92 protein-coding genes and 6 pseudogenes (2 of these 98 running past the window's edge) are annotated in these 115,343 nt (G+C 65.4%); 60 read left to right on the top strand and 38 right to left on the bottom strand.

The window, feature by feature from the left end:
- Positions 1–1,888: the 5' portion of an AMP-binding protein gene (locus ACVILL_RS40445; protein ID WP_456734116.1), read on the bottom strand. 41 nt of this gene lie to the left of the window's left edge; the window shows 1,888 of its 1,929 coding nt (coding positions 1–1,888); the start codon lies at positions 1,886–1,888; its stop codon lies beyond the left edge, outside the window.
- The gene (locus ACVILL_RS40440; RefSeq protein WP_456734115.1) at positions 1,885–2,706 is read right to left on the bottom strand and encodes an ABC transporter ATP-binding protein; all 822 of its coding nucleotides are present in this window, start codon (positions 2,704–2,706) and stop codon (positions 1,885–1,887) included. Before ACVILL_RS40440 ends, ACVILL_RS40445 begins: the two co-directional genes overlap by 4 nt.
- Positions 2,707–3,097: 391 nt before the next feature.
- On the opposite strand from ACVILL_RS40440, the gene ACVILL_RS40435 reads away from it, so the two are divergent.
- The 3 genes from ACVILL_RS40435 (at position 3,098) to fcl (ending at position 6,041) form a co-directional block, all read left to right on the top strand.
- Positions 3,098–3,772, top strand: coding sequence for a Crp/Fnr family transcriptional regulator (locus tag ACVILL_RS40435; RefSeq protein ID WP_456734114.1), 675 nt, complete (start codon positions 3,098–3,100; stop codon positions 3,770–3,772).
- Between the two features lie 231 nt (positions 3,773–4,003).
- On the top strand, positions 4,004–5,104 hold the full coding sequence (gene gmd, locus ACVILL_RS40430) for a GDP-mannose 4,6-dehydratase (RefSeq protein ID WP_456734113.1): 1,101 nt from the start codon (positions 4,004–4,006) through the stop codon (positions 5,102–5,104).
- On the top strand, positions 5,085–6,041 hold the full coding sequence (fcl, locus tag ACVILL_RS40425; RefSeq protein WP_456734112.1) for a GDP-L-fucose synthase: 957 nt from the start codon (positions 5,085–5,087) through the stop codon (positions 6,039–6,041). The genes gmd and fcl overlap by 20 nt, the downstream gene beginning before the upstream one ends.
- Before the next feature lie 145 nt (positions 6,042–6,186).
- On the opposite strand, the gene ACVILL_RS40420 is transcribed toward fcl, so the two are convergent.
- Positions 6,187–7,029: a uroporphyrinogen-III synthase gene (locus tag ACVILL_RS40420; RefSeq protein WP_456734111.1), complete on the bottom strand. Its 843-nt coding sequence runs from the start codon at positions 7,027–7,029 to the stop codon at positions 6,187–6,189.
- Between the two features lie 135 nt (positions 7,030–7,164).
- Between ACVILL_RS40420 and purU the strand changes: the two genes are divergently transcribed.
- Positions 7,165–8,028 (top strand): formyltetrahydrofolate deformylase, encoded by an 864-nt coding sequence (gene purU / locus ACVILL_RS40415; RefSeq protein WP_456734110.1) that lies wholly within the window; start codon positions 7,165–7,167, stop codon positions 8,026–8,028.
- A 58-nt stretch (positions 8,029–8,086) separates the two neighbouring features.
- Here the strand turns inward: purU and ACVILL_RS40410 are convergent, their stop codons facing one another.
- Entirely contained in the window at positions 8,087–8,368 is a 282-nt protein-coding gene (locus ACVILL_RS40410; RefSeq protein ID WP_456734474.1) for a hypothetical protein, read from the bottom strand.
- A gap of 379 nt (positions 8,369–8,747) precedes the next feature.
- On the opposite strand from ACVILL_RS40410, the gene ACVILL_RS40405 reads away from it, so the two are divergent.
- From ACVILL_RS40405 to ACVILL_RS40380, 6 genes are all read left to right on the top strand, one after another.
- Positions 8,748–9,929: an ABC transporter substrate-binding protein gene (locus ACVILL_RS40405; RefSeq protein ID WP_456734109.1), complete on the top strand. Its 1,182-nt coding sequence runs from the start codon at positions 8,748–8,750 to the stop codon at positions 9,927–9,929.
- 155 nt (positions 9,930–10,084) lie between these two features.
- Positions 10,085–10,954 carry a branched-chain amino acid ABC transporter permease gene (locus ACVILL_RS40400; RefSeq protein ID WP_298375349.1) on the top strand — a complete coding sequence of 290 codons (870 nt, stop codon included), beginning with the start codon at positions 10,085–10,087 and terminating at the stop codon, positions 10,952–10,954.
- A gap of 7 nt (positions 10,955–10,961) precedes the next feature.
- Positions 10,962–11,993, top strand: coding sequence for a branched-chain amino acid ABC transporter permease (locus ACVILL_RS40395; protein ID WP_456734108.1), 1,032 nt, complete (start codon positions 10,962–10,964; stop codon positions 11,991–11,993).
- On the top strand, positions 11,990–12,742 hold the full coding sequence (locus ACVILL_RS40390; protein ID WP_456734107.1) for an ABC transporter ATP-binding protein: 753 nt from the start codon (positions 11,990–11,992) through the stop codon (positions 12,740–12,742). Before ACVILL_RS40395 ends, ACVILL_RS40390 begins: the two co-directional genes overlap by 4 nt.
- Entirely contained in the window at positions 12,735–13,451 is a 717-nt protein-coding gene (locus ACVILL_RS40385) for an ABC transporter ATP-binding protein (protein WP_456734106.1), read from the top strand. The genes ACVILL_RS40390 and ACVILL_RS40385 overlap by 8 nt, the downstream gene beginning before the upstream one ends.
- Before the next feature lie 19 nt (positions 13,452–13,470).
- Positions 13,471–14,589 carry a cobalamin-independent methionine synthase II family protein gene (locus ACVILL_RS40380; RefSeq protein WP_456734105.1) on the top strand — a complete coding sequence of 373 codons (1,119 nt, stop codon included), beginning with the start codon at positions 13,471–13,473 and terminating at the stop codon, positions 14,587–14,589.
- A 117-nt stretch (positions 14,590–14,706) separates the two neighbouring features.
- Here the strand turns inward: ACVILL_RS40380 and ACVILL_RS40375 are convergent, their stop codons facing one another.
- The gene (locus ACVILL_RS40375; RefSeq protein WP_456734104.1) at positions 14,707–16,437 is read right to left on the bottom strand and encodes a caspase family protein; all 1,731 of its coding nucleotides are present in this window, start codon (positions 16,435–16,437) and stop codon (positions 14,707–14,709) included.
- Positions 16,438–16,604: 167 nt separating this feature from the next.
- Here ACVILL_RS40375 and ACVILL_RS40370 point away from each other — a divergent pair, with 167 nt between their 5' ends.
- The 3 genes from ACVILL_RS40370 (at position 16,605) to ahcY (ending at position 20,771) form a co-directional block, all read left to right on the top strand.
- Positions 16,605–17,960 (top strand): hypothetical protein, encoded by a 1,356-nt coding sequence (locus ACVILL_RS40370; protein WP_456734103.1) that lies wholly within the window; start codon positions 16,605–16,607, stop codon positions 17,958–17,960.
- A 60-nt stretch (positions 17,961–18,020) separates the two neighbouring features.
- Positions 18,021–19,217: a methionine adenosyltransferase gene (gene metK, locus ACVILL_RS40365; RefSeq protein WP_456734102.1), complete on the top strand. Its 1,197-nt coding sequence runs from the start codon at positions 18,021–18,023 to the stop codon at positions 19,215–19,217.
- A 126-nt stretch (positions 19,218–19,343) separates the two neighbouring features.
- Positions 19,344–20,771, top strand: coding sequence for an adenosylhomocysteinase (gene ahcY / locus ACVILL_RS40360; protein ID WP_456734101.1), 1,428 nt, complete (start codon positions 19,344–19,346; stop codon positions 20,769–20,771).
- An 80-nt stretch (positions 20,772–20,851) separates the two neighbouring features.
- Here the strand turns inward: ahcY and ACVILL_RS40355 are convergent, their stop codons facing one another.
- The 6 genes and pseudogenes from ACVILL_RS40355 to ACVILL_RS40330 form a co-directional block, all read right to left on the bottom strand.
- Entirely contained in the window at positions 20,852–22,336 is a 1,485-nt protein-coding gene (locus ACVILL_RS40355) for an HlyD family type I secretion periplasmic adaptor subunit (protein WP_456734100.1), read from the bottom strand.
- 5 nt (positions 22,337–22,341) lie between these two features.
- Positions 22,342–24,480, bottom strand: coding sequence for a type I secretion system permease/ATPase (locus ACVILL_RS40350; RefSeq protein ID WP_456734099.1), 2,139 nt, complete (start codon positions 24,478–24,480; stop codon positions 22,342–22,344).
- Positions 24,481–24,826: 346 nt separating this feature from the next.
- Entirely contained in the window at positions 24,827–25,678 is an 852-nt protein-coding gene (locus ACVILL_RS40345) for a hypothetical protein (protein WP_456734098.1), read from the bottom strand.
- A 445-nt stretch (positions 25,679–26,123) separates the two neighbouring features.
- A complete protein-coding gene (locus ACVILL_RS40340) occupies positions 26,124–26,918 on the bottom strand; it encodes an IclR family transcriptional regulator (protein WP_456734097.1) in 795 nt (264 codons plus the stop codon).
- Positions 26,919–27,134: 216 nt separating this feature from the next.
- Positions 27,135–28,854, bottom strand: a pseudogene (locus ACVILL_RS40335) (FAD-dependent oxidoreductase).
- A 10-nt stretch (positions 28,855–28,864) separates the two neighbouring features.
- Positions 28,865–30,068 (bottom strand): annotated as a pseudogene (locus ACVILL_RS40330) (ABC transporter substrate-binding protein).
- Between the two features lie 345 nt (positions 30,069–30,413).
- Between ACVILL_RS40330 and ACVILL_RS40325 the strand changes: the two are divergent.
- Positions 30,414–31,343 (top strand): aspartyl/asparaginyl beta-hydroxylase domain-containing protein, encoded by a 930-nt coding sequence (locus ACVILL_RS40325; RefSeq protein ID WP_456734096.1) that lies wholly within the window; start codon positions 30,414–30,416, stop codon positions 31,341–31,343.
- Positions 31,344–31,505: 162 nt separating this feature from the next.
- Here ACVILL_RS40325 and ACVILL_RS40320 read toward each other — a convergent pair whose 3' ends face one another.
- Together ACVILL_RS40320 and ACVILL_RS40315 are read right to left on the bottom strand one after the other, a co-directional pair.
- The gene (locus tag ACVILL_RS40320; protein ID WP_170991618.1) at positions 31,506–31,661 is read right to left on the bottom strand and encodes a hypothetical protein; all 156 of its coding nucleotides are present in this window, start codon (positions 31,659–31,661) and stop codon (positions 31,506–31,508) included.
- Between the two features lie 335 nt (positions 31,662–31,996).
- Complete coding sequence (locus tag ACVILL_RS40315) at positions 31,997–33,079, bottom strand: MFS transporter (protein WP_456734095.1); 1,083 nt, start codon at positions 33,077–33,079, stop codon at positions 31,997–31,999.
- Positions 33,080–33,764: 685 nt separating this feature from the next.
- On the opposite strand from ACVILL_RS40315, the gene ACVILL_RS40310 reads away from it, so the two are divergent.
- Positions 33,765–35,459, top strand: a complete 1,695-nt coding sequence (locus tag ACVILL_RS40310; RefSeq protein WP_456734094.1) for an NAD-dependent malic enzyme — start codon at positions 33,765–33,767, stop codon at positions 35,457–35,459.
- Positions 35,460–35,740: 281 nt separating this feature from the next.
- Positions 35,741–35,944: a hypothetical protein gene (locus ACVILL_RS40305; RefSeq protein ID WP_456734093.1), complete on the top strand. Its 204-nt coding sequence runs from the start codon at positions 35,741–35,743 to the stop codon at positions 35,942–35,944.
- An 81-nt stretch (positions 35,945–36,025) separates the two neighbouring features.
- Here the strand turns inward: ACVILL_RS40305 and ACVILL_RS40300 are convergent, their stop codons facing one another.
- Complete coding sequence (locus ACVILL_RS40300) at positions 36,026–36,232, bottom strand: cupin domain-containing protein (RefSeq protein WP_456734092.1); 207 nt, start codon at positions 36,230–36,232, stop codon at positions 36,026–36,028.
- A gap of 248 nt (positions 36,233–36,480) precedes the next feature.
- Between ACVILL_RS40300 and ACVILL_RS40295 the strand changes: the two genes are divergently transcribed.
- Complete coding sequence (locus tag ACVILL_RS40295) at positions 36,481–37,857, top strand: MFS transporter (protein ID WP_456734091.1); 1,377 nt, start codon at positions 36,481–36,483, stop codon at positions 37,855–37,857.
- A 22-nt stretch (positions 37,858–37,879) separates the two neighbouring features.
- Positions 37,880–38,254 (top strand): SPW repeat protein, encoded by a 375-nt coding sequence (locus ACVILL_RS40290; RefSeq protein WP_456734090.1) that lies wholly within the window; start codon positions 37,880–37,882, stop codon positions 38,252–38,254.
- Positions 38,255–38,276: 22 nt separating this feature from the next.
- On the opposite strand, the gene ACVILL_RS40285 is transcribed toward ACVILL_RS40290, so the two are convergent.
- Entirely contained in the window at positions 38,277–38,729 is a 453-nt protein-coding gene (locus tag ACVILL_RS40285; RefSeq protein ID WP_456734089.1) for a hypothetical protein, read from the bottom strand.
- A 51-nt stretch (positions 38,730–38,780) separates the two neighbouring features.
- On the opposite strand from ACVILL_RS40285, the gene ACVILL_RS40280 reads away from it, so the two are divergent.
- Positions 38,781–39,008 carry a hypothetical protein gene (locus ACVILL_RS40280; protein ID WP_456734088.1) on the top strand — a complete coding sequence of 76 codons (228 nt, stop codon included), beginning with the start codon at positions 38,781–38,783 and terminating at the stop codon, positions 39,006–39,008.
- A 65-nt stretch (positions 39,009–39,073) separates the two neighbouring features.
- On the opposite strand, the gene ACVILL_RS40275 is transcribed toward ACVILL_RS40280, so the two are convergent.
- From ACVILL_RS40275 to galE, 3 genes are all read right to left on the bottom strand, one after another.
- Positions 39,074–39,775: a fumarylacetoacetate hydrolase family protein gene (locus ACVILL_RS40275; protein WP_456734087.1), complete on the bottom strand. Its 702-nt coding sequence runs from the start codon at positions 39,773–39,775 to the stop codon at positions 39,074–39,076.
- Between the two features lie 36 nt (positions 39,776–39,811).
- Entirely contained in the window at positions 39,812–41,623 is a 1,812-nt protein-coding gene (locus tag ACVILL_RS40270; protein ID WP_456734086.1) for an ABC transporter ATP-binding protein, read from the bottom strand.
- A 108-nt stretch (positions 41,624–41,731) separates the two neighbouring features.
- On the bottom strand, positions 41,732–42,745 hold the full coding sequence (gene galE, locus ACVILL_RS40265; RefSeq protein ID WP_456734085.1) for a UDP-glucose 4-epimerase GalE: 1,014 nt from the start codon (positions 42,743–42,745) through the stop codon (positions 41,732–41,734).
- A 131-nt stretch (positions 42,746–42,876) separates the two neighbouring features.
- On the opposite strand from galE, the gene ACVILL_RS40260 reads away from it, so the two are divergent.
- Positions 42,877–43,923: a glycosyltransferase family 4 protein gene (locus tag ACVILL_RS40260; protein ID WP_456734084.1), complete on the top strand. Its 1,047-nt coding sequence runs from the start codon at positions 42,877–42,879 to the stop codon at positions 43,921–43,923.
- Here the strand turns inward: ACVILL_RS40260 and waaF are convergent.
- Positions 43,905–44,969, bottom strand: coding sequence for a lipopolysaccharide heptosyltransferase II (gene waaF / locus ACVILL_RS40255; RefSeq protein WP_456734083.1), 1,065 nt, complete (start codon positions 44,967–44,969; stop codon positions 43,905–43,907). The two genes, ACVILL_RS40260 and waaF, sit on opposite strands and share 19 nt — an antisense overlap.
- A 136-nt stretch (positions 44,970–45,105) precedes the next feature.
- Between waaF and rfaD the strand changes: the two genes are divergently transcribed.
- The 6 genes and pseudogenes from rfaD (at position 45,106) to ACVILL_RS40225 (ending at position 53,073) form a co-directional block, all read left to right on the top strand.
- Complete coding sequence (gene rfaD, locus ACVILL_RS40250) at positions 45,106–46,086, top strand: ADP-glyceromanno-heptose 6-epimerase (RefSeq protein ID WP_456734082.1); 981 nt, start codon at positions 45,106–45,108, stop codon at positions 46,084–46,086.
- A gap of 18 nt (positions 46,087–46,104) precedes the next feature.
- Positions 46,105–47,577: a D-glycero-beta-D-manno-heptose-7-phosphate kinase gene (gene rfaE1 / locus ACVILL_RS40245; protein WP_456734081.1), complete on the top strand. Its 1,473-nt coding sequence runs from the start codon at positions 46,105–46,107 to the stop codon at positions 47,575–47,577.
- The gene (locus tag ACVILL_RS40240) at positions 47,574–48,866 is read left to right on the top strand and encodes an O-antigen ligase family protein (RefSeq protein WP_456734080.1); all 1,293 of its coding nucleotides are present in this window, start codon (positions 47,574–47,576) and stop codon (positions 48,864–48,866) included. Before rfaE1 ends, ACVILL_RS40240 begins: the two co-directional genes overlap by 4 nt.
- An 85-nt stretch (positions 48,867–48,951) precedes the next feature.
- A pseudogene (locus tag ACVILL_RS40235) lies at positions 48,952–50,866 on the top strand (SDR family NAD(P)-dependent oxidoreductase).
- A gap of 54 nt (positions 50,867–50,920) precedes the next feature.
- Positions 50,921–52,135 carry a glycosyltransferase family 4 protein gene (locus ACVILL_RS40230; RefSeq protein WP_456734079.1) on the top strand — a complete coding sequence of 405 codons (1,215 nt, stop codon included), beginning with the start codon at positions 50,921–50,923 and terminating at the stop codon, positions 52,133–52,135.
- On the top strand, positions 52,132–53,073 hold the full coding sequence (locus ACVILL_RS40225; protein ID WP_456734078.1) for an NAD-dependent epimerase/dehydratase family protein: 942 nt from the start codon (positions 52,132–52,134) through the stop codon (positions 53,071–53,073). The genes ACVILL_RS40230 and ACVILL_RS40225 overlap by 4 nt, the downstream gene beginning before the upstream one ends.
- A 10-nt stretch (positions 53,074–53,083) precedes the next feature.
- Here the strand turns inward: ACVILL_RS40225 and ACVILL_RS40220 are convergent, their stop codons facing one another.
- Entirely contained in the window at positions 53,084–54,094 is a 1,011-nt protein-coding gene (locus tag ACVILL_RS40220; protein WP_456734077.1) for a glycosyl transferase, read from the bottom strand.
- Between the two features lie 28 nt (positions 54,095–54,122).
- The gene (locus ACVILL_RS40215) at positions 54,123–55,091 is read right to left on the bottom strand and encodes a lysylphosphatidylglycerol synthase transmembrane domain-containing protein (RefSeq protein ID WP_456734076.1); all 969 of its coding nucleotides are present in this window, start codon (positions 55,089–55,091) and stop codon (positions 54,123–54,125) included.
- 353 nt (positions 55,092–55,444) lie between these two features.
- Here ACVILL_RS40215 and ACVILL_RS40210 point away from each other — a divergent pair, with 353 nt between their 5' ends.
- The 7 genes from ACVILL_RS40210 to ACVILL_RS40180 all read left to right on the top strand — a co-directional run bounded on the left by ACVILL_RS40210 (position 55,445) and on the right by ACVILL_RS40180 (position 64,975).
- The gene (locus ACVILL_RS40210) at positions 55,445–56,857 is read left to right on the top strand and encodes a mannose-1-phosphate guanylyltransferase/mannose-6-phosphate isomerase (RefSeq protein WP_456734075.1); all 1,413 of its coding nucleotides are present in this window, start codon (positions 55,445–55,447) and stop codon (positions 56,855–56,857) included.
- A gap of 280 nt (positions 56,858–57,137) precedes the next feature.
- A complete protein-coding gene (locus ACVILL_RS40205) occupies positions 57,138–58,154 on the top strand; it encodes a Gfo/Idh/MocA family oxidoreductase (RefSeq protein WP_456734074.1) in 1,017 nt (338 codons plus the stop codon).
- Between the two features lie 50 nt (positions 58,155–58,204).
- The gene (locus ACVILL_RS40200; RefSeq protein ID WP_456734073.1) at positions 58,205–59,356 is read left to right on the top strand and encodes a DegT/DnrJ/EryC1/StrS family aminotransferase; all 1,152 of its coding nucleotides are present in this window, start codon (positions 58,205–58,207) and stop codon (positions 59,354–59,356) included.
- Between the two features lie 102 nt (positions 59,357–59,458).
- Positions 59,459–60,988, top strand: a complete 1,530-nt coding sequence (gene murJ / locus ACVILL_RS40195) for a murein biosynthesis integral membrane protein MurJ (protein WP_456734072.1) — start codon at positions 59,459–59,461, stop codon at positions 60,986–60,988.
- 83 nt (positions 60,989–61,071) lie between these two features.
- On the top strand, positions 61,072–62,007 hold the full coding sequence (locus tag ACVILL_RS40190) for a DUF1152 domain-containing protein (RefSeq protein WP_456734071.1): 936 nt from the start codon (positions 61,072–61,074) through the stop codon (positions 62,005–62,007).
- 108 nt (positions 62,008–62,115) lie between these two features.
- A complete protein-coding gene (locus tag ACVILL_RS40185; RefSeq protein WP_456734070.1) occupies positions 62,116–64,425 on the top strand; it encodes a xanthine dehydrogenase family protein molybdopterin-binding subunit in 2,310 nt (769 codons plus the stop codon).
- 103 nt (positions 64,426–64,528) lie between these two features.
- Complete coding sequence (locus ACVILL_RS40180) at positions 64,529–64,975, top strand: c-type cytochrome (protein ID WP_456734069.1); 447 nt, start codon at positions 64,529–64,531, stop codon at positions 64,973–64,975.
- Positions 64,976–65,054: 79 nt separating this feature from the next.
- Here ACVILL_RS40180 and ACVILL_RS40175 read toward each other — a convergent pair whose 3' ends face one another.
- Complete coding sequence (locus ACVILL_RS40175) at positions 65,055–65,477, bottom strand: CHRD domain-containing protein (protein ID WP_456734068.1); 423 nt, start codon at positions 65,475–65,477, stop codon at positions 65,055–65,057.
- A gap of 165 nt (positions 65,478–65,642) precedes the next feature.
- Between ACVILL_RS40175 and ACVILL_RS40170 the strand changes: the two genes are divergently transcribed.
- Positions 65,643–66,572 (top strand): c-type cytochrome, encoded by a 930-nt coding sequence (locus ACVILL_RS40170; RefSeq protein WP_456734067.1) that lies wholly within the window; start codon positions 65,643–65,645, stop codon positions 66,570–66,572.
- A gap of 148 nt (positions 66,573–66,720) precedes the next feature.
- Here ACVILL_RS40170 and ACVILL_RS40165 read toward each other — a convergent pair whose 3' ends face one another.
- Positions 66,721–66,966: an Lrp/AsnC ligand binding domain-containing protein gene (locus tag ACVILL_RS40165; RefSeq protein WP_016845986.1), complete on the bottom strand. Its 246-nt coding sequence runs from the start codon at positions 66,964–66,966 to the stop codon at positions 66,721–66,723.
- 193 nt (positions 66,967–67,159) lie between these two features.
- On the opposite strand from ACVILL_RS40165, the gene thiD reads away from it, so the two are divergent.
- The 4 genes from thiD to ACVILL_RS40145 all read left to right on the top strand — a co-directional run bounded on the left by thiD (position 67,160) and on the right by ACVILL_RS40145 (position 71,112).
- On the top strand, positions 67,160–67,957 hold the full coding sequence (thiD, locus tag ACVILL_RS40160) for a bifunctional hydroxymethylpyrimidine kinase/phosphomethylpyrimidine kinase (protein ID WP_456734066.1): 798 nt from the start codon (positions 67,160–67,162) through the stop codon (positions 67,955–67,957).
- A 207-nt stretch (positions 67,958–68,164) separates the two neighbouring features.
- Positions 68,165–68,977, top strand: a complete 813-nt coding sequence (locus ACVILL_RS40155) for a UDP-2,3-diacylglucosamine diphosphatase (RefSeq protein ID WP_456734065.1) — start codon at positions 68,165–68,167, stop codon at positions 68,975–68,977.
- A complete protein-coding gene (locus ACVILL_RS40150) occupies positions 68,974–70,065 on the top strand; it encodes a glycosyltransferase family 4 protein (protein ID WP_456734064.1) in 1,092 nt (363 codons plus the stop codon). The genes ACVILL_RS40155 and ACVILL_RS40150 overlap by 4 nt, the downstream gene beginning before the upstream one ends.
- A gap of 57 nt (positions 70,066–70,122) precedes the next feature.
- Positions 70,123–71,112, top strand: coding sequence for a threonine/serine dehydratase (locus ACVILL_RS40145; RefSeq protein ID WP_456734063.1), 990 nt, complete (start codon positions 70,123–70,125; stop codon positions 71,110–71,112).
- A gap of 197 nt (positions 71,113–71,309) precedes the next feature.
- Here the strand turns inward: ACVILL_RS40145 and ACVILL_RS40140 are convergent, their stop codons facing one another.
- Positions 71,310–72,611, bottom strand: coding sequence for a hypothetical protein (locus ACVILL_RS40140; RefSeq protein ID WP_456734062.1), 1,302 nt, complete (start codon positions 72,609–72,611; stop codon positions 71,310–71,312).
- A gap of 75 nt (positions 72,612–72,686) precedes the next feature.
- Between ACVILL_RS40140 and ACVILL_RS40135 the strand changes: the two genes are divergently transcribed.
- The gene (locus tag ACVILL_RS40135; protein ID WP_456734061.1) at positions 72,687–73,889 is read left to right on the top strand and encodes an MFS transporter; all 1,203 of its coding nucleotides are present in this window, start codon (positions 72,687–72,689) and stop codon (positions 73,887–73,889) included.
- A 26-nt stretch (positions 73,890–73,915) separates the two neighbouring features.
- Here ACVILL_RS40135 and dgcA read toward each other — a convergent pair whose 3' ends face one another.
- Positions 73,916–74,911 (bottom strand): N-acetyl-D-Glu racemase DgcA, encoded by a 996-nt coding sequence (gene dgcA, locus ACVILL_RS40130; protein ID WP_456734060.1) that lies wholly within the window; start codon positions 74,909–74,911, stop codon positions 73,916–73,918.
- Between the two features lie 135 nt (positions 74,912–75,046).
- Here dgcA and ACVILL_RS40125 point away from each other — a divergent pair, with 135 nt between their 5' ends.
- From ACVILL_RS40125 to ACVILL_RS40115, 3 genes are all read left to right on the top strand, one after another.
- Positions 75,047–76,180 carry an MlaE family lipid ABC transporter permease subunit gene (locus tag ACVILL_RS40125; protein WP_456734059.1) on the top strand — a complete coding sequence of 378 codons (1,134 nt, stop codon included), beginning with the start codon at positions 75,047–75,049 and terminating at the stop codon, positions 76,178–76,180.
- Between the two features lie 2 nt (positions 76,181–76,182).
- The gene (locus ACVILL_RS40120; RefSeq protein ID WP_456734058.1) at positions 76,183–76,953 is read left to right on the top strand and encodes an ABC transporter ATP-binding protein; all 771 of its coding nucleotides are present in this window, start codon (positions 76,183–76,185) and stop codon (positions 76,951–76,953) included.
- Positions 76,954–77,072: 119 nt separating this feature from the next.
- Entirely contained in the window at positions 77,073–77,936 is an 864-nt protein-coding gene (locus tag ACVILL_RS40115) for an MlaD family protein (protein ID WP_456734057.1), read from the top strand.
- Between the two features lie 258 nt (positions 77,937–78,194).
- Here the strand turns inward: ACVILL_RS40115 and ACVILL_RS40110 are convergent, their stop codons facing one another.
- Entirely contained in the window at positions 78,195–84,092 is a 5,898-nt protein-coding gene (locus tag ACVILL_RS40110) for an apolipoprotein A-IV repeat region-like domain-containing protein (RefSeq protein WP_456734056.1), read from the bottom strand.
- Between the two features lie 381 nt (positions 84,093–84,473).
- On the opposite strand from ACVILL_RS40110, the gene ACVILL_RS40105 reads away from it, so the two are divergent.
- Positions 84,474–84,851 carry an Hpt domain-containing protein gene (locus ACVILL_RS40105; protein WP_456734055.1) on the top strand — a complete coding sequence of 126 codons (378 nt, stop codon included), beginning with the start codon at positions 84,474–84,476 and terminating at the stop codon, positions 84,849–84,851.
- A 158-nt stretch (positions 84,852–85,009) separates the two neighbouring features.
- The gene (locus tag ACVILL_RS40100) at positions 85,010–85,330 is read left to right on the top strand and encodes a 2Fe-2S iron-sulfur cluster-binding protein (protein ID WP_456734054.1); all 321 of its coding nucleotides are present in this window, start codon (positions 85,010–85,012) and stop codon (positions 85,328–85,330) included.
- Between the two features lie 3 nt (positions 85,331–85,333).
- Here ACVILL_RS40100 and ACVILL_RS40095 read toward each other — a convergent pair whose 3' ends face one another.
- A complete protein-coding gene (locus tag ACVILL_RS40095; RefSeq protein ID WP_456734053.1) occupies positions 85,334–85,795 on the bottom strand; it encodes an acyl-CoA thioesterase in 462 nt (153 codons plus the stop codon).
- A gap of 165 nt (positions 85,796–85,960) precedes the next feature.
- Here ACVILL_RS40095 and ACVILL_RS40090 point away from each other — a divergent pair, with 165 nt between their 5' ends.
- Complete coding sequence (locus ACVILL_RS40090) at positions 85,961–86,989, top strand: NAD(P)/FAD-dependent oxidoreductase (RefSeq protein WP_456734052.1); 1,029 nt, start codon at positions 85,961–85,963, stop codon at positions 86,987–86,989.
- A gap of 196 nt (positions 86,990–87,185) precedes the next feature.
- Positions 87,186–87,689 (top strand): DUF2147 domain-containing protein, encoded by a 504-nt coding sequence (locus tag ACVILL_RS40085; protein ID WP_456734051.1) that lies wholly within the window; start codon positions 87,186–87,188, stop codon positions 87,687–87,689.
- Between the two features lie 54 nt (positions 87,690–87,743).
- Here the strand turns inward: ACVILL_RS40085 and ACVILL_RS40080 are convergent, their stop codons facing one another.
- A complete protein-coding gene (locus ACVILL_RS40080; protein ID WP_456734050.1) occupies positions 87,744–89,705 on the bottom strand; it encodes a hypothetical protein in 1,962 nt (653 codons plus the stop codon).
- 103 nt (positions 89,706–89,808) lie between these two features.
- The gene (locus ACVILL_RS40075; RefSeq protein WP_456734049.1) at positions 89,809–90,885 is read right to left on the bottom strand and encodes a lysylphosphatidylglycerol synthase transmembrane domain-containing protein; all 1,077 of its coding nucleotides are present in this window, start codon (positions 90,883–90,885) and stop codon (positions 89,809–89,811) included.
- 599 nt (positions 90,886–91,484) lie between these two features.
- Here ACVILL_RS40075 and ACVILL_RS40070 point away from each other — a divergent pair.
- The 3 genes from ACVILL_RS40070 (at position 91,485) to ACVILL_RS40060 (ending at position 97,146) form a co-directional block, all read left to right on the top strand.
- Positions 91,485–92,903, top strand: a complete 1,419-nt coding sequence (locus tag ACVILL_RS40070) for an MFS transporter (RefSeq protein WP_456734048.1) — start codon at positions 91,485–91,487, stop codon at positions 92,901–92,903.
- A 185-nt stretch (positions 92,904–93,088) separates the two neighbouring features.
- A complete protein-coding gene (locus ACVILL_RS40065) occupies positions 93,089–95,491 on the top strand; it encodes an EAL domain-containing protein (protein ID WP_456734047.1) in 2,403 nt (800 codons plus the stop codon).
- Between the two features lie 164 nt (positions 95,492–95,655).
- Positions 95,656–97,146: a serine hydrolase domain-containing protein gene (locus tag ACVILL_RS40060; RefSeq protein WP_456734046.1), complete on the top strand. Its 1,491-nt coding sequence runs from the start codon at positions 95,656–95,658 to the stop codon at positions 97,144–97,146.
- A 115-nt stretch (positions 97,147–97,261) separates the two neighbouring features.
- On the opposite strand, the gene ACVILL_RS40055 is transcribed toward ACVILL_RS40060, so the two are convergent.
- The gene (locus ACVILL_RS40055) at positions 97,262–97,696 is read right to left on the bottom strand and encodes a hypothetical protein (RefSeq protein WP_456734045.1); all 435 of its coding nucleotides are present in this window, start codon (positions 97,694–97,696) and stop codon (positions 97,262–97,264) included.
- 44 nt (positions 97,697–97,740) lie between these two features.
- On the opposite strand from ACVILL_RS40055, the pseudogene ACVILL_RS40050 reads away from it, so the two are divergent.
- A pseudogene (locus ACVILL_RS40050) lies at positions 97,741–98,393 on the top strand (hypothetical protein).
- An 86-nt stretch (positions 98,394–98,479) separates the two neighbouring features.
- The gene (locus ACVILL_RS40045; RefSeq protein ID WP_456734044.1) at positions 98,480–98,839 is read left to right on the top strand and encodes a hypothetical protein; all 360 of its coding nucleotides are present in this window, start codon (positions 98,480–98,482) and stop codon (positions 98,837–98,839) included.
- Positions 98,840–98,880: 41 nt separating this feature from the next.
- Here ACVILL_RS40045 and ACVILL_RS40040 read toward each other — a convergent pair whose 3' ends face one another.
- Complete coding sequence (locus ACVILL_RS40040) at positions 98,881–100,224, bottom strand: aminotransferase-like domain-containing protein (protein ID WP_456734043.1); 1,344 nt, start codon at positions 100,222–100,224, stop codon at positions 98,881–98,883.
- Between the two features lie 180 nt (positions 100,225–100,404).
- On the opposite strand from ACVILL_RS40040, the gene ACVILL_RS40035 reads away from it, so the two are divergent.
- On the top strand, positions 100,405–100,641 hold the full coding sequence (locus ACVILL_RS40035) for a DUF1127 domain-containing protein (protein ID WP_456734042.1): 237 nt from the start codon (positions 100,405–100,407) through the stop codon (positions 100,639–100,641).
- Positions 100,642–100,783: 142 nt separating this feature from the next.
- Here the strand turns inward: ACVILL_RS40035 and ACVILL_RS40030 are convergent, their stop codons facing one another.
- Both ACVILL_RS40030 and ACVILL_RS40025 read right to left on the bottom strand, forming a co-directional pair.
- On the bottom strand, positions 100,784–101,209 hold the full coding sequence (locus ACVILL_RS40030; protein ID WP_456734041.1) for a universal stress protein: 426 nt from the start codon (positions 101,207–101,209) through the stop codon (positions 100,784–100,786).
- 156 nt (positions 101,210–101,365) lie between these two features.
- Positions 101,366–101,908 carry a SixA phosphatase family protein gene (locus tag ACVILL_RS40025; RefSeq protein ID WP_456734040.1) on the bottom strand — a complete coding sequence of 181 codons (543 nt, stop codon included), beginning with the start codon at positions 101,906–101,908 and terminating at the stop codon, positions 101,366–101,368.
- 95 nt (positions 101,909–102,003) lie between these two features.
- Here ACVILL_RS40025 and ACVILL_RS40020 point away from each other — a divergent pair, with 95 nt between their 5' ends.
- From ACVILL_RS40020 to ACVILL_RS40000, 5 genes and pseudogenes are all read left to right on the top strand, one after another.
- On the top strand, positions 102,004–103,500 hold the full coding sequence (locus ACVILL_RS40020) for an NAD(P)/FAD-dependent oxidoreductase (RefSeq protein ID WP_456734039.1): 1,497 nt from the start codon (positions 102,004–102,006) through the stop codon (positions 103,498–103,500).
- 73 nt (positions 103,501–103,573) lie between these two features.
- Positions 103,574–104,075, top strand: a pseudogene (gene msrB / locus ACVILL_RS40015) (peptide-methionine (R)-S-oxide reductase MsrB).
- Between the two features lie 285 nt (positions 104,076–104,360).
- Positions 104,361–106,264: pseudogene (locus ACVILL_RS40010) on the top strand (flagellar hook-basal body complex protein).
- 46 nt (positions 106,265–106,310) lie between these two features.
- Entirely contained in the window at positions 106,311–108,188 is a 1,878-nt protein-coding gene (gene flgK / locus ACVILL_RS40005; RefSeq protein ID WP_456734038.1) for a flagellar hook-associated protein FlgK, read from the top strand.
- 7 nt (positions 108,189–108,195) lie between these two features.
- Complete coding sequence (locus ACVILL_RS40000; protein WP_456734037.1) at positions 108,196–110,076, top strand: flagellar protein; 1,881 nt, start codon at positions 108,196–108,198, stop codon at positions 110,074–110,076.
- Between the two features lie 135 nt (positions 110,077–110,211).
- On the opposite strand, the gene flbT is transcribed toward ACVILL_RS40000, so the two are convergent.
- Positions 110,212–110,643 carry a flagellar biosynthesis repressor FlbT gene (gene flbT / locus ACVILL_RS39995; RefSeq protein ID WP_456734036.1) on the bottom strand — a complete coding sequence of 144 codons (432 nt, stop codon included), beginning with the start codon at positions 110,641–110,643 and terminating at the stop codon, positions 110,212–110,214.
- Between the two features lie 363 nt (positions 110,644–111,006).
- Here flbT and ACVILL_RS39990 point away from each other — a divergent pair, with 363 nt between their 5' ends.
- The 3 genes from ACVILL_RS39990 (at position 111,007) to ACVILL_RS39980 (ending at position 113,143) form a co-directional block, all read left to right on the top strand.
- Positions 111,007–112,176 carry a flagellin N-terminal helical domain-containing protein gene (locus tag ACVILL_RS39990; RefSeq protein ID WP_456734035.1) on the top strand — a complete coding sequence of 390 codons (1,170 nt, stop codon included), beginning with the start codon at positions 111,007–111,009 and terminating at the stop codon, positions 112,174–112,176.
- A 206-nt stretch (positions 112,177–112,382) separates the two neighbouring features.
- A complete protein-coding gene (flaF, locus tag ACVILL_RS39985) occupies positions 112,383–112,748 on the top strand; it encodes a flagellar biosynthesis regulator FlaF (RefSeq protein ID WP_456734034.1) in 366 nt (121 codons plus the stop codon).
- Positions 112,749–112,777: 29 nt separating this feature from the next.
- The gene (locus ACVILL_RS39980) at positions 112,778–113,143 is read left to right on the top strand and encodes a hypothetical protein (RefSeq protein WP_456734033.1); all 366 of its coding nucleotides are present in this window, start codon (positions 112,778–112,780) and stop codon (positions 113,141–113,143) included.
- Positions 113,144–113,161: 18 nt separating this feature from the next.
- On the opposite strand, the gene ACVILL_RS39975 is transcribed toward ACVILL_RS39980, so the two are convergent.
- From ACVILL_RS39975 to ACVILL_RS39960, 4 genes are all read right to left on the bottom strand, one after another.
- Positions 113,162–113,548, bottom strand: a complete 387-nt coding sequence (locus ACVILL_RS39975; RefSeq protein WP_074131709.1) for a hypothetical protein — start codon at positions 113,546–113,548, stop codon at positions 113,162–113,164.
- 162 nt (positions 113,549–113,710) lie between these two features.
- Entirely contained in the window at positions 113,711–114,211 is a 501-nt protein-coding gene (locus ACVILL_RS39970) for a hypothetical protein (protein WP_456734032.1), read from the bottom strand.
- Positions 114,212–114,232: 21 nt separating this feature from the next.
- Positions 114,233–114,589, bottom strand: coding sequence for a flagellar assembly peptidoglycan hydrolase FlgJ (flgJ, locus tag ACVILL_RS39965; protein WP_456734031.1), 357 nt, complete (start codon positions 114,587–114,589; stop codon positions 114,233–114,235).
- Positions 114,589–115,343, bottom strand: partial view of a flagellar basal body P-ring protein FlgI gene (locus ACVILL_RS39960; RefSeq protein ID WP_456734030.1) — the 3' portion only. It continues 370 nt past the right edge of the window; only the last 755 of its 1,125 coding nucleotides appear in the window; the start codon falls outside the window, past its right edge; it ends in the stop codon at positions 114,589–114,591. Before ACVILL_RS39960 ends, flgJ begins: the two co-directional genes overlap by 1 nt.

The raw sequence follows: 115,343 nt of genomic DNA, 5'->3' as shown, positions 1-115,343 counted from the left end.
CGACCTCGAGCGTGGTGCGGACGCGCTGCGTGGTGCCGTCCTGGAAGCGGATCACGGTGTCGACGGGGATCTTGGCCTTGCCGCGATAGATCGCGTCGATGATGTCGGCGTATTTCTCGTTGATGACGCCGCGGCGCACCTTCCGGGTCCGGGTCAATTCGCCGTCGTCGGCATCGAGCTCCTTGTAGAGCAGCAGGAAGCGCGAGATGCGTTGCGCCGGCGGCAGCGTGGCGTTGACCGTCTCGACCTCTTTCTTCAACAGCGCGTAGACCTCGGGCCGCGAGGACAGGTCGGTATAGGTCGTGAACGAAAGCCGGTTCTTCTCCGCCCATTTCGAGATGATCGAGTAGCGGATGCAGATCATCGCGGCGAGCGCGTCGCGGCCGGCGCCGAGCACGACGGCTTCGGCTACATAGGGCGAGAACTTCAGCTTGTTCTCGATATATTGCGGCGAGAAGCGTTCGCCGCGCGAGGTCTCGGCGAGATCCTTGATGCGGTCGATCACGACAAGCTGCCGGTTGTCGTTGTAATAGCCGGCATCGCCCGAATGCATCCAGCCGTCCTTGATGTCGGCGACCGACGCTTCCGGGTTCTTGTAATAGCCGTGGAACATGTTCGGGTGCCGCACCACGATCTCGCCGACGCCGTTGACGTCGGCATTGTCGATGCGGATCTCGATATTGTCGGCCATCGGCACGCCGGTGGTGTCGGGATCGACCTTGCCTTCGGGGTGCAGCGTGTAGGCGCCGAGCAGCTCGGTCTGGCCGTACAGCGTGCGCAGCGGCACGCCCATCGCCTGGAAGAACTTGAACGTATCCGGCCCGAGCGCTGCGCCGCCGGTCGCCGCCGAGCGCAGCCGGGTGAAGCCGAGCCGGTCGCGCAGCGCGCGGAACAGCAGTTGGTCGGCGAACACCGAGCGCTTGCCCTCGGCGAGCGCCGCAAGGCCGGTCTTCATGCCGAGATCGTAGAGCCGCTGCTTGAACGGCGAGGCGTCCATCACGCTGGCGCGGACGTCGGCCGCGATCGATTCCCAGACCCGCGGCGCGAACAGCACGAAGGTCGGCGCGATTTCGCGGAAGTCGTGCATCATGGTGTCGGGCTCTTCGACGAAGTTGACCTTCATTCGGGAGAGCAGCCCTTTGCCGAGCGCGTAGATCTGTTCCATGATCCAGGGCAGCGGCAGCACCGAGACATATTCGTCGTCCGGCCCCTTCGGATCGAAGGCGAGATAGGTCGCGCAGTGCCGCAGCACGCGCCCGGCCGAGAGCATCGCGAGCTTCGGATTGGCCGTCGTGCCCGAGGTCGTGCAGAGGATCGCGACATCCTCGCCACGCGTGGCGTCGACCAGCCGCTCATATAGCCGGGGCTCGCGCGCGGCGCGATCGCGGCCAAGCGCAACAAGCTTGCTCGCCTCCATCAATCGCGGATCGTCGTATTTCCGCATGCCGCGCGGATCGGAATAGACGATGTGCTTGAGATTGGGTACCCGATCGGCAAGGCCGAGCAGCTTGTCGACCTGTTCCTCGTCCTCGGCGAAGACCAGCTTGGCCTCGCCATAGGTCAGGAGATAAGCGGCTTCCTCGTCCAGCACGTCGCGGTAAAGGCCAAGGCTCATCGCGCCGATCGCGTGGCTCGCAACCTCTGCGGCGACCCAGTCCGGCCGGTTGTCGCCGATGATGCCGATCACGTCGCCGCGGCCTAGCCCGAGCTCTACCATGCCGAGCGCGAAATCATGGGTGCGGGTCTGGTAGTCGTTCCAGGTGAATTCGCGCCACAGCCCGAAGTCCTTCTCGCGCAGCGCGATCTCGCTGCCGTGCTCCTTCGCGTTCAGGCGCAGCATCTTGGGGAAGGTGTCGGCCTGCGCGGCGCGACCGGCATAGTCCATCATGCCGCGCTCTCCCGCACCGCAGGCTTGTCGTCGGGATCGACCAGCGCCTCGTCCTCTTCGCCGAGATAGGCGCGCCTGACGTGGGGATCGGCGAGCACGGTGGCCGGATCGCCCTCGGCGATCTTGCGGCCGAAGTCGAGCACCATGACGCGGTGGGAGATGTCCATCACGACGCCCATGTCGTGCTCGATCATCATCACCGTCATGCCGAACTCTTCGTTGAGATCGACGATGTAGCGCGCCATGTCCTCCTTCTCTTCGAAGTTCATGCCGGCCATCGGCTCGTCGAGCAGGATCAGCTGCGGCTCGAGCGCCATCGCACGGGCGAGCTCGACGCGCTTGCGCAGCCCATAGGGCAGCGTGCCGGCGGTCGCCTTGCGCACAGACTGCAGATCGAGGAAGTCGATGATCTCCTCGACCTTGCGGCGGTGCTCGAGCTCCTCGCGACGCGCGCCGGTCAGCCAGTACAGCGATCCCGTGATGAAGTTGTTCTTCAGCAGGTGATGGCGGCCGACCATGATGTTGTCGAGCACGCTCATATGGTGGAACAGCGCGAGATTCTGGAAGGTCCGGCCGATGCCGAGGCGGGGCCGCGCGTTCGGGGTGAGGCCGGTGATATCCTGGCCGCGATAGAACAGCTGGCCTTCGGTCGGCCGGTAGCGGCCGGAAATGCAGTTGACGATCGAGGTCTTGCCGGCGCCGTTCGGGCCGATGATGGAGAACAGCTCGCCTTCGTTGACGCCGAAGCTCACATCGGTCAGCGCACGGACGCCGCCAAAGCGCAATGAGACTCCGCGCACCTCGAGACTGTTGGCCACCCTGTTCCCTCCAGATACCGGCGCTTTGCGCGCTCTTTATCTTCGCTTCGATCTTACACGTCGATCTTACATGGGCAGCCGGAGGGAGACCATCCGACTAATGAGACCGGCGTCCGGGAGCATCGTTCGCCCCGATCGCCTGCGTCATGCGCGGTAACGCCGCACCCCGTCTGCAAGCCCGGCCCCCCGTTGCCCGCCCGCAGCGATCCATCGAGGAGCTTGCGCGCGGCGTTACGCGAGGTGGCTCTGAATACGAGAAAGCGATAGGTTGAATTGTCATGTGCCCGACAATTGGTCAGGAATTTTCGCTGGCATTCCGGCAAGCGGGTTTCTGACTGGTGCACGGAGTTGCTGCGGTGCAATATCTTTGGGGTGGGATGCCGTCGCTAGAATGATTGCTGCCGATTACCTGAAGCGCATCGCGGCCTGGTCGCGCGAACTGAGCGAGCAAGAAATCGAAATCGCGCGCGCCGGCATTTCCGAGAAGTCGTACCGCGCCAATGAATTCATCTTCATGCGCGGCGACAATTTCCAGTACTGGACCGGCATCGTCACCGGGCTGGCGCGGATGGGTATCGTCTCGCGAGGCGGCAAGGCGGCGAGTTTCGCCGGCCTCACCGCCGGCGCGTGGTTCGGCGAGGGGACCGTGCTCAAGAACGAGGCGCGGCGCTATGACGTAGTCGCGCTGCGCGACACGCGGCTGGCGATGATGGATCGCCGGACCTTCGTCTGGCTGTTCGAGAACAGCGTCGGCTTCAACCGTTTCCTGGTGGGGTCGCTCAATGAGCGGCTCGGCCAGTTCATTGCGCTGCTCGAATATGGCCGCACGCTGGACGCCACCGCGCGGCTGGCGCGCTCGATCGCCTCGCTGTTCAACCCGATTCTCTACCCCGACCTCACCTTGCACCTGGAGATCACCCAGGAGGAGATCGGGGCGCTGTCCGGGATTTCCCGGCAGAATGCCAACCAGTGCCTGAAGCGGCTGGAGCGCGAGGGGCTGTTGCGGCTCGAATATGGCGGGGTGACCATCCTCAACCTCGACCGGCTGCGCCACTACGGGGAGTGACCGGACCCGGAACAAGGGGCGTCCCCTTTTTGAGGCTCTAAAGCGCGATGAGATTCGTCGCGCTTCAGCTTCTTGTTTGGGCATGATCTTTCGGAAAACCGCGTCACACTTTTCCGGATCATGCCTTAAAGTCCTGATTTCAAACGATTAAGCCATTAGACTTGGAGGAGGCCGGATGCTACAGACCGGCCTCGTCGGGACCGCGCGGGTTTCGCGCTCTCTGGAGATGACATGGCGGTTAAGGATTCGGCGGCTCAGGATTCAAAGCGGCGCGTTGCGCTGATCACCGGCGTGACCGGGCAGGACGGCGCGTATCTCGCCGAATATCTGCTCGGCCTCGGTTATACCGTGCACGGGATCAAGCGCCGCTCGTCCTCGTTCAACACCGCACGCGTCGACCATCTCTATCAGGATCCGCATGCCGGCAACGTGCCGTTCCTGATGCACTACGGCGACATGACGGATTCGACCAATCTGATTCGCCTGGTGCAGCAGATCCGGCCGACCGAGATCTACAACCTCGCCGCCCAGAGCCACGTCCAGGTCAGCTTCGAGAGCCCGGAATACACCGCCAACGCCGACGCGATCGGCGTGCTGCGCCTTCTGGAGGCTATCCGTATCCTCGGCATGGAAAAGGAGACGCGGTTCTATCAGGCCTCGACCTCGGAGCTTTACGGGCTTGTGCAGGAGGTGCCACAGAAGGAGACTACGCCGTTCTATCCGCGCTCGCCCTACGGCGTCGCCAAACTGTACGGCTACTGGATCACGGTGAACTACCGTGAGGCCTACGGCATGTTCGCCAGCAACGGCATTCTGTTCAACCATGAGAGCCCGATCCGCGGCGAGACCTTCGTGACGCGGAAGATCACGCGTGCCGTCGCCCGCATCGAGGTCGGCCTCGAGAACAAGCTGTATCTCGGCAATCTCGATGCCAAGCGCGACTGGGGCCATGCCCGCGACTATGTCGAGGGCATGCACAGGATCCTGCAGGTGGACGAGCCTGATGACTTCGTGCTGGCGACCGGCGAGACGCGGTCGGTCCGCGAATTCGTTGAGCTGGCGTTTGCGGAGGTCGGCCGCGGCATCGAATGGCGCGGCAAGGGCGTCGAGGAGGTCGGCGTCGACAAGGCGTCCGGCAAGACCCTGGTGCAGATCGACCCGACGTATTTCCGCCCGACCGAGGTCGATCTTCTGATCGGCGACGCCAGCAAGGCGCGCGCCAAGCTCGGCTGGGCGCCGAAGACTCCGTTTGCGCAACTGGTGAAGGAAATGGTCGCCAGCGATCTCGTCGAGGCCAGGCAGGATGCGGCCAATGGCAAGCACGGCGTTTGAATTGAAGGGCAAGACCGTCTTCGTTGCCGGCCATCGCGGCATGGTCGGCTCGGCGCTGATGCGCCGGCTGGCGCGCGAACAGGCGGATCTCCTGACGGTGTTGCGCAACGAGGTCGACCTGCGCGACCAGGCCGCGGTCAATGCCTGGTTCGCCGCGAAGCGGCCGCAGGCCGTGTTCCTTGCCGCGGCCAAGGTTGGCGGCATCGTCGCCAACAACACGCTGCGCGCCGAATTCCTCTACGACAATCTGGCGATCTCGACCAATTTGATCCAGGCGGCGCACGCCAATGGATGCGAGAAGCTGATGTTCTTCGGCTCGTCCTGCATCTATCCGCGCTTGGCGCCGCAGCCGCTGCGCGAGGATTCGATGCTGACCGGCCCGCTGGAGCCGACCAACGAGCCTTATGCCATCGCCAAGATCGCCGGCATCAAGATGGCCGAGGCCTATCGCAGCCAGTACGGCGCCGATTTCATCAGCGTGATGCCGACCAACCTCTACGGTCCCGGCGACAATTATCATCCCGAATACAGCCACGTCGTCGCCGCGCTGATCCGCCGCTTCCACGAGGCCAAGGTCTCGGGCGCAGGCAACGTCGCGGTGTGGGGCACCGGCACGCCGCGCCGCGAATTCCTCTACGTCGACGACCTCGCCGACGCCTGCATCCATCTGATGAAGACCTATTCCTCGCCGGAACTGGTCAATATCGGCACCGGCGAGGATATCACCATCGCCGAATTCGCCCGCGTGGTCGCGGCCGCTGTCGGCTATCGTGGTGAGATCGGCTTCGACACCTCGCGCCCGGACGGCACGCCGCGCAAGCTGCTCGACGTCGGGCGGCTCGCCAAGCTCGGCTGGCGCGCCACCACCTCGCTCGAGGATGGCATCGCGCTTGCGTACCAGGCCTATCTGAACGAGACCAAGCAGGCGGCGGAGTAGGGGCACAGTTCTCTCCTCGCCGTCATTGCGAGGAGCTCGCGACAAAATTGCAAGCAATTTTGCGCTGAAGCGACGAAGCAATCCATTCTCTCGTTGCGCGGCGATATGGATTGCTTCGCTGCGCTCGCAATGACGGTGGTGGATATTAGCGCGCCGTCGCGCGCGGCGGCGCCTTCGACAGCGCGCTCGCCATCGCCGAGATCAGCGGCTTCATGAAGAACGCATCGTTCGCCGGATAGATGTCGGTGCGCAGGCCATACGTCTGCAACTCGTCCGACACCACGGGCCCGACGGAGGCGATCGGGGTCTGCTGCAGTCCTTCGCGCAACTGCGCCTCGCATCGGTGCGCCTGTGCGACCTCCATCAGGCGGCGAACCTGGCCCGAACTCGTCAACGCGATCGCGTCGATGCGGCCCCGCGCCATCTCCGCGATCGCGGTGACGATGTTGGCGTCGGCGGCCTGCGCGTCGTAGATATAGGGCAGCACCGTATCGACCTCGGCGCCCTGTGCCGTGATCGCACCGATCAGGGTTGCGTGATCCTTGTCCGGGTAGAGCTGCAGCCCGAGCCGGTGGCCAGTCAGGTCGAGCTTCGACAGCATCGCCGCGACGCCTTCCGACGTCGGCTTCTCGGTCGTCATTTGCGGCTCGAGCCCGATCTCGCGCAGCGCCCGGCCGGGCTTGGGACCGCGGGCGAATTTGCGCGTCTTGCCGAGGCTGCCGACAAACTCCGCCTCGACCCCGATCCGCCGCACCACCTTCATCAGCCGGCGCAGGCCTTCGCCGGTCATCAGCACGAGGTCGTCGAGCGGCCGTTCGATGGCGCGGCGGATCCAGGCCTCGATCGGCGTCGGGTCCGGCGCGTCGTGGATCGTGAACATCGGACATTGCAGCACGTCGGCGCCCTGCTCGGCGAGCAGGCGGGAAAACTGTGCCTCCTCGCGCGTCTCGAGGATCAGGATGCGGTAGCCGTTCAGCCGGTCAGCCATGATGGTCCCTAGCAAACATTGTCGTCATTTGTTCGATTTGACCCCCGCGCCGGGATTGGCGCAAGGCCGCCTGCGGTGTAGACGAGGGCCGAAAACGACCGTTCCACGAACCTGCTCAAGCTTTGGTCAATTGGCATGCCCGACCATCAATTCGTTCTGACCCTGTCCTGTCCGGACCGCCCCGGGATCGTCTCCGCGGTCTCGACCTTCCTCGCGCATAACGGCCAGAACATCCTGGACGCCCAGCAATTCAACGATGTCGAGACCGGCAAGTTCTTCATGCGCGTGGTGTTCACCGCGGCCGACCTCGCGGTCGGGCTGCCGGCGCTACAGACCGGCTTTGCCGCGATCGCCGAGCGTTTCGGCATGGAATGGCAGATGCGCGACCGCGCCAGCCGCCGCCGGGTGATGCTGCTGGTGTCCAAATCCGATCACTGCCTGGTCGACATCCTCTATCGCTGGCGCACCGGCGAGCTCGAGATGATCCCGACCGCGATCGTCTCCAACCATCCGCGCGAGACCTATGGCTCGCTCGATTTCGGCGATATCCCGTTCCATCATCTGCCGGTCACCAAGGAGACCAAGCGGCAGCAGGAAGACGCGGTGTGGCAGCTCGCCCAGGACACCAACACCGATCTCGTGGTGCTGGCCCGCTACATGCAGATACTGTCGGACGAAATGTCGGCGCGGCTGTCCGGCCGCTGCATCAACATCCATCATTCCTTCCTGCCGGGCTTCAAGGGCGCCAAGCCCTACCACCAGGCCCACGAGCGCGGCGTCAAGCTGATCGGCGCTACCGCGCACTACGTCACCAGCGATCTCGACGAGGGACCGATCATCGACCAGGACGTCGAGCGCATCAGCCATCGCGACACGCCCGAGGATCTCGTGCGCAAGGGCCGCGACATCGAGCGCCGCGTGCTGGCGCGCGCGATCCGCTACCATCTCGCCGATCGCGTCATCCTCAACGGGCGCAAGACCGTGGTGTTCGTGGACTGATCCGAAGGTTTTCGCGTCCGGCACAACACGACGCGAACTCTGCGCGCGGGTCCGATGCTCAGTGGGCGGCGTTTGGCGCCGGCGCTGCCGGCTTGGAGGTATCATCCCCGCGCTCGGCCGCAGGCATCAGCCGCTTGCGTTCCCGCTCTTGCATGTACTTGTCGTATTCGGGGGTGCCCGGCCGCGGCGGCGCGTCTGCGGGCAGGCCGCCGGCCCAGGCCGGAATGTAGTCGGCCATGCCGGCCGAGAGCTTCTGGTTCATGGAGCTGCAACCCCCGAGCACGCAGGCTGCGAGCGCGAGGGCAGTCAGGACAGGGATGTGGCGCGTGACAATCGGCATGTGCAGCAGGATACAACCCTGGTCTTTATGGATGATGATCTCGAGCGCGACCGTTCGGCTGCAATTGTGCTTGTTTGTTGACATCGCGACGTTGTTTGTACGATCGTACAAATGAATCGAGCCCGCGAAGGCATCGAGTGGGCGTGATCGGTTCTCGCGGGGCATTGAGTTTCATGGCTCGTTATTGGTATCTTGATACCTGTTTCTGCGGGTGGGCCCGATCGCGTCGCGTGCGAGACACGTCCATCGTCCGATTGACAGAAGATATGGAGAGACGCCTTGTCGCGTTGCGGCTTGGCCGCGACATGCTTGGGTTAAGATAACACAAGAGCCAGGGACCAAGGCTCGATACAGAAATTTGGAAGGGGGAGGGATGTCGATGTTCAATCGTCGCAAAATGTTGCTGTGGGGCGCCGCTTCGGCCGTGCTTTGCGGGTTGTGCGCCAGCGTGCCGGCGCGGGCGGACGACGCGGTCAAGATCGGCCTGATCCTGCCGATGACCGGCGGCCAGGCCTCGACCGGCAAGCAGATCGATAATGCCATCAAGCTCTACATGCAGCAGAAGGGCGACACCGTCGCCGGCAAGAAGATCGAGATCATCCTGAAGGACGACGCCGCGGTGCCCGACAACACCAAGCGGCTTGCGCAGGAGCTGATCGTCAACGACAAGGTCAACTTCATCGCCGGTTTCGGCGTGACGCCCGCGGCGCTTGCCGCGGCGCCGCTGGCAACCCAGGCCAAGATTCCGGAAGTCGTGATGGCGGCCGGCACCTCGATCATCACCGAGCGTTCGCCCTATATCGTGCGCACCAGCTTCACGCTGGCGCAGTCCTCGACCATCATCGGCGACTGGGCGGTCAAGAACGGCATCAAGAAGGTCGCGACACTGACCTCCGACTATGCGCCCGGCAATGACGCGCTGACCTTCTTCAAGCAGCACTTCACCGCCGGCGGCGGCGAGATCGTGGAAGAGGTCAAGGTTCCGCTCGCCAATCCCGACTTCGCGCCGTTCCTGCAACGCATGAAGGATTCCAAGCCCGACGCGATGTTCGTGTTCGTGCCGGCGGGGCAGGGCGGCAACTTCATGAAGCAATATGCCGAGCGCGGGCTCGACAAGAGCGGCATCAAGGTGATCGGACCCGGCGACGTCATGGACGACGACCTGCTCAACAACATGGGCGACGCCGCGCTCGGCGCGGTGACGGCGCACCTCTATTCGGCGGCGCATCCGTCCCAGATGAACAAGGACTTCGTCGCCGCCTACAAGAAGGCGTTCGGCAATCGTCCGGGCTTCATGGCGGTGAGCGGCTACGACGGCGTTCATCTGATCTACGAAGCGCTGAAGAAGACCAATGGTGCGACCGATGGCGACAAGCTGATCGAGGCGATGAAGGGCATGAAGTGGGAAAGCCCGCGCGGCCCGATCTCGATCGATCCGGAAACCCGCGACATCGTGCAGAACATCTATATCCGCAAGGTCGAGAAGGTCGACAGCGAGCTCTACAACGTCGAGTTCGCGACCTTCGAGGCCGTCAAGGATTCCGGCAAGACCAAGAAGTGACGCGCGAAGCGCGTCATCCCCGATGTGCAATTGCACATCGTGGGGCGCGCATTAGCGCGAACCCGGGATCTCGAAGTTATTGAAAAAGATTCCGGGTTCAGCGCATGCGCGTTGCCCCGGAATGACGCGCTAATATCGGGATTGGTCGTCTTTCCATGGCCTCTATCCTCACCAATTTGTTCGACGGCGTCGCCTACGGCATGCTGCTGTTCGTGCTCGCCTGCGGGCTTGCGGTGACGCTCGGGCTGATGAACTTCGTCAATCTCGCGCATGGCGCCTTCGCCATGGCCGGCGGCTATATCTGCGCCGTGCTGGTCAACAATTCCGGCTGGCCGTTCTTCGCCGCGCTGCCGCTCGCCTTTGTCGGCAGTGCGGCGATCGGCATCGCACTGGAGCGCACGCTGTACCGCCATCTGTACAGCCGCAGCCATCTCGATCAGGTGCTGTTCTCGATCGGTCTGGTATTCATGTCGGTCGCCGCGGTCGACTACATCATGGGATCGTCGCGGGTCTTCATCAAATTGCCGGCGGCGCTGGAGGGCCAGATCGACCTGTTCGGCGTCGGCATCGGCCGCTACCGGCTGATGATCGTCGTGATCTGCGGCCTGCTGACGCTGGCGCTGCAATTGATCCTCGCGAAGACGCGGTTCGGCAGCCGCCTGCGCGCCGCGGTCGACGATCCGCGCGCCGCGATCGGGCTCGGCATCAACGTGCCGCAGGTGTTTGCCTTCACCTTCGCCTTCGGCTGCGGGCTCGCCGGTCTCGGCGGCGCGCTGAGCGCGGAGATCCTCGGGCTCGATCCGTATTTCCCGCTGAAGTTCATGATCTACTTCCTGATCGTCGTCACGGTCGGCGGCTCGTCCTCGATCACCGGGCCGTTCCTCGCCTCGCTGCTGCTCGGCATCGCCGACGTCGCCGGCAAATATTATGTCCCGAAGGTCGGGCCCTTCGTGATCTACACGGTCATGATCGTGATCCTGCTCTGGCGCCCGAACGGCCTGTTCGGCCGCACCGCGGCGCGGTGAGACGGTTATGAGCGCGCTGTCCGACGTCTCCACTCACGCGATGGCCGGCGCGCGCTGGCGGATCACCGAGGTCGCCTTCTGGATCCTGGCGCTCGGCTGCGCGTTCCTGTTCCCGTCGCGTTATCTGATCATGACCGACATTGTGCGGCTCGGCCTGTTCGCGCTGTCGCTCGATCTGATCCTCGGCTACGCCGGCATCGTCTCGCTCGGCCATGCGGCGTTCTTCGGCGTCGGCGCCTATTCGGCCGGCTTGCTCGCGCTGCATGGCATCATCAACGAGCCGGTCATCGCGCTGGTCGCCGCCGGTCTGGTTGCTGCGGTGCTCGGCTTCCTGACCAGCTTCCTGGTCATCCGCGGCGTCGACCTGACGCGGCTGATGGTGACGCTCGGCGTCGCGCTGCTGCTGGAAGCGCTCGCCGAACGCTTCTCTGACATCACCGGCGGCACCGACGGGCTGCAGGGCATCGAGATGCAGCCGATCCTCGGGCTGTTCACCTTCGACATGTTCGGCAAGACCGGGTTCTTCTATTCGCTGATCGTGCTGCTCATCCTGTTCCTGCTCGCGCGACGCGTGGTGCATTCGCCGTTCGGCCTGTCGCTGCGCGCGATCAAGAACAATCCGCTGCGCGCGGCCGCGATCGGCGTGCCGGTCAACCGCCGCCTGATCGCGGTCTATACGCTGGCCGCCTTCTATGCCGGGATATCAGGCGCGCTGTTTACCCAGACCACGGCGCTTGCTTCGCTCGACGTGTTTTCGTTCGAGCGCTCCGCCGACCTGATGCTGGTGCTCGTGATCGGCGGCACCGGCTATCTCTACGGCGGCCTGATCGGCGCCGTCGTGTTCAAGATGCTGCAGGAGCTGTTCCAGAGCATCACCCCGCAATACTGGCTGTTCTGGATCGGCCTCGTGCTGGTCGTGATCGTGCTGGTCGGCCGTGCGCGCATCCATCGCTGGGTGCTGTTTGGGCCGAACCTGATCATCAGCCAGTTCGCCGGCCGCAAGGCGGCCGTCGCCGTTCCGGAGAGCGATGCGTCATGACGATCGCGCTCGAAACAATCGGCCTCGAAAAGTCCTTCGGCGGCCTTCGCGTCACCCGCGATCTTTCGCTGAAGGTGATGCAGGGCGGCCGCCACGCGCTGATCGGGCCGAACGGCGCGGGCAAGACCACCGTCATCAACCAGCTCACCGGCGTGCTGACGCCCAACAGCGGTCGCATCCTGCTCGAAGGCAGCGACATCACCGGCCTCTCGGTGCACAGACGGGTGCTGCGCGGACTGTCGCGCACCTTCCAGATCAACCAGCTCTATCCCGATCTGACCCCGCTCGAAACCATCGGCCTTGCGGTCTCCGAACGGATGGGCCGCGGCGGCGACTGGTGGCGGCGGACGGGAACGCGCAGCGACGTCAATGCCGAGATCGCCGAAATACTGTCGCGCTTCCATCTGCTCGACGTGATGACCGAGCTCACTTCGACCTTGCCCTACGGCAAGCAGCGCCTGCTCGAGATCGCGGTCGCGATCGCCGCCAAGCCGCGCGTGCTGCTGCTCGACGAGCCCGCCGCCGGCGTGCCCGAGAGCGAGCGCCACGACATCCTGGCGGCGGTCGCGGCGCTGCCGCGCGACGTCACCGTGCTTCTGATCGAGCACGACATGGACCTGGTCTTCTCCTTCGCCGACCGCATCTCGGTGCTGGTCAATGGCGGCCTGCTCACCGAGGGCGCGCCGGATGAGGTCGCGCGCGATCCGCAGGTGAGGGCGGTCTATCTCGGCGAGGCCGCCGATGCCTGATCTGCTCTCCATCCAGGGTCTGCGCGCCGGCTACGGCGAGGCGGTGGTGCTGCCCGACATGTCGCTGGCGCTCGCCGAGGGCCAGGTGCTCGCGCTGCTCGGCCGCAACGGCACCGGCAAGACCACGCTGATCAATTCGATCGTCGGCATCGTCAGTCACTTCGGCGGCAGCCTCGCGCTCGCAGGCCACGACATCACGGCGCTGCGGCCGGATCAGCGCGCCCGCGCCGGAATCGGCTGGGTGCCGCAGGAGCGTAACATCTTCCGCTCGCTGACGGTGGAGGAGAACATGACCGCGGTGGCGCAACCGGGGCCGTGGACGGTCGAGCGGGTGTACGAGATGTTTCCGCGGCTGAGGGAGCGGCGCGGCAATTTCGGCAACCAGCTGTCCGGCGGCGAGCAGCAGATGCTGGCAATCGGCCGCGCGCTGACCTTGAACCCGAAAGTGCTGCTGCTCGACGAGCCGAGCGAAGGCCTCGCGCCGATCATCGTTGAGGAATTGTTAAAGGCGATCGGAACCATCACCCGGGCCGGCGGCATCTGCTCGATCATCGTCGAACAGAATGCGCAAAAGATTCTGGGGCTCGCCGACCGCGTTGTGATATTGGAACGCGGCACCATCGTGCACGATGCCGCAAGCAGCACGCTGAAAGCCGATCCCTCCGTCCTTGAGCGCCACCTCGGCGTCTCCGGGGCCAAAGCACACTAGAAACGTCCGGGAGTTGACCATGCAGCGAACCAAGCCTCCGTTCCGCGCCGACGAGGTCGGCAGCCTGTTGCGCCCGCCGAAGATTAAGGAGGCGCGCGCCAGGCTCGAGAAGGGCGAGATCTCCGCCGACGAGCTGCGCAAGGTCGAGGACATGGAGATCGAGAAGGTCGTGCACAAGCAGGCGTCGGTCGGCCTGAAGCTCGCGACCGACGGCGAGTTCCGCCGCTCCTGGTGGCATTTCGATTTCCTCAGCCACCTGACCGGCTGCGAGCTGTTTCATCCCGACATGGGCATCCAGTTCGCGGGCGTGCAGACCCGGCACGACGCCATCAGGGTGATCGGCAAGCTCGACTTCTCCGACCAGCACCCGATGCTCGATCACTTCAGGTTCCTGAAGAAGTACGCCGACCAGGCCCACGTCACGCCGAAGATGACGATCCCCTCGCCGGCGGTGCTGCACTTCCGCGGCGGCCGAAAGCTGATCTCGAAGGAGGTCTATCCGGACCTCGAGGAATTCTATCAGGACCTCGGCAAGACCTACCGCAAGGCGGTGAAGGCGTTCTACGACGCCGGTTGCCGCTACTTGCAATTCGACGACACGGTCTGGGCCTATCTCTGCTCGCAGGAGGAATTGCAGAAGTCGCGCGAGCGCGGCGACAAGCCCGATGGGCTGCAGGAGATCTACGCGCGCGTCATCAACTACGCGATCGCCGATCGCCCGGCCGACATGGTGATCACGACCCATGTCTGTCGCGGCAATTTTCGCTCGACCTGGATTTCCTCCGGCGGCTACGAGCCGGTCGCCGAGACCATGCTCGCCGGCACCAATTACGACGGCTACTTCCTCGAATATGATTCCGATCGCGCCGGCGGCTTCGAGCCGCTGCGCTTCCTGCCCAAGGGCAACAAGGTCGTGGTGGTCGGCGTCATCACCTCGAAGTTCGGTGAGCTCGAGAAGAAGGACGACATCAAGCGGCGGCTGGAGGAGGCATCCAAATTTGCTCCGATCGAGCAGCTCGCGGTGTCCCCGCAATGCGGCTTCGCCTCGACCGAGGAGGGCAACATCCTGTCCGAGGAAGAGCAGTGGGCCAAGCTCAGGCTCGCCGTCGAGGTCGCGAACGAGGTGTGGGGGAAGTAAGACCGTCTCCGTCGTCATTGCGAGGAGCAAAGCGACGAAGCAATCCATCGTTCCACCCATGTGGCGCGATGGATTGCTTCGCTTCGCTCGCAATGACGGAGAGAGTTGTCCTGTCGTTCACTGCTCCGCCAGGTAGACCTCGCCGAGCAGCGAGGAGTTCGACCACGGCACCTGCTTGCCCTTGGTCGCGGCGACGACCTCGGCGCGGACACGCGTCAGCATCTGCTGCACCTCGAGGCCGGGCGTACCGACATGGCGGGACAACGCCGCCGAGAACGGGCTGTTGGCGCCTTCGCCGTCGAGCGCGACCTGGCCCGGTGCAGTCGCAAACGCGATCAGCGTACCGGCACCGAGAGTCGAGCCTGACCCGAGCGTGGCTGGTGCGGCAAGGCCGGAGCCGGCCTCGATGCCGCGGCTTGGTCCTGCGGATGCCACCTGCGGTGCCATCGGATTGTTGCGGCAGGCATCGAGGATCAGGATGTTGGTGCGGATCTGGTCGTCGAGACCGGCCATGATCACATCCATATCGACCATCGCGTCGGTCATGCGGCTGCCGGCCTTGAACTCGATATCGACCGGCACGAGGTAGTTGCGGCCGTCGACCTGCACGCCATGGCCGGCATAATAGACCACGGCGATCTGCGACCGCGTCGCTTCGCGCAGGAAATCGTGGATCGTCCGCTGCATCGCGTCGCGATCGAGATCGAGACCCTCCGAGACAGTGAAGCCGATGTCGCGCAGGCTCTTGGCGATGGCCCGTGCGTCGTTCGGCGGATTGGGCAGCACCTTCACATGCGCATAGCCACCGTTGCCGATCACCAGCGCGACGCGCCGGCCGGTTGCGGCGGCCTGCGCCGGTGCGGCGGGCGCGGTCGGCGCCGTAACAGAAGCCGCCGGCGGCGCAGGAGCGGGGCTGCTCTCCGCGGCGGGCGCCGCCGCGGTCTTGCGCGGCGCTGCGTCGGCCTCCCTCAGCAGCGCGAGCCGCACCTTGGCGGTGGCCTGGTTGGCCCTGCTGCCGGCGTCGGAGGCCACGCCCTCGAGCACCGAGGCGTAATCGTCCTTGGCGCGCGCGGCGTCGCCCTTGGCCTCATAGGCGAGGCCGCGCTGTGTATAGGCCGAGATCAGCACGCTGCCGGGCGGCGTCATGATGTTGACCGGCGCTTTCGCCTTGGCGAGCCGGATCGCCTCAGACGTGTCCGCAATCGCGCGCGCGAAGTCGCCCTTGGCGCGCCAGATCACGGCGCGGCTGATCAAGGGCTGCGGCAGCGACGGACCGATCCTGACGGCCTCGTTGATGTCGGCAAGCGCGCCGTCGAGATCGCCGAGCGCCTGCTTCGAGCCGCCGCGGTTCTGATAGGAGAACGCCGACTTCGGGTCGGCCTTGATCGCGGCATCGTAGTCGGCGATCGCCCTGGCGTAGTCGCCCTTGCCGCGATAGGCATTGCCGCGGTTGTGAAAGATGATGCCGCTCGGCGGCCCCATGCGCAGCGCGTCGTTGAAGTCGGCGATCGCGATGTCGTACTCGCCTTTGTCGTAATAGGCCGAGCCGCGCAGATTGTAGACGGCGGTGCTGGGCTTCAGGCGAAGCGCCTCGGTGGCATCAGTGATCACCTGCGCGTAGTTGCCCTTCTTGTTCCAGCCGACGGCGCGCCAGAAATAGACGGTCGCGAGCTTCTCGCCGGAAAACACCTTCAGCGCGATGATCTTGGTGCAGGCGCCGATCATCTGGTCGGCCGGCGTCGTCTCAGTCGTGCAAAGCGGTCCAAGCTGCGCGCGCGTCTGGGCGAAGCACGGCACCGACCACAGCATGGCGGCAAGCAGGCAGGGGTTCAGGAGCAGGCGGCGCATCGGTCATCCCGGAGGTGAAGCCGTCATGACGATCAGCGACGGCCATGACTGTTTGGTGATCGGGCCGCGGAGGGGGGTTCAACTGGTGGGAAAATGGTGATAAGACTTTGCCACACACTATCTCTGCCCACTTTTGTCCCACTCCCAGAAGCTGCCCACTCCGCCTCATGAAGAACGACGAAATCCTCAGCCAGATCACGGATTTCTGCCGCCGTTCCGACATGGCGGAGACGACGTTCGGCCGCCGTGCCGTCAACGACGGCAAGCTGGTGCACCGGCTGCGGGAGGGCAAGCGCATCACCATCGACACCCTCGATCGTATCAACGGGTTCATCGCGACCTCGACGCCGGGTGGCGTGGCGCCGCCGCGCGGCCTCGTGGTTCCGCCGGAAAAGCGCGATCCGAGGGGCAATTTCCGCTTCTTCGAGAACCGGCAGCGCTATTTGCTGTTCGTGCACACCTGCAGCGAGAAGCGGGTGATCGCCGACCGGGTGGCGCTGGAACTGGCCGCAATCCATCCGCGGCCGCCGGCGCTGCGGGTGTTCGACGCCGGGATGGGCGACGGCACGGTGCTGGCGCGGGTCCTGCGTGCCATGCATGGCCGCTTCCCACATATGCCGTTCTATGTCGCCGGCAAGGAGTTGAGCCTGGAGGACGTCCGGCTCACCCTGGACAAGGTGCCGGACCGTCTGTTCGAGCACCCGGCCAGCGTCTTCGTGTTCACCAACATGTATTACGCCGAGGCGCCCTGGCTGACGCCGAAGAATTCCGCGGCGGCCGCCAGCATGATCTGGCATGAGGTCGCCCTGCGCGGAGCGTCTTCGGGTGAATTCGAGGCCCAGATCGCCGAGCTCGGCCCGTTCCTGGAGCAGAACTGGCGGGCCAATCTCAGCCCCGGGACCGCGATGCCGATCTATGAGCGGCCGGTGGCGTTGGTGCTGTATCGCGACGATCACCGCTTCCTGCTCGATTCCATCATTCCGAGGGCCGGGCGCACCGAGGCCAATTTCGATCTTGTGATCGCCTCGCAACCTTACCGCGCCAAGTCGTCGGTGAACTTCCGCGCCAAGCGGATCATCGCGCCGCTGGCGCGCGCGCTGCGCGGCGGCGGGCGGCTGATAGGAATCCACTCCCACGGAAGCGATCCGGGACTTGAAATGATTCAAGCCGTCTGGCCCGGAGAAAATCCTTTCGCCGTCAGCCGTCATGAGATACTGCGCGCGGTGAAATACGAATTGGGATCGACCGGCCGCGAGCTGAACTTCAACGCCTACGCCGATAATCGCTCGATCTTCCGATATGATATGGAAGCGCTGCCTAACGAGGTCACCGGTTCGATTGGAACATCGACGGCCTTTGCAGCGTGGAATGCCGCGGTGTATGTCGCGCAGATCGAAGATGAGCGGTTGGTCGAAACGACCGAAAACGGACGAGCTCTCGAGGCCACACGCGAAGTTCTCCGCAAACACAACGGGCTGTGGTTCTACGACGAATCCTACGTCATCTCACGGCGAAGAGACTGACATGCCGGAGACATATTCACCAACCAACGTCGAACTTCGACGAAACAAGGGGTTTGCTTGATGCGCGCGTCTTATCTCTTCACCAGCGAGTCGGTTTCCGAAGGCCATCCGGACAAGGTCTGTGATCGCATTTCGGATGAGATCGTGGACCTGTTCTACCGCGAGGGACCGAAAGCGGGCATCGACCCGTGGCAGATCCGCGCGGCGTGCGAGACGCTCGCGACCACCAACAAGGTGGTGATCGCCGGCGAAACGCGCGGCCCGAGCTCCGTCACCAACGACCACATCGAGAGCGTCGTCCGCGGCGCGATCAAGGACATCGGTTACGAGCAGGACGGCTTCCACTGGAAGACCTGTGATATCGAGATCCTGCTGCATCCGCAGTCGGCCGACATTGCGCAGGGCGTCGACGCGCTGCAGCCGGGCGAGAAGAAGGAAGAGGGTGCCGGCGACCAGGGCATCATGTTCGGTTACGCCACCAACGAGACGCCGGATCTGATGCCGGCGCCGATTTTCTACGCCCACAAGATCCTGCGGCTGATCTCCGAAGCGCGCCACTCCGGCAAGGAGAAGGTGCTCGGACCGGACTCCAAGAGCCAGGTCACCGTGCAGTACGAGAACGGCAAGCCGGTCGGCGTGCGCGAGATCGTGGTGTCGCACCAGCATCTGATCGAGGATCTCTCGTCCAACCAGATCCGCGACATCGTCGAGCCCTACGTCCGCGAGGCGCTGCCGAAGGAGTGGATCAACGGCAAGACGATCTGGCACATCAACCCGACCGGCAAGTTCTTCATCGGCGGTCCCGACGGCGATTCCGGCCTGACCGGCCGCAAGATCATCGTCGACACCTATGGTGGTGCGGCTCCGCATGGCGGCGGCGCGTTCTCCGGCAAGGATCCGACCAAGGTCGACCGCTCGGCTGCCTATGCCGCGCGCTACGTGGCCAAAAACATCGTCGCGGCCGGTCTTGCCGACCGCTGCACGCTGCAGCTCGCCTATGCGATCGGCGTGGCGCGTCCGCTGTCGATCTACATCGACACCCACGGCACCGGTAAGGTGTCGGAGGACGAGCTCGAGAAGGCGGCAGCCAAGGCGATGGACCTGACACCGCGCGGCATCCGCGCCCATCTCGACCTCAACCGTCCGATCTACGCGCGCACCTCGGCCTACGGTCATTTCGGCCGCACGCCGGACAATGAGGGCGGCTTCTCCTGGGAGAAGACCGATCTCGTCGAGCCGCTCAAGCGCTCGCTCTAACTCACGCGTCATTCCGGGGCGCTCGCGCGAGCGAGCGAACCCGGGATTTCTATTGCTCACATCAAGTTTCCGGGTTCGCCGCTGTGCGGCGCCCCGGGATGACCAGTTCAACAACAGGACGCTCTCATGAACGCCCCCACGAAGCCCGGATTCACCGACTACATCGTCAAGGACATTGCGCTCGCCGATTTCGGCCGCAAGGAAATCTCGCTGGCCGAGACCGAAATGCCCGGCCTGATGGCCACCCGCGAGGAGTTCGGCCCCAAGCAGCCGCTGAAGGGCGCGCGCATCGCGGGCTCGCTGCACATGACGATCCAGACCGCGGTCCTGATCGAGACGCTTGCCGCGCTCGGCGCCGACATCCGCTGGGTCTCCTGCAACATCTACTCGACCCAGGATCACGCCGCGGCCGCGATCGCCGCGGCCGGCATTCCGGTGTTCGCCGTCAAGGGCGAGACGCTGACCGAGTACTGGGACTACACCGCCAAGCTGTTCGACTGGCACGGCGGCGGCACGCCCAACATGATCCTCGATGACGGCGGCGATGCCACCATGCTGGTGCACGCTGGCTACCGCGCCGAGCAGGGCGACACCGCCTTCCTCGACAAGCCGACCTCCGAGGAAGAAGAGATCTTCTACGCGCTGGTGAAGCGCCTTTTGAAGGAGAAGCCGAAGGGCTACTTCGCCGAGATCGCCAAGAACATCAAGGGCGTCTCGGAGGAGACCACCACGGGCGTGCATCGCCTCTACGAGATGGCCAACAAGGGCACGCTGCTGTTCCCGGCGATCAACGTCAACGACAGCGTCACCAAGTCGAAGTTCGACAACCTCTATGGCTGCCGCGAGTCGCTGGTCGACGGCATCCGCCGCGGCACCGACGTGATGCTGTCGGGCAAGGTCGCGATGGTCGCGGGCTTCGGCGACGTCGGCAAGGGCTCGGCGGCTTCGCTGCGCCAGGCCGGCTGCCGCGTCATGGTCTCCGAAGTCGATCCGATCTGCGCGCTGCAGGCGGCGATGGAAGGCTATGAGGTCGTGACGATGGAAGACGCAGCGCCCCGCGCCGACATCTTCGTCACCGCCACCGGCAACAAGGACATCATCACCATCGAGCACATGCGCGCGATGAAGGATCGCGCCATCGTCTGCAACATCGGTCACTTCGACAACGAAATCCAGATCGCGAGCCTGCGCAATCTGAAGTGGACCAACATCAAGCCGCAGGTCGACGAGATCGAGTTCCCCGACAAGCACCGCATCATCATGCTGTCGGAGGGCCGCCTGGTCAATCTCGGCAATGCGATGGGCCACCCGTCCTTCGTGATGTCGGCGTCCTTCACCAACCAGACGCTGGCGCAGATCGAGCTGTTCGCCAACAACAAGGATGCCAAGTACGCCAAGAAGGTCTACGTGCTGCCGAAGACGCTCGACGAGAAGGTCGCCCGCCTGCATCTCGCCAAGATCGGCGTCAAGCTGACCGAGCTGCGCAAGGACCAGGCCGACTATATCGGCGTCAAGCAGGAAGGTCCGTACAAGTCGGATCACTACCGCTACTGATCCGCGGACATCGCGCGAACGACCAAACGAAAAGCCCCGGCATCGTCCGGGGCTTTTTGCTGAAACATCGAGCGGCAGCTTCACCGCTCCCTGCCGGCTTCCTTCACGGCCTGCAGGACCGGCGACAGTAGGTATTCGATGACGCGGCGGTCGCCGGTCTTGATCTCGGCGGAGACGCGCATGCCGGGGCGGATCGGTTCGTGGCGGCCGTCGACCAGGATCCAGTCCCGCAGCAGCGTCACGCGGGCGGGATAGGCAAGCTCGGCCGGCTGGGCGCCGGCAATCCCGGCCATCGGATTCTGCGCCGCCGCAGCGGGGCCGGGGCCGGCATTAGCGGTCGTGGCGTCGCGGCCGAGCTTGCGCATCCGGCCGGGCACCAGGCCGTAGCGCGAGAAGGGGAAGGCCTCGAGCTTGATCTCGACATCCTGTCCTTCGCTGACAAAGCCGATATCCTTGTTTGGCACCATGCAGTCGACTTCAATGCCGGCACCGTCGGGGACGATGGTCATCAGCGTGTCCGCGGTGGTGACCACCGCTCCCGACGTGTGGATCTTCAGCCCCTGGACCGTGCCGTCGACCGGCGACACCAGACGGCGATAGCTCTCCTTCTGCCGCGCCTTGGTGATGTCCTGGTCGAACTGCGAAACCTTGGTCAAGGCCTTGGTCAGGCGGTCGGTGCTGTCGGCCATGTAGCCGGCTTCGCTCTCGGCGAGCTTGGCCTGGATCGAGCTGCGATCGGCCTGAATCTGGCTGATGTTGCGTTCGGCAATCTTGAGGTCGGCCTGCTTCTCGACGATCTGCTGCTCGCTATCGAGCACCGGCGGCCGGGTGCCGTTGCCCTTTTCGTAGAGCGCTTTCGCCGTCTTGTTCTTCTCCTCCAGCAAGGGAAGGATCAGCTTGGCACGCTCGATCTGCGCGTCGTTGGATTCGAGCGCCGCGTCCTTCTTTGCGATCTCGGCTGCGAAGCCTGCGACCGTCGCGAGATGTTTCTCGATCTCGCGCCGCGCCTGGTTGTGGCTTTGCTCAACCAGCGCAGGGGGCGCGCCGGCGGGGCCGTGGAACGACCGTTCGGGATCGCGGCCAAGCAGCGCGCGCGCCACCTCGGCATCAAGCTCCGCCTGCGTGCGGTTATAGATCAGCGCCTCCAGATCGGCATGCGCCTCGGTCGGGTCGAGATCGACCAGCAACTGGCCGGCCGTGACATGATCGCCCTCGTCGACGTGAATGGCGCGGATCATGGCGGTTTCGAGCGGCTGCACCACCTTGACCTGGCCGAGCGGCACGACCTTGCCGTCGGCCACCGCGACCATGTCGATGCGCGCCAGCGCGGCCCAGATCACGGCGACGGCGAGCAGGCCGCACAGCGCCGACGCCGTGAAACGCAGCGTCGGCGACAACGGCGTCTCGATCAGCTCGATCGTGGCGGGAAGGAACTCGCGCTCCCGGGCCGTGAGCCGCGGGCCGGCCGGGATCAGGCGCAGTCGCGTCGGACGAGACGGCACCAGCTTCGGTGCGGCACTGTTATCGTTGTTGTCGGCGGGACGCAGCGGCATCGGCTGTACCATGGCGATCACCCTGCTGCCTGGCGGACGAGATTGGCGTAGAGGCCGTTGTGATGCACCAGCACGTCATGGGTGCCCGCTTCGGCGAGCTGCCCGCGCTCCATCACCAGGATGCGGTCCGCGGCACGCACGGTGGAAAGCCGATGCGCCACGACCAGCACGGTGCGGCCGCGGCAGATCGCACGCATGTTGTTCTGGATGATCCGCTCGCTCTCGTAATCGAGCGCCGAGGTGGCCTCGTCGAAGATCAGGATCCGCGGATTGGTGACCAGCGCGCGGGCAATCGCAATGCGCTGGCGCTGGCCGCCGGAGAGATTGGCGCCGCGCTCCTCGACAATGGTGTCGTAGCCATGCGGCAGTTCGCAGATGAATTCGTGCGCGCCGGCCAGCAGCGCAGCCTGCATCACCCGCTCGAGCGGCATCGAGGGATCGACCAGGGCGATATTGTCGCGGATCGAACGATTGAACAGCACGTTCTCCTGAAGCACCACGCCGATCTGGCGTCGCAACCAGGCCGGATCGAGCAGCGCGATGTCGAATCCGTCGACGATGACGCGGCCGCGCTCGGGCGTGTAGAGCCGCTGCAGCAGTTTGGTCAGGGTCGACTTGCCGGAGCCGGAGCGGCCGACGATGCCGACCACTTCACCGGCGCCGATCTCGAACGAGAGATCGCGAAGCACCTCCGGATTGTCAGGCTGGTAGCGGAACCCGATGTTCTCGAACCGCAGATGCCCCTTGATCGACGGCAGGTTCTGCCTGGAGCTGACATTGGGTTCGGTCGGCGTATCGATGATGTCGGCGAGCCGCTCAATCGAGAGGCGAAACTGCTGGAAATCCTGCCACAGCTGCGCGAGCCGCAGCACCGGCGCGCTGATCTGGCCCGCCAGCATGTTGAAGGCGACGAACTCGCCGATGGTGAGATGATTGGCGATCACCGCCTGGGCGCCGAACCACAGCAGCGCGGCGCTCGTCACCTTGTTGACCAGGCCGACCAGTTGCGAGCCGGCGGCGCCCATCGTCACCACCCGCAGCGAGGATCCGATGTAGGCGGCGAGCTGCTCATCCCAGCGCCGTCGCATTTGCGGTTCCACCGCGCAGGCCTTCAGCGTCTGGATGCCGGCGAGGCTCTCGACCAGCAGTGACTGATTGGCGGCACCGCGCTGGAATTTCTCCTGAACTCGCGCTTTCAGGATCGGCGTGATGACCAGCGAGATCACGATGTAGAACGGGATCGACAGCACCACCACGAGTGTCAGTGACGCGCTGTACCAGAACATCACCGCCAGGAAGAGCAGGCTGAACGCGACGTCAACCACCAAGGTGAGTGCGGAGGAGGTGACGAAGGTCCTGACGTTCTCCAGCTCCCGCACCCGCGCCACGGTCTGGCCGGTCGCTCTGCTTTCGAAATAGCTGATCGGCAGCGCCACCAGGTGCCGGAACAGTTGCGAGCCCAGAATGGCATCCATCCGGCTCGTGGTATGGGCAAAGGCGTAGGTGCGCAGCCAGTTCAGCAACCCGTCGGCGACGTTGATGACTAGGAGGCCGATGATCAGTACGTTCAGCGTGGTGAGCCCGCGATGCACCAGCACCTTGTCGATCACCACCTGGAAGAACAACGGCGAGGCCAGCGCGACGAGCTGGATGAACACCGAGATGACCAGCACTTCGGTAAGGACCCTCGAGAAGCGCTTGATCACGGGAATGAACCAGCTCAGTCCGAAGCGCTTGACCTCGCCGGGAAGCTGGTCGCGCTTGGCGAACAGCACGACCTCGCCGGTCCATTTCTGCGCCAGCTCCTCCATGGTCCAGCGGACCGGCGGCCCGCCGCCGAGACCGACCATGACGTCGGCTTCGGCCCACCGCCCGATCACAAAGAAGGTGCCGTCCTGGCAACGTGCGATCACCGGCAGCGGCAGCACCCTGAGGCGATCGATCGACGTCGGGACGACTTGCGCCTTCAGCCCGGCGCCGCGTGCGATGCGCACGAGATCATCGCACTCCGCTGTGCGGCCGTCCTGGATGTGTTCGCGTCGCGCCCGCTCGATGTCGAATGCTTCGCCCAGCATGGCGAGCACCAGCGCAAGGCTGCCGAGACCTGTATCAGCCGGCGTCGCGGGCACGGCTGCAATTTGCTGGCTACCGATCATGTGGGCTGCCCTCTGCAATAATCTTCGCGGTTCAATAATTCGACCGCTAAACTTCCCCAGATCATCCGTTGCGTTCGTTGTCGCACCGGGCTTCATTTTCAAAAAGTATCAATTAGTGCAAAAATATCACGCGATGGTTCAACCGAACGTCCAGGCAACGAGAAAGTATTCCAAATGTACTTGCCGGAATCACGATTGATGCGACGGCATTCCCGTAATCGATGACTGCGATCCCGGCCGCGCTGCCTCGGAAAGAATGCAGTCGGACGATAGTCCGGCTGCATTCCAGTTCTCGGGCACACGAGCATTGCTGGTCGTGCGCCTTCCCGTGTCCGGCTCAGTCAGTTTACGTCACGGGGAATACGCGGAAGCTCTCGACCGAGCCGCCCTGGACGACGCTCCAGCCGGCAAAATTGCCGGAGAGCATGTTGCTGGCGTAGAGATAGCCGGTGTCGGCCGTGTCAGGCGTACCAACGGCCCAGTAGAGCAGGTCGATCTGCCCGGACGCCGTCATCGTGGTCGCCTCCAGACCTTGCGGGGTGCCGGCGCCATTCTGGTAGTTGAAGCCCGTATTCGCGGAATCAGAATTCAGATCGCCGATCCGCGGGGTACCGACGCTGTTCGCGACCAGATAGCTGGCCTGGACGTTGAGAGCAGCGAAGTTGCCGCCCAGCCCGATAATATCGAGCTGGCCGGACGCCGTTTGGGTGTTGATCACATCGCCAGCCAGGCCGGGGCTGGCCACTCCGGCCCATGCCGGGGCGGTCGAAGCATAGGTCGAAATGCCGACAGCGGTTGGAAGGCCGGCACTTCCGGCGACCAGGCTGCTGCCAGTGAAGGCACCGGTCGTTGTATTGAACTGCAACATGTCGATCGAGCCGTCGGCGAGCTGCGAGCCGAATTCCCCGGTATCGACCGAATAACCGAAGATGCGCGGCAGCGCCACGGAGGTCATCGCGGAGGACGTCAGGGCTCCGTTGGCGCCGATCCCGAGAAAGTCGACGAAGCCTGTCTTGGCGTTCTGCGCCACCAGGGTAGTCGGGGTGTTGGCCACGATTTTCCAATCCGCACCGAGGCCGTAGTCCTGCGTCATCGAGGCGACCAGCGTCGAACCCTCGTATTTCAGGTAATCGACGACGCCGGTGGTGTTGTTCTGGATGACAACATTGTTCTGCAAAGGTGTTGGCAAGAATGGCATCACATATCTCCTTGTTAGTCCGAAAAGGACCACCTCAAAAACAAACATTGACAATCATTGAGGCTCGGCCCGCTCGCTTCGAGCGGACTCTGCCAAGAAATTGGTCACGGGGGTCTTGGTAAGGTTCATTGCTGAAACGTGATTTCGAGCTGGCTCCACTGGAACCGGTCGTGCGCCTGCGGTTGCGGCTTCGACAATCGCGGTAATGCCTAGAAATCCTGCCGCGGTTGCGCAGGCGAGAAATTCGTAGCGGGATGCCTCGACACTACCGTGTCGCCGCGCCAACCGATGTGATCTGGAACACATGTTCGATGCTGGCCGCGCTGCTTCGGAAGGCTGCAGCCGGATCGTGTCCACCTGCCAAGTGGTGAAATGGATTCCGGGTTGGTGCTCCTCACGCCCTCAGATGCGCAATTGCGCGTTGGGGAATGACGATGGGAACACATCACCCCGACTTCGGCACCGTGCCGTGCCCAAGCTGCCTTGAGATATCGCCCGCACAGCTCCGCAGCGCGGCTGCGATGGCGCTGTCCCAGCTGACGTCGAAGGTGCCCTCCGGACCCATCGCCGTAATGACCAGGGCGACATGGCCGGCGTGATCGAACACCGGCGCGGCGAAGGCGTTGACGCCGGGCAGGGGATCGCCGATCGCGCGCGCGAGCCCGCGGCTGCGGACCTCGGCGAGCATCTCCGCGGCCTTCGGGTTGACGGACTCGCGCTTCGGATTGTAGCCGACGCCGAGGCGGTCGAGGCCGCTCTCGAGCGCCGTTTTGATTGCGTTCGGCGGCATGAAGGCGGCGAAGGCGCGGCCGGTCGCGGTCTCCAGCAGCGCCACCACCGATCCGACGCGCATCGCGATATGCACGGGATGGCTCGGCTCTTCGAGCCGCACCACGGTCGCGCCGTGAGTGCCCCAGACCGAGAGCGACACTGCATGATTGACGCTGTCGGCGAGCGCGGCGATCCGCGGCGTCGCGATCCGCACCGCGGAGAGCCGGCGCAGGCTGATCAGGCCGAGCTCGAGCGCGAGCGCGCCGATCTCGTAGCGGCCGGTGGTCTCGTCCTGCTCGATCAGGCCGATGCGGGAAAAGCTGACGAGATAGGGATGCGCCTTGGCCGGCGGCATGCCGGCTTCGCGCGCCAGATCGCGCAGCATCATCGGCTCGCCGCTGCGGGCGAGCGCGCGGAGCAATTCTCCGCCGACCTCGATCGACTGTATGCCGCGGCTTTCTCTCGTCATGTGGCCCTGTTCGTGTTCGTCGTTTCGCACTTAGCAGGAAACCAGGCTGGCCGCGAGACGCACGCTATTTCCCCCGTCATCCCCGCGCAAAGGCTTCGCCTTGGTCGCCGGAGGTGCGAGCTCTTGCGAGCCTCGAAGGATGCACGGCCCGGCTGGTGGCCGTCGACCCTTCGAGACGCGCGCAAGAGCGCGCTCCTCAGGGTGACGGGACTGGGCTCATGCCGCGCTTCTCTCTGCCGCAGCCCCGGCGATGTGCTTGCCCGCGATGTAGCCGAAGGTCAGCGCGGGACCGAGCGTGATGCCGGCGCCGGGATAGTTGCCGCCCATGATGCTCGCCATGTCGTTGCCGGCGGCATAGAGGCCGTGGATCGGCTGGCCGTCGGCGTCGAGCGCGCGGGCATTGGCGTCGGTCCGGATGCCGGCATAGGTGCCGAGGTCGCCGATCACCATCTTGATGGCATAGAACGGCCCATGCTGGATCGGCGCGATGCAGGGATTTGGGCCCATGCAGCGCGTCGCCCTGGTAGCGGTTATAGGCGCGGGAGCCCTTGCCGAAGGCGGGGTCGCGGCCCTCCGCCGCGGTCGTGTTGAACTCCGCGACGGTCGCCTCGAACGCCTTGGCGTCGATGCCGGCTTGCGCGGCGAGCTCGGCGAGCGTTGCGCCGCGCTTGAGATAGCCGGTGTTCAAATGGTGGCCCAGCGGCATCGGGCGCGGCGGCACGCAGCCGAGGCCGTATTTGCGCAGCGTGTCGTGATCGCAGACGAGGTACGCCGCGATCTCCTCGCCGGGCTTCGCCGCCCTGATCATCGCCTGCACGAAGTCGTGGTAGGAATTGCCTTCATTGGCAAAGCGCCTGCCGTCGGCCATCACCGCGATCACGCCGGGCTTGGCGCGATCGATGAAATGCGGCATCACGCCCTTCGAGCCGTCCTTGCGCGTGGTGACCGAGACCGGCACCCAAGCTGCCGCATTCGGCAGCGAGTCCTCGACGCGGCCGCCGGCGGATTCCGCAAGACGCAAGCCGTCGCCGGTGTTGCCGGTCGGCCCAGGCGAGTAATGCTCCTTGCCGGTGGGCGCATGTGGAAACATCTTCTGCCGCCGCGCGACGTCATGCGGAAAGCCGCCGCAGGCGAGCACGACGCCGCGCTTGGCGTTGACGCGGATGGTGCGGCCGTCGCGCACGACGACCGCGCCGCGCACCACGCCATTCTCGACCATCAGTTCGCGTACCGGCGAGTTGAGCCAGAGCGGGATCTTGAGGTCGAAGGCGGATTTTGCCAGCCGTCCGGCGAGCGCATTGCCGTTGGTCAGCGTCATGCCGCGGCCGTTACGCATCACGTCGATGGCATGCTTCGACAACCGCCTGGCGACATAGGCCGCCGAGGACAGCGACCGCGTCGCGCGCATGAAATGCACGATTTCCTTGCCGGAGCCAAGCATCATGCCGAACACGGTGAGCTCGGGCAGGGGGCTGCCGAGATCCTTGAGGGCATCGCCGAGCTCATGGGCGTCGAACGGCCGCGTCACCATCGAGCGGCCGCCCTGTGCGCCGCCGGGCGCTTCGGCATGATAGTCCGGGAAGGTCAGCGGCATGTCGAAACGAACCGCGGTCTTCGTCGTGAAGAAGTCGACCGCCTTCGGCCCTTCGGTCAGGAATGCATCGACGCGCGCGGCGTCAAAACTGTTGCCGGCCTCATGGCGCAGATAGGTTTTGGCCTGATCGGGGCTCTCCTCGATGCCCCAGGCCTTCGCCAGCGAGGTGCCGGGAATCCACAGCCAGCCGCCGGAGCGCGCCGTGGTTCCGCCGAAGCGCGGCTCCTTCTCGACGACCAGGACCTTCAGGCCGTGGTGGCCGGCGGTGACCGCCGCCGACAGCCCGGCGCAGCCGGAGCCGACGACGAGCGCGTCGCAGTCATACGTTTCTTCATTGGCCACGCGATCGATCCTATTTCTTGAGCAGCGGGCACTTCGACTCGGAGACCGGACGGAAGGCGTCCTCGCCCTTCACCGTCTTGATGATGTCGAGATAATCCCACGGCTCCTTGGACTCCGAGGGCTTCTTCACCTTCGCCAGATACATGTCGCGGATGACACGGCCGTCCTCGCGCAATTTGCCGCCGTGCACGAAGGTGTCCTCGATCGGCAGCTCGCGCATCTTGGCCATCACCGCTTTCGGGTCGTCGGTGCCGGCGGCCTGGATCGCCTTGAGATAATGCAGCACCGAGCCGTAGACGCCGGTCTGGATCATGGTCGGCATCACGTTGGCGCGGGCGAAGAACTTCTTCGACCAGGCGCGGGTCTTCTCGTCCATGTTCCAGTAGGACGCCGTCGTCATGTAGGTGCCCTGCGCGGCGTTGAGGCCGATCGCATGCACGTCGGTGTCGAACATCAGAAGGCCGACCAGCTTCTGGCCGCCCTGCACGAGGCCGAACTCGCCGGACTGCTTGATCGAATTGTCGGTGTCCTGGCCGGCATTGGCGAACGCCACCACGTCCGCCTTCGAGCTCTGCGCCTGCAATGCGAAGGAGGAGAAGTCGGCGGTGTTGGTCGGGTGCCGCACGCCGCCGAGCACCTTGCCGCCCATCTCGTTGATGAAGCGGGTCGCGTCCTTCTCGAGCTGCTGGCCGAAGGCGTAGTCCGCGGTGATGAAGTACCAGGACTTGCCGCCTTCCGCGATCACGGCCGACGCCGTGACCTTGGACAGCGCGTAGGTGTCGTAGGTGAAGTGCACGGTGTTGGGGCTGCACAGCTCGTCGGTCAGCGAGCTCGCGCCGGGGCCGGACAACAGCGCGATCTTGTTGCGCTCGCGCACCATGTTGTGCACGGCGATCGCGATGCCGGAATTGGGAATGTCGACGACGGCATCGACCTTGCCGTTGTCGAACCAGCCGCGCACGATCTGGACTCCGACATCGGTCTTCATCTGGTGGTCGGCGGAGACGATTTCGATCGGCTTGCCGAGCACGGTGGGGCCGAACTCCTCGACCGCCATCTTGGCGCGCCTCGACCGAACCCGGGCCGGAATTGTCGCGCCCCCAGCTCGACAGGTCGGTCAGCACCCCGATGCGCACGACGTCATCGGAAACCTGGGCATGAGCGGTCGTCGTCATCGCCGCGAGAATGGCTGCCGCCAAAACCTGTCTCATCATTCCTCCCTGTGGATGTCCGCGCTCTTCGGCGGGTCATCTCAGGATTAGGTATTATCTAATCAGTTTGTCAATGGCGAATTTTGTCTGTGTGAATGTTGCCACATTGTTGCCTCTTCAAATGAGGCAGCGCTTCACATTTGGTGAGCAGACGCTTACATGGCTGATCCGGGACAGCACCGCGGCACGGCCGATGCCAGGCCTCGCCGCAGTGCCAGGTTGCTATGAAACAGGGGAATTTTTGCGGACGGCGGCACACTTCGCCGCCCGGACTGAGCCGCCCGTCACGGGGGACTCTTGCGGGGCGGTGCATGAAGAGCGTCGGCGGACTGCGATCTTAGACGCATCATGTTGAGACAGCTCTTCGCACCACAGCTCGTCATTCTCTACCTGCTGGTAGTCTCCACGCTCTACGTGCACTTCCGCGGCAAGCAGCGGTTGCGCTTCGCTCGCCAGCTCGGCGACCACTCGACCTATCTCGCGCCCTACAATGTGCTGATGTATGCGGGCTCCGCGGTGCCCAACACGCCGGTGATCCCGATCGAGCAGTTTCCCGAACTGAAGAAGCTCTCCGACAATTGGGAGACGATCCGCGACGAGGCGACACGCCTGTTCGACGAGGGCTTCATCCGCGCCGCGGCCAAGAACAACGACTGGGGCTTCTATTCGTTCTTCAAGAGCGGCTGGAAACGCTTCTATCTGAAATGGTACGACGACTTCCTGCCGTCGGCGCGCGCGCTGTGCCCGCAGACCGTCGAGCTGCTCAACTCGATCCCGAACGTGCACGGCGCGATGTTCGCGATGCTGCCGCCCGGCGGCAAGTTAGGGGCGCACCGCGATCCCTTCGCAGGCTCGTTGCGCTATCACCTCGGCCTGGTGACGCCGAACTCGAACCAGTGCCGCATTCTCGTCGACGGCGTCGAATGCGTCTGGCGCGACGGCGAGGCCTTCATGTTCGACGAGACCTTCATCCACAGCGCCGAGAACAAGACCGACGTCAACCGCATCATCCTGTTCTGCGACGTCGAGCGCCCGATGAAGTACGGCTTCATGACCAGGATGAACCGCTGGGTCAGCCACAACATCGTCAAGGCGTCGGCGACCCAGAACGTCGACGGCGAGCATGTCGGCGCACTGAACAAGGTGTTCGGCAAGCTCTACGAGATCCATCTCGCCAGCCGCAAGGTCAAGGAGTGGAATCGGAACGTGTACTACACGCTGAAATATTCCGCGACCGCGCTGATCCTCGGCCTGATCGTGATGTCGGCGCTGCGGTGAAACGGCAGGGCGGATCAGCGCCATCTCATCCGCCGTCGCGCCGCGGATGAGATGGCGCATTATGCTGCGCCAGTCCGCCCCATGATTCCCGAACATGCAAAAGCCCCGGATCATGCTCCGGGGCTTTTTGTCTGGGGCAATGAACCGTGGCGCGCGTCAGCGTCAGTCGCGTTCGAAAACCTTGGCGCCGGGGTAAACCCGGCGTGCGTAGGCGACGACCCACTCCCGGTCCTGGGTCTCCAGGAACGGAGTTCGGATCTTGCACGAGCCGACGATGAGGTGCCACAGGCCGTTCAGCTTCTGAATGTTGACGATCATTTGAGTGTTCCTCGAGAACGCGCGATCTTCCCATGATGGTCTTGCACATCACTCCTCGGAGCAGTGATCCCGATCACAGATTTCGCCGCTCGTGCCGGGCGAGAATTGCTACCGTGTCGACAGAGAGACACCGGGAACCGTTCATCCGATGGAGCAGTCGCGAGTATAAGAATCACTCGCCGTCGCTCTACTGTACGAGCGTAAGCGCAGGGCACCACAAGGAATCGGCGAAGCTATACCAAGGTATGTTGTGAGTGTGTTGCTTGCCGGGAGGCAAGGCGGACTGCACCTCGCGGGCAATCCGCCTCAGATTTTTTCCGCGGCCTCGTTCCGACCTACGGCTCCCGGTTGGCGCCGACGCCGAGCGGATCGACCTTGGCGTCGGAAGCGGCATCCATATCGGCTGCCGTGATCGGCTGATCGACGATGAACAGGTAGCATCCCGCCGAGACGACGCCGATCAAGGCACCGACGACCAGGGCAGGGACGAACGAACCCGTCTTCTGCACGATCAGGCCGGTCACGGTCGGCGCCAGCGCGCCGCCGAGATAGCCGCCGAAATTCTGGACCGAGCCGATCGAGGCGGTGCAATTGGTCGGGACCGCGACCGAGCTCAGAGCCCACGCGCAGGTGCTGGTCACATAGACCAGAAACAGCGAGATCGAGATGAAGGCGATCGCCAGCGTGTTGCTCTCGACATAGGCCGCAGCCACCGTGCAGGCCGCCGTTCCAAGCAGCGAGATCGCGGCCGGATAGCGCCGGCTCTTCAGCGGCTCGACGCCGCGGCGCACCAGGATGTCGGCGATGTATCCGCCGACCACGCCGCCGACCACACCGCAGGCGAACGGCACCGCGGCGGCCCATCCCGTGTATTTCACGCTCATATGGCGCTCGATTTCGAGATAACCCGGCAGCCAGGCGGTATAGATCCAGGTCAAATAGATGCAGCCGAAATAGCCGAAGATCATGCCCCAGGTGGTGCGGAAGCGGAACAGCAGCGACCAGTCGCGGAATGTGACCTTGGTGCGCCGGCCGGGCGGATCGCCTTGCGTCCGGTAGGCGTTCTCGTGCGCCGTGAGCGCAACCTGCTCGGGATTGCGATAGAGCGCATACCAGCAGGCGGCGACGATCAGGCCGGCGACGCCCATGATCACGAACATCGCGCGCCAGCCGAAGGTCAGCATCAGATAGGTCAGCAGCGGCACGGCGATCGCGGTGCCGAGCGATGACGCGCAATTGAAGACACCGGTCGCAAGCCCGCGGTCGCGCTGGTTGAACCAGTCGCGGACCACGCGCGCGCCGGTCGGAAATTGCGGGGCTTCGCCAATGCCGAGCAGCACGCGGGCCCCGAAGAACTGGCCGAAATTCTGCACCAGGCCGCCGATCAGCTGCGCGAGCGACCATAGGCTGAGGCCCATGGTGAGAAGCAGGCGCGGACCCAGCCGCGCCGGTGGGGAGCTGTGCGAACGCGTAGGCCCAGAGAAAAGCGGAGAGCAGGTAGCCCATGTCCGCGATCGACAGTCCGAGTTCCTCGCGGATCAGCGGATTGGCAACTGCGAGGGTCGCGCGATCGATGTAATTGACGACCCCTGCAACGACCAGCAGAGCCAGCGCGACGCGCTGAATCGATTTCAGACGTGGCGTCGCAAGCTCGATTCCTGACATGATTCGTTTTTTCCTCACCTGTGATTTTGCCGGACACTATCGGCGTGAGTGGCGTCGAACCAGAACGGATGTCGCCCGGCCTGCGTTGCGATTTCGTCATGGACGATTCTGATATGGGCGAAGTGTTGCGTGCGGTTCCTGATCGCATCTCGGCCACGAAGATGAACAGGGTGCGTGAAGCGCGCGCAGCGAGCCCATCGATCACGCTCTCGCGATGCGGACCGGTCGCGGTGCAACGATCTACGAACGCGGCGAGCGCCGACGCACGCAATCCGGGGCCCGGCGCGAGCTTCATCGCGCCGTCATCAATGGCTGCGAGGCAATCGGTCCGGCCCCACGGCCGAACAAGAACTTGGCGAGACCGGCAGGTTCGGGTTCCGGTCGCTCGCGTCGAGGTGCTACAGTCCTGCTCCGGATCCCGTTTCGAAAGGCTTTCTCATGTCCGAGTCCACGGCAGATTTCGCCACCACTGCGCTCAGCGGCTACGAGCTGCTGGCCGATCCGCAGCTGAACAAGGGCACGGCGTTCTCCGAGGCCGAGCGCGAGGCGTTCGACCTGCACGGCCTGCTGCCGCCCAACATCCTGACGCTGGACGAGCAGGTCTCGCGCCGCCTCGAAGCGTTGCGCGGCTACGAGACCGACATCGAGCGCTATGCCTTTCTGCGCGAACTGCAGGACACCAACGAGACACTGTTCTACGCGCTCCTGGTCGGCAACCTGGAAGAGCTTCTGCCGATCGTCTACACGCCGACCGTCGGCGAGGGCTGCCAGAAATTCAGCCGGCTGTTTCGCAAGCCGCGCGGGCTGTTCCTCAGCATCCCGCACCAGCACCGGATCGATCGCATTTTCGCCCATCCGCGCTTCGATCACGTCGAGGCGATCGTGGTGACCGACGGCGAGCGCATCCTCGGCCTCGGCGATCAGGGCGCCGGCGGCATGGGCATCCCGATCGGCAAGCTCGCGCTCTACACCGGCTGCGGCGGCCTGCATCCCGCGACCACGCTGCCGATCATGCTCGACGTCGGCACCGACAATCCCGACTGCCTGGCCGATCCGCTCTATGTCGGCTGGCGCAACGAACGCGTCCGCGGCCAGGCCTATGACGACTTCATCGAGGCGTTCGTCTCCGCGGTGGTCAAGCGCTGGCCGCGCGTCCTGTTGCAGTGGGAGGATTTCGCCAAGAACAACGCGACGCGGATGCTCGACCGCTACCGCGACCGGCTCTTGACCTTCAACGACGACATCCAGGGCACCGCGGCGGTGGCGACCGGCGCCTTGCTCTCCGCGATCAACGTCACCGGCGTGCCGCTCACCGAGCAGCGCGTCGCCGTGCTCGGGGCGGGCTCGGCCGGCTGCGGCATCGCCAGCCTGATCCGCGCCGCGATGGTCGATGCCGGCCTGCCGGAGAGCGAGGCGGCCAAGCGCTTCTTCATGGTCGATCGCGATGGGCTCTTGCTCGAGGGCATGAGCGGGCTCGCGCCGTTCCAGCTTCCGTTCCTGCAGAGCAAGCAGGCGATCGCGGGCTGGCAGCTCAGCCATCCCGACAAGATCGCGCTGCTCGACGTCGTACGCAACGCGAGGCCCACCGTGCTGATCGGCGTCTCCGGCCAGGCCGGCGCGTTCTCCGAGCCGATCGTCCGCGCGATGGCCGAGTGCAACAAGCGCCCGGTGATCTTCCCGCTGTCCAACCCGACCTCGCGCGAGGAGGCGACGCCGGTCGACATCGAGGCGTGGACCGAGGGGCGGGCGCTGATCGGCGTCGGCAGCCCGTTCCCGCCGATCACCCGCAACGGCGCGCGCTTCAAGGTCGACCAGACCAACAACTCCTACATCTTCCCGGGCGTCGGTGTCGGCGCGCTCGCGGTCGGCGCCAGCCGGGTCAGCGACGGGATGTTCATGGCCGCGGCCAAGGCGCTGGCCAGCGTCTCGCCGGCGCGCAACAATCCGAAGCACAATCTGCTGCCGCCGGTCAGCGCGCTGCGTGAGGTCGCGCTGACGGTCGCGCTCGCGGTGGCGCTGCAGGCGCACAAGGAAGGGCTCGCGAAGAAGGATATTCCGATCGACCAGGTCGAGGCGCGCATCCACGCCAAGGTCTGGACGCCGCGCTACGTTCCGTATCGGCGCGCGAGGTGAGCAACGGGCAGGTCGTCACGCCATCACGGCTCAGTTCGGCGTGATGCGCAGGCTCGGCAGCCGCAGCGGACATCCCGGATCTGGCCGCCGACGATCGGCGCGCCGCCGAAGGATGACCGTCTTCGCGGTTCCGATATTGCCGGCTCACGTCCGCTTGCTTGCAAGTTGAATGCGGTCTCGCGCGTCGGTGATCTCGCGTGACGAAATAGTCTGGCACGATTGCCGTACTTGATCGACGGAGCCGGACTTGCTCGGCTTCGACCATCGAATGGAGAAAACCCATGACCAGACTGTCCCTTGTGGCCGCTGCGCTGATAGCAGCCGCGACGTTCAGCACCGATGCCTTTGCCGCCCGCAGCGTCTCGCATCGGCACACCGAGGCCGCGGCCAAGAGTACGACCGACTGCGTGCGCGCGCCGGATGTCGGCGCGTACGCCACCGCGCCCTACAGCGAGCCGCCGTGCTTGCCCGGCACGGCCGGCTGATCGCGCGCACCGACGCACAGAGGCCCGGGAGCTTGCTCCGGGGCCTCTGCCGTCTATTCGCAAGTCTGGTTTCGTCGACCGCTACAGGGGCTTCATAAGATCGGCGGAGGTTGCGTCGCGCGGCGCGAGATAGATGGCGAGCAGGGTCGCCGGCTCGGTCGAGCTCGGGTTGCGCGAAACGCGATGGACGGCGCCGACCGGCTCCCACCAGGCTTCGCCGGCGCTGTAGGTGCGCTCGGCATCTTGGCCGACCTGCGAGGCCACCATGCCCGACACGACATAGGCCATCAAAGTCCATTGGGTGTATTGCTTTCGCTGCCGCGCCGGATGGCGCTGCTGCAATGGGCGATGCGATCGCGAGGCGGCGGCTCACGCGCCCAATCGAGCCGGCGCCCGGGCGGCGAGTCCGGGCCGACTAAAGTTGTAGCTTCCTGTTCGAGTGCCGCGGGAACCCGCTGAGCGATATTTCGTTTGTCTTCAAACGACCCGGTCGGTCAGAGATCCACCACGGGGGCTTGTCCGAGGGAGACAGTCCCATGGCAATATTTGGCCCAACACTAGGCTCAACCTTCCGCCCGACATCTGGCCTTGACGCCACCCAACTTACGCCGGCCGAGCATCAGCTCCAGCTGCGCCGCGCGGTGATCGCCTCCACGATCGGGACCGCGATCGAATGGTATGACTTCTTCCTCTACAGCACCGTCACCGGCCTCGTTTTCGCAAAGCTGTTCTTTCCGCATTCCGATCCCTGGGTCGGCACGCTGGAAGCGTTCGCCATCTATGCGGTCGGCTTCATCGCGCGGCCGATCGGCGCCGCGATCTTCGGGCACTATGGTGACCGCATCGGCCGCAAGTCGACGCTGATCGCGACGCTGCTGTTGATGGGAGTGGCGACCGCAGCGGTCGCGTTGGTGCCGACCTATGCCAGCATCGGCATCTGGGGTGCGGTGATCCTCACCGTGCTGCGCTTCATCCAGGGCGTAGGCGTCGGGGGCGAATGGGGCGGCTCGGTGCTGATGTCGATGGAATGGGCGCGCAACGATCGTTCGCGCGGCCTGATCGCATCATGGCCGCAATTCGGCGTGCCCTGCGGGCTGTTCCTTGCCAATCTTGCCGTGCTGGCGTTCAGCCAGATGTCGGGCGACCAGTTCATGGCGTGGGGCTGGCGCATTCCGTTCGCGCTCAGCATCATCCTGGTCGGCGTCGGCCTCTACATCCGGCTCGGCATCCTGGAAACGCCCGTGTTCAGCAAGCTGCTGGCCGAGCGTCAGCTCGACCGCACGCCGATGCTGACCGTGATCCGCGACTACCCGAAGGAGATCCTGCTGTCCGCCTTCGCGCGCATGTCCGAGCAGGCGCCGTTCTACATCTTCACCGCCTTCGTGTTCTCCTACGGTGTCAGCACGCTGCACGTCTCGCGCGACTTCCTGCTGACCGCGGTGCTATCGGCCTCGGTGCTGTCGTTCGTCTCGATCCCGGTATTCGGGCATCTGTCCGACAAGATCGGCCGCAAGAACATGTACATGATCGGCGCGGTCGTGACCGGCATCTTCGGCTTCATATACTTCGCGATGCTCAATACCGGGTCGGAGGCGATCATCTTCCTCGCGATCGTGCTGTCGTTGATCCCTCACGACATGCAGTACGGGCCGCAGGCCGCGCTGATCGCCGAGAGCTTCACCGGACGGCTGCGCTACAGCGGCGCCTCGCTCGGCTACCAGCTCGCATCGGTCATCGCCGGCGGTCCGGCGCCGCTGATCGCGGCGTGGCTGTTCGGCACCTATCATTCGGCGACCGCGATCGCGATCTACATCGCGTTCTGCGCCGTCATCACGCTGGTCGCGACCGCGTTGATGACGGACTACACCGGCAAGGACATCAATGCGGCGGACGCGCATCAGCAGCGGGTTTGAGGCAGCAAGGGAGCTATCAATGATGAGGTGGCGAAAAGAATCGGCGCTCGATCTCTATAATCTGGTGGCCGCGATGTTCCTGCTCGCGGCGCCGTGGCTGTTCGTGCACGCCAACCCGACGGCGGCGATCGATCTGAGGATCAGCGGTGCCGCGATCGCGATCATGTCGCTGGCGGCGATCGTCGCGTTTTCGATCTGGGAGGAATGGATCAACCTGTTCGTCGGATGCTGGCTGATCGCCTCGCCGTGGCTGCTCGGCTTCACGCACAGCCGCGCGATGCATTTTGCCATCGCCGCGGGTGCGGTGGTCGCGTTCATGGCGCTGCTCGAGCTGTGGCTGGAGTACGAGAAGACGCATCTAGGTCCGGCTGCGCCGCAGGCCGCCGACAGGCACTAGGATTCCCGGACGCTCGCGGACTCTAGCAGCCGCGGCAAATGCCCTTGATCTTGCGGTCGCGGATCACGTCCTCCTGATCGATGATCTGATGCGACGCGGATGTGGTTGCGGGAATGTCTGCGGCGCGCGGCTGGCGATGGCCGACCGGCGCCGACCAGGGCCTGGTCGCGGTTTCGTTCGATGCGTAGGCGTTTGGCTCCTGGACCGCCGTCCGGGCGAACGAGGCGGTCATCATTGCCGCGGACAGGATTGCAGCCAAGCCAAGTTGTTTGCCAAGTTGCTCACCAAGTCGTTCGAGACGTCGTCGAGGATCGATCATGAGAATCTCCATGCCGTCATCGCCGCGTTCGCGCGCGGCCTTGATGAAATGGAGTGCCTCTGCCGCTCCGGTATTCCCGCTCCGTCTGGTGTGATGAGGCCGCTCGCGGTTCGGTGATCGCGCGTGAGGAAATATTCTTGCGGCGATCACGGTCATTGGTCACAGGAGCCGAACTGGTCGGCTTCACCCATCGTGCGGAGAAATCCTATGACCAAATTGACCATCGCCGCGCTTGCTCTGGTTGCGGCGGCTGCGTATTCGGCGCAAGCGTCCGCAGCCAGCAACAATGCTGCGGCTGCGGCGCGGCGCGCCCATGCATCGCAAACGGTGCCGGTCAGCAGCAGGACCACCGATTGCGTGCGCGCGCCGAATGTCGGATCGTTCGCGACCGCTCCCTACACCGAGCCGCCCTGCCTGCCCGGCACGATGCGCTGACGGCGCACAGCAAAAAGCCCCGGACCGCCGGTCCGGGGCTTTGGGCTCTCAGCTCCTGAGGTCGGTTATTCCGGCTTGCCGATCGTCACCGCCAGCTTGCCGATGCCGTCGACGCCGCATTCGAGCTTGTCGCCCACCTGCAGCTGCGAGACGCCGGCGGGCGTGCCGGTCATGATGATGTCGCCGGCGGCGAGCTTCACCTGCTGCGAGAGCTGCCAGATGATCTCCGGCACGTTCCAGATCAATTCGGTGAGATCGCCCTTCTGCGCTTCCTTGCCGTTGACGGTGAGCCAGATCTTGCCTGCGGTCGGATGGCCGATCTTCGAGGCCGGCTGGATCGCGGAGCAGGGCGCGGAATAGTCGAACGACTTGCCGATCTCCCAGGGCCGCTCCTTCTTGCGCGAGGCGATCTGCAGGTCGCGGCGGGTCAAGTCGATGCCGACCGCATAGCCGTAGACGTGCTCGAGCGCCTTGTCGGCGGGAATGTTCAGCCCGCCGCTCTTCATAGCCACCACCAGCTCGACCTCGTGATGCAGGTCCTTGGTCAGCGGCGGGTAGGGGATGGTCGCGCCATTGGGCACCAGCATGTCGGCATGCTTGCCGAAGAAGAACGGCGGCGCACGCTCGTCATTGCCCATCTCCCGGATGTGCTCGAGATAGTTGCGGCCGACGCACCAGATGCGGCGAACCGGAAAGACGCCGGATTCACCGACGACGGGAAGCGAGGGCTGCGGGGGAAGCGGAATGACGGTGGGGGCGGCGTTCATGGGGGTCTCGCTGCTCTTGAGGTGAGGGTGACTGCTCTAGCCGGTGGCGCTGATCGGCGCCAGTGCCAGGGGAGAGGGGTCGTGGTGATGCTGCAGGCGGAAGAACGAGGCGTAGCGGCCGCCGCGGCGCAGCAGCTCCTCGTGCCGCCCGCGCTCGACGATCGCGCCGCCCTCGACCACCAGGATTGCATCGGCATGCATGATGGTGTGCAGGCGGTGGGCGATCACGATCGTGGTGCGGCCCTGGCAGAGATGCTCGATCGCCTCCTGCACCTGCTTTTCGGACTCCGAGTCGAGCGCGGCGGTGGCCTCGTCGAGCAGGATGATCGGCGCGTTCTTGATCAGCGCGCGGGCGACCGCGATGCGCTGGCGTTGCCCGCCGGAGAGCTGCGTGCCGTGCTCGCCGACCGGCGTGTCATAGCCGAGCGGGAAGCCCATGATGAAGTCGTGCGCGCAGGCGGCCTTGGCGGCGTCGATGATCTCGGCCTCGGTGGCGCCTTCCTTGCCGAAGGCGATGTTGGCCCGGATGGTGTCACGGAACAGGTAGACGTCCTGGCCGACATAGGCGGTCTGCCGGCGCAGCGACTTGCGCGAGACCGACGAGATCGACTGACCGTCGATCAGGATCTCGCCCTGTTGCGTCTCGTAGAAGCGCAGCAGCAAGGCGAGCACGGTCGACTTGCCGCCGCCGGAGGGGCCGACCAGCGCGGTGACCTTGCCGGGCTCGGCCACGAAGCTCATACGGTTCAACACCGGCTCGCCGGGCCGATAGGCGAAGCTGACGTCGCGCAGCTCGATCCGCGCATCGGAGAGTTTCAGCGCCGGCTTGTCGTCGTCGGTCTGCTCGCTCGCCGGGCTGTCGACGACCTCGAGCAGCATCCGCGCGCCGACCAGCTGGCTGTTGAGGTCGATGTTGAGCCGCGCCAGCCGCTTGGCCGGCTCGGTCGCCATCAGGAAAGCGGTCAGGAACGTGAAGAACTGGCCCGGCGTGGAACCGAGCGCCACCACGCTGTAGCCGCCATAGAGCAGGCAGCCGGCGACCGCGAAGCCACCGAGCATCTCCATCAGCGGGTTGGAGCGGTTGGCGACGCGCGCCATCTTGTTGGCGTTGCGCTCGACGATCGCGATGTTCTCGTCGATCCGCTGCTGCATGGTGTCTTCCAGCGTGAACGCCTTCACGGTGCGGATGCCCTGCAGCGATTCCTGCATCGTCTCCATGATGTCGGCGGTGCCGGTGAACTGGTTGAAGGCGAGGCCCTTGATCCGCTTCACCAGCCTGCGCAGCATCAGCATCGCCGGCGGCACCGCCACGAGCCCGATGAACGACATCAGCGGGTCCTGCCAGATCATGACCGCGAGCATGCTGATCAGCATCAGGAAGTCGCGCCCGATCGCATTGACCAGCATGTTGAGCACGTCGGTGATCGACTTGGCGCCGGCGGTGAGCCGCGCCAGGAATTCCGACGAATGCCGCTGCGAGAAGAAGCTGATGCTTTCGCTCATCAGCTTGGCGAACAATTGCCGCTGGTTCCGCGCCAGGATCGCGTTGCTGATCTTCGACAGGATCACCATGTGGCCGTAGGTCGCCACGCCCTTGATGAACAGCAGCACCACGGTGATCCCGGCGAACATGGCGATGCCCGGGATGTTCTTGTCGACATAGGCCTGGTTGATCACCTGGCCGAGCACATAGGTGGCGGCCGCCGTCGAGCCGGCCGCAACCGCCATCAGGGCGAACGCCGTCAGATAGCGCCGCCAGTAGGTGATCCCCTGTTCCGTGACCAGGCGACGGATCAGGATCGCCGCGCCATAGGGATCGTCGGTAATTTTCTTTGGAAACTGAGCCATCCGCGTTCCATTGACGGCGGGCGGCGCCGGCCGTCAGGGTTGCGGACCTCATTGCCCGCTTGGCGGGGCTTTTTCAAGCCCAATAACGGCTTGATAACGGCTTGATTTTTAGGCCGATTCTGCCTGCCGCGCGGAGCCGGCGCGCTCCCGGAAGAGCTTCTCCTCCCAGGCCAGCGCGTGGCTCGCGATGGTCTCGAGGTCATCGTAGCGCGGGGTCCAGTCGAGCAGCGAGCGGATCCTCGTGGTGTCGGCCACCATGGTCATGATGTCGCCGGGCCGCCGCGCGGCGTAGGCGACCGCGAAATTGCGCATCGAGACCCGGCGCACCGCCTCGATCGTCTCGAGCACGGAATAGCCACGGCCATAACCGCAATTCATCGTCACCGATTGCCCGCCGCCGCGGAGATAGGACAGCGCCGCGCGATGCGCCTCGACGAGGTCGCTGACATGGATGAAGTCGCGCACGCAGCTGCCGTCCTGGGTCGGATAGTCGGTGCCGAACACGTCGATCTTGGCGCGCTGGCCGGTCGCGGCCTCGACCGCGATCTTGAGCAGATGGGTGGCACCGATGGTGGCAAGGCCGGCACGGCCCTTCGGGTCGGCGCCGGCGACGTTGAAGTAGCGCAGCACGACGTAGCTCATGCCGTGAGCGGAGGCGACATCGTGCAGCATGATCTCGGTCATCAGCTTCGACGAGCCGTAGGGCGACAGCGGACGCGTCGGCGCGATCTCCGGCACCGGCACCTGGTCCGGGTTGCCGTAGACGGCCGCGGTCGAGGAGAAGATGAATCTGTTGATGCCGCCCTTCACCGCCGCGTTGAGCAGGCTGCGCGTCGTCATGGTGTTGTTGCGGTAGTAGCCGAGCGGATCGCGCATCGAATCCGGCACCACGACCGAGCCGGCGAAATGGATGATGCTGTCGATGCCGTGCTGCGCGATCACGCCCTCGACGAGGTTCTCGTCGCCGGCATCGCCGATGAACAGCGGAACAGCTTCGGGCAGGAACGCGGAGAAGCCGGTGGAGAGATTGTCGATCACGACGACGCTCTCGCCGGCATCGACCAGCGCATGGACCATGTGACTTCCGATATAGCCGGCACCGCCGGTCACGAGCACGATCATCGATCAAGCTCTCCCGATATCTTTAACTGGCCATGCTAGCGGGAGTGCGGTGAAGAGGGGGTTTCGCCGCGGTCGAACTGGCCACTATGCTTAATGTTGCGTATAGGAACTGGCGCGAAACGGAGACTTGCGTGCCGATCGAGACCACACCTGCCGGCGAGCTGCAGCTCATCGTGCCGAATCTGCACCGACGCTATTCGGGTGTCACCGCGACCAACCGGATGGTCGCGCCGAAACTTGCGAAGATGCTTCGCGCGGGCTGGCTCGGCTCGCATCGGCCGGACGGCATCGACGCGATGGGATTTGGCGATCTGATGCGGCTGTGGCGGCGCGCGCGGCCCGTGATCTGGCACGCGCGGCGCAACGACGAGATGATCGCGGGGCTCGTGCTGCGCTCGCTCGGCTGGCCGTTGAAGCTGCTGTTCACCTCGGCCGCGCAGCGCCATCACACCTGGCTGACGCGCTGGCTGATCCGCAACATGGACGCGGTCATCGCGACCAGCCCGCTGTCGGCCTCGTATCTCAAGCGCGAAGCCACCGTGGTGATGCATGGCGTCGACACCGATCGCTATGCGCCGCCGGCCGATCGCGCGAGCGCCTTCGCCGAGAGCGGATTGCCGGGGCGCTATGCGATCGGTTGCTTCGGGCGGGTGCGCGCGCAGAAGGGCAGCGATGTGTTCGTCGAGGCGATGTGCAGGCTGCTGCCGCGCTATCCCGGTTTCACCGCGGTCCTCGTCGGCGCCGTGGTACCGGAGCAGCTGGCCTTCGCCAACGAGCTGAAGCGGAAGATCGAGGCCGCCGGGCTGCAATCGCGGATCGTCATCACGGGCGAGCTGCCGATCGAGGATGTCGTGCGCTGGTACCAGCGGCTGACGATCTACGCCTTCACCTCGCGCAACGAGGGCTTTGGTCTGACCTTGATCGAGGCGATGTCGGCAGGCGCGGCGCTGGTTGCGGCGCGCGCGGGTGCTGCCGAGTTCGTCGTCGAGGACGGCGTCACCGGCGTGCTGACGCCGCCCGGCGACGCCGACGCGCTGGCGGCCGCGCTCGAGCCGTTGATGCGCGATCCGGCGTCGGCCGCGGCGATGGGCGCACGGGCGCGGCAACGAGTTGTGGATAAGTTCAGCCTCGATGCCGAGGCGAATGCGATTGCGGCGGTCTATCGCGCATTGATCTGAACCAGCACGCGCCGCGCGATCTCCACGACCTCTTCTGCGGCGATGTCACGCATGCAGCGATGGTCGTTCATGGTGCAGACCGTGCGCTGGCACGGCTGGCACGGCAGCTTGCTCTTGGTCTGCCGCACCGTGGCAGCGAGGCCGTTGAGGGGCGCCCAGAGATAGGGGTCGGTCGGGCCGAAGATGCCCATCGTAGGCGTGCCGATCGCGGCCGCGATATGCATCAGTCCGGAATCGTTGGAGATGGCGACGCTGGCCGCGGCCATCGCCAGCGCGCCGTTGCGCAGATCGGTGCCGGTGAGATCGCGGACCCGCGCGCCGCCGGCGGCCACGATCTCCTGCGCCAGCGCCTTCTCGCCGGGGCCGCCAACCACCCAGACGTCGAAGCCGTGCTCGGCGAACAGTCGCGTCGCTTCAGGATAATAGGTCCAGCGCTTGGAGACGCCGACCGAGCCGGGTCCGAGTGCGATCGCCGGACCGGTGCCGAGGCCGTTGGCCTGACGCCATCGGCTGACCTCATCGGTGGAAACCGTGAGCTGCGGCACCGGCCATTCCGGCGGGCGGGGCGCGCCGTCGGGCAGCGCCAGGATCGCGTTCTTGTCGATGAAGCGCGGCTGGTTCTTCTCGCCCCATCGCATCGCGTTGATCAGGCCGAACCGCGCCTCGCCAAAGAAGCCGACCCGCTCGGGGATACCGGCCAGCGCCGGGGCGATGGCGGCCTTCCAGGTGCGCGGCAGCACCAGCGCGGTGGCATAGTTCCGGGAGCGAAGCTCGGCGGCGAGCGCCCGCTGCTGGGCCAGCGCCAGCCGGCTGCGCGGCAGGTCGAACACGATCCCGGCGCGGACGCCCGGCATGTAATCGACCAGAGGAGCGCAGAGGCGGGTGGTCAGAAGGTCGACCGGCCGGTTGGGCCAGCGCTTGCGCAGCACCCGGACCACGGTGTGGCCGCGCACGAAATCGCCGATCCAAACATAGGGCACGACGAGGATAGGTCTGGTATCCTCGCTGTCCTGCGTTTCGATATCAGATATTGAATCAATATTCATTTCTAAATAGGCCAAAGCCGGATCAGGCGCGGCCAAGTCGGTAACCGGTTCGCGATGAGAGGTAAAGCCGTCGTTGCCTGTGGCGCGGGAGTGGGGCAAAGCTGACGGCTGCAAAGGAATCTGGCGGGATTTCATCATGTTTCTGGTAACCGGGGGCGCCGGTTTTATCGGATCGAACGTCGTGGCTGCGTTGAATGACGCTGGCCGCAGCGACGTTGCGGTCTGCGATATCCTTGGGCAGGACGGCAAGTGGCGGAACCTGGCCAAGCGTCAGCTGGCCGATTTCGTGCCGCCGGCCGAGCTCATGGGCTGGCTGCAGGGCCGACGGCTGGATGGCATCATCCACCTCGGCGCGATCTCCTCCACCACCGCGACTGACGGCGATCTGGTTATGGAAGCCAATTTCAAGACGCCGCTACGGCTGCTCGACTGGTGCACCGCGACAGCAACGCCTCTGATTTATGCCTCTTCGGCCGCGACCTATGGCGACGGCGAGCACGGCTTTGACGACGATGGTTCGGTGGAGGCGCTGAAGCAGCTGCGGCCGATGAACCTCTATGGCTGGAGCAAGAACCTGTTCGATCTCGCCGTCGCCGAGCGGCGTGTGCGCGGCGAGAGGCTGCCGCCGCAATGTGTAGGCCTGAAATTCTTCAACGTGTTCGGCCCGAATGAGTATCACAAGGGCTCGATGATGAGCGTCTTAGCGCGCCGCTTCGACGACATCAGAGCGGGCCGCGTCGTGCAGCTGTTCAAGTCGCATCGTGAGGGGATCGCCGACGGCGATCAGCGTCGCGACTTCATCTATGTCGACGACGTCGTGCGGGTGATGATGTGGCTGATCGCGACGCCCAGGGTCTCCGGGCTGTTCAACGTCGGCACCGGCACGGCGCGCAGCTTCAGGGACCTGATCGTCTCGGCCTACGGCGCGCTCGGGCTCAAGCCGAACATCGAGTATGTCGACATGCCTGAGCAGATTCGCGGCAGCTACCAGTACTTCACCGAGAGCGTCGTCGATCGTCTCGCGCGCGCCGGATACAATGGCGGCTTTACCCGCCTGGAAGACGCGGTCGGGACCTATGTGAAGGGCTTTCTCGATCGCGCGGATCGCTATCGCTAGAGCGGATGACGGTGACTGATGTTCGATTTTGAAGCGATCTCGCGTGCAATGTCCGGCCAGACCGTGCTCTGCGTCGGCGACCTCATGCTCGACGAGTTCGTCTATGGCGAAGTGTCGCGAATTTCGCCCGAGGCGCCGGCGCCGGTGATTGCGGTCAGGCGCAGCGAGACCAATATCGGCGGCGCCGGCAACGTCGCGCGCAATATCGCCTCGCTCGGCGGGCGCTGCATCTTCGTCGGCCTGATCGGCGAGGATGCCGCCGGCGCGGCGTTATCAGAGGCGCTGGCGAAAGAGTCTGGAATCGAGACTGTGCTGGTGCGCGACGCCGCGCGTCCGACCACGCGCAAGGTGCGCTTCGTCTCCGAACAATTCTCGACCCACATGCTGCGCTCCGATTGGGAGCTTGCCGCGCCGGCCGCGCCCGCGGTCGAGCAGCAGCTGATCGATGCGATACTGCCGCGGCTTGCACAGGCCGACATCGTGCTGCTGTCGGATTACGCCAAGGGGGTGCTGACCGCGCGGGTGATCCGCAACGTGATCGATGCCGCGCGCCAGGCGGGCAAGCGCGTGATCGTCGACCCCAAGAGCGCCAATCTCGCGATCTATCGCGGCGCCACCGTGTTGACGCCGAACCGCAAGGAATTCGCCGAGGCGACCCGCAGCCGCGCCGACAGCCACGACAGCATCGCGCAGGCCGCACCCGATGCGATGTATCTCGCGGATTGCGAGGCGATGCTGGTGACGCAGGGCGAGCGCGGCATGACGCTGGTGACGCGGACAGGCGAATCGATCCATGTGCCGGCGCTGCCGGTCAAGGTGCGCGACGTCTCCGGTGCCGGCGATACGGTTGCGGCGGCGCTGGCACTGGCGCTGGCGGGTGGCGCCGACTGGGAAGGCGCGCTGCGAATCGCGAGCGCCGCGGCGGCGGTTGCGGTCGGCAAGACTGGTACCGCGATCGTCAAATCCGATGAGCTGCGGCGACGGATCCTGCCGCATGCCTCGCTGGCGGCCGAGGAGAAGATCGTTCCGGCCGGCGGCGATATCGATGCGCATCTCGAGGAGTGGCGCAGGCGGGATCTGCGCATCGGCTTCACCAATGGCTGCTTCGACATCCTGCATCCCGGCCACGTCAAGGTGCTGACCGCGGCGCGCGGCGCCTGCGACCGCCTGATCGTCGGCTTGAACAGCGACGCCTCGGTGAAGCGGCTGAAGGGCGACGGGCGTCCGGTGCAGAACGAGCGCGCCCGCGCCGAAGTGCTGGCGGCGCTGGAAGCCGTCGACCTCGTCGCGATCTTCGCCGAGGACACGCCGATCAATTTGATTACGAAGGTGCGGCCGAGCGTGCTGGTCAAGGGCGGCGACTATACCCGCGAGCAGGTGGTCGGCCACGAGATCGTCGAGGCCTTGGGCGGCGAGGTGGTGCTGGTCGAGATCCTGCCCGGTCACAGCACCACGTCGCTGGTGGCCCGCGCCCGTGAGGGCAAGGAGTGAGCGCGAGCGTGGCATCCTCGGCAGGCGCCGCGGCGTGCCCGGCCTGGCGCGATCCGGCGCGCTGGCAGACCGCGACCGATGTGGTCGCGGTGCTGATTGCGCTGTCGCTGCCGTGGTCGACCTCGCTGGTCGGCATCTTGGGCGTGGTGCTGCTGTTCGCGATTGCGCCGACGGTCGACCTGAAGGCGTTCTGGACGCTGCTGAAGCGGCCGATCTGCGTGGCGCCGATCTGGCTGTTTTACATCGCGGTGATCGGCATGCTCTGGTCGGACGCCACATGGGGCGCGCGATTCTACGCGGTCGGGCCGACGGCAAAGCTCTTGGTGCTTCCGGTCCTGCTCTATCATTTTCAGCGCTCGACCCGCGGGAGTTGGGTGTTCGTGGCCTTCCTCGTGTCCTGCACTCTGTTGATGCTGATGTCCTGGCTGGTGCTGGCCTATCCCAACCTCGCGCTGAGGGCGCCCGCTCCGGGCGAGCAGGGCGTCTTCGTCAAGAACTACATCGACCAGAGCCAGGAATTCACCCTGTGCGCGGTCGCGCTGGCCTATCCGATCGTCGTGCTGCTGCGGGCCAAACGCATCCTGCCGGCGCTGCTGCTGATCGTGATTGCGCTCAGTCTGTTCGCCAACATGGCGCTGGTGGTGGTGTCGCGCACGGCGCTGGTGACGGTTCCGATTATGTTCGCGGTGTTTGCGCTGCTGCATCTGCGCGGGCGCAGCATCGTCCTGATCCTGTGTGCGGCCGGTGTGTTGTCCGTGGTGGCGTGGTATGCCTCGCCGCAATTGCGCGCGACGGGCGAGTCATTCCGGCGCGATTACAAGCTCTACGCAGAGCGCAACGAGCCGACGTCGCTCGGTTTGCGGCTGGAATTCTGGCGAAAGTCGCTCGGCTTCTTTGCCGAGGCCCCGATCATCGGCCATGGCACCGGAGCGACCCGCGGCCTGTTCGAGCGCGTCGCGACGGGTGGTGTGACCCAGGCTTCCGGCGAGGTGATCGGCAACCCCCACAATCAAACGTTGAACGTTGCCGTGCAGTGGGGCATTGTGGGTGTTGCGATCCTGTACGCGATGTGGCTACTGCATCTCCTGCTGTTCCGCGGCGACGGTCTCGTCAACTGGATCGGACTTCTCGTGGTGGTACAAAATATAACGAGTTCATTGTTTAATTCACATATCTTCGACTTTCACGAAGGCTGGATGTATGTGCTGGGCGTCGGTGTCGCGGGCGGCATGGCGCTGAAGGAGCGATCCGGGCCCGCCATGGAACCTGAACCGCCCATCCGTCCATGATCGCTGGCAAGGGCAGAATAGATACGCTATCAGCCTGCCAATGTCCCATTCGCGAACTCCCAGTTGCCGGCAACCCGTCCGTTAGATGACGCGCCTTTCACAATTCACCCTGCGCAACTTCCTGATTTTGCTGCATGACGCGCTCGCGACGACGTTCGCGTTGCTGGCGAGCTTTTACCTGCGTTTCGAGGGCAGCCTCCTTACCGATCGGCTGCCCCATCTGCTGCGCATCCTGCCCTGGTTCGTGCTGTTCAGCATCGTGGTCAGCTACTTCTCCAATCTGACCACGGCGAAATGGCGCTTCACCTCGTTGCCAGACGCGGTGAACATCCTGCGGGTTGCGGCGGTGCTGACGCTGGCACTGGTGGTGCTGGACTACGTCTACTTCTTCACGGGTGCGAATTCGCCGAGTCCGGTGTTCCTCGGCCGCGTCACGATCATCCTGTTCTTCTTCCTTGAAGTATTCGCGCTGAGCGCGCTGCGCCTAGGCTATCGTTATTTCCGCTATTCGCGTACGCGTCTTCATGCCCGGTCCGACAACGCCGCGCCCGGCGCTGCTGGTCGGGCGCACGGCCGACGCGGAAGTCGTGCTGCGCGGCATCGAGAACGGCGCCATCAAGCGGCTCTGGCCGGTCGGCGTGCTCTCGCCGTCGGTTGCCGACCGCGGCCAGATGATTCGCAACATTCCCGTGGTCGGCGGCGTCGATGACATCGAGGCCGTGATTCGGGATTTCGAGAGCCGCCAGCGGCCGATCAAGCGCGTGGTCATGACACCTTCGGCCTTCGAGCCGGAAGCGCATCCGGAAAGTGTGCTGATGCGCGCCAGGCGGCTCGGCCTGATGGTCAGCCGGCTGCCGTCGCTGGAGGGCGGCGATGCGCCGCGGCTCACCAATGTCGCGGTCGAGGATCTGCTGCTGCGCCCGAGCCAGAAGATCGACTACGCGCGGCTCGAGACGCTGGTGAAGGGCAAGTCCGTCATCGTGACCGGCGGCGGCGGCTCGATCGGCGCGGAAATCTGCGAACGGGTCGCGACCTTCGGGGCGGCGCGCCTCTTGGTTGTGGAGAACTCGGAGCCGGCGCTCTATGCTGTGACCGAGGCGCTGTCCGCTCGCGAGAGCGGCCCCGAGATCGAGGGCCGGATCGCCGACATCAGGGATCGCGAGCGCATCACGCGCCTGATGAGCGAGTTCAAGCCCGACATCGTGTTTCATGCCGCGGCGCTCAAGCACGTGCCGATCCTGGAGCGTGACTGGAGCGAGGGGGTCAAGACCAACATCTTCGGGTCGGTGAACGTGGCCGACGCCGCGCGCGCCGCCGGCGCGAGCGCGATGGTGATGATCTCGACCGACAAGGCAATCGAGCCGGTGTCGATGCTCGGCCTGACCAAGCGATTTGCCGAGATGTACTGCCAGGCGCTGGACCATGACCTGATGACCGAGGCCAAGGGCAAGCCGCACATGCGCTTGATCTCGGTGCGGTTCGGCAACGTGCTGGCGTCGAACGGATCCGTGGTGCCGAAATTCAAGGCCCAGATCGAGGCCGGCGGACCGATCACGGTGACCCATCCGGACATGGTTCGTTACTTCATGACGATCCGCGAAGCCTGCGATCTCGTGATCACCGCGGCGACGCATGCGGTGACGCCGGCCCGGCCCGACGTCTCGGTCTATGTGCTGAACATGGGCCAGCCGGTGAAGATCGTCGATCTCGCCGAGCGGATGATCCGCCTGTCCGGCCTGCAACCCGGCGTCGACGTCGAGGTCGTGTTCAGCGGCATCCGTCCCGGCGAGCGGCTGAACGAGATCCTGTTCGCAAGCCAGGAGCCGACGCTCGAAATCGGCGTCGCCGGCGTGATGGCGGCGAAGCCGAACCAGCCTCCGATGTCGACGCTGCGCAAATGGCTTGCAGCGCTGGAGGATGCGATCGAGAGAGATGACCGCGTCACCATCCGCGCCGTGCTTCAGGATGCCGTGCCCGAGTTCGGATCGAATGCCGCCTGACCACGCAGCCCTGCGGACGACGGGGCAGGATCGTTTCGAAAGCCATTGATATTGATGTCCAGTTCTCGAAAAGTCGTGGTCGTCAGCCAGCACTATCCGCCCGACCACAGTACGACCGCCGCGATCATGTCCGCGATCGCCGAGCGGATCGCGCGGGAGGCGGACGTGGTGGTGGTCTCCGGGATGCCGGGCTCGGCGCGGGCGCCCGCGCCCGGACGACCCGTCGTCGTCGAAATCAGGAACTGGCTGCCGGGAAAGGCCGCGCTGATCAAGCGTGCGCTGGCGGAAGCGCTGTTCACCGGCCGGATCTTCTTTGCGCTGCTGTCGCGGCTCAGGCGGGGCGACGTGGCGCTGACGGTGACCGCTCCGTTCGCGCTGCCTTATGCGGTTGCCGCCGCGGCGAGGTTGAAGGGGGCGAAGTCGGCGCTGATCCTGCACGATTTGTTTCCCGACGTGCTCGTGATGGCCGGGCTGTTGCGGCCGTCCTCGCTGGTGACGCGGGCGATGCGCGCGATCAACGCGCTGATGTTCCGTGCCTTGAACGCCGTCATCGTGATCGGCCGCGACGCCGAGAAGCTGTTGCTGCGCTATGGCGGAATGACACAGGACAAGATCAAATTCATCCCGAACTGGGCCACGCTCACCCCCGGCGACCGTCCCGTCAGCCCCGACAATCCGTTTCGCAAGGCCATTGCCGCCCGCTTCGTCGTCGGGCTGTCCGGCAATCTGGGCTTCACCCACGATCCGGACATCGTCTTCCAGGCCGCGCGGCTGTTGCGCGACGAACGCGATGTCCACTTTCTGCTGTCGGGATGGGGCATGGGCTTCGCGCGGTTGAAGGAGATGCAGGCCACGGAGCAGCTCGCCAACGTCACGCTGGTCGACCGCGTCGCGGACAGCGAGCTGGATGCGCTGCTCTCCAGTGCCGACGTCTGGCTCATTCCCTATCGCAAGGACGTCGCCGGCGTGTCGGTGCCGAGCCGGTTCTACAATCTGCTCGCAGCCGGCCGGCCCGTCATCCTGGTCTCCGAGCCCGAGGCCGAGGCGGCGCTCACCGTCAGCGAAAACGGGCTGGGCTGGGTCGTCACGCCGGGAAGGCCCGATCAACTCGCGGATGCCATCAGGCTGGCGTCGTGCTCGGAGGACGCCGCGATGGCCGAACGCGCCGTCGCGACCGCGCGGACCTTCAGTCCCGAGCGGGCGCTGGCGAGCTACGCGGCGCTGGTGCAGGAGCTGCTATCCAATCGCGATGTGGAGCGGGCGGCATGAATGATGGGCGCCGGACGGTTCTGGTGACGGGGGCCAGCGGTTTTGTCGGTCGCCATGTGGTGCCCGAGCTCGAGCGCGGCGGCTGGGTGGTGCGCCGCGCGGTGCGAACCCCGCCGCAGCATGCAAACGACGTGCTGATCGATTCGCTCAGTCCCGCCACCGATTGGCGCGCCGCGCTCGACGGCGTCGACGCCGTCGTTCATCTTGCTGCCCGTGTTCACCAGCAGTACGACGAACACGCGATAGAGCTCTACCGCAACGTCAATATCGAAGGCACCCTGCATCTGGCGCGTTCCGCCGTCGCTGCGGGCATACGGGATTTCATTTTCGTCAGCACGATCCTGGTGCACGGGCGCAGCAATTACGGGCGTCCGCCGTTCCGCGAGGACGATGTCCTGACACCCCGCGGCCTCTACGGAAATTCGAAGGCAGCCGCCGAGGTCGGCCTGAAGGAGATCGTGCCGGGCAGCGGCATGCGGGTGACCGTCATCAGGCCGCCGCTGATCTACGGCGCCGGAGCGAAGGGAAATTTTGAGTTGCTCAAGCGTGCGGTGATCAAACGCATGCCGCTTCCGCTCGCTTATGTGAGGAATCGCCGCGCGTTCCTGTCGGCGGAAAACCTGGCGTCGTTCATCCTGTACCGGCTGTCGCATCCCGGAAATGATTTCGACGTGTTCCTGGTGGCTGACCGCGAACAGGTCTCGACGCGCGAGTTCGTCGAGCGCCTTGCCCGCGCGGCAGAAACCTCGCCGCGGCTGTTCTGGCTGCCGCCGTCGCTGCTGAAGATGACGCTCTCGATGGGCGGCCGCAAGGAAGCCTATGACAGCCTGTTCGCCTCACTCGAGCTCGATCTCTCCAAGGTCGCAAGCACGGGATGGCAGCAGCCGATGAGTCTCGATGAGGGGCTGAGGCACGCGCTGCGTCGAACGGATGCCTGACCCTGCGTGATCAGAGCGGTCGCGAGAACCGGCGCAACTGCCAGGCGACGGCAAGCGCGCCGGCCAGCAGCAGGGCAATGTCGGCGCCAAGCGAATTGAGGGCGACCGAGGCGAATGCGAGCAGCGCCAGCACCACATTGAGCGCAAAGACCTCGCCGACCACGCGCCACACTGTGAACCCGTTGTCGGTCGCGCGCTGATAGAAGTGCGAGCGGTGCGCGGCCCAGAATGGTTCGCGCCGCGCCATGCGGCGAAACAGCGTGACCGTCGCATCCGCCAGATAGTACAGCGGCAACAGCAGCGCGGCGGCGAACTGTTGGCGCAAAGCGAGCTCGAGCAGGCACCAGCCGAGCAGCAGGCCGATCGGCAGGCTGCCGACATCGCCGAGGAATATCCTTGCGACCGGCCGGTTGAACGGCGCGAAGCCGAGCAGCGCGCCACACAGCGCCGCCGCGACCAGCGCCGGAACAACCGGGACATGGCCGAAGCTGCCGAGCAGGGCGACCGCCACGGTGATCGGCACGGCCTCGGCCGCCGTCATCAGGTCGAGCCCGTCCATGAAGTTGACGAGGTTCACGAACCAGAGGCCGGCGATCAGCAGCAGACCGCGTTCGAGCCAGAGCGGGCAGGCCGGAACGAGCCTGAGATCGCCCGGCAGCGAGAACAGCACGGCCGCAACTGCGGCAGCCTGCAGCAGCAGCCGCGGGACGACGGGCAGGGAGCGGATGTCGTCGGCAAAACCCACCACCGCGATGAACAGGCAGGCTGAGAACACGATGAATGGAATCGTCAGGAAGGGCGATCCGGCCAGCACGATGACGATCCCGCCCGCGAGCAGCGTCGCCGCGGTGACCGCGATGCCGGCGCCCTGCGGCGTTGGAATGCGGTGCGAGGAGCGCGCATTCGGTTTCGCCAGCGCCACGCGCAGCAGCAGCGGGCGCGTCAGCTGGATCAGGACGGCCGAGATCGCTGCGGCCAGGGCCACGGCGATCAACAACAGGAGGATCTCGAAAAAGCTCATTCTGGCCCGGTCATTGCGATCCAGGGACTCACGATTGTGATCCCGGGACTTCGATCGGCGCTGCGCCCTTGGCGGCCTTTTCTGGGCTCAGGATCCACACCAGGCCGCCAAACACACCGACCACGAACGACACCGCGCCGAACAGCAGCGAGATGTTGACGCCCTCATTGGCGATCAATCCGGCATAACCGAAGGCCAGCGCCATCGTGGCCTCGCGCACGCCCCAGCCTGCGATCGAGATCGGCATCATCGTGATCAGCATCACCGGCGGCAGCAACTGGAAGATATCGCCGAAGGTGACCGGGGCCGTGATCGACTTCACAACGCACCAGCCGATCACGACGGTCACCACGTGAATCGCGATCGACAGCGTTGCGACCCTCAATCCGTGCTCGCGGCTGAACAGCACCCGGTTCGCGATGACGGCGCAGGCGTGGATGTGATGCGTCGCCCACCACCGCTTCAGCCATGGCCACGGCAGCAGGCCGATCAGCAGGAAACCGAAGCCGGCCCCGAGCGCGGCGACGTCGAGCAGCAGCAAGGCCATCCGGCCGTTGGGATCGGAAATCAGCCGATAGCTCCAGGGCAGGGTCGCGGCGATGAGGACGGCGAGCGCGATCAGCCCGATCGCGCGGTCGACGAAGATCGAATAGGTGGCGGCGCGCCAGCCCGCGCCGGCGCGCGCGACCAGCCAGAGCCGTACGGCGTCGCCGCCGATCGAGGACGGCAGCGTCTGGTTGAAGAAGGTACCGATGACGTTGAAGCGCATCGCCTGGGCGGTCTCCAGCGGCGCGCCGCACTCCACGCTGATTTCCCGCCAGCGCAGCACCCCGAGAAAGATCTGCAGGAACGTGACCGCGATCGCGAGGCCGAGCCAGCCCAGACTCTCGACCTGGATACGGGAGGCAAGGTCATACAGGTTGACCTTGCGCAGCGAGAAATAGAGCAACGCGGCCGAGATCAGGATCTTGACGGTCGACAGGAGGATTCGGCGCATTTCCGTTCGCGCTGCCAGGTTTCAGAATGTGTCAAAAACAGCGCAAAACGCACTCGCGCGCCCAAATTCGCCGCCTTGGTATGGTTTCCGCACCGATCTGGCAATACCCGTACTGCTCCCTATTGCGGCAGGTGCGAAGGGATGGCTAAAGAGGCCGGAACGGGGGACGGCCCGCCACTCACCGGGGGTTTACAATACCGGTAAAATCCGACCAGCCGCGTGGGGGCGCGTGATACTGCTCGGATAGTGCTTCCCAGGTAACAGGGCTGCCGGCCGCGGCGGCCCGGGCCAGTTTGGTGTGTCGTCCGCGGACGGACACGATAGGGCCTTGCACGACAGGACTTGAGGCATCGATGGACCGACGAATTATTCCCCTGATCATGTGCGGCGGCGCAGGCACGCGGCTGTGGCCGGCGTCACGCGAGGTGCATCCGAAGCAATTCCTGTCGCTGTTCGGAGCGCGCTCGACCTTCCAGGAGACGCTGCTGCGGGTCTCGGACGCTGGCCTGTTCGAGCGGCCGATCGTGATCACCAACGAGATCTATCGCTTCATGGTGCTGGAGCAGCTGGCCGAGATCGGCCGCGAGGCCGATGTGCTGCTGGAGCCGATGCGCCGCGACTCGGGGCCCGCGATCGCGGCCGGAGCGGCGTTCGCGCAGAGCCGCGACGGCGAGGCAATCGTGCTGGCGCTTGCCGCCGACCATCTGGTGCGCGATACGCCGGCCTTCGTCGCCGCGTGCCGCGGCGGACTGACGGCCGCGGAAGCCGGTCGCATCGTGACCTTCGGCGTCAAGCCGGAACGGCCCGCCACCGAATACGGCTATATCAACCCGGGTGAGGTGGTCGCCGGCGAGGTGCGCGCGGTGGCCAAATTCGTCGAGAAGCCGGATGCCGCGACGGCGGCAGGCTATATCGATGCGGGCTATCTCTGGAACAGCGGCAACTTCATGTTCCGCGCCGGCATGCTGCTCGACGAGTACCGCAATGTCGATGCGGACAGCGTGGCCTCGGTGGAGCAGTCGGTTGCGTCGGCTGCGCGCGATCTCGGCTTCGTCAAGCTCGATGCGGCGGCGTTCGGCGCGGCAAAGGCGATCTCGATCGATTACGCGGTCATGGAGAAGACGCCGCATGCCGCCGTGGTACCGGTGGCGTGCGGCTGGTCCGACATCGGCTCGTGGCGGCAGGTCTGGGAGCTCTCCGACAAGGACAGCCTCGGCAACGCGGCGCGCGGTGCGGCGGTGTTCGAGGACTCCCGCAATTGCAACGTCGCGACCGACCGGGCGCTGGTTGCGCTCGAAGGCGTCGACGATCTCGTCGTGGTCGCGACCCAGGACGCCGTGCTGGTGTCGCGCCAGAAGGACGCCAACGGGCTGAAGCGGCTGGTCGCGAAATTGAAGGTGACCGCACCCGAGGTGACCGAGAGCCACATCAAGGTGCATCGTCCCTGGGGCTCCTATCAGTCGGTCGACAATGGCGCACGCCACCAGGTCAAGCGCATCATCGTCAAGCCGGGCGGGCGGCTGTCGCTGCAGAAGCATCATCACCGCTCCGAGCACTGGATCGTGGTGCGCGGGACCGCGCAGGTCACCGTCAACGAGCTGATCAAGACGGTGCACGAGAACGAATCGATCTACATCCCGATCGGCGCGGTGCACCGGCTGGAGAATCCGGGCAAGATTCAGCTCGAGCTGATCGAGGTGCAGACCGGCAGCTATTTCGGCGAGGACGACATCATTCGCATCGAGGACGACTATCAGCGCTCCTGAGGCGAACGGGTTCCCGTGCTCAAAACCGACGCGCGGGCGATGTAACTCTTTGAATCAAAACGTGTCCGGATTTCGTTGTTGGCATTCGCCACATTTGTGACGCCGTGCTATAGCGGCAGCCAACGAAGCGGGAACTGATTTGCGCCAAAAGCGCCAAATCGGAATTGAGCGCCAGGTCGGTATCAAGTCGGAATTGCGTCTTGGTGCTGATTCCCTCGGGGCCGGGGTGGCTTCCTGAGAAGCCGGGACAACCGCCAGAACGTTACTTGGGGTCTACGATATGAATGCAAAAATGTCCGCAGCCGGCGCGAAGGCCGATATCGGCCGCGCATTGCGCGTCGGCGTGATCGGCGCCGGCGTGATGGGCAGCAACCATGCCCGCGTGCTCGCCGGACTGCCCGGCGTGATGTTGATCGGTATCGTCGATCCGCTGCCGGAACACCGCACGCGCGCCATCGACCTGGTCGGTTGCCGCGCCTTCGAGACCCTCGATCAGTTGCTCGCCGAGGGCATCGATGCGGTGACGATCGCAGCCCCCACCCATCTGCATCACGAGATCGCGCTGGCCTGCATCGCGCGCAACATCCATATCCTGGTCGAGAAGCCGGTCGCGTCCACGGTCGAAGAGGGCCGCGAGATCGTCGCGGCCGCCGAGAAGGCCGGCGTCACGCTGATGGTCGGCCATGTCGAGCGCTTCAATCCGGCGGTCGCCGCGATCAAGCAGGCGATCTCGGGTGAGGACATCCTGTCGATCGGCATCACCCGGGTCGGCCCGTTCCCGCCGCGGATGTCCAATGTCGGCGTCGTGATCGATCTCGCCGTGCACGATATCGACCTGATCCGCTGGTTCACCGAGTCCGATATCGTCGAGGTGCAGCCGCAGCTCTCGAGCGCGGTCGCCGAACGCGAGGACATCGCGCTGCTGCAATTCCGCACCGCGTCCGGCGTGCTCGCCCACATCAACACCAACTGGCTGACGCCGTTCAAGGCGCGCAACGTCACGGTCGCGACCCGCGGTAAGTATGTGATGGGCGACCTGCTCACGCGCCAGGTCACCGAATGTTTCGGCTTCAAGCCGGACGGCAGCTATTCGATGCGTCATCTGCCGGTCGGTCACGACGAGCCGCTGCGCGCCGAGCTGATTGCCTTCCTCGATGCCGTGCGCGGCGGCAAGCTGCCGGCGGTGTCCGGCGACGAAGGCGTGGCGAGCCTCGAGATCGCGATCCGCTGCCTGGAATCGCCCGCGCGGCCTGCCGCCTCGATGATCCGCAAGGGACCGCGCCGGGTCGCCGGCTGATTGTCTTCACTGGCTGATCGTCATTCATTCAACACGTGCAAAGAGCTTCCATGAACCAGCATATGCAGCTTGAGCCCATTCCCTTCATCGATATCGCCGCACAGCGCCGGCGGCTCGGCAAGTCGGTCGATGATGCGGTCGCGCGCGTGCTCGACCATTGCCAGTTCATCAACGGTCCGGAAGTCACTGCGCTGGAGAAGGCGCTGGCCGACTATACCGGCGCCAAGCATGTGGTGAGCTGTGCCAGCGGCACCGACGCGCTGCTGATGGTCCTGATGGCGAAGAATGTCGGGCCGGGCGATGCCGTGCTGTGCCCGACCTTCACCTTCTGCGCGACCGGCGAGGTCGTGACCCTGACCGGCGCGACGCCGGTGTTCGTCGATGTCGACGAGGAGACCTTCAACATCGACATCAACTCGCTGAAGCGCGGCATCGCGACGGCGCGCTCGCGCGGGCTGAAGCCGGTCGCCGTGATCCCGGTCGATCTGTTCGGCCAGAGCGCCGACCATGATGCGATCAGCGCGGTCGCCGAGGCCGAGGGCCTGTTCGTGCTGGATGACGCCGCGCAGGGCTTTGGCGCAACCTACAAGAACCGCAAGCTCGGCACCTTCGGGCTCGCGACCGGGACCAGTTTCTTCCCGGCCAAGCCGCTCGGCTGCTTCGGCGACGGCGGCGCGATCTTCACCGACGACGCGGAGCTCGCCGCCACGCTGCGCAGCATCCGCGTGCATGGCCAGGGCTCGGACAAGTACGACAACGTCCGGCTCGGCCTCACGGCGCGGCTCGACACCATGCAGGCGGCGATCCTGCTCGAGAAGCTGAAGATATTCGACGACGAGATCGCAGCGCGCAACAAGGTGGCGGAGCGCTATTCGCGCGCGCTCGGCAACCTCGTCGCCGTGCCGCGCCTTGCGCCGGGCTGCACCTCGGTGTGGGCGCAGTACACCATCCGCCTGTCCGAGGGGATCGACCGCGACGCCTTCGCGGCTGACCTGAAGGCGCAGGGCGTTCCGACTATGATCTACTATCCGAAGTCGGTCCACCAGCAGACGGCCTACAGCCACTATCCGGTTGCCGACGGCGGCCTGCCGGTCAGCGAGCGCCTGTCGAAGGACGTCATCGCCCTGCCGATGCACCCCTACCTCGACGAGGCGACGCAGGACCGCGTCATCGCGGCTGTGCGCAGCGCGCTACAGGCATGATCCCGAAAAGTGGTTTCCGGTTTTCGGGCTGGATCATGCCTAAATCGTTAACGGCCTGATACGAAACTTTTTCGTAACGCAATCATGCGCTAGAAGCAGCGCATGCTTGGGCGCATCTTCACCGTCGGCGGCTATACCCTGCTATCGCGGGTCACCGGGTTCGCACGCGACATCATGCTCGCGGCGATCCTCGGCGCCGGGCCGGTCGCCGACGCCTTCTTCGTGGCGCTGCGGCTGCCCAATCATTTCCGTGCGATCTTTGCCGAGGGCGCCTTTAACGCCGCCTTCGTGCCGGCCTATGCCCACGTCCATGGCGAGAAGGGCGAGGCGTCGGCGCGGCTGTTCGCCGACCGCATCTTCACGCTGCTGTTCGCCTCGCAGGTGATCCTGCTCGTGGTGGCGATGGCGTTCATGCCGCAGGCGATGAGCATCCTCGCGCCGGGCTTCACCGAGGATGCCGCGCAGCGCAAGCTCGCGATCGAGCTGACGCGGATCACCTTCCCCTATCTGCTGCTGATCACGCTGGTGACGCTCTATGGCGGCATGCTCAACGTGATGCATCGCTTCGCCAGCGCGGCTGCGGCGCCGATCTTCCTCAACCTTGCGATGATGATGACGCTGGCGCTTGCCGCGTTCTTCCCCAGCGCCGGTCATGCTGCGGCCTGGGGCGTCCTGATCTCGGGCTTCCTGCAGTTCTTCCTGCTCGCCGGCGACCTCGCGCGCCATGGCGGCCTGCCGCGATTCGCGCCGTTGAAACTCGACGAGGACGTCCGCGCCTTCTTCCGCGCGCTCGGGCCGGCGACGCTGGGCTCGATGGGCACGCAGGTCGCGCTGTTCGCGGACACCATCATCGCAACCTTCCTCCCCGCGGGCGCGCTGTCGGCGCTGTACTACGCCGACCGCCTCAACCAACTGCCGATCGGCGTGATCGGGATCGCGATCGGCACCGTGCTGCTGCCGGAGATGTCGCGCCGCCTGACCGCCGACGATCACAGCGGCGCGACGGCGGCGCAGCGCCGCGCCTTCGATTTCACGCTGCTGTTCTCGGTGCCGTTCGTGGCCGCGTTCCTGACCGTTGCCGATCCGATCATGCGCGCGATGTTCGCTCGCGGCGCGTTCTCGAAGGCCGATGCCGCAAGCGCCGGCGCCACGCTCGCGGCCTATGCGGTCGGGCTGATTCCCTTCGTGATGATCCGCAGCGCGGTCGCGACCTTCTATGCCCGCAAGGATACCGCGACGCCTGTCAAGGCGGCGCTGACCGGGGTCGCGGTCAATGTCGCGCTGAAGATCGCGCTGGTCGGCACGCTGGCGCAGGTCGGGCTCGCGCTTGCGACCGCGGTCGGCGCCTGGGTCAACCTGCTGCTGGTGCTGATGTTCGCCGTCCGGCGCGGCTTTCTCACGCTCGATCGTGCGCTGATCCGCTCGTTCGGCACCTTTGCGCTGTGCGGCGTGCTGCTGGCGCTCGCGCTGTGGCTGACCTCGCATTTCGCCTATGTGTGGTTCGCACCGATGCAGATCTTCCGAGATGAAATGATTCTGCTGCTGCTGATTGCGGTCGGCGTCTTCGTCTACGCCTTCCTGATCCTCACATTGTTCGGCCGCGGCTGGCTGTTCGCACTCCGGCGCGTATAGATTTCTTTAATCTTGTCAATTGCTTGGAATAATGCCCGAATGCGGCAGGGGCGGGCACGCCCGAACGCCATTGGCTGCATCACATGATCCCGTTTCTCGAGCGCCTGGAGCAGGCCACCAACGTCCTCATCGCCGGCTGCGGCGGCGGCTTCGACCTGTTCGGCGGCGTGCCCCTTGCGGAGCGGCTCTGGTCGCGGGGCAAGGGCGTTGTATTCGGGAATTTTTCGTTCACCAATCTCTGGCTTTGCGGTGGCGAGCGCATCAATCCGACCACGTGGCGGGTCGATCGGAGCTCTGCCGAAATTCCGTACTTCCCGGAGAAATGGCTGGCGGAATGGCTTGCGACGCGTGGTCGTGCGGTGCCGATCTACGCCTTTGCCAAGAGTGGCGTCCGGCCGCTCGCAGCCAGTTACCGCTGGATCATCGAGCAGCATCAGATCGATCTGGTTGTGCTGATTGATGGCGGCACCGACAGTGTTATTTTCGGCGACGAGCCCGGACTCGGCACCATCATCGAGGATGCGGTATCGATCGTCGCTGCGCAGAATGCCACCGAGGGCCGGGCGCTTCTCGCTGCGATCGGCTTCGGGATTGATCATTTCCATGGCGTCTCGCATCACGCTTTCCTTGAGAACGTCGCGCAATTGACAAGTGATGGGGGATTTCTCGGTGCCTTTTCCCTGTCGTCCGGAACGGCGGAAGGGACTGCGTTTCTCGATCTGGTCGACTACGCCAACCAGCGCCAGCCTGCGCATCCGAGCATCGTCTGCAATTCGATCGCAAGCGCGGCGCGCGGCGAGTTCGGAAACTATCATGCCACCAATCGCACCAGCGGCAGCGATCTGTTCATCAACCCGCTGATGTCTCAGTATTGGACCTTCACGACCTCGCACCTCGTGCGACGCATGGCCTTTGCGGATGGGCTCATGGAGACGGATCGGATGGAGGAGGCCAGCCGGGCGGTCGAGCTGTACCGGCAGACCATCGAGCCGAGGCCGTTCCGCCCAATCCCGCTATAGTGATCGAGGCCCGCTCCGCAAGGGGCAAAACGCCCCCAGAAAGCCGTTTGCGCTTCGTCGACAACCACGCCAATATGCGCAAAACACACCAAGGCAATTGGAGAGACGATGGCAGCTCCCATCAAGTTCGGCGTCGGACAAAGTGTGCGGCGCAAGGAGGATGACGCTCTGATTCGCGGCAAGGGCCGCTATACCGACGACGTCGCACCGTCTCCCGCATTGCACGCGCTGATGCTGCGTTCGCCGCATGCGCACGCGACCTACACGATCGATGCCGGCAAGGCCCGCGAGATGCCGGGCGTGGCGCTGATCCTGACCGCGGCCGATGTCGCCGAGCTCGGCGGCCTGCCGTGCCTGTTCAATCTCGAAACCGATCCATTCACCGCGCCGCCTTATCCGATCCTCGCCAAGGATGAAGTGCGCCATGTCGGCGACGCCGTCGCCTTCGTGGTCGCCGACACCGTCGATCATGCGCGCGACGCGATCGAGGCGATCGACGTCAAGTGGACGCCGCTGCCGGTGGTGGCGGGCCTCGTCAACGCGGTGAAGAAGGACGCGCCGCAGGTCTGGCCGGACAAGCCCGGCAATGTGCTGTTCGACGTCTCGATCGGCGACAAGGGCGCCGCCGAAGCCGCGTTCGCCAAGGCGCATGCGGTCGCCGAGATCACCATCGTCAATCCGCGCGTGATCACCAACTTCATGGAGACGCGGGCCGCCGTCGCCGAATACGACGCCAAGAAGGATCACCTGACGCTGACGATCGGCAGCCAGGGCAGCCATCGCCTGCGCGAGATCCTCTGCGACATGATCCTGAAGATGCCAAAGGAGAACATGCGGGTGATCTGCCCGGATGTCGGCGGTGGCTTCGGCACAAAGCTGTTTCCTTATCGGGAGTATGCGCTGATCGCGGTCGCCGCGCGCAAGCTCAAGAAGTCCGTCAAATGGACCGCCGAGCGCTCCGACCATTTCATGGGCGACGCGCAGGGCCGCGACAATCTCACCACCGCGAAGATGGCGCTCGCCGAGGACGGCAAATTCCTCGGCATGGACGTCGACCTGATGGGCGACATGGGCGCCTATCTCTCGACCTTCGCGCCCTATATCCCGCATGGCGGCGCCGGCATGCTGCCGGGCCTCTACGACATCCAGGCCTTCCATTGCCGCGTCCGCACCGTGTTCACCAACACCGTGCCGGTCGATGCCTATCGCGGCGCCGGCCGCCCCGAGGCCGCCTATGTGATCGAGCGGCTGGTCGACGCCGCCGCGCGCAAACTCGGCATGACGCCTGACGCCATCAGGCGGAAGAACTTCATTCCTCCGAAGTCGCTGCCGTATACGACCGCGACCGGCAAGGTCTACGACTCCGGCGATTTCGTAGCGCACATGAAGCGCGCGATGGAGATCGCCAACTGGAAGGAGTTTGGCAAGCGCGCCAAGGCGGCCAAGAAGGACGGCCTGGTGCGGGGCATCGGCATGGCGAGCTATGTCGAGGTCTGCGGCACGATGGGCGAGGAGACCGCCAATGTCGCGCTCGATCCCAATGGCGACATCTCTATCCTGATCGGTACGCAGTCGAGCGGGCAGGGCCACCAGACCGCCTATGCGCAGATCGTCGCCGAGCAGTTCGGCGTGCCGCCGGAGCGCGTCCACGTGCTGCAGGGCGACACCGACAAGATCGCGACCGGGCTCGGCACCGGCGGCTCGGCATCGATCCCGTCCGGCGGCGTCAGCGTGCAACGCGCGACGCATGATCTCGGCAACAAGCTGAAGGAGCTTGCGGCTCAGGCGCTGGAAGCCGGCACCGGCGACCTCGAGATCGCCGACGGCCGCATCCGCATCGCCGGCACCGACCGCTCGGTCAGCTTTGCCGATCTCGCCAAGCGTCCCGGCGGCGATACCTCGAAGATGAACGCCAGCGCGACCTTCGCCAGCGCCGACGGCACCTATCCGAACGGCACGCATCTCGCCGAGGTCGAGATCGATCCCTCAACCGGCATCATCAAGATCGTCAGCTACGTCATCGTCGACGATTTCGGCGTCACGCTCAATCCGCTGATGCTCGCGGGCCAGGTGCATGGCGGTGCGATGCAGGGCATCGGGCAGGCGTTGATGGAGCAGGCGGTCTACAGCCAGACCGACGGTCAGCTCGTCACCGGCACCTTCATGGACTATGCGATGCCGCGCGCTTCGGACGGTCCGTCCTTCGTGTTCGAGACCCACAACGTTCCCTGCACGACCAATCCGATGGGCGTGAAGGGCGCGGGCGAGGCCGGCGCGATCGGCTCGTGCCCGGCGGTCGTCAACGCGATCGTCGAGGGGCTGCATCGCGAGTACGGCATCGACCACATCGACATGCCGGCCACGCCGGAGCGGGTCTGGGTCGCGATCCGCGAGGCGCAACGCCGTCATACTCTCTGATAAATTGTCGCAGGCGGAATGAAGATTCCGCCTGCGGTGTTTGCAAACCAGGCCGGCCGCGTACCTGCGGACCGGGACAGAGCGGAATTGAGGGGTTTTGCCGATGAAGCGGATTGTCGTCGTTGCAGCGATGCTTGCGTTGAGTGCGGGTGCTGTCGTGGCCGACCAGAATCAGGTCAAGCAGACCCAGGCCCAGATGAAGGAGACCGGCAAGAACGCAGGCGCCATCGCCGCGATGCTCAAGGGCGAGAAGCCCTACGACCAGGCAACCGTCGACGCCGCGCTGGCGAAGTTCGAGGACACCGCCAAGAAGCTGCCGACGCTGTTCCCCGACAGCAGCAAGGGTCTGAAGACGGAGGGTGACTACTCGGCCGGGCCGAAGATCTGGGAAGACAAGGCCGGCTTCGAGCAGCACATCGCGAGCTTCGCCAAGGCCGTCTCCGACACCAAGGGCAAGGTCAAGGATATCGACACGCTGAAGGCGGAAATGCCGCCGCTGTTCAAGCAGTGCGGCGGCTGCCACGAGACCTACCGCCTCAAGAAGGGCTGATCGCCGTTCGGGCAATGAAAAAGGGCGGACGCCGTGAAGCGTCCGCCCTTTTTCATGCCGGTCGTTTCGTGCTGACGGTTTACTTCGTGACCTGGCCGCGGATCTCGCCGCCCGGGTTGGCCGCGGTGTGGACGTTGACGTAGTACTTGCCGGCCAGCAGATCGGCGGCCTGCGCATCGGTCAGCGTGGCGCTGCCTTCGACCGGGCTCGACGTCGCGTTCGGGATTGCGACCGCGACACCGGAATTCTTGCCGGCCTCGGCGGGGCCGTGGAAATGCGCGGCGGTCGCGGGGCCGGACAGGCCCGAATAGGTCAGCTTCCAGCTGAGCTTCTTGCTGGCGGCATCGTAGTCGATGTCGGCGGTGCCGGTACCGGCGCTGGTGTTCGCCGGCACTTCGGACTTGCCGTCCAGCTTGGCGTGCATCTTTTCGGCAAGCGCCGGACCCGCGAACGCAATCGCGGCGCCAAGTGTCAGCGTGGCAAGCAAGGTCTTGTTGGACATGGTTCTCTCCCCTTTGACGTCACACGATGGTTGCAAACTTCAAACAGCGCCTTTTCGGATTTATTCCCGAAATGATCGTGGGTGCGGCAAATTTGATGCGAGCTTGTGCGATCGGTTGCCATCATACTGGTTGATGAACTGACGCGACCAACGACGGATCGGTGAATGTTGCGACGAATTCTCCTCCTGGCCATCCTGGCCTGCCTCATCGGCTTTGGCGTGTTCTGGTGGCTGACGATCCCCGTGACCGTCTCCGCCAGCGCGTTGCCCGCCTACCAGCCTGACCTGGCCAACGGCCTCACAACGTTCAATGCCGGGGGATGTTCCTCCTGTCACGCCGTACCCAAGCAGGACGACCGCACCAGGCTGGGTGGCGGGCTTGCGATACCGTCGCCGTTCGGCACCTTCTACGCGCCGAACATCTCGCCCGACCCGAACGACGGCATCGGCCGCTGGAGCGAGGCCGACTTCGTCACCGCGGTCATGAAGGGCACCTCGCCGTCAGGCGCGCACTATTTCCCGGCGTTTCCGTACACGTCCTATCAGTACGCCAGGGTCAATGATGTGCGCGACCTGTTCGCCTATCTGAAGACCTTGCCGCCGGTCGCCGGCAAGGTGCGCGACCACGATCTGCCGTTTCCGTTCAACATCAGGCGCAATGTCGGGGTCTGGAAGTTGCTGTTCATGAACGGCAAGCCGTTCGTCGCGGATGCCAGCCGCTCGGCGCATTGGTATCGCGGCGCCTATCTCGTCAACAGCTTCGGCCATTGCGCCGAGTGCCACAGTCCGCGGAATTTCCTCGGGGGCATCATCAGTGCGCAGCGCTTCGCCGGGGGCCCCAACCCGGAGGGCGAGGGCTGGGTGCCCAACATCACGCCGAGGGGGATCTCGGACTGGAGTACGAAGGACATCGCCTATTTCCTCGAGAGCGGCCAGACGCCGGATGGCGACAGCGCCGGCGGCTCGATGGTGCGCGTGATCCGCAACACCTCGCAGCTCTCGTCAAGCGATCGCGACGCGATCGCCGAGTACATCAAGTCGCTGCCGCCGGTCGAGGGACCGCCGAAGCCGACCAAGCCCGAGAAGAAGTCGTAGCGGACACGTCCTAGACTCCTCATGGTGAGGAGCGCGCAACGCGCGTCTCGAACCATGTGGCCCCCACTGTGGCCTACATCCTTCGAGACGCCCGCAGGACGGGCTCCTCAGGATGCGGCGTTAGAGAGTACGTCGTGATGCGGCGAAACTACTTCGCGCCGAACGCCTTGAAGGTGATGATGGTGAGGGTGTCCTGGATGCCCGGGATCACCTGAACCTTCTCGTTGATGAAATGGCCGATGTCGGTGTCGTGGTCGACGTAGAACTTGACCAGCAGATCGTAATTGCCCGCGGTGGAGTAGATCTCGGATGCGATCTCGGCCTCCGCCAGCGCGTTGGCGACGGTGTAGGACTGGCCGAGCTTGCATTTGATCTGGACGAAGAAAGGAACCATCAAAGTCGTCTCCGGGGATTTGGCCGACTATAGGCCAAAAACCGGCGGCCAAGGCAAGGGGGCGAGAAGGGGCCAAGGCAAGGCCAACTCGCGGTAAAGTCAGGCGAACTTGCTGCCGATGGGCGGCCGGGCTAGGACAGGCCATGGTGTTATTCATAACGGTCTCATTCGTATCAACCGCCGGTGCCGCGAGATGACCCCGGTCGCGCTCACCATTGCCGGCTCGGATTCCTCGGGCGGCGCGGGCATCCAGGCCGACCTCAAGAGCTTTGCCGCGCTCGGGGTCTACGGCGCCTCCGCCATCACGGCGCTGACCGCGCAGAACACCACGGGGGTCAGCGGCATCCATCCGGTGCCTGCTGCATTCGTCACCGCCCAGATCGATGCGGTTTTCTCCGACCTCGACGTCGGCGCGGTCAAGATCGGCATGGTGGCGCAGGCCGAGACGATCGAGGCGATCGCCGATGGGCTGAAGCGCTGGGCGCCGCGCCACATCGTGCTTGACCCGGTGATGGTCGCGACGTCGGGTGATCGGCTGCTCGCCGCCGAGGCCGTCGATGCGCTCAAGACCAAACTGTTTCCGCTGGCCTCGCTGATCACGCCGAACCTGCCGGAAGCGGCGGCGCTGCTCAACGAGCCGGTCGCCTCAAGCGCGGCCGACGTCGAACAGCAAGGCAAGCGATTGCTGGCGACGGGATGCCGCGCGGTGCTGGTCAAGGGCGGCCACGGCCACGGTGCCGAGAGCACCGACTATCTGATCGACGCCGAGCGCAGCATCGCGCTATCGGCGCCGCGCATCGCCACATCAAACACGCACGGCACCGGCTGCTCGCTGTCGTCGGCGATCGCGGCAGGGCTCGCGAAAGGCGAGGCGATGGAGACCGCCGTGCGCAACGCGAAGGCGTGGATATCAGGTGCGATCGCCGCCGCCGATCGTTTCGCGGTCGGCCACGGCCACGGGCCGGTGCATCACTTCCACAAGTACTACTGAAGCTCTGAAGCCGCGTTGTTCCGCCGCGATATGCGGCAACACCACGCCTGTTGCGCACAGCCGCGTGCGCCGATGTCGCCAGATTGTCGCATGCGGCTGTTATCCGCAGGACAGGGGCGCGCTGCTGATTCTCGTTAACTCTTTGTGGAGCCTCAGGTCGCGGGGATCGTCATCGCCTTGTCACAGGAATCTGTTAGGTGCACAGGCATGGGAAGTGACTCCTTGAGTGAAGAGAGCCCCGAGCGGCGCTTTCGCACTTTGTTTATCTCCGATGTCCATCTCGGAGCCCGCGGTTCGCAAGCCGACCGCCTGCTGGACTTCCTCCGCTCTCACGATGCCGACACGATCTACCTGGTTGGTGATATCGTCGACGGCTGGGCGCTGAAGTCGAACTGGTACTGGCCGCAGACTCACAACGATTTCGTGCAGAAGATGCTGCGCAAGGCGCGCAAGGGCGCCAAGGTGATCTACGTCCCGGGCAACCACGACGAGTTCCTGCGCAAATATTACGGCACGCATTTCGGCGGCATCGACGTGGTGGAGAACACCATCCACACCGGCGCCGACGGCAAGCGCTATCTCATCATCCACGGCGATATCTTCGATCTCGTCGTGCAGAACGCGCGCTGGCTCGCCCATCTCGGCGACAAGGCCTACGACTTCGCGATCCAGATGAATCGCTTCGTCAACTTCTTCCGCAAGATGTTCGGCGTGCCGTACTGGTCGCTGTCGCAATGGGCCAAGCTCAAGGTCAAGAAGGCGGTGAACTATATCGGCGCGTTCGAGGCTACGCTGGCCGGCGAGGCGCGGCGTCACGGCTGCGACGGCGTGATCTGCGGCCACATCCACTACGCGACGATTCATGACGAGCACGGCATCCGCTACATGAATTGCGGCGACTGGGTGGAGAGCTGCACGGCGCTCGCCGAGCACGAAGACGGCCGCTTCGAGATCATCACCTGGACCGATCCGGTGCGCCGGATTGCGCCAGTTCCGCGAGTAACGGCACGCGCTGCATGACGCATATCCTGGTCGCGACCGATGCGTGGCATCCCCAGGTCAACGGGGTTGTCCGCACGCTGACCATGATGGCACAGGCGGCGAAATCGCTCGGCGTCGAGGTGAGCTTCCTGACGCCGGACGAGTTCCGCACCTTCGCGATGCCGAGCTACCGCGATCTCCGGCTGGCCTTGCCGTACCGGGCCAAGGTTGCCAGCCTGATCGAGGCGGCGAAGCCCGACAGCATCCATATCGCGACCGAAGGCCCGATCGGGCTGTCGGTCCGCCGCTATTGCCGCACGCATGGCCTGCCGTTCACGACGAGTTTCCACACCCGCTTTCCGGAATACGTGTCGGCGCGGACGCCTGTCCCGGAAGCCTGGGTATGGCGTGCGCTGCGCTGGTTCCACAAGCCGAGCCGGGCGGTCATGGCCGCCACCCCGGCACTGGCGGCCGAACTGCGCCAGCGCGGCTTCCGCAACGTGGTGCTGTGGTCGCGCGGCGTCGATACCGCGCTGTTCCATCCGCGCGACGTCGATCTCTGCCTGCCGCAGCCGGTCTATCTCAGCGTCGGCCGGGTCGCGGTGGAGAAGAACCTCGAGGCATTCCTCGACCTCGATCTGCCCGGCACCAAGGTCGTGGTCGGCGACGGCCCGGCGCGGGCGGCGCTGGAGCGGAAATATCCGGAAGCCGTCTTCCTCGGCGCCCGCCATGGGGAAGAATTGGCTGAGATTTACGCCGCGGCCGATGTGTTCGTTTTCCCGAGTCGCACCGATACGTTCGGTTTGGTGCTGCTCGAAGCGTTGGCCAGCGGCCTGCCGGTTGCCGCTTTTCCGGTCACCGGGCCCCGTGACGTGATCGGCGCCGCGCCGGTCGGCATCCTTGACGAGGATTTGCACCATGCCTGCCTGGAGGCGCTCAGCATCCCGCGCCAGGCCTGTGTCGATTTCGCTGCGCTCCACACCTGGCAGGCGTCGGCCCGGGTGTTCATCGACCGCTGCATGAACGTCCGTCCGGCACCGCCCGACGGCGAGGGGGAGGCGTTCGAATTCGGTGCCGAGGAGCACCATTTCGCGGCGCTGCCGGCCAGTCAGCCGACCTCGCGCTAGACGAACTCACGCTAAAGCGTCTTGCCGGGCCGCATTCCGGCGCGATACAAATCGCGGATGACGGACACCGTTCTAAATCCACCCGTCGCTGCCGCGGACATCGATGCCGCCGCAAGGGTGGTCGCGCCGTTCGCGGTGCGCACGCCGCTCCTGACCTTTCCCGTTCTCAACGAACGCGTCGGCAGCCGGGTTTTCCTCAAGCCCGAGATGCTGCAGCGGACCGGATCGTTCAAGTTCCGCGGCGCCTTCAACAAGCTCGCCTCGATCCCGCAGAACCAGCGGAGCGGCGGCGTGGTCGCGTTCTCCTCGGGCAACCACGCCCAGGGTGTCGCAGCGGCGGCCAGGATCCTCAACATGCAGGCAACCATCGTGATGCCTGCGGACTCGCCGCTCACCAAGCGCGAGCGGACCAAATCGTATGGCGCCGAAGTCGTGCTCTACGACCGCGATCGCGACGACCGTGCGGCGATCGCCAGCGGCATCGCCAGCAAGCGTGGCGCGACCCTGGTGCCTCCCTATGACGATCCGTTGGTGATCGCGGGCCAGGGCACCGCGGGCCGCGAGATCGCCGAGGACATGGCGGCGCTCGGGCTGACGCCTGATATCGTCGTGGCGCCGGCTTCGGGCGGCGGATTGATTGCCGGTGTCGCCACCGCGGTGAAAGCAAAATATCCGCAGGCCCAGGTGATCGTCGCCGAGCCCGCGGGATACGACGATCACGCGCTGTCGCTCAAGGTCGGACATCGCGAGGCGCATCCGGTCGCGGCGCGCACCATCTGCGATGCGCTGATGGCGATGATGCCCGGCGAGCTCACCTTCGCGATCAACAGCAAGCTGCTCGCCAATGGCGTCAGTGCTTCCGACGACGAGGTCGGCGCCGCCGTCGCCTTTGCCTATCGCGAGCTGAAGCTCGTGGTCGAGCCCGGCGGCGCGATCGGGCTCGCTGCGCTGCTGGCGGGGCGGATCGACGCCAAGGGCAAGAACGTCGTCATCGTGCTCTCGGGCGGCAATGTCGACGCCGACCTGTTCGCGAAGCTCGTCGCCTGACGTCAGCTTTTTTGAGAACGAGACGGGGGCAGAGCGGTGCTCGCTCTGCCCCCGTCTTGCTGCGCGCGATCAGTGCCTGAAACCACCATGATGGCCGCCGAGCTGGCTGTAATAGACCATCGCGACCTTGTTGGGACCGCGCGCTGAGACCTTGTCGGAAAAATCCTGCAACACCGTCAGTGGGAGTAGGGCCGCGCTTATGAGAAGAACGCCATCTTCTCGGCCTGGCTCATGCGGCGGATCGGCGCGAGCGGGTCGTTGGCTGCGGCGCTCGGCTTCTTCAGCAGGCCGCTGGCGAGGATCGTCGAGCCGAGCGATATCTCTGCTGTGTGAGCAGGCGCAGTCTCAACGGCGGGCGGGGGAGGTGGCGGCACAGGTGCCGGAGCTTCGGCAACCGGCGCCGCCGCCACCGGCTCGACCTTGACCTCGAGCTTCGGCTCGGGCGCCGGTGCAGGTTCGGGCTGAACCGGCGGTGCCGCCATTTCGGGCTCGGCCGCCATCGCCTCCGCGATGCGCATCTCCTCGGCGGCGCGCATTTCCTCGGCGATCGCCTCTTCGTCGACCGGATCGGGCGCACCCATCTCCATCGCGATCAGGTCGAGCACCGCTTCATCTTCTGCGTCGGCGGCCGCCCCATCGGTGACGCGGGCGAGTTCGGCGGCCTCGGCTTCGGCCAGTGCTGCCTCAGCCTTGAGCCACGCTTCGCTCGGCTGTGGCATGGCGGCCGTAGCGGCCTCCGGGCTCTGCGTTGCAGCAGCCGGCGCGGCTTCGGCGTTCGGCGGCGCGACCGCCTCCTGGGGCGGTGCTGGCGCGGCAGCGGCGACGGGCACGTCGGGGACAGCGCTTTCGGCCGCCGCGCTGTCAGCCGCCGGCGGTGGCACGGGCACCGCTGGCTGCGGTTCCGCAACCGGTGCCTCGGCCACATCGGGTTCGGCCGCGGGCGGCGCCTTGTCCGGATCGAACTCGCCGAGCCGGCGGGCCAGCGCCGCGAAGGCGGCATCCAGCACGGCCTTGGCGTCGTCCATCGAGACGTCTGCCGCACCGGCCTCGATTGCGGCGACCTGCGAATCGATGATGTCGCAGATCCGGCCGTCATTGCCGATCTCGCGCAGCCGCCAGGAGATCTCCCGGATCACCCGCACGCCCTTGCGTACCGGCGCAAGGCTTTGCTCGAAGCTGACGCCGTCGAGCGACGCGATGGCCGACGCCTGGGTGGCCTCGATCGCGCCGCGCAAGGCGGCCAGCGCCTGCGCCAGCTGCTCGTCCCTGATCGCGTCCGCGGCAGCCTGCCGCTGCGCGCTGAGGCTTTCCTCGATCCGCGCCACGGCATCGAGCACCATTCTTGTATCGGCGTTGCGGTTGCGCTTGGCGTATTCTCCGAGGAACCAGCGGCCCCGCGAGGTCTCCATGAAGGCCGCGCTGATCGCGGCATAGTCCTCCTCGCTCGGCAGGGCCGCGCGGGCGGATATCGGCGACAGGGCGAATGCTTCTTCGGCCATCACAATCTCTTCGCGCAAATCACTGCGCGTTACGCTAACGATCACCACGATATCGCGCGAATCGCAATTGAATTGATGTCTTCCGGATCACAAATCCCCATTGCGGCAAAGGTTGCGTCGCGGCGATTCGCTGTCAGCCTTGCGGCATTCTATGCCACGCTGTTCGGAATGACCGGGGTTCATCTGCCGTTTTTCACGGTGTGGATGAAGGCGATCGGCATCGATGCGACCTGGATCGGCATCATCACCGCGGTGCCGCCGGTGACGCGCTTCACCGTGCTGCCGCTGGTCACGGCGGCCGCGGAACGGCGCCAGATGCTGCGCGGCGCGATCATCGCCACGGGCTTTGCGACCGCGCTCGGCTTCGCGATGATCGGCACCCAGCACCAGCCGTTCGTGCTGCTCGCGGTCTATGCGCTGACCTGCTGCGTCTGGACGCCAATGGTGCCGCTGACCGACGCCTATGCGCTGCGCGGCGTCAGGCAATTCGGCCTCAGCTACGGACCGCTGCGGCTGTGGGGCTCGGCCGCCTTCGCGGTCTGCGCGCTCGTCAGCGGCTTCCTGCTCCGCTATGTCGCGGAGGTCGATCTGATCTGGATCATCACCGCCGTGACCGTGCTCGGCGCGCTGGTCGGGCTGACACTGCGGCCGCTCGGCCGTCCGACGGCCGCCGTCACGCACGCCGCCGGCGCGCCAAAGCTGCTGCGCAATCCGACCTTCCTCGCCATCATCGTGTCCTCGGCGCTGATCCAGGGCAGCCACGGCGCCTACTACATCTTCGCATCGATTGCCTGGCAGCAGGCCGGCTTCAGCGGCCTGACCATCGCGGGCCTCTGGGTGCTCGGCGTCATTGCCGAGATCGTGCTGTTTGCATTGTCGCCGCGCTTCACGCTGCCTTCGGCGGTGCTGGTGATGATCGCCGCGGCGAGCGCCGTGGCGCGCTGGGCGATCACTGCGCAGGACCCGCCGCTTGCTGTGCTTGCCGTGGTCCAGCTCGGACACGGGCTGAGCTTCGGGCTGACGCAGGTCGGCATCATGGGCCTGATGGTGCATCACGTGCCGGTGCATGTGATGGCGCGCGCGCAGGGCTATCTCACCGCGTGCGGCGGCATCGTCGCGAGCACCACGGCGATCGTCAGCGGCATGGTCTATGCGCGCTTCGGGCTCGGCGTCTACGACATGATGGCCGCGATGGCGGCCACCGGCGGGCTCGTGGTGTGGTTGGCGCGGAAGCGCTTCATAGCGTTTTCAAGCGAAGTGGGTACCGGTTCGCGCTAGAAAACGCGTCAAAACAAGAGAGCCCCTCATCCCCAGAGCGCGGCGTCGGGCGGATAGACCAGGCTGCCCTCGTAGCGCAGGCCGTTGTCGCGGTCGCGCGCCAGCAGCAGCGGGCCGTCGAGATCGACGAAGCGGGCGGCTTGTGCGATCAGCATCGCCGGCGCCATCGCAAGCGACGTCGCGACCATGCAGCCGATCATGATCTCGAAGCCGAGCGCGCGGGCGGCATCGGCCATTGCAAGCGCTTCGGTCAGCCCGCCGGTCTTGTCGAGCTTGATGTTGACCGCGTCATAGCGGCCGCGCAGGCCTGCGAGGGAGGCGCGGTCATGCACGCTCTCGTCGGCGCAGACCGCAACCGGGCGCTGCATCCGCGAAAGCGCCTCGTCCTGGCCGGCCGGCAGCGGCTGCTCGATCAGTGTGACGCCGGCGTCGGCGCAGGCTTTGAGGTTGGCGGCGAGGTTGTCGTCGGTCCAGGCCTCGTTGGCGTCGACGATCAGTTCGGAGCGAGGTGCCGCCCTGCGCACGGCGGCGATCCGCGCGCCGTCGCCATCGCCGCCGAGCTTGATCTTGAGCAGCGCACGGTGCGCCGCCTTGGCCGTTGCCTCCGCCATCGCCTCTGATGTCCCGAGCGAGATCGTGTAGGCGGTGGTGCGGGGCTCCGGTGCGGGCCGGCCGAGCAGGTTCCAGATGCGAATACCGGCGCGTTTGGCCTCGAGGCCCGCCAGCGCGCAATCCAGCGCGTTGCGGGCGGCACCGGCGGGCATCCGGGCCTGCAGGGCAATCCGGTCCATGCCGCCGGCGAGCGGCTCCTGCATCGCCTGGATCGCCTGCAGCGTCGCCTCGGGCGTTTCGCCATAGCGCGGGTAGGGCACGCATTCGCCGCGGCCGGTGAGGCCACCCTGGCTCACCTCGGCCACCACGACGACGGCCTCGGTCTTGGCGCCGCGGCTGATCGTGAAGGTCCCCGCGATCGGCCAGCGCTCGAGACGCGCGGAAAGGGTGCAAGAGGGGGTGGAAGTCATTTTAAAGTCTACTATTTCCTGAACCGTAGCTTGCGACGCGCAACCAACTATGGCTGGTTAGTGACAGATTCGACAAGCCGATCCGGCAAGCCGCCGGAGATGCAACGGCCAGCCGGCTTGAGGGGTAGGCAAAAGGTGAGCGGCGACCCGACACTGGAGCGGATAGCCCAAGGCGAAGGACTGGCGTTGTGCGCGGCGGGCAACTGGACGGCCCGCTTTGCCCCTGCGCTCGAGCGGATCGTCTCCGACGCCGAGAAGCTGCGCGGCAGCCGCCCCCACATCTTCATCGACGTGTCGCAGGTCGCGAGCCTCGATACCTTCGGCGCCTGGCTGATCGAGCGGCTGCGCCGCAGCCTCAGCAATGCCGGCGCGGAAGCCGAGATCGCGGGCCTCTCCGCCAATTATTCCAGCCTGGTCGACGAGGTCCGCCGCGTCGGCCCCGCGCCCAAGGCCGCGAGCGAACCGCTGCTGATATCGGGCATGCTCGAGCAGATCGGGCGCACCGTGGCCGGGATCGGCGGCACCATCATCGGCCTGGTCGACATGCTCGGCGCGGTGCTGGCCGCGGCCGCCAAGGTGTTGATCCATCCGCGCAGCTTCCGCTTCACCTCGACGGTGCATCACCTCGAGCAGGTCTGCTTGCGTGCGGTGCCGATCGTGGTGCTGATCACCTTCCTGATCGGCTGCATCATCTCGCAGCAGGGCATCTTCCACTTCCGCAGGTTCGGCGCCGACATCTTCGTCGTCGACATGCTGGGCGTGCTGGTGCTGCGCGAGATCGGCGTGCTCTTGGTCGCGATCATGGTCGCCGGCCGCTCCGGCTCGGCCTATACCGCCGAACTCGGCTCGATGAAGATGCGCGAGGAGATCGACGCGCTGCGCACCATGGGCTTCGATCCGATCGAGGTCCTGATCCTGCCGCGCATGCTGGCGCTGGTGCTGGCGCTGCCGATCCTGGCCTTCCTCGGCGCGATGGCCGCGCTCTATGGCGGCGGCCTGGTGGCCTGGCTCTATGGCGGCGTCGATCCGGAGGCCTTCCTGCTCCGCCTTCGTGATGCCATATCGATCGACCATTTCATCGTCGGCATGGTCAAGGCGCCCGTGATGGCGGCCGTGATCGGCATCGTCGCCTGCGTCGAGGGGCTCGCGGTGCAGGGCTCGGCGGAGTCGCTCGGACAGCACACCACCGCGTCGGTGGTGAAAGGAATCTTCTTCGTGATCGTGATGGACGGCGTGTTCGCGATCTTCTTCGCCTCGATCGGGATGTGATCATGGCGGAAGAGAATATCGACGCCATCATCCGGGTCCGCGACATCACCGTGCAGTTCGGCGATACGCGCGTGCTCGACGGCCTCAACCTCGACGTCAGGCGCGGCGAGATCCTCGGCTTCGTCGGCCCGTCCGGCGCCGGCAAGTCGGTGCTGACCCGCACCATCATCGGCCTGGTGCCGAAGGTCTCCGGCCGCATCGAAGTGTTCGGCGTCGATCTCGATGCCGCGAGCTCGTCGCAGCGCCGCGCCGTCGAGCGGCGCTGGGGCATCCTGTTCCAGCAGGGCGCACTGTTCTCCTCGCTCACGGTGCGCCAGAACATCCAGTTTCCGGCGCGCGAATATCTGCGGGTCTCGCAGCGGCTGCTCGACGAGATCATGGTGGCGAAGCTCGTGATGGTCGGCCTGAAGCCCGAAGTCGCCGATCGCTATCCGTCGGAACTGTCCGGCGGCATGATCAAGCGCGTCGCACTGGCGCGCGCGCTCGCGCTCGATCCCGAGCTGGTGTTTCTCGACGAGCCGACCTCGGGTCTCGATCCAATCGGCGCCGGCGATTTCGACGAGCTGGTGCGCACCCTGCAGCGCACTTTGGGGCTGACCGTTTTCATGGTAACCCACGACCTCGACAGCCTTTACACCGCGTGCGACCGTATCGCCGTTTTAGGGAACGGTAAGATCATTGCTGCAGGATCGATCGCCGACATGAAGGCATCGCAGCATCCATGGCTGCAGCAATATTTCAACGGCAAGCGCGCCCGAGCCGTTGTGGCCTAGCCCATGATCCCGAAAAATGGAGCCGGTTTTCCGACGAGATCATGCGCCAACAGGAAATTCGACGGGCTCGCGCGCAGGCGGCTGCGCGAGGGCCCAAGAGTGATGAACGCGAGTAATTGATGGAAACGCGGGCGAACTACGTCTTGATCGGGGCTTTCACGCTGGCGGTGATCGCGGCGGCGTTCGGCTTCGTGCTGTGGTTCCAGAGCCTGCACACCACCAAGCAGCGCAGCCCCCTGCGGGTGATCTTCGAGGGGCCGGCGTCGGGCCTGCGCAACGGCGGCAATGTCAATTTCAATGGTATCCGGATAGGGGAGGTCGTTTCGGTCAAGCTCGACAACCCGCGGCGCGTGGTTGCGCTGGCGATGATCGAGAACAACGCACCGCTCCGCAAGGACACCCTGGTCGGTCTCGAATTCCAGGGGCTGACCGGCGTCGCCGCGATCTCGCTGAAGGGCGGCGAGGAGGCCGCCCCGCCGGTGCCGCTGGATGAGGACGGCATTCCTGTTCTGACCGCCGACCCCAACGCGCTGCAGGACGTCACCGAGGCGATCCGCGCCACGCTGCAGAACGTCAACCGCATCGTCGCCGACAATCAGCAGTCGGTGAAGAATTCGCTGAAGAACCTCGAGGTCTTCACCCAGGCGCTGGCGCGCAATTCCGAGAAGATCGACAACGTCATGCTCAAGGTCGACGGCGTGATGGGCAAGGCCGACAATCTGATGTTGGGCCTCAATGCGATCGCCGGCGGCAGCAATGGCAGCGAGCTGAACCTGATGGTGAAGTCGATCCGCGAACTCGCCGACAATGTCGACAAGCGGACCAATCTCCTGATCAACGACGGCCGCCGCACGCTGGCCGACATCAGCCGCGCCGTGAACAACTTCGACCGCAACCCGAGCCGGGTGATCTTCGGCGGCAGCAACAACGCCGCACCCGAGCCCGCGCCCGCTCCCGCGCCCGGACCGCGGCGGCGGCAGTGACGTGATCCGCGAATGGTGAGTGGCGGGTAGCGAGTAGGGTTCGCCGCCTGCGCAGCGCAGCCGTCATTGCGAGCGAAGCGAAGCAATCCATCGCTCCGCATACTCGGCGGCATGGATTGCTTCGTCGCTTGCGCTCCTCGCAATGACGGTGGTTGGTGCTGTATTGCTGCTAGGCAGCCTGCGGATCGGTTAGCCCAAAACAAAACGGAGGCCATGAGGCCTCCGTCTTCATTCGCAATTCGCTATTCGCCAATCAGCTCACCCCAGCCGTCCCGCCGCATGCGCGAGCAGGGTGTAGACCAGCCCGGTCTCCGAGGTCAGGTGGCCAGCCAGCTCCTGCTGGCCGCGGCCGTCGCGGGCGACTTCGTCGAGCAGGCGCTCGAACTCCGCGATGTAGCGGTCGACCGTCTGCTTGAAGCCGCGGTCGGCGCGGTACTTGCGGGCCACCTCATCGAAGGCCTTCTGGCCGGCCGGCGTGTAGAGGCGCTTGGAAAACGCCTTGTTCTCGCCGCGCTGGTAGCGATCCCACATCTCGGCCGCCAGCGTGCGGTCCATCAGCCGGCCGATGTCGAGCGACAGCGACTCCAGCGGATTGGCGGCCGGCTGCTGCTGCGGACGCGGGCGCTGCTGGGCGTCGCGGCCCTGCGGGGCAGGCGGCGGCGCGTCGCTGCGGTTGAGCAGGTCGGACAACCAGCCGTCGCCGTTGTTGGGGCCGGCCGGGCTGACCGACGGGGCCTCGGTGCGGCGCGAGCTCGCCATGCCGAGATCGGGCGGCGGCAGCGTCGAAGCGCTGTTGCCGTTGTCCCGCACGCTGTCCCGCATCCGCACGTCGGCACGGCCGCCGGCGGCAGCCATCAGCGGCTCCTCGTGGCGGACGCTGGCGCGGTTGGTCGAGACCACGTCGAGGCCGCGGCCGTGATGGGCCACGATGCGGTTCAGCTCGGCCAGCGCCTCGATCTGGTCGACGATCACCTTGCGCATCTGCGCGGTGTTTTCGGCGGCCTCCTGCGGCATCTCCAGCACGCCGCGGCGCAGCTCGTTGCGGGTGGCTTCGAGCTCGCTCTGCATCTCGCTCGCCATCTGCTTCATCGCCGTGACCATCGCGGAGAACTTCTCCGTCGATTCCTTGAACATCGCATCGGTCTCGGCGTTGCTCTGCTGGTAGAGGTCGTTCATGGCGTCGACGGTCTGCTGACGTTCGTTCTCGGCCGCTTGGCGCACCGCCTCGAACTGCCGGCTGATCGCAGCCGAGCCGGCGCCTGCGGTCTCCGCCACCACGCGCGCGATGTCGCGGGCGCGTTCCTCGGCAGCGCCGAGCGATTCATCGAGCAGCCCGGTGAAGCGCGACAGCCGCTGGTCGAGATCGGTGGTGCGCAGGTCGATGGTCGTGACCAGCGCTTCCAGCGCCTCCTTGCGATCGCTGACGGAGGCCGTCGTCGAGCGGTTGGCCTGCTCGACCACGGCAGCCGCGTCGATTAGCGCCTTGCCATGGGTCTCGAACTGGCTCGAAAGCGCGCCGAGATCTTCCAGCGCCTTGCCGGTCTTGCTGTTGAACACCGTCAGCTGGTCTTCCAGCGTCTGGGTCGCCACGCCGTTGCGCGAGGTGACGTCGTTCATGGCGGACACGAAGTCGGCCACGCGGGTCACCAGCGCACGCTCAAGCGAGTTGAGGTTGTCGTGGGCGCCGGTCAACACTTCCTGCAAGAGGATGTTGCCCTCGCGCAGCCGCTCGAACAGCGCGACCGTATCGGTGCGCAGGATCTTGCTGGTCTCCTGCATCTCGGTGACGGCCGAGATCGAGACCTGGCGCGACTGATCGATCGCCGCGCGCGAGGCCTGCTCGAGCTCCTTGAGCGACTTCGCCACCGCGCCGGTTGCCTGATCGCCGGCCGAAGTGATGTTGCGCGCGACGTCGCCGCCATGCGCCGCCATCGACTGCGAGAAGGCGAGGCCGCGGGTTTCGATCGCCTTCAGCGCGTCCGCAGTGGCGCGATCCATGTCGGCCGAAAGCTGCGTGGTCTTGGCGGTCAGCGCCTCGACCAGCGAGCCGCGGCGGCCGTCGACCATCTGCGACAGGCGCTCGGTCTGCTGCTGCACATAGGTGACGATCTCGTCGGTCTTGCCGGTCATCGCCGAGCCGAATGCGCTGGAGGCAGACAGCACCGAGCGTTCGATGTCGGCCGACGTCGTCTTCACCTTGGTCGAGACCTCGTTCGACATGGTGATCAGCGCGGCCTGCGCGTTCTGCGCCGAAGTCTGGATGTTGTCGGTGGTCTTGGCCGTCACCGAACCCAGCGCGCGCTCGATATCGGTCGAGAGCGTGCGGATCTGCGCGGCGGCATCGGCGGAGGTTGCCGCAAACGAGCTCTGGGCCTCGCGGGCGCTGCCCAGGACAGCCTGCGCCGTTTCCGCGCTGGCCGCGGTCAGCGAGCGCTCGATCTCGACCGAGATCTCGCGGATCTGGCTTGCCGCCTCGCTCGATGTCGCCACGAACGAAGTCTGGGCCTCGCGGGCGCTGCCGAGGATCGCCTGGGCGGTGTTGGTGCCGACCGACGTCAGGGTGCGCTCGACATCGGCTGCCAGCGACTTGACGTGGTTGGCTGCATCCGTCGACGCGCTGACGAGGGTGTTCTGCGCCTCGCGAGCGCCGGCCGTCAGCATTTCGACGGTGCCCGAACCGGCCATCGACAGTGCACGCTGGATGTCGGCGGCAAGCGCCGACACCTTGTCTGCTGCCTCGGTCGACGCATTGACCAGCGTGCTCTGGGCTTCACGCGCACCGGACGTGATCGATTCCGCGGTGGCGGAGCCGGCCATCGACAGCGAGCGCTCCATGTCGGCGGCCAGCGAGCGCACCAGATTGGTTGCTTCGGTGGATGCGCCGGCCAGCGTGCTCTGGGCTTCGCGGGCGGAGGCGACGACGGATTCCGCGGTGGCGGAGCCGGCCATCGACAGCGAGCGCTCGATGTCGGCGGCCAGCGTGCGGACCAGATTGGTGGCGTCGGTCGACGCGCCGGCCAGCGTGCTCTGGGCTTCGCGGGCGGAGGCGACGATGGATTCCGCGGTCGCGGTGCCGGCGGTCGAGAGCGAGTGCTGCATGTCGGCCGCGAGCGTGCGGACCAGATTGGCGGCCTCGCTGGATGCGCCGGTAAGCGTGCTCTGGGCCTCGCGGGCGGAGGCGACGACGGCTTCCGCGGTCGCGGTACCGGCCATCGAGAGCGAGCGCTCGACGTCGCTGGCGAGCGACTTCACCTGTCCCGTAACGTCGGTCGACGTCGAGATGAGCATGGTCTGGGCCTCGCGGGCGCCGGTCATGATCGCTTCGGCGGCGGCGGAGCCGGACATCGACAGCGATGCCTCGACGTCGGCGGCCAGCGACTTGACCTGGCTTGCGGCTTCGGCCGAGGCGGAGACCAGCGTGGTCTGTGCGTCGCGCGCGCCCGACAGCACGGAGGCCGCGGTGGCGCTGCCGGCCGCCTGCAGGGTGCGCTCGACATCCTCCGATAGCGCCTTGATCTGGGAGGCGACGTCGCCGGAGGAGGAGACCAGCGACACCTGGGCGTCGCGGGCACTGGTGAGGATCGAATTGGCGGCGCTGGTTCCGACCGCGGTCAGCACGCTCTCGACCTCGGCCGAGCTCAGCTTGAGCTGGTTGCCGACGTCTGCGGACACGGTGAGCAGCGCCTGCTGAGCGGTGCGCGCGCCGGTCTGGATGGTCTCGCTGGTGTTGACCACGAGGTTGGTCAGCGAGCGCTCGGCGTCCTCGACATGCGACTTGATGCTCGACGACAGCATCTCGGCGCGGGACATCAGGTCCTCGCTGGCCTGGCGGCCGCTGCTCTCGATGCGGCCGGCGACGGCCTCGACGCGCGAGCCGAGCAGGTCTTCGAACTGCGCGACGCGGGTGTCGATGTCATTCGCGATCACGCCGACATGGCTCTCGATGCCCTGCTGGATGTGCGCGAAGCGCGCCGAGATGCTGTCGGTCAGGTTCGCACTGTGACCATTGATGGTGTCGGCGAGGAGGGTGCTGTGACTGTTGATCGTATCGACGAGGCGGACGCTGTGGCCGTCGATGGTCTGGGTGACGCCGTTGATGCGGTGGTCGACCGCCGCGATCGCCTGCACCGTGCCCTCGGTCAGGGTCGTGGTCAGCAGGCCGAGGCGCGAGTCGATCGATTGGATCGCCTGGGTGGCGCCTTCGGTCAGCTGGGTCGCAAGCGTGCCGAGATGGCCGTCGATGGTGTCGGTGACCGATTTGGCACGGCTCTCGAAGGTGACCTCGAGCGACTTCATACGGCCGTCGATTGCGTCATCGAGCGACTGCAGGCGGCCGTCGAACGAGCCGATCTTGGTGGCAAGCGAACTGTCGAACGACGACAGCTTGTCGGTCAGCGAGGCGTCGAGATTGCTGACGCGGCTGCCGAGCGTGGTCTCGAACTGCATCAGGCGCTGGTCGAGCGAGGCGGTGATCTCGCCGCTATTCGTGGTCACGCGATGATCGAAGGTGTCGACATAGGTCTTGAGGCTGTCGGCGATGTCCTGGGTCCGCTGGCCCATGCGCTCGACGATGTCGCCGCCGAAGGTCTTCACCGTACGGTCGAATTCCGAGATATGGCGGGTGATCAGCGCGCCGAGCGTGCCGGAGTCGCGGGCGAATTTCTCGGCCAGCTCGCTGCCGTGGTTCTTCACCAGGTCGTCGAACGCGCTCATCTGCAGCGACAGCGAGTCGTGCGCGGTCTCGGTCTGGCCCACCACCTTGGCGACCAGCGAATTGACGGTGACGTCAAGCGCCTCGCTCGCCCGGTCGCCGGAGTTCATGATCTGGCCGGCGAGGCGGTTGCCGGCGTCGTCGATCTTGCTGACGAGGTCGTTGCTGCGCAGCTCGAGCTCGAGCAGCAGCGAATCCGCGGAGTTCTTCAGGGAGTCGTGGGCCTCCTCGGTGCGGTCGGAGATGCCGTCGACGATCGCAGACGAACGCTGCTCGAACTCGCCGGTGATGCGGTCGATGCGCTCGTTCAGCATCTCGTGGACGCGATCGGCCAGATCGACGAACTCGTCATGGACGTGGCCGGTCTTGAAGTTAAGGCTGGTGGTGAGCCGCTCGGAGGCATCCATCACCGCGCGCGTGGTCTCGGCGCTGGCTTCCTCGAGGCGGTCGAGCAGGTCGCCGCCGCGCTCGCCGAGCGCGAGGATCATGTTGTCGCCGGCATGGCTCAGCGCGGTCGTGATGTGCTGGCCGCGCTCTTCCAGAGCGCCGGTGATGCTTTTGGCGACCTCGTCGACGCGCGAGGCGATCGCGTCCGAGATCAGCGCGATGTCGTGGCGCAGGTCGATCTGCACGCCGGAGATCGCGCTGCGCACCTGCTCGGCCTGGCCGACCAGATTGTCGCGCTGGTGGGCGATGTCCTGCAGCAGCGCGCGGATGCGCACTTCGTTGTCGGAATAGGCGCGTTCCAGCGCCGCAACCTCGTTGGCAACGAGAGTCTCGAGCTCGCCGGCGCGCGCAATCGCGCGCTCGACGCCGTCGCCCATCGCCGCGACCTCGCGGCGGATCGCCTGGCCAACCGTCACCATGGAATCGGCGGCGGCGTTTTCCGGCTCCGAGAATCGCATTGCGACCTGCGCCATCGATTGCGCGATCATCTGCATGCGCTGGCCGTGCGCGGCGAGGCTGGCGAGATAGTAGAACAGCAGGATAGGTACGGCGAACAGCGCGGCGAGGCCGGCCAGCACAAGCACGCCGGTGCCCTGGGCCATCGAAGCCTGCAGGGCCGGCCAGAACGCGATGGTGAGGATCACGCCGCCGAGCAGCCACGCGCCGGAGCAGACGAAGAACAGCGTGAAGGCGTTGCGGGCACGGCCGCCTTGCAGCGTCTGCAGCATCTGGCCGATGGTTTCGCGATCATCGTTGGCGGCACGGCGCGCGGCGCGCGGTTCCTCGATCGGCTCGAAAACCGCACGATCGGTATTCGAACGCTGATCGAACGATGCGGCTGAAAAATCCGGAGCTGAGGGCGGCAGGTTCGGCGGCGTGGCGCCTTCGTCGAGGGGGCTGCGATTCTCCGCGCCCTGTTCGCTGATGTTGAGGGCTTCCTGGATGGCAGAAAGCGCGACTTCGGTGGGATCTTTGACCTTCTTGGGAGTGTTCGCCATGTTCAGTCTGAGCCCTCTCACTATTTTACGCGTCGGCGAGCCTGCGATCGTCCCCACGCAAGCTCGAAGCCGGTGCCCACAAAGCGGAGCGCAAGCGGCCCCCTGGGCGGCTTGTCCGCTACATCCGCAAACATCCTATTGGGAGAGCGATGCGAATGAAATGCTTGCGATTAATACTTTCTTAATCATCGTTAACAGCTTTGCGCCATAAGGCCTTATGGGTACTCGAAATTCCTGCGGTAGAGCGTCGATTGTGTCCGGAAATTGTCCAGAATCGGGCGGTTTTGCCGATCATCCCGACAACAATCCGTTAACCAGTTTCGTGATTGGCTGAACCAATTGTCCGCCGGCGGGGCCGGGCGGAGACGACAGGGACAGGCCATGCCGCTTCATCTTGAACGGGTTGAATGGACACAATCGCCGCCGCTCGCGCCCGGCGATGGGCCGATCGACATCGATCACCTCCGGCGCATGACGCTGGGCGATCCGGGGCTGGAGCGGGAAGTGCTGGCGATGTTCTCGACCCAGTCGGCCCGGATCCTCGGCGAGCTGGCCGCCTTGCCGCCGGAGGCGGCGACCCACGCCCATACCCTGAAAGGCTCGGCGCGGGCGATCGGCGCCTTCGGCGTCGCCGAGGCTGCTGCCCACCTGGAGACCGCACTGGCCGGGGGTTCCGACCCAGTCCAGCCGCTGGCCGCGCTCGGGGCCGCGATCGCCGAGGCGCGCACGGCGATCGAGCTGATTCTGGGCCGCTCCTAGCCGCGTCTGGCGCTTCGGCCCACCGCAATGCCCAAGCGCCGTCCCGGCCGGCCGGCAGGTTTTCGGTCTCCGCGCTAGCGCTGTGCGGATCGAGCCGTTATACGACTGCCGGGACCTTTCCATCCATCGTCCGGCGCATTCCGGCAGCACGAGCAATCATGGCCAAAATCCACTTTATCGACCATACCGGCGAGAAACGCACCATTGAGATCGAGAACGGCGCGACGGTGATGGAAGGCGCGATCCGCAACGCCATTCCCGGCATTGAAGCCGAATGCGGCGGCGCCTGCGCCTGTGCGACCTGCCATGTCTATGTCGATGAAGCGTGGCGCGAGAAGGTCGGCGCGCCGTCGCCGATGGAAGAGGACATGCTGGATTTCGGTTTCGACGTGCGTCCGAACTCGCGGCTGTCCTGCCAGATCAAGGTGACCGACGAGCTCGACGGACTGGTCGTGTCGACGCCGGAACGGCAGGCCTGAGATTTATTCGCCGTCCGGATTGATGCCGCGACGGACCCAGCGGCGGAAGTTCTGCCTGACCTCCGCCGGCAGCGGCGTCGGCCTGCGTGTGGCCTCGTCGATCATCACGGTGATCGCCTTCGCCGACGCCACGCATCTGCCTTCCGAAAACACCACCTGATCGAAGGTGGTCGATGTGCGTCCGAACTTGACGAGACCGAGCCCGAGCTCGATCTGCCCCGGCCAGTGCAGCTCGGCGCGGAAATGGATGTCGAGGCGCACCATGATCCAGGCGAGCCGCGCCGGCATCAGCCCCATGGTCGGATCCTTCACCAGCGTGACGCGGCCGGTTTCAAAATAGCTTGCGTAGACGGCGTTGTTGACGTGCCCGTTCGGGTCGAGATCGGCGAAGCGCACATTGTCGGACAGGCGATAGGGAAAGTCTTCCAGGCGCGGCGTATCGTCAGCACGGACAGGGGCGTTCACGAGGGGGGATCTCCGTCGGTTTCCCGCCCATACAGCCGAGTTGCGCAGGCTCGGCAAGGGGTTGCCGCGCCAGCCGCTGTCCCTATTATGCATGTCGCGATCCGGCCACACCCGGCTGGGCAGGCGAAAAGCCGTCCGGTCGATCTCAACTGAAAAGAAGCGGATATGAGCGAAGCGATCAAAACCGATGTGCTGATGATTGGCGCGGGCCCCTGCGGACTGTTCGCCGTGTTCGAACTGGGCCTGCTCGACATGAAGGTGCATCTGGTCGACATCCTCGACAAGATCGGCGGGCAGTGCGCCGAGCTCTATCCCGAGAAGCCGATCTACGACATTCCCGGCATTCCCTTCGTCACCGGCCAGGGCCTCACCGATCAGCTGATGGAGCAGATCAAGCCGTTCAACCCGACCTTCCATCTCAACGAGATGGTGGAGACCATCGAGAAGATCGGCGATCCCCTGTTTCGCGTGAAGACCGACGCCGGCAAGGAGTTCGAGGCCAAGGTCGTGGTGATCTCGGCCGGCGGCGGTTCGTTCCAGCCGAAGCGGCCGCCGGTGCCGGGCATCGAGGCCTATGAAGGCACGTCGGTGTTCTATGCGGTGCGCAAGATGGAGCAATTCCGCGACAAGAACATCCTGATCGTCGGCGGCGGCGATTCCGCGCTCGACTGGACGCTCAATCTGCATCCGATCGCCAAGCGCGTCACGCTGCTGCACCGGCGCGACGATTTCCGCGCGGCACCGCACAGCGTCGAGCAGATGCGCGCGCTGGTCGCCGACGGCAGGATGGATCTGAAGATCGGCCAGGTCACCGGGCTCGAAGGCGCCAACGGTCAGCTCTCGGGCGCCGCGCTGAAGGCCAACGACAATGCGATGTCGACCATCGCCTGCGATACGATGCTGCCGTTCTTCGGGCTCACCATGAAGCTCGGCCCGGTCGCGAACTGGGGTGTGGCGCTGGAGAACAATCTGGTGCCGGTCGACACCGCTGCGTTCGAGACCAACGTTCCGGGCATCTTCGCGATCGGCGACATCAACACCTATCCCGGCAAGCTGAAGCTCATCCTCTCCGGCTTCCACGAGGGCGCGCTGATGGCGCAGAAGGCGCACCGCTACGTGTATCCGGACAAGCGGCTCGTGTTCCAGTACACAACCTCGTCATCGAGCTTGCAGAAGAAGCTTGGAGTGAACTGAAACCACTCCAACGGCGACCAATGCCGGGGGCACGGGCCAGCTGCTGCGCGGCGCGGGTACTGGAACACTCCGCGAAATGGCCGTAGTCTGCTGCTACTCAAGGCCGTCGATTGATCAGGTGACGATGATGCGGAACACGCTGTCCAGACTTCGGCTGACGTTGGCGATCGCCACGGCTTTCGCCTTGGCGGCTCCATTGTCCGCCACGGCCGCCGACCCATCATCGGCGGCTGGCCTGTGGCAGAAGACTGTCGACGGCAAGCCCGACGGCTGGTTCCTGGTGGTCGATCACAACGGCGTCTTCGAAGGCGTGATCGCTAGGATATTTTCCGATCCCGGTGATCCGCCGAATCCGATCTGCTCGAAATGCACCGACGATCGCAAGAATGCGCCGTGGCTTGGATTGTCGTTCATCCGCGACATGAAGCGCGAGGGCCTGAAGTACGAGAACGGCAACGTGCTCGATCCGCGCGACGGCAAGATCTACAAGGCCAAGATGACGCTGAGCTCCGATGGACAGAAGCTGACCATGCGCGGCTATCTCGGCATCTCGCTGTTCGGCAAGGACGAGATCTGGACGCGCTTGCCGGACAGCGCGATGGCCCAGCTCGATCCCGCGATCGTCGCGAAGTATCTGCCGGCGCAGGCCGCGGCGGTGAAGCCGCCGGCGCCGTCAGTGCCGGCGACGAAGCGGCACTAGGACTTCTCTCGACGCTACTGATCCGGATCGCGTTCGCTTGCGTGCGGCGTGCGGTCAGCGTTGCACGGGTGCGGTCGGCAGCAGCGGCGCGACCGGCTCGGAAAGCACCTCGGGCACGCTGGTGTTCAGCTGCAGCACGGTGGCGGCCGCGGGCACCGCGGCATCGGCCATCGCCGCATGGCCTTCCGCGCTCGGATGTACCGCGCCGCCATACACCGCCGACAGGATGCCCCATGTCGCGTCGTGAATGTCGCTCGGCTGCATCGAGGCCGGCAGGCCCTGCGGGTAGGTCATCGCCGCGAAATAGCTGTCATTGGCGTCACGGATCCAGCGCGCGCGCGGCAGATAGGCGCGGTACTCGCCGGCGCTGCGGCCGCATTTGAGCGGCTGATTGGCTGCGGCGACGATGTCGGACACGAAGCTGTCGCCGTTGGCGGAGAAGCAGTCGCGGTCGAATTCCGGATCGGTCGACGCGCGTGCGCAGAAGCCGTGGCTCGCAAACGCATCCTGATGCGCATCGACGAAGGTCATGCGGTCGGTCTGCGGGTTGCGGCAGATGATGCCGGACTGGCATTGCGCGATCGCCTTGAGCTGCGGCAGGAACTCGTTCTGCACGAAGCTCGAGACCTCCGTGAGCCGCTTCGGATCGGCGTTGAAGGAGGGATGGATGTCGAAGCCGGCACGGCCGCCGGGACATGGCGCGCCGCCATTGGCCAGCGCCGGATTGGCGTAGGCCGTGTAGATCACGCGCGAGAGATCGCCGCCGACCAGAGGCTTCAGCGCATCGCGCAGCTTGGCAAAGCCGGCCGGCAGGTCGCGCGTCAGTGCGGAGCGGGCATCGTCGACGCTGGCCAGCGAGCCGCCGCGGCCGAGCAGCGTGCGTTCGGTCGCCGTGTCGACGATCACGTTGGCGACGAGGCCGGAGAAGTAGATGTCGTTGGCGCCGATCGACAGCAGCACCAGATCGAGCGTGCGGTCCGGCTGCCGGCGCTTGGCGGCGGCAAGCGCCGTGCGCAGCTCCGCGATCTGGCCGTTGACGCTGCCCGAGCAGGTGTTGCCGGCCTTCGTCGGCAGGCATTCCCGCGCCTGCTGCGAGCCGAGCAGGCCGTCGGCGATGCTGGCGCCGGTGCAGGCGAGCGGCAGATAGGTCACCGCGATGTGCGGATATTGCACGGCGAGCGCAAGCGCCGTGCGGGTCTGGTAGCTGTACAGCGACCGGTGACACGCCGAGTTGAGCCACAGCGCGCTCTGGCGCTGCCAGTTGGTCAGGGTGTCCGGCGCTTCGCAGGCGCGGCCGCCCTTGTAGCCGCCGCGGCTCGGCCGGTAGTATTGCGCCCCGCTGAGATAGGAGCGGAAGCAGAACCCTTCGTCGGAAAGCGCGATCGCGCGGTCGGGGTTGCCTTCGCCGGATGCGATGCTGTCGCCGAGGCCTGCGATCAAGAGGTCGCGCACCGCGATCTCCGTCGCCACGCGCTGGTTGGCATCCGAGCCGCTCGCGACGTCGACGGTCGCGACCGTGGTGCGGCCGTAGCGGACGCGCAGATTGATCGGCTCGGCGCAATCGAACGTCGAGGATTGCGGCCCGTCGCCGTCGTCGAACGACCAGGCGCAGGTGGCGCCGACCGGAACCGGGCCCGTCAGCCGCACGACGATCGGATGGTCGATCGGCGTCAGGTAGCTTTCCTTGACGTTGTCGCGGGTGCAGGGCTCGTTGACGCGGCCTTGCAGGTCGATGCAGAGCCGGTTGACCGTGTTGCGCGCCCAGCCGCGCCCGTCGCTCTGCAGTTCCAGCGCCTGTTCCGAGGCCAGCACGCTGCGGCCGAGCCCGCTTTCGACATGGAGGCGGAAGTCGCGTTCCTCGCGGAACAGGCGGAAGCGGTTGCGAACCTCCCAGGAGATCTGCAGCGAGTTGTCCTGCGCCTCCGCGGCCGAGGCGAATACCGCCACGAGCGCACTGCCGAGCAGCACGCTGCAGACCGACACACGAAACGAAAATCGAACCAAAATGCCAATCATGGCGCGGTTTGACGCGAACGGTACGGCGAAAATAAGAGAGGCGGCAGGGCGAATCGAAAATCCGGGACCGAGAGACCCGGACAAGGGCCGATAACGTTTCCTGTTACCGTTTCATCTGCCTGATCCGCTGCGGCCGGCTTTCGATCGGTTGCCGCACGGTCGCCGAAGCCGTGCAGGCTTGGCTTAATCGCTTTCGTTCCTGCCAGGGCTGCACCACGTTGAGCCACAGCTCGCGCATGCCCATGATCGAGATCGAAATCCCGAACGGGATCAGGAAATAGAGGATACGGAACACGACCAGCGTCGCCAGCAATTGCTCCTTGCTGAATTCCGGCAGCGCCACCAGCATTGCGGCGTCGAACACGCCGATCGAGCCGGGAGCGTGGCTCGCGAAGCCGAGCAGCGTCGCCAGGATGAACACGACCGCCAGCGAGACGAAGTCGATATGCGGCTCGGTCGGCATCAGGAGGTACATCGCAAGCGCGCAGAAGCCGAGATCGACCACGCCGATCATGATCTGCAACAGCGTCAGCTTGGCCGAGGGCAGCACCACCTTCCAGCCGTTCTGGCCGAGCTCGCGGCGCTTCTCGCCGGTCAGGAGCCAGACGAAATAAGCGCCGATGCCGGTCAGGCAGCCGAGCGCGATCAGCCGGTTCATCGCCGGCGGCAGCAGGTCCATCGCCGAGGCCGCCGCGGGGTGCCAGGCCATGCCGAAGCCGAGCACGAACAGATTGCCGAGCCAGAAGGTCAGGCCGGACAGGAAGCAGATCTTGGCGACGTCGATCGCGGAGAGACCGAAATCGGAATAGATCCGGAAGCGGATCGCGCCGCCGGTGAAGACGGTGGCGCCGATATTGTGACCGATCGTGTAGCTGGTGAAGCTCGAGAGCGCTGCGATGCGGTAGGGGACGTGCGTCTTGCCGATCGTGCGCAGCGCGAAGAAGTCATAGAAGGTGAGCGTGCAGAACGCGCCGACCACGCAGAGCGCCGCGAGCGCGATCCGGTGCGGCGCGATGTTGGTCAGCGCGGTGAGGATGATCCCGGTGTCGACGCCCTTCAGCGTGTGCACGAGCGTCGTGATCGCGAACGCGATGATCAACACACTCGCGGCGATCCCGAGCCGTTTCCAGCCGATCTTTTCCTTGAAACCACGCCCGAGCGTGGTCAGCAGCCGAAGCATTCATCCTCCCGGCGGGCGGCAATTTCAGTGGGACCCGGTCACGGACAGCGACGGGTGACGGGCAAACGCACCGTACGCGATGACCCATAAGGCAAAACCGATGCGTTGTGCAGCCCTTGACAAGCCAAGCTTCCGCTCTTGTCCAGCGTCATTGTCATACTGGGTACATATGTTCTCGCTCTGCGGAATGTGAGTCGCGGGCACCGCGTCCGCTGCGACGGGACCATCGCATGTTCCGCCGTTCCAGGCGATTTCGTCGGCATTTGTGCCGATTTTGCGGCCGTCCCGGCGCAACCCGCGGGCTGTTGGCGCGGAACGAATGGACGATATGCATCAGCACGGGGACGTTGGGCCCGGCTGCGGCGTTTACCAAAGTGTGAAGTCGGCGCGCACTTGCGGCTGCGGACCGCCGCGCGGACCGCGATGTGAGCCGCGTTGAGCAGGATCCGTAGGTCTATTGAGGCAAAAAGCCGCGCAGGACGGCGGTCGCCGCGCGGCCCGGCCGGCATTGCAATTTTCACACTTCGATCGGTGGCGAAGTGTTCCATCGAAATGAAGACCTATGTCTCGCATCAGTTGCCAAGAGCGAGGACAAGCCCATGCAACAGACGTCCCTGAACATCCGGCACATGCAGGACCAGCCCGCGGCGCCCCGACAACGGTCGACCGGGCTTGCGGCGACGCTGACGCTCGCCGCGATGAGTCTCGGTTACGGCGTCGTGCAGCTCGACGTCACCATCGTCAACACCGCGCTCAACGCCATCGGCGCTTCGCTCGGCGGCGGCGTTGCCGAGCTGCAATGGGTGGTCAGCGCCTACACCATCGCGTTTGCCGCCTTCATCCTGACCGCGGGCGCGCTCGGCGACCGGATCGGCGCCAAGCGCGTCTTCATGGCCGGCTTTGCGATCTTCACCGCGGCGTCGGTTGCCTGCGCGGTCGCGCCTGACGCCGTGACGCTGATCGCCGCGCGCTGCGTGCAGGGGCTGGCCGCGGCCATCCTGGTGCCGAACGCGCTCGCGCTGCTCCGCCATGCCTACGCCGACGAGAAGGCGCGCGGGCGCGCGGTCGGCGTCTGGGCGGCGGGCGCCAGCCTCGCGCTGACCGCGGGCCCGTTCGTCGGCGGCGGACTGATCACGCTGGTCGGCTGGCGCGCGATCTTCCTGGTCAATCTGCCGATCGGCCTGGCGGGCCTCTGGCTCGCCTGGCGCTTTGCCGGCGAAACCACGCGCCATCAGCAGCACCGGCTCGACCTGCCGGGCCAGCTCGCCGCGATTGTCACGCTGGGCACGCTGGCCGGCGCGCTGATCGAAGGCGGCGCGCTTGGCTGGGGCAGCCCGTTCGTGGTCACAGGCTTCGTGCTCGCGGGCGTCTTCGCCGTGCTGTTCGTCTGGCGCGAGGCGCGCGCGCCGCAGCCGATGCTGCCGCTCTCGCTGTTCAGCCACCGGATGTTTGCCCTGACCTCGCTGGTCGGCCTTTTGGTGAACGTTGCGTTCTACGGGCTGATCTTCGTGCTCAGCCTTTACTTCCAGCAGGTCAACGGGCTGTCGGCGTTTGCAACCGGCCTGGCATTCGTGCCGATGCTCGGCGCGGTGCTGCCCGCCAATTTGATCGCGCCGCACGTCGCGGAGCGGATCGGCGCACCGGCGGCGATCGCGCTCGGCGCCGCGCTCTCGGCCGCCGGATGCCTGGCGTTGCTGTCGATCGGACCCGGCACCAGCTATCCCGCGATCTGCCTGCAATTGCTGGCGATGAGCGGCGGCCTCGGCCTGCTGGTCCCGCCACTGACAACGACATTGCTCGGCAGTGCCGACCCGCAGCATGCCGGCATCGCGGCCGGGGTGCTGAACGCGACCCGGCAGACCGGCAGCGTGCTCGGTGTAGCGCTGTTCGGCTCGATGGTCAGCAGCTCCACGGCCTTCATCGCCGGCCTGCATGCGGCCCTGGTGATTTCCGCCGGTGTGTTGCTCGCGGCCGCGGTGTTGATCTGGACCGGTGCTGCGTCGCAAGCGCGGCAATGAAAACGGGTGCGAACGCGACGTTGCACACGGCGTTTGCGTGAGCAAGTCACACAACTATCGGGGTTTTCGGCGCGAATCCGGCCGCATTTTCAAGGCTTCTTCACCATGCGTGGAACCTTGCTGCGGTGCGGTTACCGTTCGTACACGAATGCGCTGGTTCTTATAGGTCCATAACGGGGGCCTATATGTATCGCGTTCTGACCTGTCTCACTCTGGAGCATGACTGGCGGCTTGTCGTCCTTGGCGGGGTGATCTGCCTGCTCGCCAGCGCAGTCGCGGTCAGCCTGTTTCACCGCGCTCGCGCTGCGCAAGGCCGAGCCCGCGAGATCTGGATCGGTCTCGATGCGGCGGTCGGCGGCTGCGGTATCTGGGCCACCCATTTCGTCGCCATGCTGGCGTACGATCCCGGTATCGAGGCCGGATACAGCATTCCCGTCACGCTGCTGTCGCTGGTGCTCGCGGTTGCGATCCTGTCCGTCGGATTGGCCGTCGCGACGCTCGACGAACGCTGGTGGACGGTCGCGGCCGGTGGCGCAATCGTCGGCGCCGGCGTCGCGGCGATGCATTACACCGGCATGCTGGGGCTCCAGCTGCCCGCGCGCATCGTCTGGTCGCCGGGCATCGTGGTCGCGTCGATCGTATTCGGCAGCCTATTCGGCGCGATCGCGCTCGTCGTCGCCGCGCGTGGCGAGCGTTTTGGCACCACCGCGGCCGCGACCGGCCTGCTGACCGTCGCGATCGTCTCGCATCACTTCACCGCGATGGGCGCGGTGACGCTGGTCTCGGATCCGACGATCGTTCCCGGCGGACTTACGGTGTCGCCGCGCGTGCTCTCGTTCATGACCGCGGTTGCGGCGTTCGCGATCCTCGGCCTCTCGCTGATCGCCTCCATCCTCGATCGCCGCGCCAAGACCGAGCTCCACAAGCAGAAGGTGGTGCTCGATACCGCGCTTGAAAACATGTCGCAGGGCCTGTGCATGTTCGATGCCGACGGCCGCATCATGCTGTTCAACGAGCGCTACAGCGAGATCATGGGACGCAATCGCGTGCCGCTGCAGGGACGCCTGCTGATCGACGTCCTGCAGGACCTCCACTCCATCGGCGAGTGGGACGGCGATCCCACGGAGTTCTGCGAGGCGCTCGTCGCCGAGGCAAGGGCCGGCAACGGCGCGACGCGGATCGTCAGCCGCAATGATCGCGCGATCCGTGTCGTCGATCAGCCGATGAAGGGCGGCGGCTGGGTCGCGACCTTCGAAGACATCACCGAATGGCAGCAGGCGCAGGAACAGATCTCGCACATGGCGCGGCATGACGCGCTGACCAATTTGCCGAACCGGACGCTGTTTCGTGAGCAGCTCGAGAAGGCCTCGAGGTTGGCCAAGCGCTCCGATCAGTTGGCGGTGCTCTGTCTCGATCTCGATCATTTCAAGGAAATCAACGACACGCTCGGACATCCGATCGGCGACGCGCTGCTGCGCGAAGTCGCGCGACGGCTCGGCGAATGCGTCACCGAGCACGACACCGTGGCGCGGCTTGGCGGCGACGAATTCGCCATCGTGCAGTTCTGCAGCAATTGCGAACCGTCCGTGGTGTCGCAGCTGGCAAGTCTCGTGGTCGAGCGGATCGCCGCGCCCTACGAGATCGGCGGCCACCAGCTCGTGATCGGCGTCAGCATCGGCATCTCGCTCGCGCCGGAAGACGGCAAGGATCCCGACGAGCTGCTGCAAAAGGCCGATCTTGCGCTGTACCGCGCCAAGGCCGACGGCCGCGGCACCTACCGGTTCTTCGAGACCGGGATGGATGCGCGCGCGCAGGCGCGCCGCCTGCTCGAGCGCGACCTTCGGCTCGCGCTGGAGCGCGACGAGTTCGAGGTCTACTACCAGCCGATCCGCGATGTCGAGGGCGATCGGGTCGTCGCCTTCGAGGCGCTGGCGCGCTGGAATCACGCGCAGCGCGGGCTGATCGCGCCCAACAATTTCATCCCGGTCGCCGAGGAAACCGGACTGATCGTTCCGCTCGGCGAGATCGTGCTGCGCAAGGCCTGCCTCGATGCGGCGGGCTGGCCTGCGGACATCGCGGTCGCCGTCAACCTGTCCCCGGTGCAGTTCAAGAACCCGAACCTGGTGTCGTCCGTGAAGGCGGCGCTGGAGGCATCCGGCCTGTCGGCGGACCGGCTCGAGCTTGAGATCACCGAATCGGTGCTGCTGCAGAACAGCGAGGCTACGCTCGCGGTACTGCACGAACTGCGTGGTTTCGGCGTCCGCATCTCGCTCGACGATTTCGGCACCGGCTATTCGTCGCTGAGCTATCTGCGCAGCTTTCCGTTCGACAAGATCAAGATCGACCGTTCGTTCGTGACCGACCTTGCGACGCGCGAGGACTCGATGGCGATCGTGCGCGCGGTCACCGGCCTCGGCAAGAGCCTCGGCATCGTCACCACCGCCGAGGGCGTCGAGACCGATACCCAGTTCGACCTGCTGCGGCAGGAGGGCTGCACCCAGGCGCAGGGCTATCTGTTCAGCCCGCCGCGGCCGGCGGCCGACGTCGCCAAGATGTTGCGCAGGGCGCCGGAGCGATCGGTGGCCTGATTGGATTCTTGTCGGACGCGTTTTCTTGACGCGAACCGGCGTCCACTTGGTTCGGGCGTTGTTCACGAATTGGTAGCGTCGCTTTGCACTTAAAAGGCGACGTCGAAACCGAGATGGCGGCATGTCGGCCTTGGGCCAACAAGAGACGTCCCTATGAGAACGCGTTGGCGGGACTGCAAAGAAAATACTTCAACAGGCGTTCTGCCAAGCTTCCATTAATGAGTATTGTGCTGCGATCGGGTGAAGCTCGCAGCGCGTGGGATCCAATGTATATTCGCCAGATTGTTTTGGCCGTCGTGCTGCTCGGCGCTTTGGTTCGGTTCGGGCCTGCCACAGCCGGAGATGGCTTCCCGGCAGCGGAGTGGGAGCGCGTCACCCCTGCAGAATTGGGCTGGTCAGAGTCCGAATTGGCCCAAGCGCGATCCTTTTCGGATCAGATTCGCTCGAGCGCGGTCGTGATCGTTCAGCACGGAAAGGTGGTGGCCGAGTGGGGCAATACGACGAAGCCAATGGAAGTCGCTTCAATCCGCAAGAGCCTGCTCAGCGCCCTGATCGGCATCGCTGTGTCGGATCACCTGATCAACCTCGACAGCACGCTTGGCGATCTCGGCGTCGACGATAATCCGCCTGGCTTGACCGGGAGCGAGAAGGGCGCGACGGTGCGCGAACTCCTCGAAGCGCGTTCCGGGGTCTACCACGCGGCGCTCTATGAGACGCCCGACATGGCCAAGATGAGACCGCCGCGCGGCAGCCACCCGCCCGGCACCTTCTGGTATTACAACAACTGGGACTTCAACGCGCTCGGCACGATCTACGAGCACGCAACTGGCACCGGCATCTTCCAGGCGCTCGACCAGAAGATCGCAAAGCCAATCGGCATGCAGGACTACTGGCCACAGGACGGCAGCTACGTCCGCGGCGAAGCGTCTATCCACCCCGCCTATGAGATCCGCATGAGCGCACGGGACCTGGCGCGTTTTGCACTTCTCTATCTGCACAAGGGCAATTGGGCCGGACACCAGATCGTGCCGCGGGAGTGGGTGGAAGAGAGCACGCGTGTCTATTCGAGAGCGGCGTTCGGGCCGGGCTATGGCTATCTCTGGTGGACCGGTTTTTTGGGCGGTGCCGTTGCGCCTACGGTGACTTTGCCCGAGGGCAGCTTTTGGGCCGAAGGTGCCGGCGGCCAATACGCTTTGGTCGTGCCCGCACTCGACCTCGTCGTGGTGAATCGTGTCGACCGCGACACGCCCTACACCGAACCTTCTATGCGTAGTTTTGCCAGGCTGTTCTGGCTGATCCTGAAGGCCGAGGGCTATGATCCGGGGCCCGATGCCTCGCTCACGGCAGCGATCGGCGAACGACCGACAGGTGAGACCCTGGCTGCAAAATTGCAGGGCAAGACGATCAGCTTCGGCCCCAAGCTCAGGGATGGTCCGTTCACAATGCGATTCGAGCCCGACGGCCGGATGACCTATCCGCACTGGAAAGAGTCCCTTGGACCTGCAGCCGGGACATGGACGGTCGCGGAGGATAAGCTCTGTATCCTGAACGGTGCCAGTCGTCGCTGCTACATTCCAGTGCTGAACGGTGAACGGATTGAGTTGTTCGACCAGCTTGGTGTCATGCAAATCGACGGGGTGGCGCTGCCTCAGTGATCTGCATGCAGCAATCGGCTCGCGACGTCCGCTCAGGGGTCATAAGCCATCTGCGGCGGCCAAGCGGAGCAACCTCCGCTTTATCTCGGAGTCCGGAGGTTGACGAGTAGACGCGCTAGTTCTTCCTCAGCGCAAAATAGGCGCCGCAAAACGCCATCAGGGCGCCGAGGCACAGGGCGGCGAGGCCGGCGAGCACGGCGGAGATGGTTGACACCGTGCTCGGCGCCGAGGCGGCCTGGCCGGCGCCGGCCAGCATCAGCACGCCAACGACAATCAGGAACTGGCGCATCCGCTGCGGGATCTGGCCGGCGACCGCGCTGTGCATCAGATTGGCGGTGAAGTAGCCGCCGGAAAACCCGACACTCGCGATCAGCCACCACGCGATCGCAGCGCCCGCCGGCATGAACTCGTGACTATTCGAACGCCACAGGCCGCCGAGGTCGAGCCCGTAGCGCGCGCCGAGCATGTGCACGGCAAGCGCCAGCAGCACGCCTGAAATCATCGCGCCGCCGAGGATGAGGTAACGCGGAAAATAGGTCGTCTCGGGCATGGCTCGCTTGTAGGATAGGCGCGATGTCCCGCGCAAGCGGGTGGATGGCCTTGAACAGGTGGAACGGCGGATTGCCAACAGCGTTGCAGGATCGGTCGGAGGCAGGTGAGGGCGCAGCGGTACGCTATGCCTACAAGGCCTCGTTGATCGGCTCGGCACACCAGTTCGAGCTGACCGAGGACGGGCTGGCGTGGCGGATCGCCGGCCGCTCGGGCGCATGGGATTACGCCGACATCTCCGCCGTGAAACTGTCCTATCGCCCGGTGTCGATGCAGCAGCAGCGGTTTCGCGCCGACATCGACAACGCCAGGGGCGGGCGGATCGCGATCCTCTCGACCACCTGGCAGACCGCGACGCTGGTCGCGCCGCAGGGCATCTCTATCGCGACTTCATCGTCGAGCTGCATCGCCGGATGCAGGCGGCCGGCAGCACGGCAAGGCTGGTCGGGGGTCTCGGGCCGAAGACATACACCGCGGCGCTGGCCGTGCTGGCGTGGCTTGCGGTGGCGATGGTCGGCCTGCTGGCGATGGCGCTCATGACATCCAACTGGACGGGCGCGCTGTTCCTGCTTGGCTTCGCCGCGCTGTTCGCTTGGCAGGTCGGCGGCTTCGTCAGCCGCAACCGCCCGCGGCGCTACAGCTTCGATCAATTGCCCGAGACGCTGCTGCCGAAGCCGGACCGCAATCGAGCGCAATGAGGCGGACATTCTCGCGGCCGGACTGTCAGCTGGCTGTAAGCAATGCGCTGTAAACTGCCCGACTGATTTGTTGGCTGGAGTGTCCGATGACAATCCGGACCCCGTTTCTGGCTCTATGCTTCGTGCTCCTGAGCATCCACCCGGTTCTTTCCAAGGGCGGCAGCGTCGGCAACAAGCATGATCCGCTGGATCACAATCACGTCGACGACCTGCCGCGCGACGTGCGGCAATACGTTGCCGGAATCTGCAAGGGCACGCCGGTCGCGCAGCACGACTTCGCGACCTACTCACCGCAGGAAAAGCGCTGGCGGATCAACCTCGAATATCTGCAGTGCGGCGTGATCGGGGAATATCGCCGAGGCAACCAGTGCCTCGACGTGGACTTCGTCGCCGAGGGCGCGCACTTCCGTCTCGCCAGAAAGACCTATGCCGCCTGCGGCTTTTGACGGTCTGACGCGGGCCAGGCACTCGGAGTGAAACTGCGATGTCACTCCGTCGCGTCAAAATCCTCTTCGGCCGCGCTCAGCATTCCCGCCAGTGTCCGCAGGCCGACGTCGAGCTGCTCGAGCGGCGGCGCGGCAAGCGCGAGCCGCACCGCATTGGGCGCATGTCCCGGCGTGGCGGCGAAGGTGGTCGACGGTGTCAGCGCGATATCGCGGCGCGCCGCGGCCGCGACCAGGGTCTGCGAGCGCCAGTGCGGCGGCAGCGTCAGCCAGAGGTGATAGGACTTGGGGTTGGTCTGGATCTCGAAATCGGCCAGATGCTTCGCCGCGATCTGCTGGCGGCGGGCGGCATCGATCCGCTTCAGCCGTGACAATTCGGCGGCGGTGCCGTCGGCCATCAGCCGCTGTCCGGCTGCGAAGGCGTAGCCCGACGCGGTCCAGCCGCCCGAGCGCACCGCGGCCATGATGTTCTCGCGCAGCCGCGGCGGCGAGACGATGAAACCGAGCGCGAGGCCGGGCGCGACTTTCTTCGACAGGCTGTCGAGCACGATGCAGCGGTCGGGCGCGAGCGCCGCCATCGGTACCTGGTCGTCGAGGAATCCGTAGACGGCATCCTCGATGACGGCGAGGCCGTGCTTCTCCACCACGCGCAGCAGCTCGGCGCGGCGCTCGCTCGGCATGGTGATGCTGAGCGGGTTCTGGATCGTGGGCTGGACGTAGATCGCGGACAGATGCGCCTCGCGGTGCGCCTTCTGCACCGCGTCGGGGCGGACGCCGTGCTCGTCCATCGCGAGCGGCACCAGCGAGATGCCGAGCCGCGCGGCGATGCCCTTGACGAACGGATAGGTCAGCGCCTCGACGCCGCAGCGTCCGCCTGACGGCACGACGGCGGCGAGCGCGGCGGCGATGCATTGCCGGCCGTTGGCGGTGAACACGATCTGGTCGGGATTCGGCGTCCAGCCCTTGCGCGCCAGGAATTCCGCCGAAATGGTTCGCGCCGCCCGCGTGCCGAAACTGGTCGCCGGCCGCAGCGCGCCCTCGAGCACCTCGGGCCGCTCCAGCCCCTCGAGGCTCTTGGCGATCATGGTCGCCTGATGCGGCAGCAGCGGATAGTTGAATTCGAGATCGATGCGGGCGCCGCGCGGCTCGCTGGAAGCGGCGATGCCGCGCCGCGCCTCGCCGGACACGAAGGTGCCGCGGCCGACCTCGCCGACCACCAGCCCGCGCCGCAAAAGCTCGGTGTAGACCCGGCTCGCGGTCGAGACCGCGATGTTGCGGTCATAGGCGAAATGGCGCTGCGGCGGCAGGCGGTCGCCCGCCTTCAGCGCGCCGCTGGCGATTTCGGCGGCCACCGCGTCCGCCAGCTTCAGATATTCGAATCTCGACATTATTGCACCGAGAGCAATGTTTTACTTGCTCCGAGCAATGTACCGGATCATTTAAGAGGGAACAAGCCCATGATTGTACCGAGGAGCGCGCAAGCAATCCGAGGTTCCGACGGCCCAGGTGCTGAAACGGCATTTGCGTCAACGGCATAGCTTTGCCGATGGGCGTCGAAGGAGATGACAATGACGACGATATCCTCAGCCGCTGCATCGCCCGCTCGGCCCAGCATGCTGGGCGGATTGCTCCGATTGCTCCGCGTGTGGGGCGAGGCCCTCGCGACCTACTGGGTGCGCCGCGAGGCGATCAAGACGCTGCGCCAGCTCGACGACAGGGCGCTGCGCGATATCGGGCTCTCGCGCTGCCACATCGAGACCGCGGTCGTCGGCGATCTCGACCTGGAGCTGGCGCGGGTTCGCTGAGATGACCCCTGCGGGGGAGCCGGGCAAGGAGGCGCTTCCAGAGCCGCCGGCTCCTTTGCATGGGGTTGTTTTCGATATTTCGGCAGCGCGCAGCCGTCGCGGTCGTTGAGACGGGGCGCGGGCCGGCTGGACCGATCGCGCTTCAGTGCCGCACCACCAGCACCGAGCATTTGGCGTAGCGCACCACGTGGCCGGCATTCGAGCCGAGGAAGTAGGTGCGCATCGCCGGGCGGTGCGAGGTCATCACGATCAGGTCGGCCTTCATGGTCGCGGCCTCTTCGAGGATCTCGTGATAGATGCCGCCCTGGCGGACCACGCCGGAGATGCGCCCGGGCGCGATGCCGGATTCGCGCGCGACGATCGCAAGCGCTTCCTCCGACGTTTCACGCTGCTGGCTGTCAAAATCCGCCGGCACATATTCGGCGAGCATCACCGGCGTCATCGGCAGTACGTTGAGCAGACGCACCACCCCGTTCCATGTTTGCGACAATGTCGCAGCGGTTGCGATCGCCGGCTTCGCCAGATCGGTATCGGCGAGGTCGATCGGCACGAGAATGGACTTGTACATCTGCGCCTCCTGTCCGCGATTGGTCTGGAGCCGTTTGGTCCCTGTGCCGGGACGCGCGCCTTCTTTTTCTTGGAATAACCCGTGGTGTCGACGCGAACCGGTCCCCCTGTCGCGCGATATCAATATAGCATGGCGCAGCGACCGTGTCCGCCTGTGTCAGCTGCGCGAGGCCTGCTTCAACAGTTTAGGACTGACGAACAGGACGAGCTTGCCGCGCCGGAAGGACACGTCATTCCAGTCGTCGGTCGCGAAGTCGAACACGGCGAGCCCCGAGGTCGGCAGATTGTCGCCGAGCGCGCGCATCGCGGCCGCGTCGCCGCTGCCGGTCAGCGTCAGCGCGAGCTCATGCATGCCGGGATTATGGCCGATCAGCATCAGCCGCTTCGGATCGGTGACCGAAGCCATCCGGATCGCGGTCAAGAGCTGCGCCGGATCGGCGCCGTAGAGTTCCGGCAGGAATTCGACTTTCGGCGCAGGTCCAGCGCCTTTCAGCGCCTCGCGCACGATCTCCCAGGTCTGCGTGGTGCGAGCCGCAGGCGACACCAGCGCCAGATTGGGGAGGGGCTGATGGCGGGCGATCCAGCCGCCGATCTCCGCCGCATCGCGGTGGCCGCGCTCGTCGAGACGGCGGTCCTGGTCGTGCCCCGAAGGCGCGTCGTGTTCGGTCTTGGCGTGACGCAGCAGCAGCAAACGGCGCATGGACTTCCATTTCGATTCGGTCTGGTCGAATTAATTCTACAGGCTCATGCCCCGGACAAGGTGACAAGCGCCGCAGCGGTTCGTAAGAAAACGCCATGAGCGAGACTTCCACAAGTGCGGCGGACGGCCCCGACGGGGCGGCCTCGCCGTTCCGCGACCGCCTGGCGTTCGACCTCGACGTCGACATTTGCGTGGTCGGGGCGGGGCTGGCCGGCCTGACCGTGGCGCGCGAGGCGGCGCGACTCGGCGCGAGCGTCGCCGTGCTCGAAGGCCGCCGGGTCGGCTCGGGCGCCTCCGGCCATCATCTCGGTACCGTGATGCCGGGGTTCGGCCTGCCGATGACAGACGTGATCGAGCGCGTCGGCATGGACGATGCCCGCGAATTGTGGGCGCTGTCGAAGCTAGGCGCCGACTATGTCCGCGCCACCGCTACCGAAGATTTGATCCCGGGCATCAATCCGAGCGACGGCGCGCTGGAGGTCTCCAATGTCGATGTCGGCGAGGCGCTGATCAGCCGCCTGCAGACGCTGGCCGAGGATTTTTCGACCGAGGTCGAAGGCTGGCAGGTCGATCGCGTGCGCAGCGTGCTGCGGACTGGCCGCTATTTCCACGGCATCTACTATCCGAAGGCGTTCCAGATCGACGGCCGCAAATATGTGCACGGGCTCGCCGCATTGGCGACCCGGGTGGGCGCGCGGATCTTCGAGGAGACGCCGGTCGTCAGCATCGATTTCTCGGGCATCCGCAAGCGCATCGTGACGCCGTCGGCACGATTGCGTGCCAACCACATCGTCCTCGCCGGCAATGTCCATCTCGGTGCGCCGCTGAAGCGCCTGTCCGACACGCTGCTGCCGGTGTGGCGCTACGCGGCGCTGACCGAGCCGCTCGGGGAACGACTGGCGGAGACGATCGCCTTTCCCGGATCGGTCGCCGACAGCGACGGCATCGACCATTTCCGCGTCGTCGACGGCGACCGCCTGCTCTGGGCGAGTCCGGAAACCACCTGGGACGCGCGGCCGCGGCGGCTCGGCGCGGCAGTGCAGCGCCGCATCGCCACGATGTTTCCACAGCTCGGCAAGGTTCCGATCGCGGAGATGTTCGGCGGTGCGGTCGGCGTCACCGTGCACGGCATGCCGCAGATCGGCCAGTTGCGCAGAGGCCTGTGGGTGGCGAGCGGCTTCGGCCGGCAGGGACTGAATACCTCCGCGCTTGCGGGCCAACTGATCGCGCGCAGCATATTGTGGGGCGACGACCGCTGGCGGCTGTTCTCGCCGTTCGAGCTGGTCTGGGCCGGCGGCACGACCGGCCGCGTTGCCGGCCATTTCGTCAGCCTGTGGGCGAGGGGGGCCTCGTCCGCGGCGGGCGTTCTGGCGCGCTACCGCGAGGGGGCCCGTGCGCGGGAGCAGGTCCGCGAGGCGCGGCTGGCCGAGGCCAATCTCAAGGCCGGAACCAGGGGACCGGCGCTCCGCCGCCCGCCGGGGGCCGTCGTCCGGCCGGTGCCGCCGCCAGCGCCCCGGCCGGTTGCGGCCGCCGAGGAGCCGTATCCTCACGCCTCGCAAGAAAGTGAGCGGATCTCCGACGGGCGGATGTAACGTCAGCCGGCGGGGTTCGTATTTGTTGGCGAACCCGTTCGCCAGTATTGGCCGTCCGCATCGGAGATGATTGATGATCGATCGCCGCATCCTGCTTGCTTCCGCAGCCGGCCTGTTCGGCTTTGCCGCCTTGCGCTGGCTGCGCGCCTCGCCGGCGCAGGCCGCCGAGAAATTCGAGATCGAGAAGACCGACGCCGAATGGCGCGCGCAGCTGACGCCGCAGCAATACGAGATCCTGCGCAACCAGGGCACCGAGCGGCCGGGATCGAGCCCGTTGCTCAAGGAGCATCGCAAGGGCACCTTCGCCTGCGCCGGCTGCGACCTGCCGCTGTTCTCGTCCGAGACCAAGTATGAGAGCGGCACCGGCTGGCCTAGCTTCTACAAGCCGCTGGACAATGCGGTTGGCACCACGTCGGGACCGCACCTTCGGCATGACACGCACCGAGGTGCATTGCCGCCGCTGCGGCGGCCATCTCGGCCACGTCTTCGACGACGGCCCGAAACCGACCGGGCTGCGCTACTGCATGGATGGCTTTGCGCTGGTATTTCACCCGGCGGCACCGTCGGCGACCTGATAGCGTTTTCGAACGAAGCCTGTCCCGCACTTGATGCGGGATGGCTACTGGTTCGCGTCTGGAAAACGCGTCGAAACAACGAGAGGGAGCGCGGTCAGAACTGCGCTCCCTCTCGGCAATTGTTGCCTGCCCGGCAATTGTGCCCCGGTTAAACGGCCGGGGCTTTTTTTTCAAGCGCATGATTTTGTTACGTTTCGTTTCCTGGCACGACCCTTGCGACATGCTTCGCCGATGCGGCCATCGTTCTGATTGCCAGCCGCCGGGATTCGAATTGGAGAACATGTCATGGGTATCTTCGGCGCTCTCACGACGGCGGTCGGTGGCTTGCGCGCAGGGTCGTACGCGCTGGAGAACATCTCCGGCAACATCGCCAACTCGCAGACCACCGCCTTCAAGCGCATCGATACCTCCTTCCTCGACCTGGTCCCGCAGACCGCGCTGACCGCGCAGCTTGCCGGCGGCGTCACCGCGCAGTCCCGCTCAACCAACTCGGTGCAGGGCGACGTGCAGGCGGCGTCGGTCGCGACCTTCATGGCGATCAACGGCAACGGCTTCTTCGCGGTGCAAAAGCCCGGCAGCTTCACCGACGGCGCGCCGGTGTTCGACGGCGTCGACCGCTACACCCGCCGCGGCGATTTCCAGCTCAACAAGGACGGCTATCTGGTCAACGGCGCCGGCTATTACCTCGAGGGTGTGCCGATCGACCCGACCACCGGCAACCCGTCGGGCTCCTCGCCGCAAGTGCTGCGCTTCAAGAACGACTTCCTGCCGGCGCAGCAGACCACCAAGATCGACTACCGCGCCAACCTCGCGTCCTATCCCTTGACCACGGCGCACGACACCTCGGTTCCGGGTTCGGAGCTGATCCGGCCAGGCGCGTTCAGCAGCGGACATAATCCGCTGGTGCTGGGTACGCCCGCCGCGCCTTATACGGATTCTTCCGTCACCGGCACCGCGCAGAACAACAAGGCGACGCCGTCGGTGGCCAATACCGCGGCGACCCTGCTTTCGGGCGCGGCCGGCAGCGACTCGATCAATGCAAGCTTCAGCGCCGGCTCTGCCGGCCCCCCGGTGGTGCCCGCCGATACGATCACGGTCAACGGGACCGTGCAAGCTTCAGCGCCGGCTCTGCCGGCCCCCCGGTGGTGCCCGCCGATACGATCACGGTCAACGGGACCGTCATCACCTTCGTGGCGTCGGGCGCGACCGGCAACCAGCTCAATGTCACCGACAGCATCGGAACGCTGCTCGCCAAGATCGACGCGATCACCGGTACCGCTACGCCATCGACGATCAGCGGCGGCAAGATCACCCTGCACTCCGGCACCTCGGCGGACCTCAACGTGACGAGCTCGAACTCGACTGCGCTGGCGGCGCTCGGCTTCACCGGCTCGGCGGTGGCGACCCGCGGCGGCGGCGGCACGGTCGGCACCGGCCAGGTTGTCGGCAACGACAACTCGACCTTTCTGAACGAGTCCGTCTCGGGCGGCGCCGTCACGGCCTACGACGTGTCGGGCGCGCCGGTGAACCTGCAATTCCGCTGGGCCAAGACCGACAGCTCCTCGCTCGGCGCTGGACATACCGATACCTGGAACCTGTTCTATCAGGTCAATCCCAACGCGACCGGCACCCAGGTTTCCTGGCAGAATGCCAACATCAACTTCACCTTCGCGTCGAACGGCCAGATGTCGCCGGCGATCTCCTCGGTGGCGCTCAACAATGCCGTCGTCAACGGCGTGTCGCTCGGCAGCCCCGTGATCAATTTCGGCTCCGGCGGCGTGACCCAGTTCGCGGACGCCAACGGCAACGTCCAGGTCAACCAGATCCAGCAGGACGGCTTCCCGGCGGGCCAGCTGCAATCGGTCAGCGTCTCGACCAACGGCCGCATCGTCGGCAACTACACCAACGGCCGCAACATCGATCTCGCCGAAATCTCCGTGGCGACCTTCAACGGCACCAACTTTCTCAAGCGCATCGACGGCGGCGCGTTCGAGGCCACCGACGAATCCGGCGCGGCGTTGTTCGGCAAGGCCGGCACCATCGTCGGCTCGTCGCTCGAGAGCTCGAACACCGACATTGCCGACGAGTTCACCAAGCTGATCGTGACCCAGCAGGCCTATTCGGCAAACACCAAGGTGATCACGACGACCAATTCGATGGTGCAGGACCTCCTGAACGTGGTGCGCTGATCGCATCGGCGACGCATATGTGAAGCAGTAAAGGCGAGTACACAGCATGGGTTTGAGCCAAGCCCTTTCCACCGCGATGTCGGGCCTGCGCGCCACGCAGGCCTCGCTTTCGCTCGTGTCGTCGAACGTCGCCAACGCGGAGACGCCCGGCTACGTCAGGAAGACGCTGAACCAGACCACCGGCACCACCGGCCAGTTCGGATCGAGCGTCCTGATTACCGGCGTCAACCGCCAGCTCGACGAATTCCTGCAGACCCAGCTTCGCACCGAGACGTCGGGCGCCGCCTACGCCGACGTCCGCTCGGACTTCCTGGCAAACCTGCAGGGTGTCTACGGTAATCCCGACTCCACCGGCACGATCGAGGATGCCTACAACAAGTTCCTGACCGCGCTGCAGGGGCTGTCGACCAGCCCGGACTCGCAGTCGGCCCGCATCGGCGTCGTCAATGCCGCACAATCGATGGCGCAGCAGCTCAACGCGACCTCGCAGGGAATCCAGACGCTGCGCGCCAACGCCGAGGCCGGCATCAGCGACTCCGTCAACACCGCCAACAATGCGTTGCAGCAGATCGCGCGCCTCAATGTGCAGCTGCAGGCCAATGGCGGCACGCAGGACGCCTCGACCGCGGCATTGCTCGATCAGCGCGATCGCTACGTCACGCAGCTCTCGCAGTTGATGGATATCCGCACCGTCACCAACAGCCAGAACCAGGTGACCGTGTTCACCAATTCCGGCGTGCAGCTGGTCGGGACCGAAGCGGCGACGCTCAGCTTCAACGCCCAGGGCACGATGACGCCCAACACGCAGTACAACACCGACCCGACCAAGAGCACCGTCGGCACCATCACCATCACGTTCCCGCATGGCGGCACCTATGACATGGTGTCGACCAATTCGATCCGCTCCGGCAAGATCGCCGCCTATCTCGAGCTGCGCGACAACACGCTGGCGCAGGCCCAGACGCAGATCGACCAGTTCGCCGCCGCGATGTCGAGTGCGGTGTCGGACAAGACGACGGCGGGCACCGCGGTGACAGCGGGCGCGCAGTCCGGCTTCGACCTCGATCTCTCGGGGCTGCAGAACGGCAACACCATCCATGTCTCCTACAAGGACAACACCACCGGCCTCACGCACAATCTGTCGATCATCCGTGTCGACGATCCGAGCGTGCTGCCGCTGAGCAATAGCGCGACCGTCGATCCGAATGACGAGGTGCTGGGGGTCGATTTCTCCGGCGGCATGAGCTCGGTGCTGGCGCAGCTCAACGGCGCGCTCGGCGGAACCGGCCTGCAATTCTCCAATCCGTCCGGCTCGACGCTGCGCGTGCTCGACGACGGCGCCGCCAACAAGGCCGACGTGACCGCATCATCGGTCACGACAACCGTCTCCTCGTTGACCTCGGGCAATCCGCAGCTTCCGCTGTTCACCGACAATGGCGGGCTCTACACCGGCGCGACCACCGCGAACGGCTCGCAGTCGACGGGCCTTGCCGCGCGGATCAGCGTCAACACCGCTCTCGTCGGCGATCCCTCGCGCATGGTCGTGTACTCGACCAATCCGCAGACGCCGGCCGGCGACACCACGCGCGCCAACCTCATTCTGAACCAGCTCTCGAACGCGTCGTACAGCTATTCGCCGCAGACCGGGCTCGGCACGTCGGGCGCGCCGTTCACCGGTACGCTGCTGAACTTCGCCAAGCAGTTCATCAGCCAGCAGGGCGAGTCGGCGACCGCCGCCAAGCAACTGGCCGACGGTCAGGATGTCGTGCTGAACACGCTGCAGACCAAGATGGACTCGACCTCCGGCGTCAACATGGACGAGGAGATGGCGCATCTGCTTTCGCTCCAGAACGCCTACTCCGCCAATGCGCGCGTGATGTCGTCGATCAAGCAGATGTACGACGCGCTGCTGCAGCTCACGTGAGGGTGACATGTCGATCGACGGCGTAAGCGGCAGAACTTCCTATATCGGCACCACGATCCTCAACCTGCGGAATCAGCTCAATGACCTGACGACGCAGCTTGCGACCGGCAAGGTGTCGACGACCTATGCGGGGCAGGGGCTCGATCGCGGGTTCGCGCTCAGCCTGCGCGCGCAGATCAGCGGCATCAACGCGTTCGCCGACACCGCCACCAACCTCAATACGCGCCTGAACGTGGCCAACCTCAGTCTGCAGGGGCTGTCCGACGTCGGCACCCAGGTGAAGAACGCCTCGACGACGGCGACGCTGACGCTCAACGAGAACGGGCAGACCTCGGGCCAGATCACGGCGCAGGCTGCGCTTGCCAATGCGGTCGCGATGCTGAACAGTCAGTCGGGCGACCGCTACCTGTTCTCCGGCCGTGCGATGGATACGCCGGCCACGGTCTCCGCCGACGTCATGCTCAAGGGCACCGCCACCCAGGCCGGCCTCAACCAGCTCATCAGTGAGCGCAAGCAGGCCGATCAGGGCAGCAACATGATGGGGCGCGTGAGCGTCTCGTCGCCACCGGCGACCACGACGGTGACCAGCATTGCCGAGGACGGCTCGCCGTTCGGCCTGAAGCCGCTGTCGGTGCAATCGTCATTGACCGGCGCCACGGTGACGCAGCCGACCGGCACGCCGAAGTCGGAATCGGTCGATCTCGGCGCCGTCAATCCGAAGGATGGCGACAAGATCAAGTTCAACTTCACGATGCCCGACGGCACCACCGAGGCGATCGAGCTGACGGCGACCACGACGAACCCGCCGCCCGCCGGCTCGTTCCTGATCGGGGCCGACACCACGGCCACGACCGCAAACCTCCAGACGACCCTGACGTCGTCGATCAAGACCTTGAGCGACACGTCGCTGGTCGCAGCCTCCGCGGTCGCCGCGTCCAACAACTTCTTCAATCCGGTCGCGACCGTTGCGGGCGCCGCCGTCAACAACCAGAACACGCCGCCGGCGCCGATCTCAGGCGCGACGGCGCTTTCGGGCGCGGCGGGCACCGACTCGCTGTCGACGAGCTTCGCGGCCGGCGACACCATCACGGTCAACGGCACCTCGATCACCTTCGTGGCCTCGGGCGCCACCGGCAACCAGGTCAACATCACCGACAGCGTGCAGACGCTGATGGCGAAGATCGACCAGATCAGCGGCACCAAGAATCCGTCGACCATCAGCAATGGTGCGATCACGCTGCACGGCGCCAACGGCCAGAACCTCTCGATTTCGAGCTCCAACACGGCCGCGCTCGGCGCGCTCGGCATCGCCAATAATACGACCGCGACCCCGGCGCCGCTCAGGGTGGGCGGACCGCCGTTCGACACCGCGACCAATCTGGTCGCGGGCACCCCCGACAACACCGTCTACTGGTACACCGGCGAGAACGGCCCGGGATCGGCGCGCGGCACCGCGGTCGCGCAGGTCGATCAGTCGATCACCGTGCAGTATGGCGCGCGCGCCAACGAGCAGGCGTTCCGCTATCTGCTGCAGAACGTCGCGGTGTATGCGGCGGTGACCACCAACGCCAGCAACCCGAATGCGAGCGCGCAGGTGACGGCGCTGGCGCAACGCATCAGCGCCAACCTCGCCCCGCAAAACGGCCAGCAGCAGATCCAGGACGTGCAGGCCGAGTTCGCCGGCGCGCAGACCGCGACCAAGGCTGCCACCGATCGCCAGACCCAGCTCAAGGGCATGGCGGAAACGATGCTCGACTCGGTCGAAGGCGTCAATCAGGACGAGGTCGCGACCAAGATCCTGGCGCTGCAGACCAGCTTGCAGGCGTCGTATCAGACCACCTCGATGCTCTATCAGACCACGCTGTTGAAATATCTGCCGATCAGCTGATCGCTCGCCTTCAACTCCAGCCAGCAAAGGGGCCTCCTCGCGGAGGCCTTTTTCGTTCGGGCGAGGGAGGCTAGAGCGTTTTCAAGCGACGTGGACGCCGGTTCGGGTGAGGACAACGCGTCAAAACGAGAAGCTCTATGCGCTCTTGCGCGTGCCGTCCCGATCGGCGTTTTGCTGGTTGCGCGCGGTTTCCAGCAGCTTCTCCTCATGCGCGATCAGCTTCTTGGATTCCTTCAGCGCGTGATAGAGATCGCCGTTGAGGATGAAGTTGTTGACGCTTTCGATGAACGGCCAGGCGCTCGGCATCGCCGTGATGATGTCGCGCACCAGGCTAAAATAGGTCGGATGGTGCGCCATCGGGTCCGGCGACAGATACATCAGCTGCACCGCGAGATAGATCAGCTTCGCCGGCGTGTCCGCGGTGTCCGGCGTCAGGATGTCCTTCTCGCGCAGGATCGGGATGCGGTCGCCGTCGATCAGCAGGCGGGCGCGCTGGTCGGTGTTGGTGATCACGCAATTGCCGACGATGATGCGCTCGTTCGGTTTCAGTTCGACCTTCAGGGCCATGACCGTTCTCCTTTGCCGGCAGCCGCGCGATGTCGTCGCTAGCGGAACATGTTCGGCACTGCTTAGCAGCCGCCGTCGCGGCCCGGGGCCGATGCGACAGCGATCCTTTCCCATGATGGTTAATGCTTGGTGAACAACGGACCGCCGCGACTGCCGGCATCCGGCCGGAATCGGCAATCCTCTCAGTAGTTTTCGCGGCGAACCTCGCCCGATGGCGACAATTTTATTCTTCGGCATTCGACTCAAATGCCGTGCCGGAGATTTCTCTTTCCTTCGCGGGCCTGAACGCAGGATCGGCTATCCGCCCGATCAGAAAGGATTGGCGCGGTTTTTTCCTCAGTTTCACACCAGAAAGGTATGAAAATGTCCGATATCATTCTGTCGTCCTCCGTTCGTCAGAACCTCCTCTCCCTCCAGTCCACCGCCGATCTGCTCTCCACCACGCAGAACCGTCTGGCCACCGGCAAGAAGGTCAACACGGCGCTCGACAACCCGACCAACTTCTTCACCGCTCAGTCGCTCGACAACCGCGCCAGCGACATCAACAACCTGCTCGACGGCATCGGCAACGGTGTGCAGGTGCTGCAGGCCGCCAACACCGGTATCACCTCGCTGCAGAAACTGGTCGATACCGCGAAGTCGATTGCCAACCAGGTGCTGCAGAGCCCGACGGGTTACACCACCCGGTCGCAGGTCACCTCGACCGCGGCGCTCGGCGGCACGGCGGCCAACCTCGTCGACGGCACTACGATCAAGAGCGGCGACGTTCTTGCGATCGCGGCTTCGGCCGGCCAGCCCGCCTTCACGTTCACCTTCGGAGCGAGCAGCTCGCTGGCGCAGCTGAACACGGCGCTGTCGGCTAGCAACCTGACGGCGAGCCTCGACAGCTCCAACAAGCTCGTCATCACCACGACCAATGACGCGGCGTCCTCGACGATCGGTGCGGTGACCTTCACCAACACGGGCGGCGGCACCGCGACGTTCAGCGCGGCCGGCACGGCTCCGGTTGCCGACTCGGCTTCGCAGTCGGCGCGCGCGGCCCTGGTGCAGCAGTACAACAACACCATCTCGCAGATCACGACCACGGCGCAGGACGCGTCGTTCAACGGCATCAACCTGTTGAACGGCGACAGCCTGAAGCTGACCTTCAACGAGACCGGCAAGTCCACGCTGAGCATCACCGGCGTCACCTTCAGCGCTTCCGGTCTCGGCCTGAAGTCGCTGACCGCGGGTACCGACTTCCTCGACAACAACTCGGCGAACAGCGTGATCTCCTCGCTGAGCTCGGCGAGCTCCGCGTTGCGCAGCGAAGCCTCGACGCTGGGTTCGAACCTGTCGATCGTGCAGATCCGTCAGGACTTCTCGAAGAACCTGATCAACGTGCTGCAGACCGGTTCGTCCAACCTGACGCTGGCCGACACCAACGAGGAAGCGGCCAACAGCCAGGCGCTGTCGACCCGCCAGTCGATCGCGGTCTCCGCGCTGGCGCTGGCCAACCAGAGCCAGCAGAGCGTGCTGCAGCTGCTCCGCTAAACGCACCGACAAGCGCATCGAGAACGGCGGGGGAAACCCCGCCGTTTTTCTTTGTCTCCGGGATATTACGGTATCTGTCTATGCCGCCGGAACGACGTATTTCGTAACAGTTGCTAACCATATTTAAAGGCGCCGGATGCATAAATATCGAGCGCTAGAATTGCGTCTTCGCGGCTCGAGAAATCCGCATCCCATCGAGGTCATTAATGTCGAATGCAGCCCAGGCCTACGCTCGTACGTCCACGACGACGGCGTCCCCACGTGAAATCGAGGCGCAGGCGCTCCTGAAAGCGGCCCGTCAGCTGCAGGAAGTCCAGACCAACTGGAACGGTCCCGACAAGGCGCTCGACCACGCGTTGCTGTTCAACCGGAGGCTGTGGTCGATCTTCCTCAGCGCCGCGCAGGGCGACGACAATCCGCAGCCGCTCGAGGTGCGTCAGAACATCGCCAATATCGGCGTGTTCGTGATGAAGCAGACCGTCGACATCCAGATGAATCCGGATCCGGCCAAGCTGAAGTCGCTGATCGACATCAATTGCAATCTCGCCGCCGGTCTCTCGGGCCGCGGCTGATCGCGTAGTCTCACGACGGAGCGCGCGGCATGGCCGACGTATTGAGCATCCTGTCGGCCAACTACAAGGCCGCCGGCCTGACGGTTCCGTCGAAGACGCCCTATGTCGCCGTCGATCCGAATCTCTATGAGGGCAGCTGGAGCGGAAAATACGCCAACAACAAGTCGTTCAACATCTCGGTGTCGAACGTCGATGGCTTCCGCGCCAAGGTCCACTATCAGAGCGACGGCACCAGCAAGTATCAGGACGTGCTGATCAAGGACGGCGCGTTCCGGATCGGCGATACCAAGTTTTCGCTGGTGCAACAGGGGACGGCATTGATCAGCAATGTCGTCACCGATCCGGCCACCGGATCGACCTATCTCGACAAGGCCTACGCCACCCAGAAGACTTGAGGGTTCGTTCGCCCGCGCTCAGGCGCGGCGGTCGGTCGCGCGCGCCCGCGTCGGCGCATCCTTGCTGAGATCGAGCGCGTGGAAATAGGCGCGGCGGCGCAATACGGCTTCTTCCGGAAACTGTCTCACCACCAGGTTCGTGCGATTGTCGACCACCTGATAGACCACGGCGCGCGCGTCGCGGTCGATGATGACCTGGTCGGTGACCGAGGGCGCCTGATTTGAAATCGATGCATTGACGGCGTTGGGATCGATCGTGACGCGCACGCTCGGCTCCGGAGCGGTGACGCTCTGGCTCGCGGGCAATTCGGTCTTCACCGCCTTCTGCGCCGTATCGCTCACAGGAGTGATCATCGGCGCTGCCACCGGTGCCCCCACCGGCTTGATGTTGAAATCCGTACTCATGGCAGCCTCGTAGTGCACAGGCACTAGTTTGCTTGAGTCAAATCCCAACCCCTCACGGTCCGCAACTCTACGGGGAACCTCTCAACAGGGTGTTAGAGAACACGCTGAACGCTGTGCTGCCGCGGCCGCGTCGAATTGAGCTAAATTGTCGGCGTGCGCGGCTCAGAGCGTCCGGCTGACGGCGATCGGCGTCATGTTGCGCGGGCCTGGAGCCGCGCGCTGTCCGTTCGCGGTGTAGGTGTTCGGAATGTTGCGCCGCTGCACCTCGGCATTGACGCCACGCACGATGCCTTCGGAGACCGCGTGTGCGGTGGCGAGCACGGTCAGGTTGACCTGCAGCATGGCGCGGAATGTTTCGTGATGGCGGCGCAGCGTCGCGAGCAGCTCGGGGTCGGTCTGCGACAGCATCTTCTGCATCGACTTCAGGTGCTCCACAGCGAGCATGTAGCGCCGTGACAGATCCGACTTCTGCGCCTCGAGCCGCATGCCCTCGCGGATCTTGCCGGCGCGGACGAATTCGGTTTCCTGCTCGACGACCGTGAGCAGTGCGCTCATCACCTCGGTCAGCTCGTTGGCGAGCCGCGCGACGTCGGGCGGCGTCGACATTGTGGGCCGCGCGGCGGGGGCGGATGCGGGCCGCGGCTGCTGGGGACGCTGGTTCATCGCGCTCTCCTTGAAACCGAATTAGCTCTTGTTCGCCTGCTGCAGGATCAGCGAGCGGAACACTTCGTTGGAAATGCCGACGCCGCCGGCCTTGGCGAAATTCTTCGAATACTCGTCGGTCAGCATCGAGCGCCACGGGCCGGTGCCGACCGTGTCGCCGTACGGGCCGTCGCCCTTCACGCCGGTCGTCATCTGCGAGAACATCGTGTTGAGGAACATCGATTCGAAATCGGTCGCGGTTGCCTTCGCCTTGGTGATCTGCTGCGGCGTGACCTTCTTCATCGCGTCCTGCAGCACGGGATCGGGGCGGCCGTTGAACATCGGCATCAGCGCCTTGTTCGGCATGCTGCCGGTGGTGCTGTTGATCAGGCTCGCCATCACATCACCTCGATGTCGGCTTCGATCGCGCCGGCGGCCTTGATCGCCTGCAGGATGCTGATCAGGTCGCGCGGTCCGATGCCGAGGCCGTTGAGGCCGTCGACGAGTTGCTGCAGCGAGACGCCGTTTCTGACGAGCGCAAATTTCTTGCCGTCCTCGCTGACGCCGACGCTGGTGCGCGGTGTCACGACCGTTCGCCCGCGCGACAGCGGATTGGGCTGGCTAACCTGCGGGCTCTCGGAGATCGTGACGGTGAGGTTGCCCTGCGCGACCGCGACGGTGGCGACGCGAACATCGCGGCCCATTACGATGATGCCGGAGCGCTCGTCGATCACGATCTTCGCGGTGAGGTCGGGCTCGACCTGCAACTGCTCGATCTCGGTCAGGAAGGCGACGACGTTGCCCTTGAACTCCGGCGGGATCGCGAGCTGCACGGTCGAGGGATCGATCGGCTCGGCGGTCTTGACGCCGAGATAGTCGTTGACCGCGGCGGCAATCCGCTTGGCGGTGGTGAAGTCGGCGTTGCGCAGCGCGAGGCGTACATTGGGCAGGCGGTTGAGCGCGAACTCGATCTCGCGCTCGATGATAGCGCCGTTGGCGATCCGGCCGACGGTCGGCACGCCGCGTACGACGCTGGCGGCGGCACCTTCGGCCGCGAAGCCGGCGACCGCCACGGATCCCTGCGCCACCGCGTAGACATTGCCGTCGGCGCCGAGCAGGGGGGTGACGAGCAGGGTGCCGCCCTGCAGGTTCT

The organism is Bradyrhizobium sp. USDA 3364 (genome assembly GCF_054056355.1).
The sequence above is the reverse complement of the archived record's forward strand: the minus strand, read 5'-3'. Positions and strand labels throughout refer to the sequence as shown.

Coding starts and splice junctions, on each gene's coding strand:
- ACVILL_RS40435 (WP_456734114.1), top strand. CDS start 3,098: ATGATTGCTGCCGATTACCTGAAGCGCATCGCGGCCTGGTCGCGCGAA.
- gmd (WP_456734113.1), top strand. CDS start 4,004: ATGGCGGTTAAGGATTCGGCGGCTCAGGATTCAAAGCGGCGCGTTGCG.
- fcl (WP_456734112.1), top strand. CDS start 5,085: ATGGCAAGCACGGCGTTTGAATTGAAGGGCAAGACCGTCTTCGTTGCC.
- ACVILL_RS40420 (WP_456734111.1), bottom strand. CDS start 7,029: ATGGCTGACCGGCTGAACGGCTACCGCATCCTGATCCTCGAGACGCGC.
- purU (WP_456734110.1), top strand. CDS start 7,165: ATGCCCGACCATCAATTCGTTCTGACCCTGTCCTGTCCGGACCGCCCC.
- ACVILL_RS40410 (WP_456734474.1), bottom strand. CDS start 8,368: ATGCCGATTGTCACGCGCCACATCCCTGTCCTGACTGCCCTCGCGCTC.
- ACVILL_RS40405 (WP_456734109.1), top strand. CDS start 8,748: ATGTTCAATCGTCGCAAAATGTTGCTGTGGGGCGCCGCTTCGGCCGTG.
- ACVILL_RS40400 (WP_298375349.1), top strand. CDS start 10,085: ATGGCCTCTATCCTCACCAATTTGTTCGACGGCGTCGCCTACGGCATG.
- ACVILL_RS40395 (WP_456734108.1), top strand. CDS start 10,962: ATGAGCGCGCTGTCCGACGTCTCCACTCACGCGATGGCCGGCGCGCGC.
- ACVILL_RS40390 (WP_456734107.1), top strand. CDS start 11,990: ATGACGATCGCGCTCGAAACAATCGGCCTCGAAAAGTCCTTCGGCGGC.
- ACVILL_RS40385 (WP_456734106.1), top strand. CDS start 12,735: ATGCCTGATCTGCTCTCCATCCAGGGTCTGCGCGCCGGCTACGGCGAG.
- ACVILL_RS40380 (WP_456734105.1), top strand. CDS start 13,471: ATGCAGCGAACCAAGCCTCCGTTCCGCGCCGACGAGGTCGGCAGCCTG.
- ACVILL_RS40375 (WP_456734104.1), bottom strand. CDS start 16,437: ATGCGCCGCCTGCTCCTGAACCCCTGCCTGCTTGCCGCCATGCTGTGG.
- ACVILL_RS40370 (WP_456734103.1), top strand. CDS start 16,605: ATGAAGAACGACGAAATCCTCAGCCAGATCACGGATTTCTGCCGCCGT.
- metK (WP_456734102.1), top strand. CDS start 18,021: ATGCGCGCGTCTTATCTCTTCACCAGCGAGTCGGTTTCCGAAGGCCAT.
- ahcY (WP_456734101.1), top strand. CDS start 19,344: ATGAACGCCCCCACGAAGCCCGGATTCACCGACTACATCGTCAAGGAC.
- ACVILL_RS40355 (WP_456734100.1), bottom strand. CDS start 22,336: ATGGTACAGCCGATGCCGCTGCGTCCCGCCGACAACAACGATAACAGT.
- ACVILL_RS40350 (WP_456734099.1), bottom strand. CDS start 24,480: ATGATCGGTAGCCAGCAAATTGCAGCCGTGCCCGCGACGCCGGCTGAT.
- ACVILL_RS40345 (WP_456734098.1), bottom strand. CDS start 25,678: ATGCCATTCTTGCCAACACCTTTGCAGAACAATGTTGTCATCCAGAAC.
- ACVILL_RS40340 (WP_456734097.1), bottom strand. CDS start 26,918: ATGACGAGAGAAAGCCGCGGCATACAGTCGATCGAGGTCGGCGGAGAA.
- ACVILL_RS40325 (WP_456734096.1), top strand. CDS start 30,414: ATGTTGAGACAGCTCTTCGCACCACAGCTCGTCATTCTCTACCTGCTG.
- ACVILL_RS40320 (WP_170991618.1), bottom strand. CDS start 31,661: ATGATCGTCAACATTCAGAAGCTGAACGGCCTGTGGCACCTCATCGTC.
- ACVILL_RS40315 (WP_456734095.1), bottom strand. CDS start 33,079: ATGGGCCTCAGCCTATGGTCGCTCGCGCAGCTGATCGGCGGCCTGGTG.
- ACVILL_RS40310 (WP_456734094.1), top strand. CDS start 33,765: ATGTCCGAGTCCACGGCAGATTTCGCCACCACTGCGCTCAGCGGCTAC.
- ACVILL_RS40305 (WP_456734093.1), top strand. CDS start 35,741: ATGACCAGACTGTCCCTTGTGGCCGCTGCGCTGATAGCAGCCGCGACG.
- ACVILL_RS40300 (WP_456734092.1), bottom strand. CDS start 36,232: ATGGCCTATGTCGTGTCGGGCATGGTGGCCTCGCAGGTCGGCCAAGAT.
- ACVILL_RS40295 (WP_456734091.1), top strand. CDS start 36,481: ATGGCAATATTTGGCCCAACACTAGGCTCAACCTTCCGCCCGACATCT.
- ACVILL_RS40290 (WP_456734090.1), top strand. CDS start 37,880: ATGAGGTGGCGAAAAGAATCGGCGCTCGATCTCTATAATCTGGTGGCC.
- ACVILL_RS40285 (WP_456734089.1), bottom strand. CDS start 38,729: ATGACCGTGATCGCCGCAAGAATATTTCCTCACGCGCGATCACCGAAC.
- ACVILL_RS40280 (WP_456734088.1), top strand. CDS start 38,781: ATGACCAAATTGACCATCGCCGCGCTTGCTCTGGTTGCGGCGGCTGCG.
- ACVILL_RS40275 (WP_456734087.1), bottom strand. CDS start 39,775: ATGAACGCCGCCCCCACCGTCATTCCGCTTCCCCCGCAGCCCTCGCTT.
- ACVILL_RS40270 (WP_456734086.1), bottom strand. CDS start 41,623: ATGGCTCAGTTTCCAAAGAAAATTACCGACGATCCCTATGGCGCGGCG.
- galE (WP_456734085.1), bottom strand. CDS start 42,745: ATGATCGTGCTCGTGACCGGCGGTGCCGGCTATATCGGAAGTCACATG.
- waaF (WP_456734083.1), bottom strand. CDS start 44,969: ATGAATATTGATTCAATATCTGATATCGAAACGCAGGACAGCGAGGAT.
- rfaD (WP_456734082.1), top strand. CDS start 45,106: ATGTTTCTGGTAACCGGGGGCGCCGGTTTTATCGGATCGAACGTCGTG.
- rfaE1 (WP_456734081.1), top strand. CDS start 46,105: ATGTTCGATTTTGAAGCGATCTCGCGTGCAATGTCCGGCCAGACCGTG.
- ACVILL_RS40230 (WP_456734079.1), top strand. CDS start 50,921: ATGTCCAGTTCTCGAAAAGTCGTGGTCGTCAGCCAGCACTATCCGCCC.
- ACVILL_RS40225 (WP_456734078.1), top strand. CDS start 52,132: ATGAATGATGGGCGCCGGACGGTTCTGGTGACGGGGGCCAGCGGTTTT.
- ACVILL_RS40220 (WP_456734077.1), bottom strand. CDS start 54,094: ATGAGCTTTTTCGAGATCCTCCTGTTGTTGATCGCCGTGGCCCTGGCC.
- ACVILL_RS40215 (WP_456734076.1), bottom strand. CDS start 55,091: ATGCGCCGAATCCTCCTGTCGACCGTCAAGATCCTGATCTCGGCCGCG.
- ACVILL_RS40210 (WP_456734075.1), top strand. CDS start 55,445: ATGGACCGACGAATTATTCCCCTGATCATGTGCGGCGGCGCAGGCACG.
- ACVILL_RS40205 (WP_456734074.1), top strand. CDS start 57,138: ATGAATGCAAAAATGTCCGCAGCCGGCGCGAAGGCCGATATCGGCCGC.
- ACVILL_RS40200 (WP_456734073.1), top strand. CDS start 58,205: ATGAACCAGCATATGCAGCTTGAGCCCATTCCCTTCATCGATATCGCC.
- murJ (WP_456734072.1), top strand. CDS start 59,459: ATGCTTGGGCGCATCTTCACCGTCGGCGGCTATACCCTGCTATCGCGG.
- ACVILL_RS40190 (WP_456734071.1), top strand. CDS start 61,072: ATGATCCCGTTTCTCGAGCGCCTGGAGCAGGCCACCAACGTCCTCATC.
- ACVILL_RS40185 (WP_456734070.1), top strand. CDS start 62,116: ATGGCAGCTCCCATCAAGTTCGGCGTCGGACAAAGTGTGCGGCGCAAG.
- ACVILL_RS40180 (WP_456734069.1), top strand. CDS start 64,529: ATGAAGCGGATTGTCGTCGTTGCAGCGATGCTTGCGTTGAGTGCGGGT.
- ACVILL_RS40175 (WP_456734068.1), bottom strand. CDS start 65,477: ATGTCCAACAAGACCTTGCTTGCCACGCTGACACTTGGCGCCGCGATT.
- ACVILL_RS40170 (WP_456734067.1), top strand. CDS start 65,643: ATGTTGCGACGAATTCTCCTCCTGGCCATCCTGGCCTGCCTCATCGGC.
- ACVILL_RS40165 (WP_016845986.1), bottom strand. CDS start 66,966: ATGGTTCCTTTCTTCGTCCAGATCAAATGCAAGCTCGGCCAGTCCTAC.
- thiD (WP_456734066.1), top strand. CDS start 67,160: ATGACCCCGGTCGCGCTCACCATTGCCGGCTCGGATTCCTCGGGCGGC.
- ACVILL_RS40155 (WP_456734065.1), top strand. CDS start 68,165: ATGGGAAGTGACTCCTTGAGTGAAGAGAGCCCCGAGCGGCGCTTTCGC.
- ACVILL_RS40150 (WP_456734064.1), top strand. CDS start 68,974: ATGACGCATATCCTGGTCGCGACCGATGCGTGGCATCCCCAGGTCAAC.
- ACVILL_RS40145 (WP_456734063.1), top strand. CDS start 70,123: ATGACGGACACCGTTCTAAATCCACCCGTCGCTGCCGCGGACATCGAT.
- ACVILL_RS40140 (WP_456734062.1), bottom strand. CDS start 72,611: ATGGCCGAAGAAGCATTCGCCCTGTCGCCGATATCCGCCCGCGCGGCC.
- ACVILL_RS40135 (WP_456734061.1), top strand. CDS start 72,687: ATGTCTTCCGGATCACAAATCCCCATTGCGGCAAAGGTTGCGTCGCGG.
- dgcA (WP_456734060.1), bottom strand. CDS start 74,911: ATGACTTCCACCCCCTCTTGCACCCTTTCCGCGCGTCTCGAGCGCTGG.
- ACVILL_RS40120 (WP_456734058.1), top strand. CDS start 76,183: ATGGCGGAAGAGAATATCGACGCCATCATCCGGGTCCGCGACATCACC.
- ACVILL_RS40115 (WP_456734057.1), top strand. CDS start 77,073: ATGGAAACGCGGGCGAACTACGTCTTGATCGGGGCTTTCACGCTGGCG.
- ACVILL_RS40110 (WP_456734056.1), bottom strand. CDS start 84,092: ATGGCGAACACTCCCAAGAAGGTCAAAGATCCCACCGAAGTCGCGCTT.
- ACVILL_RS40105 (WP_456734055.1), top strand. CDS start 84,474: ATGCCGCTTCATCTTGAACGGGTTGAATGGACACAATCGCCGCCGCTC.
- ACVILL_RS40100 (WP_456734054.1), top strand. CDS start 85,010: ATGGCCAAAATCCACTTTATCGACCATACCGGCGAGAAACGCACCATT.
- ACVILL_RS40090 (WP_456734052.1), top strand. CDS start 85,961: ATGAGCGAAGCGATCAAAACCGATGTGCTGATGATTGGCGCGGGCCCC.
- ACVILL_RS40080 (WP_456734050.1), bottom strand. CDS start 89,705: ATGATTGGCATTTTGGTTCGATTTTCGTTTCGTGTGTCGGTCTGCAGC.
- ACVILL_RS40075 (WP_456734049.1), bottom strand. CDS start 90,885: ATGCTTCGGCTGCTGACCACGCTCGGGCGTGGTTTCAAGGAAAAGATC.
- ACVILL_RS40070 (WP_456734048.1), top strand. CDS start 91,485: ATGCAACAGACGTCCCTGAACATCCGGCACATGCAGGACCAGCCCGCG.
- ACVILL_RS40065 (WP_456734047.1), top strand. CDS start 93,089: ATGTATCGCGTTCTGACCTGTCTCACTCTGGAGCATGACTGGCGGCTT.
- ACVILL_RS40055 (WP_456734045.1), bottom strand. CDS start 97,696: ATGCCCGAGACGACCTATTTTCCGCGTTACCTCATCCTCGGCGGCGCG.
- ACVILL_RS40045 (WP_456734044.1), top strand. CDS start 98,480: ATGACAATCCGGACCCCGTTTCTGGCTCTATGCTTCGTGCTCCTGAGC.
- ACVILL_RS40040 (WP_456734043.1), bottom strand. CDS start 100,224: ATGTCGAGATTCGAATATCTGAAGCTGGCGGACGCGGTGGCCGCCGAA.
- ACVILL_RS40035 (WP_456734042.1), top strand. CDS start 100,405: ATGACGACGATATCCTCAGCCGCTGCATCGCCCGCTCGGCCCAGCATG.
- ACVILL_RS40030 (WP_456734041.1), bottom strand. CDS start 101,209: ATGTACAAGTCCATTCTCGTGCCGATCGACCTCGCCGATACCGATCTG.
- ACVILL_RS40025 (WP_456734040.1), bottom strand. CDS start 101,908: ATGCGCCGTTTGCTGCTGCTGCGTCACGCCAAGACCGAACACGACGCG.
- ACVILL_RS40020 (WP_456734039.1), top strand. CDS start 102,004: ATGAGCGAGACTTCCACAAGTGCGGCGGACGGCCCCGACGGGGCGGCC.
- flgK (WP_456734038.1), top strand. CDS start 106,311: ATGGGTTTGAGCCAAGCCCTTTCCACCGCGATGTCGGGCCTGCGCGCC.
- ACVILL_RS40000 (WP_456734037.1), top strand. CDS start 108,196: ATGTCGATCGACGGCGTAAGCGGCAGAACTTCCTATATCGGCACCACG.
- flbT (WP_456734036.1), bottom strand. CDS start 110,643: ATGGCCCTGAAGGTCGAACTGAAACCGAACGAGCGCATCATCGTCGGC.
- ACVILL_RS39990 (WP_456734035.1), top strand. CDS start 111,007: ATGTCCGATATCATTCTGTCGTCCTCCGTTCGTCAGAACCTCCTCTCC.
- flaF (WP_456734034.1), top strand. CDS start 112,383: ATGTCGAATGCAGCCCAGGCCTACGCTCGTACGTCCACGACGACGGCG.
- ACVILL_RS39980 (WP_456734033.1), top strand. CDS start 112,778: ATGGCCGACGTATTGAGCATCCTGTCGGCCAACTACAAGGCCGCCGGC.
- ACVILL_RS39975 (WP_074131709.1), bottom strand. CDS start 113,548: ATGAGTACGGATTTCAACATCAAGCCGGTGGGGGCACCGGTGGCAGCG.
- ACVILL_RS39970 (WP_456734032.1), bottom strand. CDS start 114,211: ATGAACCAGCGTCCCCAGCAGCCGCGGCCCGCATCCGCCCCCGCCGCG.
- flgJ (WP_456734031.1), bottom strand. CDS start 114,589: ATGGCGAGCCTGATCAACAGCACCACCGGCAGCATGCCGAACAAGGCG.